General features: G+C 48.2%; 126 protein-coding genes and 1 pseudogene (1 of these 127 running past the window's edge). 25 read left to right on the forward strand and 102 right to left on the reverse strand.

Annotated features, from left to right (window positions below):
- The first annotated feature begins 424 nt into the window (after window positions 1-424).
- Together cas1 and cas2 are read left to right on the forward strand one after the other, a co-directional pair.
- Window positions 425-1,354, forward strand: a complete 930-nt coding sequence (cas1, locus tag AB5213_RS06325; RefSeq protein ID WP_215634372.1) for a type II CRISPR-associated endonuclease Cas1 — start codon at window positions 425-427, stop codon at window positions 1,352-1,354.
- On the forward strand, window positions 1,351-1,677 hold the full coding sequence (gene cas2, locus AB5213_RS06330) for a CRISPR-associated endonuclease Cas2 (protein ID WP_368276486.1): 327 nt from the start codon (window positions 1,351-1,353) through the stop codon (window positions 1,675-1,677). The genes cas1 and cas2 overlap by 4 nt, the downstream gene beginning before the upstream one ends.
- Window positions 1,678-1,721: 44 nt before the next feature.
- On the opposite strand, the gene cas9 (AB5213_RS06335) is transcribed toward cas2, so the two are convergent.
- Window positions 1,722-4,838 carry a type II CRISPR RNA-guided endonuclease Cas9 gene (cas9, locus tag AB5213_RS06335; RefSeq protein WP_368276487.1) on the reverse strand — a complete coding sequence of 1,039 codons (3,117 nt, stop codon included), beginning with the start codon at window positions 4,836-4,838 and terminating at the stop codon, window positions 1,722-1,724.
- Window positions 4,839-4,985: 147 nt separating this feature from the next.
- On the opposite strand from cas9 (AB5213_RS06335), the gene AB5213_RS06340 reads away from it, so the two are divergent.
- The 10 genes from AB5213_RS06340 (at window position 4,986) to AB5213_RS06385 (ending at window position 13,498) form a co-directional block, all read left to right on the forward strand.
- Window positions 4,986-5,960, forward strand: coding sequence for a hypothetical protein (locus AB5213_RS06340; RefSeq protein WP_368276488.1), 975 nt, complete (start codon window positions 4,986-4,988; stop codon window positions 5,958-5,960).
- A 183-nt stretch (window positions 5,961-6,143) separates the two neighbouring features.
- Window positions 6,144-7,316, forward strand: coding sequence for a hypothetical protein (locus AB5213_RS06345; RefSeq protein ID WP_368276489.1), 1,173 nt, complete (start codon window positions 6,144-6,146; stop codon window positions 7,314-7,316).
- Window positions 7,317-7,615: 299 nt separating this feature from the next.
- Entirely contained in the window at window positions 7,616-8,605 is a 990-nt protein-coding gene (locus tag AB5213_RS06350; RefSeq protein ID WP_368276490.1) for a hypothetical protein, read from the forward strand.
- Window positions 8,602-8,949 (forward strand): hypothetical protein, encoded by a 348-nt coding sequence (locus AB5213_RS06355; protein ID WP_368276491.1) that lies wholly within the window; start codon window positions 8,602-8,604, stop codon window positions 8,947-8,949. Before AB5213_RS06350 ends, AB5213_RS06355 begins: the two co-directional genes overlap by 4 nt.
- 77 nt (window positions 8,950-9,026) lie before the next feature.
- Window positions 9,027-9,269 carry a hypothetical protein gene (locus AB5213_RS06360; protein ID WP_368276492.1) on the forward strand — a complete coding sequence of 81 codons (243 nt, stop codon included), beginning with the start codon at window positions 9,027-9,029 and terminating at the stop codon, window positions 9,267-9,269.
- 96 nt (window positions 9,270-9,365) lie between these two features.
- On the forward strand, window positions 9,366-10,721 hold the full coding sequence (locus AB5213_RS06365) for a hypothetical protein (protein ID WP_368276493.1): 1,356 nt from the start codon (window positions 9,366-9,368) through the stop codon (window positions 10,719-10,721).
- A 2-nt stretch (window positions 10,722-10,723) separates the two neighbouring features.
- Window positions 10,724-12,028 (forward strand): hypothetical protein, encoded by a 1,305-nt coding sequence (locus tag AB5213_RS06370; RefSeq protein ID WP_368276494.1) that lies wholly within the window; start codon window positions 10,724-10,726, stop codon window positions 12,026-12,028.
- A 154-nt stretch (window positions 12,029-12,182) separates the two neighbouring features.
- Window positions 12,183-12,773, forward strand: coding sequence for a hypothetical protein (locus tag AB5213_RS06375; protein ID WP_368276495.1), 591 nt, complete (start codon window positions 12,183-12,185; stop codon window positions 12,771-12,773).
- A 219-nt stretch (window positions 12,774-12,992) separates the two neighbouring features.
- The gene (locus tag AB5213_RS06380; protein ID WP_118372735.1) at window positions 12,993-13,295 is read left to right on the forward strand and encodes a hypothetical protein; all 303 of its coding nucleotides are present in this window, start codon (window positions 12,993-12,995) and stop codon (window positions 13,293-13,295) included.
- Window positions 13,296-13,327: 32 nt separating this feature from the next.
- A complete protein-coding gene (locus AB5213_RS06385) occupies window positions 13,328-13,498 on the forward strand; it encodes a hypothetical protein (protein ID WP_256171026.1) in 171 nt (56 codons plus the stop codon).
- Window positions 13,499-14,061: 563 nt separating this feature from the next.
- Here the strand turns inward: AB5213_RS06385 and AB5213_RS06390 are convergent.
- The 15 genes from AB5213_RS06390 to dcm form a co-directional block, all read right to left on the reverse strand.
- A complete protein-coding gene (locus AB5213_RS06390; protein WP_368276496.1) occupies window positions 14,062-14,697 on the reverse strand; it encodes a hypothetical protein in 636 nt (211 codons plus the stop codon).
- 87 nt (window positions 14,698-14,784) lie between these two features.
- On the reverse strand, window positions 14,785-16,392 hold the full coding sequence (locus AB5213_RS06395) for a hypothetical protein (RefSeq protein WP_368276497.1): 1,608 nt from the start codon (window positions 16,390-16,392) through the stop codon (window positions 14,785-14,787).
- Between the two features lie 4 nt (window positions 16,393-16,396).
- Window positions 16,397-16,858 (reverse strand): dUTP diphosphatase, encoded by a 462-nt coding sequence (gene dut / locus AB5213_RS06400; RefSeq protein ID WP_368276498.1) that lies wholly within the window; start codon window positions 16,856-16,858, stop codon window positions 16,397-16,399.
- On the reverse strand, window positions 16,843-18,348 hold the full coding sequence (locus AB5213_RS06405) for an ATP-dependent RecD-like DNA helicase (RefSeq protein WP_368276500.1): 1,506 nt from the start codon (window positions 18,346-18,348) through the stop codon (window positions 16,843-16,845). Before AB5213_RS06405 ends, dut begins: the two co-directional genes overlap by 16 nt.
- Window positions 18,342-18,620, reverse strand: coding sequence for a hypothetical protein (locus AB5213_RS06410; protein WP_044998673.1), 279 nt, complete (start codon window positions 18,618-18,620; stop codon window positions 18,342-18,344). The genes AB5213_RS06405 and AB5213_RS06410 overlap by 7 nt, the downstream gene beginning before the upstream one ends.
- Window positions 18,621-19,077: 457 nt before the next feature.
- The gene (locus AB5213_RS06415) at window positions 19,078-22,350 is read right to left on the reverse strand and encodes a CAP domain-containing protein (protein WP_368276501.1); all 3,273 of its coding nucleotides are present in this window, start codon (window positions 22,348-22,350) and stop codon (window positions 19,078-19,080) included.
- Between the two features lie 114 nt (window positions 22,351-22,464).
- Window positions 22,465-22,677, reverse strand: coding sequence for a hypothetical protein (locus AB5213_RS06420; RefSeq protein WP_044998675.1), 213 nt, complete (start codon window positions 22,675-22,677; stop codon window positions 22,465-22,467).
- A 233-nt stretch (window positions 22,678-22,910) separates the two neighbouring features.
- A complete protein-coding gene (locus AB5213_RS06425) occupies window positions 22,911-23,336 on the reverse strand; it encodes a hypothetical protein (protein WP_368276503.1) in 426 nt (141 codons plus the stop codon).
- A 114-nt stretch (window positions 23,337-23,450) separates the two neighbouring features.
- Window positions 23,451-23,621: a hypothetical protein gene (locus AB5213_RS06430; RefSeq protein WP_195501615.1), complete on the reverse strand. Its 171-nt coding sequence runs from the start codon at window positions 23,619-23,621 to the stop codon at window positions 23,451-23,453.
- A gap of 151 nt (window positions 23,622-23,772) precedes the next feature.
- Window positions 23,773-24,180 (reverse strand): zinc-ribbon domain-containing protein, encoded by a 408-nt coding sequence (locus tag AB5213_RS06435; RefSeq protein WP_195501613.1) that lies wholly within the window; start codon window positions 24,178-24,180, stop codon window positions 23,773-23,775.
- Window positions 24,181-24,707: 527 nt separating this feature from the next.
- Entirely contained in the window at window positions 24,708-25,409 is a 702-nt protein-coding gene (locus AB5213_RS06440; RefSeq protein WP_368276504.1) for a hypothetical protein, read from the reverse strand.
- A 1-nt stretch (window position 25,410) separates the two neighbouring features.
- Window positions 25,411-25,842: a hypothetical protein gene (locus AB5213_RS06445; RefSeq protein ID WP_368276505.1), complete on the reverse strand. Its 432-nt coding sequence runs from the start codon at window positions 25,840-25,842 to the stop codon at window positions 25,411-25,413.
- Window positions 25,843-25,911: 69 nt separating this feature from the next.
- Window positions 25,912-26,475 (reverse strand): signal peptidase I, encoded by a 564-nt coding sequence (gene lepB, locus AB5213_RS06450; RefSeq protein ID WP_368276506.1) that lies wholly within the window; start codon window positions 26,473-26,475, stop codon window positions 25,912-25,914.
- Window positions 26,472-26,927 (reverse strand): EcoRII N-terminal effector-binding domain-containing protein, encoded by a 456-nt coding sequence (locus AB5213_RS06455; RefSeq protein WP_368276507.1) that lies wholly within the window; start codon window positions 26,925-26,927, stop codon window positions 26,472-26,474. Before AB5213_RS06455 ends, lepB begins: the two co-directional genes overlap by 4 nt.
- A 7-nt stretch (window positions 26,928-26,934) precedes the next feature.
- A complete protein-coding gene (dcm, locus tag AB5213_RS06460; RefSeq protein WP_368276508.1) occupies window positions 26,935-27,903 on the reverse strand; it encodes a DNA (cytosine-5-)-methyltransferase in 969 nt (322 codons plus the stop codon).
- 177 nt (window positions 27,904-28,080) lie between these two features.
- Here dcm and AB5213_RS06465 point away from each other — a divergent pair, with 177 nt between their 5' ends.
- Window positions 28,081-28,242 carry a MarR family transcriptional regulator gene (locus tag AB5213_RS06465; RefSeq protein WP_368276509.1) on the forward strand — a complete coding sequence of 54 codons (162 nt, stop codon included), beginning with the start codon at window positions 28,081-28,083 and terminating at the stop codon, window positions 28,240-28,242.
- Here AB5213_RS06465 and AB5213_RS06470 read toward each other — a convergent pair.
- The 8 genes from AB5213_RS06470 to AB5213_RS06505 all read right to left on the reverse strand — a co-directional run bounded on the left by AB5213_RS06470 (window position 28,225) and on the right by AB5213_RS06505 (window position 32,755).
- A complete protein-coding gene (locus AB5213_RS06470; RefSeq protein ID WP_346997442.1) occupies window positions 28,225-28,560 on the reverse strand; it encodes a hypothetical protein in 336 nt (111 codons plus the stop codon). The genes AB5213_RS06465 and AB5213_RS06470 overlap by 18 nt on opposite strands.
- 35 nt (window positions 28,561-28,595) lie before the next feature.
- Window positions 28,596-29,324 carry a DNA/RNA non-specific endonuclease gene (locus AB5213_RS06475; RefSeq protein ID WP_256171013.1) on the reverse strand — a complete coding sequence of 243 codons (729 nt, stop codon included), beginning with the start codon at window positions 29,322-29,324 and terminating at the stop codon, window positions 28,596-28,598.
- A gap of 70 nt (window positions 29,325-29,394) precedes the next feature.
- Window positions 29,395-29,586, reverse strand: a complete 192-nt coding sequence (locus tag AB5213_RS06480; RefSeq protein ID WP_173826446.1) for a hypothetical protein — start codon at window positions 29,584-29,586, stop codon at window positions 29,395-29,397.
- 52 nt (window positions 29,587-29,638) lie between these two features.
- Entirely contained in the window at window positions 29,639-29,839 is a 201-nt protein-coding gene (locus AB5213_RS06485) for a hypothetical protein (protein ID WP_118199899.1), read from the reverse strand.
- 174 nt (window positions 29,840-30,013) lie between these two features.
- Window positions 30,014-30,433, reverse strand: coding sequence for a hypothetical protein (locus tag AB5213_RS06490; RefSeq protein ID WP_368276511.1), 420 nt, complete (start codon window positions 30,431-30,433; stop codon window positions 30,014-30,016).
- Window positions 30,434-30,673, reverse strand: coding sequence for a hypothetical protein (locus tag AB5213_RS06495; protein ID WP_215634396.1), 240 nt, complete (start codon window positions 30,671-30,673; stop codon window positions 30,434-30,436).
- Window positions 30,674-30,716: 43 nt separating this feature from the next.
- A complete protein-coding gene (locus AB5213_RS06500; protein ID WP_368276512.1) occupies window positions 30,717-31,055 on the reverse strand; it encodes a hypothetical protein in 339 nt (112 codons plus the stop codon).
- 314 nt (window positions 31,056-31,369) lie between these two features.
- The gene (locus AB5213_RS06505) at window positions 31,370-32,755 is read right to left on the reverse strand and encodes a flotillin family protein (RefSeq protein WP_368276513.1); all 1,386 of its coding nucleotides are present in this window, start codon (window positions 32,753-32,755) and stop codon (window positions 31,370-31,372) included.
- 267 nt (window positions 32,756-33,022) lie between these two features.
- Here AB5213_RS06505 and AB5213_RS06510 point away from each other — a divergent pair, with 267 nt between their 5' ends.
- Window positions 33,023-33,850 (forward strand): site-specific DNA-methyltransferase, encoded by an 828-nt coding sequence (locus AB5213_RS06510; RefSeq protein ID WP_368276514.1) that lies wholly within the window; start codon window positions 33,023-33,025, stop codon window positions 33,848-33,850.
- Between the two features lie 1,363 nt (window positions 33,851-35,213).
- Here AB5213_RS06510 and AB5213_RS06515 read toward each other — a convergent pair.
- The 3 genes from AB5213_RS06515 to AB5213_RS06525 all read right to left on the reverse strand — a co-directional run bounded on the left by AB5213_RS06515 (window position 35,214) and on the right by AB5213_RS06525 (window position 41,550).
- A complete protein-coding gene (locus tag AB5213_RS06515; RefSeq protein WP_008370732.1) occupies window positions 35,214-35,423 on the reverse strand; it encodes a hypothetical protein in 210 nt (69 codons plus the stop codon).
- A 28-nt stretch (window positions 35,424-35,451) separates the two neighbouring features.
- Window positions 35,452-39,666 carry a type II CRISPR RNA-guided endonuclease Cas9 gene (gene cas9 / locus AB5213_RS06520; protein ID WP_368276515.1) on the reverse strand — a complete coding sequence of 1,405 codons (4,215 nt, stop codon included), beginning with the start codon at window positions 39,664-39,666 and terminating at the stop codon, window positions 35,452-35,454.
- Window positions 39,667-40,179: 513 nt separating this feature from the next.
- Window positions 40,180-41,550 (reverse strand): HipA domain-containing protein, encoded by a 1,371-nt coding sequence (locus tag AB5213_RS06525; protein ID WP_368276516.1) that lies wholly within the window; start codon window positions 41,548-41,550, stop codon window positions 40,180-40,182.
- Between the two features lie 171 nt (window positions 41,551-41,721).
- On the opposite strand from AB5213_RS06525, the gene AB5213_RS06530 reads away from it, so the two are divergent.
- Both AB5213_RS06530 and AB5213_RS06535 read left to right on the forward strand, forming a co-directional pair.
- Window positions 41,722-42,123, forward strand: coding sequence for a hypothetical protein (locus tag AB5213_RS06530; protein ID WP_118199927.1), 402 nt, complete (start codon window positions 41,722-41,724; stop codon window positions 42,121-42,123).
- A gap of 46 nt (window positions 42,124-42,169) precedes the next feature.
- Entirely contained in the window at window positions 42,170-42,616 is a 447-nt protein-coding gene (locus AB5213_RS06535) for a hypothetical protein (protein ID WP_368276517.1), read from the forward strand.
- Between the two features lie 112 nt (window positions 42,617-42,728).
- Here the strand turns inward: AB5213_RS06535 and AB5213_RS06540 are convergent, their stop codons facing one another.
- The 43 genes from AB5213_RS06540 to AB5213_RS06750 all read right to left on the reverse strand — a co-directional run bounded on the left by AB5213_RS06540 (window position 42,729) and on the right by AB5213_RS06750 (window position 72,938).
- Window positions 42,729-43,505, reverse strand: a complete 777-nt coding sequence (locus AB5213_RS06540; protein ID WP_302748652.1) for a hypothetical protein — start codon at window positions 43,503-43,505, stop codon at window positions 42,729-42,731.
- A gap of 35 nt (window positions 43,506-43,540) precedes the next feature.
- Window positions 43,541-44,737, reverse strand: a complete 1,197-nt coding sequence (locus tag AB5213_RS06545; protein ID WP_227119991.1) for a relaxase/mobilization nuclease domain-containing protein — start codon at window positions 44,735-44,737, stop codon at window positions 43,541-43,543.
- Window positions 44,738-44,867: 130 nt separating this feature from the next.
- Window positions 44,868-45,521, reverse strand: coding sequence for a hypothetical protein (locus AB5213_RS06550; RefSeq protein WP_227119992.1), 654 nt, complete (start codon window positions 45,519-45,521; stop codon window positions 44,868-44,870).
- A 1,105-nt stretch (window positions 45,522-46,626) separates the two neighbouring features.
- Complete coding sequence (mihF, locus tag AB5213_RS06555) at window positions 46,627-46,938, reverse strand: integration host factor, actinobacterial type (protein WP_227119993.1); 312 nt, start codon at window positions 46,936-46,938, stop codon at window positions 46,627-46,629.
- Between the two features lie 25 nt (window positions 46,939-46,963).
- Entirely contained in the window at window positions 46,964-47,398 is a 435-nt protein-coding gene (locus AB5213_RS06560; protein WP_195501578.1) for a hypothetical protein, read from the reverse strand.
- A 45-nt stretch (window positions 47,399-47,443) separates the two neighbouring features.
- A complete protein-coding gene (locus AB5213_RS06565; RefSeq protein ID WP_368276518.1) occupies window positions 47,444-48,058 on the reverse strand; it encodes a hypothetical protein in 615 nt (204 codons plus the stop codon).
- Window positions 48,059-48,144: 86 nt separating this feature from the next.
- Window positions 48,145-48,522, reverse strand: coding sequence for a zinc ribbon domain-containing protein (locus AB5213_RS06570; RefSeq protein WP_044998682.1), 378 nt, complete (start codon window positions 48,520-48,522; stop codon window positions 48,145-48,147).
- Window position 48,523: 1 nt separating this feature from the next.
- Window positions 48,524-49,297, reverse strand: coding sequence for a ParA family protein (locus AB5213_RS06575; protein ID WP_158571914.1), 774 nt, complete (start codon window positions 49,295-49,297; stop codon window positions 48,524-48,526).
- A complete protein-coding gene (locus AB5213_RS06580; protein ID WP_368276519.1) occupies window positions 49,275-49,559 on the reverse strand; it encodes a hypothetical protein in 285 nt (94 codons plus the stop codon). Before AB5213_RS06580 ends, AB5213_RS06575 begins: the two co-directional genes overlap by 23 nt.
- Window positions 49,560-49,818: 259 nt before the next feature.
- On the reverse strand, window positions 49,819-50,262 hold the full coding sequence (locus tag AB5213_RS06585) for a single-stranded DNA-binding protein (protein ID WP_008370749.1): 444 nt from the start codon (window positions 50,260-50,262) through the stop codon (window positions 49,819-49,821).
- 223 nt (window positions 50,263-50,485) lie between these two features.
- On the reverse strand, window positions 50,486-51,334 hold the full coding sequence (locus AB5213_RS06590; RefSeq protein WP_368276520.1) for a Fic family protein: 849 nt from the start codon (window positions 51,332-51,334) through the stop codon (window positions 50,486-50,488).
- A gap of 207 nt (window positions 51,335-51,541) precedes the next feature.
- A complete protein-coding gene (locus tag AB5213_RS06595; RefSeq protein ID WP_368276521.1) occupies window positions 51,542-53,008 on the reverse strand; it encodes a hypothetical protein in 1,467 nt (488 codons plus the stop codon).
- 2 nt (window positions 53,009-53,010) lie between these two features.
- The gene (locus AB5213_RS06600; RefSeq protein ID WP_368276522.1) at window positions 53,011-54,375 is read right to left on the reverse strand and encodes a hypothetical protein; all 1,365 of its coding nucleotides are present in this window, start codon (window positions 54,373-54,375) and stop codon (window positions 53,011-53,013) included.
- Window positions 54,376-54,378: 3 nt separating this feature from the next.
- On the reverse strand, window positions 54,379-55,671 hold the full coding sequence (locus AB5213_RS06605; RefSeq protein ID WP_368276523.1) for a DEAD/DEAH box helicase: 1,293 nt from the start codon (window positions 55,669-55,671) through the stop codon (window positions 54,379-54,381).
- 118 nt (window positions 55,672-55,789) lie between these two features.
- On the reverse strand, window positions 55,790-57,577 hold the full coding sequence (locus tag AB5213_RS06610) for a hypothetical protein (RefSeq protein WP_368276524.1): 1,788 nt from the start codon (window positions 57,575-57,577) through the stop codon (window positions 55,790-55,792).
- Window positions 57,578-57,685: 108 nt separating this feature from the next.
- Complete coding sequence (locus tag AB5213_RS06615; RefSeq protein ID WP_173700105.1) at window positions 57,686-58,543, reverse strand: hypothetical protein; 858 nt, start codon at window positions 58,541-58,543, stop codon at window positions 57,686-57,688.
- 115 nt (window positions 58,544-58,658) lie between these two features.
- Complete coding sequence (locus AB5213_RS06620) at window positions 58,659-58,985, reverse strand: hypothetical protein (RefSeq protein ID WP_368276525.1); 327 nt, start codon at window positions 58,983-58,985, stop codon at window positions 58,659-58,661.
- Window positions 58,986-59,289: 304 nt separating this feature from the next.
- Window positions 59,290-59,547, reverse strand: coding sequence for a hypothetical protein (locus AB5213_RS06625; protein ID WP_118199877.1), 258 nt, complete (start codon window positions 59,545-59,547; stop codon window positions 59,290-59,292).
- Window positions 59,548-59,617: 70 nt separating this feature from the next.
- Window positions 59,618-59,839 (reverse strand): hypothetical protein, encoded by a 222-nt coding sequence (locus tag AB5213_RS06630; protein WP_118199878.1) that lies wholly within the window; start codon window positions 59,837-59,839, stop codon window positions 59,618-59,620.
- A gap of 159 nt (window positions 59,840-59,998) precedes the next feature.
- On the reverse strand, window positions 59,999-60,559 hold the full coding sequence (locus AB5213_RS06635; RefSeq protein WP_368276526.1) for a hypothetical protein: 561 nt from the start codon (window positions 60,557-60,559) through the stop codon (window positions 59,999-60,001).
- Window positions 60,560-60,580: 21 nt separating this feature from the next.
- The gene (locus AB5213_RS06640; protein ID WP_368276528.1) at window positions 60,581-61,333 is read right to left on the reverse strand and encodes a transcriptional regulator; all 753 of its coding nucleotides are present in this window, start codon (window positions 61,331-61,333) and stop codon (window positions 60,581-60,583) included.
- Between the two features lie 189 nt (window positions 61,334-61,522).
- Entirely contained in the window at window positions 61,523-61,699 is a 177-nt protein-coding gene (locus AB5213_RS06645; protein ID WP_368276529.1) for a hypothetical protein, read from the reverse strand.
- 455 nt (window positions 61,700-62,154) lie between these two features.
- Window positions 62,155-62,580, reverse strand: coding sequence for a hypothetical protein (locus tag AB5213_RS06650; protein WP_368276530.1), 426 nt, complete (start codon window positions 62,578-62,580; stop codon window positions 62,155-62,157).
- 366 nt (window positions 62,581-62,946) lie between these two features.
- Complete coding sequence (locus tag AB5213_RS06655; protein ID WP_227120014.1) at window positions 62,947-63,225, reverse strand: hypothetical protein; 279 nt, start codon at window positions 63,223-63,225, stop codon at window positions 62,947-62,949.
- Window positions 63,226-63,288: 63 nt separating this feature from the next.
- Complete coding sequence (locus tag AB5213_RS06660; RefSeq protein WP_368276531.1) at window positions 63,289-64,002, reverse strand: DUF2786 domain-containing protein; 714 nt, start codon at window positions 64,000-64,002, stop codon at window positions 63,289-63,291.
- 129 nt (window positions 64,003-64,131) lie between these two features.
- On the reverse strand, window positions 64,132-64,389 hold the full coding sequence (locus AB5213_RS06665) for a hypothetical protein (protein WP_368276532.1): 258 nt from the start codon (window positions 64,387-64,389) through the stop codon (window positions 64,132-64,134).
- A gap of 99 nt (window positions 64,390-64,488) precedes the next feature.
- Window positions 64,489-64,776 carry a hypothetical protein gene (locus AB5213_RS06670; RefSeq protein ID WP_368276534.1) on the reverse strand — a complete coding sequence of 96 codons (288 nt, stop codon included), beginning with the start codon at window positions 64,774-64,776 and terminating at the stop codon, window positions 64,489-64,491.
- Window positions 64,777-64,999: 223 nt separating this feature from the next.
- A complete protein-coding gene (locus AB5213_RS06675) occupies window positions 65,000-65,314 on the reverse strand; it encodes a hypothetical protein (protein WP_227120021.1) in 315 nt (104 codons plus the stop codon).
- 425 nt (window positions 65,315-65,739) lie between these two features.
- Entirely contained in the window at window positions 65,740-65,922 is a 183-nt protein-coding gene (locus AB5213_RS06680) for a hypothetical protein (RefSeq protein ID WP_368276535.1), read from the reverse strand.
- Between the two features lie 271 nt (window positions 65,923-66,193).
- Entirely contained in the window at window positions 66,194-66,331 is a 138-nt protein-coding gene (locus AB5213_RS06685) for a hypothetical protein (protein ID WP_368276536.1), read from the reverse strand.
- Window positions 66,332-66,341: 10 nt separating this feature from the next.
- On the reverse strand, window positions 66,342-66,635 hold the full coding sequence (locus tag AB5213_RS06690) for a hypothetical protein (RefSeq protein ID WP_215634427.1): 294 nt from the start codon (window positions 66,633-66,635) through the stop codon (window positions 66,342-66,344).
- Window positions 66,636-66,750: 115 nt separating this feature from the next.
- A complete protein-coding gene (locus AB5213_RS06695) occupies window positions 66,751-67,029 on the reverse strand; it encodes a hypothetical protein (RefSeq protein ID WP_368276537.1) in 279 nt (92 codons plus the stop codon).
- A gap of 70 nt (window positions 67,030-67,099) precedes the next feature.
- On the reverse strand, window positions 67,100-67,276 hold the full coding sequence (locus AB5213_RS06700; RefSeq protein WP_368276538.1) for a hypothetical protein: 177 nt from the start codon (window positions 67,274-67,276) through the stop codon (window positions 67,100-67,102).
- A gap of 129 nt (window positions 67,277-67,405) precedes the next feature.
- Window positions 67,406-67,678: a hypothetical protein gene (locus tag AB5213_RS06705; protein WP_215634430.1), complete on the reverse strand. Its 273-nt coding sequence runs from the start codon at window positions 67,676-67,678 to the stop codon at window positions 67,406-67,408.
- Window positions 67,679-67,795: 117 nt separating this feature from the next.
- Window positions 67,796-68,071, reverse strand: a complete 276-nt coding sequence (locus AB5213_RS06710; protein ID WP_368276539.1) for a hypothetical protein — start codon at window positions 68,069-68,071, stop codon at window positions 67,796-67,798.
- 129 nt (window positions 68,072-68,200) lie between these two features.
- On the reverse strand, window positions 68,201-68,374 hold the full coding sequence (locus AB5213_RS06715; protein ID WP_368276540.1) for a hypothetical protein: 174 nt from the start codon (window positions 68,372-68,374) through the stop codon (window positions 68,201-68,203).
- A 112-nt stretch (window positions 68,375-68,486) separates the two neighbouring features.
- The gene (locus tag AB5213_RS06720; RefSeq protein ID WP_368276541.1) at window positions 68,487-69,119 is read right to left on the reverse strand and encodes a hypothetical protein; all 633 of its coding nucleotides are present in this window, start codon (window positions 69,117-69,119) and stop codon (window positions 68,487-68,489) included.
- A 193-nt stretch (window positions 69,120-69,312) separates the two neighbouring features.
- Window positions 69,313-69,582: a hypothetical protein gene (locus AB5213_RS06725; protein ID WP_368276542.1), complete on the reverse strand. Its 270-nt coding sequence runs from the start codon at window positions 69,580-69,582 to the stop codon at window positions 69,313-69,315.
- Window positions 69,583-69,966: 384 nt separating this feature from the next.
- Complete coding sequence (locus AB5213_RS06730; protein WP_008370769.1) at window positions 69,967-70,356, reverse strand: DUF2493 domain-containing protein; 390 nt, start codon at window positions 70,354-70,356, stop codon at window positions 69,967-69,969.
- A 97-nt stretch (window positions 70,357-70,453) separates the two neighbouring features.
- Complete coding sequence (locus tag AB5213_RS06735) at window positions 70,454-70,750, reverse strand: hypothetical protein (RefSeq protein WP_368276543.1); 297 nt, start codon at window positions 70,748-70,750, stop codon at window positions 70,454-70,456.
- 133 nt (window positions 70,751-70,883) lie between these two features.
- On the reverse strand, window positions 70,884-71,354 hold the full coding sequence (locus AB5213_RS06740) for a hypothetical protein (protein WP_368276544.1): 471 nt from the start codon (window positions 71,352-71,354) through the stop codon (window positions 70,884-70,886).
- Between the two features lie 422 nt (window positions 71,355-71,776).
- On the reverse strand, window positions 71,777-72,361 hold the full coding sequence (locus AB5213_RS06745; protein WP_368276545.1) for a hypothetical protein: 585 nt from the start codon (window positions 72,359-72,361) through the stop codon (window positions 71,777-71,779).
- A gap of 310 nt (window positions 72,362-72,671) precedes the next feature.
- Window positions 72,672-72,938, reverse strand: coding sequence for a hypothetical protein (locus AB5213_RS06750; protein WP_368276546.1), 267 nt, complete (start codon window positions 72,936-72,938; stop codon window positions 72,672-72,674).
- 365 nt (window positions 72,939-73,303) lie between these two features.
- On the opposite strand from AB5213_RS06750, the gene AB5213_RS06755 reads away from it, so the two are divergent.
- From AB5213_RS06755 to AB5213_RS06765, 3 genes are all read left to right on the forward strand, one after another.
- Window positions 73,304-73,738, forward strand: coding sequence for an RNA polymerase sigma factor (locus tag AB5213_RS06755; RefSeq protein WP_215634439.1), 435 nt, complete (start codon window positions 73,304-73,306; stop codon window positions 73,736-73,738).
- Window positions 73,738-73,989 carry a helix-turn-helix domain-containing protein gene (locus tag AB5213_RS06760; RefSeq protein WP_118218865.1) on the forward strand — a complete coding sequence of 84 codons (252 nt, stop codon included), beginning with the start codon at window positions 73,738-73,740 and terminating at the stop codon, window positions 73,987-73,989. The genes AB5213_RS06755 and AB5213_RS06760 overlap by 1 nt, the downstream gene beginning before the upstream one ends.
- A gap of 147 nt (window positions 73,990-74,136) precedes the next feature.
- Complete coding sequence (locus AB5213_RS06765) at window positions 74,137-74,280, forward strand: hypothetical protein (protein ID WP_195488583.1); 144 nt, start codon at window positions 74,137-74,139, stop codon at window positions 74,278-74,280.
- A 69-nt stretch (window positions 74,281-74,349) separates the two neighbouring features.
- Here the strand turns inward: AB5213_RS06765 and AB5213_RS06770 are convergent, their stop codons facing one another.
- The 3 genes from AB5213_RS06770 to AB5213_RS06780 all read right to left on the reverse strand — a co-directional run bounded on the left by AB5213_RS06770 (window position 74,350) and on the right by AB5213_RS06780 (window position 76,324).
- Complete coding sequence (locus tag AB5213_RS06770) at window positions 74,350-74,748, reverse strand: type II toxin-antitoxin system HicB family antitoxin (protein WP_368276547.1); 399 nt, start codon at window positions 74,746-74,748, stop codon at window positions 74,350-74,352.
- Between the two features lie 23 nt (window positions 74,749-74,771).
- Window positions 74,772-74,954, reverse strand: coding sequence for a type II toxin-antitoxin system HicA family toxin (locus AB5213_RS06775; RefSeq protein ID WP_008370780.1), 183 nt, complete (start codon window positions 74,952-74,954; stop codon window positions 74,772-74,774).
- 206 nt (window positions 74,955-75,160) lie between these two features.
- Entirely contained in the window at window positions 75,161-76,324 is a 1,164-nt protein-coding gene (locus AB5213_RS06780) for a DUF3102 domain-containing protein (protein ID WP_256170780.1), read from the reverse strand.
- Window positions 76,325-76,716: 392 nt separating this feature from the next.
- On the opposite strand from AB5213_RS06780, the gene AB5213_RS06785 reads away from it, so the two are divergent.
- From AB5213_RS06785 to AB5213_RS06800, 4 genes are all read left to right on the forward strand, one after another.
- Window positions 76,717-76,884 (forward strand): hypothetical protein, encoded by a 168-nt coding sequence (locus AB5213_RS06785; protein WP_256170781.1) that lies wholly within the window; start codon window positions 76,717-76,719, stop codon window positions 76,882-76,884.
- A 59-nt stretch (window positions 76,885-76,943) separates the two neighbouring features.
- Window positions 76,944-78,542: a recombinase family protein gene (locus AB5213_RS06790; protein WP_368276548.1), complete on the forward strand. Its 1,599-nt coding sequence runs from the start codon at window positions 76,944-76,946 to the stop codon at window positions 78,540-78,542.
- Window positions 78,543-78,629: 87 nt separating this feature from the next.
- Complete coding sequence (locus AB5213_RS06795; RefSeq protein ID WP_368276549.1) at window positions 78,630-80,219, forward strand: recombinase family protein; 1,590 nt, start codon at window positions 78,630-78,632, stop codon at window positions 80,217-80,219.
- Between the two features lie 8 nt (window positions 80,220-80,227).
- On the forward strand, window positions 80,228-80,353 hold the full coding sequence (locus AB5213_RS06800; protein ID WP_368276550.1) for a hypothetical protein: 126 nt from the start codon (window positions 80,228-80,230) through the stop codon (window positions 80,351-80,353).
- Between the two features lie 143 nt (window positions 80,354-80,496).
- Here AB5213_RS06800 and galT read toward each other — a convergent pair whose 3' ends face one another.
- Together galT and AB5213_RS06810 are read right to left on the reverse strand one after the other, a co-directional pair.
- Window positions 80,497-81,987, reverse strand: a complete 1,491-nt coding sequence (gene galT / locus AB5213_RS06805) for a UDP-glucose--hexose-1-phosphate uridylyltransferase (protein ID WP_022220630.1) — start codon at window positions 81,985-81,987, stop codon at window positions 80,497-80,499.
- Between the two features lie 144 nt (window positions 81,988-82,131).
- Window positions 82,132-83,415: a galactokinase family protein gene (locus tag AB5213_RS06810; RefSeq protein WP_022220631.1), complete on the reverse strand. Its 1,284-nt coding sequence runs from the start codon at window positions 83,413-83,415 to the stop codon at window positions 82,132-82,134.
- A 208-nt stretch (window positions 83,416-83,623) separates the two neighbouring features.
- Here AB5213_RS06810 and AB5213_RS06815 point away from each other — a divergent pair, with 208 nt between their 5' ends.
- Window positions 83,624-84,625: a LacI family DNA-binding transcriptional regulator gene (locus tag AB5213_RS06815; RefSeq protein ID WP_008370790.1), complete on the forward strand. Its 1,002-nt coding sequence runs from the start codon at window positions 83,624-83,626 to the stop codon at window positions 84,623-84,625.
- 155 nt (window positions 84,626-84,780) lie between these two features.
- On the opposite strand, the gene AB5213_RS06820 is transcribed toward AB5213_RS06815, so the two are convergent.
- The gene (locus AB5213_RS06820) at window positions 84,781-85,413 is read right to left on the reverse strand and encodes a histidine phosphatase family protein (protein WP_008370791.1); all 633 of its coding nucleotides are present in this window, start codon (window positions 85,411-85,413) and stop codon (window positions 84,781-84,783) included.
- Window positions 85,414-85,808: 395 nt separating this feature from the next.
- On the opposite strand from AB5213_RS06820, the gene AB5213_RS06825 reads away from it, so the two are divergent.
- Window positions 85,809-86,288 (forward strand): S-ribosylhomocysteine lyase, encoded by a 480-nt coding sequence (locus tag AB5213_RS06825; protein ID WP_008370792.1) that lies wholly within the window; start codon window positions 85,809-85,811, stop codon window positions 86,286-86,288.
- Window positions 86,289-86,415: 127 nt separating this feature from the next.
- Here AB5213_RS06825 and AB5213_RS06830 read toward each other — a convergent pair whose 3' ends face one another.
- The 26 genes and pseudogenes from AB5213_RS06830 to AB5213_RS06955 all read right to left on the reverse strand — a co-directional run.
- Complete coding sequence (locus AB5213_RS06830) at window positions 86,416-86,934, reverse strand: 5-formyltetrahydrofolate cyclo-ligase (protein WP_368276552.1); 519 nt, start codon at window positions 86,932-86,934, stop codon at window positions 86,416-86,418.
- A 16-nt stretch (window positions 86,935-86,950) separates the two neighbouring features.
- Window positions 86,951-87,172, reverse strand: a complete 222-nt coding sequence (locus AB5213_RS06835; protein ID WP_055157151.1) for a DUF896 domain-containing protein — start codon at window positions 87,170-87,172, stop codon at window positions 86,951-86,953.
- A gap of 50 nt (window positions 87,173-87,222) precedes the next feature.
- The gene (locus AB5213_RS06840) at window positions 87,223-87,585 is read right to left on the reverse strand and encodes a hypothetical protein (protein WP_055157149.1); all 363 of its coding nucleotides are present in this window, start codon (window positions 87,583-87,585) and stop codon (window positions 87,223-87,225) included.
- 95 nt (window positions 87,586-87,680) lie between these two features.
- Entirely contained in the window at window positions 87,681-89,351 is a 1,671-nt protein-coding gene (locus AB5213_RS06845; RefSeq protein WP_173686651.1) for a polysaccharide biosynthesis protein, read from the reverse strand.
- A gap of 23 nt (window positions 89,352-89,374) precedes the next feature.
- Window positions 89,375-89,869: an rRNA maturation RNase YbeY gene (gene ybeY / locus AB5213_RS06850; protein ID WP_008370797.1), complete on the reverse strand. Its 495-nt coding sequence runs from the start codon at window positions 89,867-89,869 to the stop codon at window positions 89,375-89,377.
- Window positions 89,866-90,873, reverse strand: coding sequence for a PhoH family protein (locus AB5213_RS06855; RefSeq protein ID WP_022219964.1), 1,008 nt, complete (start codon window positions 90,871-90,873; stop codon window positions 89,866-89,868). Before AB5213_RS06855 ends, ybeY begins: the two co-directional genes overlap by 4 nt.
- A gap of 3 nt (window positions 90,874-90,876) precedes the next feature.
- On the reverse strand, window positions 90,877-92,136 hold the full coding sequence (locus AB5213_RS06860) for a sporulation protein YqfD (protein ID WP_082428356.1): 1,260 nt from the start codon (window positions 92,134-92,136) through the stop codon (window positions 90,877-90,879).
- 6 nt (window positions 92,137-92,142) lie between these two features.
- Window positions 92,143-92,385 carry a sporulation protein YqfC gene (yqfC, locus tag AB5213_RS06865; RefSeq protein WP_022219963.1) on the reverse strand — a complete coding sequence of 81 codons (243 nt, stop codon included), beginning with the start codon at window positions 92,383-92,385 and terminating at the stop codon, window positions 92,143-92,145.
- Between the two features lie 100 nt (window positions 92,386-92,485).
- Entirely contained in the window at window positions 92,486-93,289 is an 804-nt protein-coding gene (locus tag AB5213_RS06870) for a hypothetical protein (RefSeq protein WP_349095856.1), read from the reverse strand.
- A 189-nt stretch (window positions 93,290-93,478) separates the two neighbouring features.
- Window positions 93,479-93,694: a ferrous iron transport protein A gene (locus tag AB5213_RS06875; protein ID WP_008370804.1), complete on the reverse strand. Its 216-nt coding sequence runs from the start codon at window positions 93,692-93,694 to the stop codon at window positions 93,479-93,481.
- Window positions 93,695-94,029: 335 nt separating this feature from the next.
- Window positions 94,030-94,860, reverse strand: coding sequence for an MBL fold metallo-hydrolase (locus AB5213_RS06880; protein ID WP_368276553.1), 831 nt, complete (start codon window positions 94,858-94,860; stop codon window positions 94,030-94,032).
- Window positions 94,861-95,043: 183 nt separating this feature from the next.
- A complete protein-coding gene (locus AB5213_RS06885) occupies window positions 95,044-96,207 on the reverse strand; it encodes an RNA-guided endonuclease TnpB family protein (RefSeq protein ID WP_055297353.1) in 1,164 nt (387 codons plus the stop codon).
- Window positions 96,155-96,733: pseudogene (locus AB5213_RS06890) on the reverse strand (IS607 family transposase); the annotation flags it as partial. The gene AB5213_RS06885 and the pseudogene AB5213_RS06890, both read right to left, overlap by 53 nt.
- 53 nt (window positions 96,734-96,786) lie before the next feature.
- Window positions 96,787-97,266 (reverse strand): 23S rRNA (pseudouridine(1915)-N(3))-methyltransferase RlmH, encoded by a 480-nt coding sequence (rlmH, locus tag AB5213_RS06895; protein WP_022219903.1) that lies wholly within the window; start codon window positions 97,264-97,266, stop codon window positions 96,787-96,789.
- Between the two features lie 39 nt (window positions 97,267-97,305).
- On the reverse strand, window positions 97,306-99,348 hold the full coding sequence (locus AB5213_RS06900; RefSeq protein ID WP_173685379.1) for a UvrD-helicase domain-containing protein: 2,043 nt from the start codon (window positions 99,346-99,348) through the stop codon (window positions 97,306-97,308).
- A 2-nt stretch (window positions 99,349-99,350) separates the two neighbouring features.
- Entirely contained in the window at window positions 99,351-100,025 is a 675-nt protein-coding gene (locus tag AB5213_RS06905) for an HAD family hydrolase (RefSeq protein ID WP_022219901.1), read from the reverse strand.
- Window positions 100,026-100,280: 255 nt separating this feature from the next.
- Window positions 100,281-101,666: an NADPH-dependent glutamate synthase gene (gene gltA, locus AB5213_RS06910; RefSeq protein ID WP_022219900.1), complete on the reverse strand. Its 1,386-nt coding sequence runs from the start codon at window positions 101,664-101,666 to the stop codon at window positions 100,281-100,283.
- Window positions 101,666-102,553, reverse strand: coding sequence for a sulfide/dihydroorotate dehydrogenase-like FAD/NAD-binding protein (locus AB5213_RS06915; protein ID WP_368276554.1), 888 nt, complete (start codon window positions 102,551-102,553; stop codon window positions 101,666-101,668). Before AB5213_RS06915 ends, gltA begins: the two co-directional genes overlap by 1 nt.
- A gap of 294 nt (window positions 102,554-102,847) precedes the next feature.
- A complete protein-coding gene (locus AB5213_RS06920; protein WP_022219898.1) occupies window positions 102,848-104,029 on the reverse strand; it encodes an iron-containing alcohol dehydrogenase in 1,182 nt (393 codons plus the stop codon).
- Window positions 104,030-104,322: 293 nt separating this feature from the next.
- The gene (locus AB5213_RS06925) at window positions 104,323-105,696 is read right to left on the reverse strand and encodes a chitobiase/beta-hexosaminidase C-terminal domain-containing protein (protein WP_173690653.1); all 1,374 of its coding nucleotides are present in this window, start codon (window positions 105,694-105,696) and stop codon (window positions 104,323-104,325) included.
- 33 nt (window positions 105,697-105,729) lie between these two features.
- Window positions 105,730-107,397, reverse strand: a complete 1,668-nt coding sequence (locus AB5213_RS06930) for a formate--tetrahydrofolate ligase (RefSeq protein WP_117823884.1) — start codon at window positions 107,395-107,397, stop codon at window positions 105,730-105,732.
- 32 nt (window positions 107,398-107,429) lie between these two features.
- On the reverse strand, window positions 107,430-110,084 hold the full coding sequence (locus AB5213_RS06935) for a DNA translocase FtsK (RefSeq protein WP_227084772.1): 2,655 nt from the start codon (window positions 110,082-110,084) through the stop codon (window positions 107,430-107,432).
- A 143-nt stretch (window positions 110,085-110,227) separates the two neighbouring features.
- The gene (locus AB5213_RS06940) at window positions 110,228-110,959 is read right to left on the reverse strand and encodes a ClpP family protease (protein WP_055260573.1); all 732 of its coding nucleotides are present in this window, start codon (window positions 110,957-110,959) and stop codon (window positions 110,228-110,230) included.
- A 248-nt stretch (window positions 110,960-111,207) separates the two neighbouring features.
- Window positions 111,208-111,969 carry a CFI-box-CTERM domain-containing protein gene (locus AB5213_RS06945; RefSeq protein WP_368276555.1) on the reverse strand — a complete coding sequence of 254 codons (762 nt, stop codon included), beginning with the start codon at window positions 111,967-111,969 and terminating at the stop codon, window positions 111,208-111,210.
- Between the two features lie 23 nt (window positions 111,970-111,992).
- A complete protein-coding gene (locus AB5213_RS06950; protein ID WP_022219892.1) occupies window positions 111,993-112,727 on the reverse strand; it encodes a YebC/PmpR family DNA-binding transcriptional regulator in 735 nt (244 codons plus the stop codon).
- A gap of 51 nt (window positions 112,728-112,778) precedes the next feature.
- Window positions 112,779-113,022 carry the end of a hemolysin family protein gene (locus AB5213_RS06955; RefSeq protein ID WP_243872203.1) on the reverse strand. The gene runs 569 nt beyond the window's last position, so 244 of the gene's 813 nt are visible here — the last part of the coding sequence; its start codon lies off the right edge, out of view; the stop codon is at window positions 112,779-112,781.

Consider the following 113,022-nt stretch of genomic DNA (forward strand, 5'->3'; position numbering starts at 1 on the left):
GTGCGTTGCCATTCAATCAGCTGTTATAATGGACGCATCAGCGCCCAGATTCGGTCTCCAGCCCTAGTGCGTTGCCATTCAATCAGCTGTTATAATATCCACCCACGAAAAAGCCCCTCTAGCAGGGGCTTTACTGTTTTGGAATTCTAAAAAACGCAAATTTCGGTGCATTTCGGGCCTGTTTCCGGCGAAATTCTGAAAAAGGAGATCACCTGCGACACAACCTGTAGAGATGCCGCAGGATATACTCCACGAGTGACTTGCGATTTCGCAAGTCCTCTTACCCAAGCGTTACTCGTTGCAATTCAATCAGCTGTTACGAATAGGAACAAGAAGAACTTGGTATAAATAATAATACCAGGAAAACAATCGATTTGAGCAATAATCCCGACCGCCATAAATACTTCAGCAAAATGGAGCCGAGATGTTACAAACTGTTGCCATTAGGACCCCCAAGCATCTTTGCATCAAAGATAACGCTCTCGTTATCCGGGAAAAGAAATCGTCGGAAGTCATCGGTAAAATTGCACTGTCAGATATATGGGTTATCATCATCGACAACCCCCAAGTAACCATGACGAGTGCTCTGATGTCCGGCATCAACAAGGCTGGTATCGGAGTCCTATACTGTGGCTCGGACCATATGCCAAACGGACTTGCTCTTCCTCTGGGAGCGCATTCTAGACATGCCGAAATCGTCGAACACCAGCTTGCCATCTCAAAGCCATTGCGAAACCAAATCTGGAAACGGATCATAACGAAGAAAATTGAAAACCAAGTTGAAACGCTTAAGTTGTGCTTTGGCGACTCGGCTGAAGTTAAAAAAATCCGCGGCTATGCCCAGGAAGTCCAAAGCAACGACAAGACAAATCGCGAAAGCATTGCCGCAAGTGAATACTTCAAGACACTTCTACCCTACGGGACACGTTGGAATGGCCCTATGACCGCGCCGCTTAACTACGGTTATGCGATTTTGAGGTCAGGCATCGCCCAGTGCGCTGTCTCACACGGATGGCTCGTCTCACGAGGTATCCACCATCATAGTGCAGAAAACGCGTTCAACCTCGTCGATGACCTTATCGAACCGTTCCGCCCGATTGTCGACCTCAAGGTTGTCAGTGACAATATTCTCGAGCCCTTGTCCACGTTGAATAAAAAATCCCTTACAGAGGTGACTTCCGTTCTGGTATCAATCGACGGTCGCAGACATTCCGTCCAGACTGCAATAGATATCTACTGTGAATCTCTGAGACGAGCCGTCGAGTTAAAAGATGCCGATCAGCTGCTATTGCCAGATATCATCGGTCTCGAACGTGAAACAGACGATGAAAAACGGGCGAAAGGAAAGGCATGAGAATCATGCGGCTACTCGTGATGTTCGATCTTCCAACGAAGACGAAAGCCGATAAGGACAACTACATCAAATTCAAACGGTTTCTGGATGACGACGGCTACCAGAGGGAACAGAACAGCGTCTATTCACGTAACCTTCTAAGCAGGGCCTCATCTGAATCCCATGCAGAACAGCTGCGCAAACATCTCCCTCCGGCGGGGCATGTCGTCGCCATGGAGCTCACGGAAAAGCAATATGTCGACCGGAAAGTTCTCGTCAACACGTCTCCGTCTAACAATCGTGACAATCAGAGCCCGGGAACACAACTCTTCTTGGAGTTCTAAAATGCAATGGGACGGGCGCAACCCCGTCCCATTATGATTGCCCGTTAAACCGGAGGGTTTTCAAATTGATCGGCACGGTCCGACAGGAACCTCAACCAGCACAGACCGAGACAGTCTTCCTGCATGACCGTCAGCGATGAATCCCATTTCATCTGCTTCGGGAACGGCTCTTCTGCTAGTGGCCCCGTTTTTTGAAGCGATATGCTCTCCTTTCCGATTCTTGAATAAGATTTAACGCCACCATACGACACGTCGTACATGTAGTACCGCATCGCGCAGCCATCCTGCAGCAGCACGTCGCCCTGCTTCAGGAAAATACGAGGTTCGTTGCCTTTCAGCTGTACTTTCGGCCAATAATCGATCGAGAGGGCTTTTGAGAAATCTCTGATGAAATCCTGCCTGACATTCGGAACATCGATGTAATAGATAGGATCGAACCTCCAGCTACCGGACTTCTTTAAAGTCCTATCGAACACGCCCGCAAGCCCATAGACGCCGTCGTACAGCTTGCAACCGCCCTCGCCGTCTTTCCATAGCGTGGATGCAGGCTCGGTTTTCCCATTACGTCGATAAAGATCCTTTCCACGGTCGTCAACACCGACATAGGGATATACCGTGTCCTTAAGCAGGCTGCCGGTCGCGGTGCGGGAAACCGTCCGAGTCGGTACGATGCAGGGAATCCAAGCCTCGACCTGGGCCTTGAACTCGGGATATGGCATGGACTCGTAACGAAGCCTCTCCCGCTCCTTTATGTTCGACCGGCCGCTGTTGACCCGTGCGATGCCCTTCACGATCCTCTGGTCGCAACATGCGATTACCGCAGCATCAACCGCATGATGGCGGTCGTCGCTTCGATCCTTCTTCCCTTTCTCGTCGACAATCCCAATCCCCCAAATTCGACGCATGAGCGACGTCGCGGCACCGGCAACGCAGAAAACATGCTGCCTCTTATCATCGGGGAATGGCAGGCATTCGCGCACCCACATCGCGAGCTGTCGCGACATGTACCGCGTGTCGTTCAGGTTGCGATCGATGAATTTCTGCTCCTCTTTCCCGAACGTGCTGTTTTTCAGTTTGGAAAGCTTTGATTTCGTATAATGCGCAGATTTACCCTTTCCAGCCCACGCGTCCATACGTCTGCAAAAATCCCCGAAATCAGGCGCAGAAGGCTCGCCGGAAGTCATCCATTCATACGGCGTGCGGTTCGCCTTATCGCGGTTGCTTTTCGTAAGGCACAGGACCTTATTGGATTTCGAGTCATCGCAGGAACGCGAGAACGGGAGGATGTGGTCGATCTCGACATAATCACGGTCGTTCAGCATACGCTCCAGATTGATGCCCTTGCCCGTATAAGGGTCCTGGCCGAATTGCTCACGGTAGAGCCACATCTTCTCAAAATCGGCGCTGCTCACGTGGGCGTCATTCGGAAGACCGTAGAACGCAACGAGGTCTTTCTTCGCCTGCTCGTTACTGTCCTTATTGGCCTTATTCGTTGCCGCGATAATCGCCTTCTCATGCTTCGAGCGCTTGAGATCCTTGGCTACCTCGACTCGAATGATGTCTGGCAACCCATAATGCCTGATAATCGAATTGATCATGCGGCGTACCTGTGCGGTCGCACGAAGTACCACCGGGTTCGTGCATGTCGGATCGAATTCGAGGTAGGGACATAACAGCCCGTCCCTACTTTCGTTCCTTGCCGCAGCCAAAGCCTGCCTAGCCTCATATAGTCCGGTCGCCTTCTCCGCATTGTACAGTTTCTCAATCTGCGGATCCTTAAATGCATCGCGGAGCATCTGCAGGGCACGAACTCCCGTGCTGCAATATCCCGAAAAGAGCTTCGAGGCGTAGGGAAGATCGAGCAGAGAATCGATGTCCTGCTCTGACAGATCGAGACTGAGATTTTCAAGGGCGTTTCGCAGCGATTCGCCTGAAGAGGCGTATGTCAATGCCGAGCAGACGGCATCGGCCGCGTCGGTATCATCATGAAACCGATCGAGAAGCGCCCTGTTCGACATGAAAAGACCCGTGCAGAGGGCATTCCATGCCGGAATCTTGATACAATCGCCCTTCTCGTCCGTCGGCAGGCGGCTGTCAAAGCTGTCGGATGACTGCATATCAAGCTTTTCACGAAGTTGCGACCATTTGAGCGGCTTGGGATTCTTCGAGACGGCAAACAGGGATGCAACGATCTCATTCCGCTTCTCCGGGGAAATGTATGTCGCTTCCCGACCCTGATGCTCAATCTTTATGTTCGACAGCTTCTCGTACGCCCGTACCATCTCAAAGGAAATCAATGAGCTCGCAGCACGCTTCTCCGGGGCTCCGAGATAGGTGCAGTAACCGACCCTGCCATAGATCTTCTCATCGCGGGCGCTCGTGTCGGTAAGCCAGCGAAGTGCGGAAAGGTATTCCCCTTCCAGCTCCTCAGTAGCGATATCGCTCCCAAGATCGCGTTGGTGCCGGAAGATGGTATGGATCTCGTCCGTTACCATCTCGATGTCGACCATATAGCGGTAGTCACCTTCCCTGTTACGGGAAGTAGGCTGCTTCAAAAGATACTGGGCAATCGTCTCATAGCCGTTTTCATCCAGAATCTTACGGTTTTCCGACAGAGCCTTTTTAACCTTACCTGAGTCATCGTCGGTAGTGCCCTTGCCATGGTCGATGTATCCGCGCCTGCCGGCAAAAGCGTAGAGAATCCGCGCAAGTTCGCGTGCGTTCAGTTTATAGAGAAGTGCCTTCCCACGAAGGTGAAGAACGTCCGGTTCGTCCTTCCGGATTGCAAACCACTGTCCGTCCGCATCGTCCGGAATCAAGACGTACTTCTTTTCGATATCGCGGACAACCTTCTTTCGGTTCTTCCGGCGTTTGGTCGTACGGCGAACCGAGCGATAGCCACGTCGTATGCTAGCGCCACTCGGGCGAGCCGAAATATCCTTCTGCTTGCCCTCGACAGGTGCCTTGAAGATATGGCTAGCCATGAGGATGATCTCGTGGTTGCGTATATCGATCAGGCAGACTCCAACGCTTGCAATGCCAATATCGATTCCGAGAATGAGCCTGCGCGTTTTAGAAGAAAACTGCTCGTAAGGCATCAGTGCCGTCATGACCGTCTCCGGATGAAATCCGAATTCACGCGGGTCGCTGTACTCCACCATAGACCCTCACTTTCCTTTTAATTGATGATCAGATGGTTTAATAATACTACAAGCAGGTCATTTTTAGTTTTCCCCACCGCGAGCAGACAGAATTCGATGCGGTAAAATCTAGACCGATTTAGCCACTTCTGCCGTTGGAGACCAATCATGAAACGCCAAATATTTCCAACCGCGTCTAAATATCGCCATCGAACCCGACGCGAATTTGGTGGCGAGACCGTCGAGTACATCATCGTGATATTGGCCGTCGTCGTCATCGGTGGTGGACTGATGGGTTTTGGCAACCAGGTCTCAGGGCAGATCGGAAAAACCGGTAACAGCATCAGCTCATGGTTCGGCAAGGCGAACGGCGCCGGAGATAATGCTTCTGGCGGGAACGGCACCGGCGGAGGAAATAACGCCGGCGGTGAAAACAAAGGGGATGAGAATAGCGGCTCACAGTTCCAGGCCCCTACCGTGTCAGTAACGGGAATGGACGTCGTCGGTGAGAGGGTCACCGCTAAAGTGTCCAATTTACCAGAGGGTGCAACCCGAGTCAGCTACCAATGGCAGTACTCGCCTACAAAAACCGGAACTTTCAGTGATATCAAATACGGTGGAAATAAGAACTCCTACGAAATCTCGGAAGAAGACGAGGACTATTATCTGCGCTGCAAGGTGACGACATCCAGCAGCAAAGGAAAAGTCCCAGATGCCTACAGCGAGACAATCGGCAAAGTCTATGTTTTCGATTGGTCGAATTACCCTAGCGGGAGCTATCGCCCACGTTTTAATGGAAACTCGCTCGCATGCTGCACTGCCCCCTATGACTCATCAACTCAGATTCCAAGTCTGGGTGAAGGGGATTACGCCTCTGTCGTCTTCGACAACGAGCTTTCCAATATCCCGCAGGGCAATATCACCTACAGATGGTTTAAATGCGCCGGCCTCGGAAGCGGCGCCCAGCTTGTTGCCAAGGAACTCGGCTCCAGCCCATCTCTATCTCTCTCAGGTTTACAGGGATCGTGCATCAATTGCGAGGTGACCTTGACCGTCAACGGGAAAAGCAAGACATTTGTTCCTAAGGCAATTTGCAACGGCAAAGTAAGCGACGGTATCTACGTACGTCCTAGAATCGGTTAAAATCCCAGAGGATCCCCGAGGTATGGAGTTTGGAAAAACAGTTTGGGTAAAAGTCAATTCCTGGAAACGGCTCCTTGACGCCCACCAAAAGAAAACTGCATGCAGCCGCCCTCGTTTCGGGGGCGCTGCGCATCTTTTTAAATTGAATGAAGACAGGACACAGCCGATCGTCCTCACCAGGCTATGGGACAGAAAGACGGTTCACAAATGAGGGTTCCTTTTGGACTTGATGAGCACGGCAATGCCGTATGGGCAGACCAAATCCCCTACGACCGCAACGGGTTCAAGTGCGGACTTGTCTGTCCCGATCCGAATTGCGGGAAACGGCTCAAGGCAGTCCGATGGTCGAAGGACGACCCGGAGAGAGGCATCCACTATTTGGCCCACGAGGCAAATAGCCGGTGCGCGGTCGAGTCGAATCCAGAGTCCCTTCTCCATCTGGAAGCGAAAGCCGTCCTCAAAGGGCTCATCGGCCATGATTTCTACCTCCCTAACCTGTCTCTCATCGATAGCGTCCCGCATACGTCACGCTATCGGAACGCCGGCAAACTTGAATTCAAGAAGTATGGCAAACTGACAGTCCTTCCCGTTCCCGGCTCTTCTGTCCTAAAGTTCAGCCCCGAAACATACAAATCGTTCATTCCCGGTACCGGTTGCATGACTAAAATCGAGGATGTCAAAACAGAGCGCGATTGCGGCGCGATGTGCCCTGAAGGTCTCATTCCGGATGCGGTCGCACTGCTGTCGCATGCCGATACGGAGATCTGGGTCGCCATCGAATTCCGCGTCAGCCATCCGAAAGCCATCGAGGATGTGCGGAAATATGCCACCGTGGATTTCCCGGTCATGGAAATATCCATCACAGATGATATCGCAAATGCGGGGGATACCAGAAAGAGCCTGGCAGAACGAATTACAGGAACCGGCCATGCGACGCGTTTCGCCGGTCGCGAATGGCTCTACTCTCCTGCAGCTAAAAAGATTCTCAAGCGTAGCTGGCATATCGAGGCAGAACCATCCGATAAACCGCTCCGCCATAAAGGAACAGATCTCGTAAGGCTGGAGACACCGCTTCCGGCAATCACGGTCTATGCCGTGAAAGGCGCACCGACAGGTGAGACCTCATGGGACAACATCGACCTCACACTCCGGGAGATCTCCGAAGCGACCGTCGAGAAGCAAGAAGAGGCACTGAGGAAGAAAAGGTCACTCAGTTCCAGATGCCCTTCCTATAAAAACAGCGCACCCGCCGGCCGACAAATAAAGCAGACCGAAGATACCGGTTTTGAAACGCCGACGAAACCGCACGGGATTCTCGGAAGGCTAAAAGGCCTCTTCGGCAAATTTCGGAAGTGAAATTAGCAAACGTTTGCGAATTTGGAAAAGTCCACACGAAAACGGGCTGAGAAATCGCTATTATGGTTAAGAGCACGAGTTTGATCCCCTTTCTCGTGCAGGGACATCTTCTTCCCACCGATGGATGTGCCCGCTCCCCAATCTCGGGCGCATCCATCACCCATTTTGCAAATATACCAATATCCGCGTAGTCGTCATATACCATCGCTGGACTTGATCTCTTCTCATGGTCAAGGTCATTTTCTTCAATGCGAAGTGGTAGAATCTTACAAAAGGTATTCAAAGAAAGGACTTATGCAATGGTTCCGAAAGTAGACCCATCGAAATTTCCAGAAATGCTGAACGCTATTACGGAGAACGTCCGAGACAGCTATGCGGGCATGGTCTTTATCGACGATCCTGAAGATCTGGCCTCATGGGGGTTCACTAAAGAACAACTTGATGAACTGGACTCTTTTGCACAAAAATATGGATTGACTGACGTTCTCGAAATCAATGAATGGAATCCTGATTCCAAGCCGGATTATATCCTTTCGGCATTTTCCGGCCTCGTGGATAAGATCGACGATCTGCAGGGACGAATCCGACCAAAAGCCGATGATGTCTCGATTGAGAACTTTATCTACCTGAATCAGATCAAGGCCGATGTCCCCGAACCGAACCAGCTTGCCCATGCTGAAGAGAATGACCATATCTTCGGTTTGATCTCTAAATTTGCCGAGGGACAGGACACCGCATTCGTCGTGCAAAAGGTCAATTTCTCCGGAACGAAACAAATCGGTGAACCCGAATATGAGATTCTTCCTCTCGGACCCACTTCCGGTGAGGACCTTGCCGATTTCACCGAATGGTTTATGGATGATTTCAAGAGCGGCGTCGACTTTGGTTGCGATGGGAATCGCGAGCACCTTGCCATGATCGCCCATACCGGACTCTATCGTGAAGGCGAGTATGTGGATCAGCTACTCACCTTCCACCAACTTGATTTTTCCAATGCCCATGCCGTGACGGAAAAGTTTTCCTTTGAAGGCCGTCCAGAAAGCAACGAGTTCATTGGTGATCTCGACCAGCTGTTCCATGATCCAAATTCACTCGTCAGCTCGTCAGACATCATCGATATTATCGAAAACGGACCGGTCGAAGGTGTTTCCGACGGCGGAGCGCCCTACCATGAACACACGAGGCTTTCCGATAAAGCCGAACTCGCCAAATCTGCCTGCAGCAAGATCGCCGAATCTGAACAACGTGAACCGGGAATCGAGAAGCCGACCCAAATCGAGGCAAAATGATCAGCGAACGTGACCTCAGGCTTGCAAAGGCAATCGTCGACCCATATATCGGGCAGGACATTATCGCTACCGCCGTACTTGGGACGAAGCTCGGGAGCGTGCTGAACGAGAACGCATACCGTGAAGTCGTCAACACTGCCCAAAGGCTTATCGATGAAACCGAGTCTATTCCGCGGGGCAAGACACTCGAGTTCATTTTGAGAAAGCGATACGTCGAGACGATCAAGGCCAATCGGAAGAGCGATCTATCCCTTTCCAAAATGTGTGGGATGTTGAAGGGCAATCGTGCCGTAGCGCGAGGCGATTGCGAGACGAATAACGAGAAGACTTACGAAGAGCGTTAAATGCGGCGCCTTCGGCACCTATGATCTGCTCGCAACGCTCGCTGATGGATTGTTTTCTACTCTACTAAGGAGGGAATATGTGGCAGGAAAAGCTTCAGGACACAGCAGCATCCCATCCATGGCTTGAGCCGCATGAAGCCATCAAACGGAAAACCCAAGCACCGGGAATGCAATTGGTAGATTGGTACGGCTTCACCGTGCCGAAAACAAAAAAGGAGATGTTTCTCAAGCAGTCCGCCCGTCGTGAAGACCTCCTTGTTGTCGGCGAGGTCGACAACATCCACTCTTTTTTCAGCGACTACGAGACGGAATGGAGATAGAATATCCTATTCGATGATCTCGACGAGGCGCTGCGCTACTGCGAGGACGTCCGTTCCGGTTTCATCTCCGATATCCAGCTGCATTCGAGTTTCATCATGTACAAAGAGCCGGGATTTAAAGCCATGCCGGGTGGCGGCTTCGCCGGATGGAGCGATCTATTCTATGCGGCTCACGGCAACCTGGAATATGCCAACAAGCTCCTTTTCGATTGCCAAGCCGGTGATCGCGACGGCATGGACCCGCGCCGATGCGCAAGGGAAGACTTGATCAACGGAGTCATTGCCGAGTTCGGCAGCGAGTACATCATGACCGGAGATGCCGGTCAGAAGAACCGTCTGAACAGCGCGGAAATCTTGCGCTTCGAACTCGATAGCGTCCCGACTGACGGGAATGGGCATATCACCGGGTATTTCCACGGTTTCCCTCTCGGTACGAGCCTGGAAGATATCAGTGCGGCGATCGACAACGTAGGCAAAGTAGAAAATGGCCATCCGAACAGAATCGATGTCCCCGAAGAACCAGAACGTATCGAGGTGGAACAAAACGCAGGCGTTTCCAAGGAAAAGCCTCCCATCGCCGAGATGGAAGATACTTCCATTCGAGAGCCCAAAAGCCATCCCACACAACCGAAGAAGCCGGTCTGGACGAACCTTGAAGTTCCTCCCGACAGTGTAATTCTCCTCACAGGTGTCTCAAGGAAGACGGACAGACCATGGTATCGTGCCGATTGCACTCTCGGAGAGGAATCTTCAATCAAGCCAGGTGGCAAATTTAAAATCCTACTGAGTGAGAGGCAGTACGCACGCGCCGACGCTCAAAAAAAGGCCGGTAAACCGGTCAGTCTCGGACTGAAAACCGCCAGGTATCCAGATGGAGTCGAAATCGACGGCGAGATGGTCGCACTTGAAGACCTTGCCGCCGATATCAATGTCCGAAAAACCAACCCACTGCCCAAAAGTCCCGAGGAGTATCCCGGTGCCACGGAACAATCCTTTGACGGGAACGAATGGGTGAATTTTCGCTTCTTCCCGGACCTGGTCGACCTTTCAAAATCCATCGACCCAGACACGGCGAGAACGGATTATCGTGCCGATGTGACGTCCGAAGTCGCCGGGCGAAACTGCTCATTTACCCTGCATCTCGCAAAATGGCAGTACGATAAGGCCGTCAAGGACCAAAACCAGAACTCTCCTATCCATATCGGGATGAAGCTTAAATATATAAAGGGCGGCGTAATCCCAGTCCAGTTCGAAGGTGAGCAGTTCACCCATAACTATTCTCCAAAGAAACTCGAAGAAAGCCTGCCGAAGGTGCAGAAAGCACGTTCCGTCAGCGGGTGTAGGCAGGGAAAAGGAAACCGGGTATCCTCCTATCAAGACCGATCCTATCGTTTCAAAACGAAGGAAGCATATGAACATGGACTTCCAGGAGCACACGAAAGCAGGAACTGAACATGAACGAAAACTCAACCATATCGAACGCTTATGATGGCAAGCATGATGAATACGGTCATGATCTACCCAGGTGGATGAATTTCGAGCATGTCATCGATATTGGTGAGGCGGACCCGACTCAAACGGCAACCGACTATTACGGCTTTGAACTGCCCAATGGCGTCGCAATGGTCATCCAGAGCCAACCAAGCCATAGAGATCATCCTTTCATCGTCTACAGTTACGGCGATGGAGCCTGTTTCCATGACGATGTCGAATTCGATTCGCTCCGCACAGCAATTAGCTATGCATCCCAGCTCCACAGCGGAGCAATCGATCCAGATTACCTGCGCGTCGAATATACGCATGATGAATATGAAACACTTTGCTGGCGCGATTTCTACCAGGCGGCACACGGTAATATCGAATACGCCTCACGTCTCGTCGACCAGTGCAACGGCGGATTTCGAGAAGGGTTCGGCCCGTATGCCTGCGCAGCCGAAGACCTCGCTGAAGGCGAAATCGTCAATTTCAACAACTGCTACGTCATCACGGATGCAAACGGACCGGATACAAAGGAAATCGCCGCAAAAAGGATTTGGGATGAACTCGGAGATGTCTGCATAGACGATAATGAATGTATCGATTCGGAATTCTACGGCTACCCTATCGGGACATTTCGGGAAGACATCTGGCATGACATCGAGGACCAGCTTGGAGTCCCGATCCATGAACTGATGTTTCCCGATGATGTAAACAAGGACATGACTAATGAAAGGAGTCTTACTATGTCCAACGAGAATAAGAACACCAATGTCAAAGAAGAGACGACCTGGACGAACTTCAAGTTCTTCAATAATCAGGTCAAACTCAAGGTCATCGAGAAGGACGACCGTCAGATGTATCTGGCAGATTGCCGCTTCATGCCGGGTTCTGTCGCAAACGGCATCGATCTCGGCGATCAGAACGGCATCTCCGGCCATATGACCGTGTTCCTCACCGAGAAGCAGTATTTCAAGGCTGCTGAGCAGAAAGCTAACGGTGAGCAGATCAATGTCGGGCTTCCGAGCACTCAGCTCAAGGACGGCAAGATCGAGGTCAATTTCTACAACCACGAATCTAAGGAAGCACGCACCATTCCCGTAAATCCCTTCGCCGCGTCCAAGGCGAACAAGGCCGCCCGCGAGGCTTTCTTCGAGCGCAAGGATGCCGAGCGCGAGCAGGGCAAGAGTCTCGGCGCAAAGGCCGCATCCGCCCGCGGCGCGTCCGAAAAGCTGGACGGTCAAAGCCAGGCCGCGCCCGCTAAGGACAATCTTGAGCATTAGGTTGTCATCGATTTAGTGCAATCAGACATGCGGTCTGTCGTTCCATTCGGATGGCAGGCCGCTTTTTGTGCGGCGCGCACGCGCGCCTATGATCCGCTCGCCACGCTCGCTGATTTATAATTGATTTACGCTATCGAAGAAAGGAAAGTGACCTATGAAACTTATAACCTATTATCAGACCGGCAAGATCGATGTGTTCGACACCGCCACCTTCACGGCGACCGATCCCTTCAAGAGGGAAGGTATGAACCTGATCACGGAATTCGCAATCCGCTTCGACCTGCTTGAAGACAAGAACTCGAATGAGGGCCTTGTCGTCGACGTCTATTGGTACGATGCGAAGATCCATGACAAGGACAATGCCGTGACATCGCTCGACGAGAAGAAGAACGCCACGCTCAACAATGCACTCCTCAAGGCGAGTACCCGCATCCGCCTGATTTCCAAGAGGGAACTCGAGGACGTGGCGAAAATCACCCTTGACGGCGAACTTGTCGAATGGCGCCAGGGCGGCGAGCTCGTCAACGGCGTCAAGTTCTTCAGCCAAGAGCTGCTGTATTTCAGCAACGGACGCAGCGCGTCAATCACGGAGCGTGCCTGCAAGATCAGCCAATTCATCAAGAATGCCAATCCGGAGCTGCCCGATGAGATCATTGCCGGCTGGATGGGCCTGCCTCCGACCGTCCTTGAGACCATGAAACGCGACCAATTGCGCAACGATCAGGTCAGCGAGCAAGACGACTAGGCACACCTCTCCTGTAGAAGAGTGCTATAATTTATTCTACGTTCCTTCCCTATCCAGAACGTTTTGCAGCACAGGGAATAGGCGGCTTGCGCGGTTTCGCGTAGGCCGCCTATTCCTTTCTGTATGATCTTTGAATTTCTGGTTGACTTTCTTTTCTAATACCAAAGTGCTATAATATAAGTGTATAGAACTAGACTTAATTGTATTGGAGGAATTCAAATGGAATGGCTTTTACTTTTTATACTCGGTCCGCCGATTCTCACTCTGATCTTAAGGATCTTGATCTTCATCGTTCGGTACGGTCCGGGCTTCGTCGGTGCGATCTTCGATTTGATCTGCTGTGTGCTCGGGCTCGTCGGTTGCATCATCATGCTCATCATCCGTGGGATCATGGCAGTCTTCCACGGCCTCAAGGTGCTTTTCTTCGGGCACTCCTCACCGCCCCGGAACGCTCATGTCGATTCGTCTGTCTCACCTGATGACATCGAAAAGTTCATCAAGGCGTTCGAAAACAAGATGTAATCAGAAGACCAGGATTAAAGGAATGGTGTCTAATGGTTGAATCCGAAACCGTTTTTCAGAAACTACAGGCCGCATGCATCAGCGGAGTGAAAGTTCCACATCTGATGTCGCTGCCTGTTGTTTCGCATCTGAACGGTAAATACGATCTGTCAATCACCTGTATCAAGAACAAACTTGATCCGATTCTTGCTGAAAAACTTTAAGGCTTGTTTTCGTGTACCTATTGGGTTGTGCGGCTGACAAAAAGTCCATCCGGGTAACGTATGTCATATGTATCCCGAACCTGTTTCATCAACTCGTCTCTCGTGCAGCAATTCGCCTGACAGCTTTCAACGATTTGGTAGCGCAACCACCGGCGTTCTGTGCTCACATCAGAGCCGCGGTGTTCAATGATCTTAATCTTGACCATCAAATTTAGCAGTCGGTCAAGATCACTTTCCTTTATCGTTGTCACTACTCTCTCTTTCCTCTAAATTCGCAAGCGCTTGCGAATCACCCTGTCGATACCCCTAAAAGTACACAATTAGAAAAGAGTTACGGCAATTCTTTGCATATCTCTTATCCAGATCGTGTTTGTTTGCGAGATCGGTAAATTTCTTCTCTTTTTCATTCCGATCTGTAATGGGTCTGGCATTCTGTACAGACATTTTTTCACCGCTGCGGAATTTGGTTTATCGCAAATACCCCCTCACATTACATGGTGTAACCCGCGCAGCGGAATCCTTTGACAAAGCCCCGGTTGTCTACCGGGGCTTCTTTCTGTCTATTACGATTGCTCTTTCCGCTTGTACGCCGCCAGCTCGCGCTCGACCTGCCTGTCGCCGGTCTCGTTGACCCACCAGGGCCATTTCACCCGGCCGCACGGCTCGTCGACTCCGGCGAACCATTCCCTCAGCTCGTCAAGACTCACCGGGGAGTGCCCGTTGGCATCGCAACCGACGTCGTAGCGCAGAAGGCCCTGCTTGCGGTTGAACTCGTTGTACGCGCCGCCGCCGCTGTGGATGTGTCCGTGGAGGTGCCACGATCCATGGCTCATGCCCTGCCAGTCGGCCATGGGGTAATGGCACAGGACGATCTTCTGCCCGTCGATCTTGAGCACGCAAATCGGCGGTTCCACGGTGAACGCGCCTGCGACCGCCGGCTGGGTCCAGTCCTTGTCGTGGTTTCCCGGGACGAGGTGGATGCGCCTGCAGACGATCCGCTTGCGCAGCCCGTAGGCGTCCTGGGCGGTCATCTTGAATGAGAAATCCCCCAGGATGTAGAGCTCGTCGTCCACGGCAACCCTGCCGTTGATGCTGTCGACGATGGCGTCGTTCATCTGCCAAATCGTCTCCCACGGGCGGTCGGTGAACTTCAGCACGTTCTCATGCCCGAAATGGGTATCGCTAGTAAACCAGATCATATTTCCCTACCTCCCTTTTGCATTATGTATGATTTACAAAATCAATCATACCACGGTACTACCATATAATGCAATCAAACCCAGATCTCATTTCAGCCTGTATAGGCAATACCGGGAAGTACTTACAATCTTCTCGCTTCCCCTAACTTCTTTTTCAAATAGTCGCTGCTCATCCTTTCGAATGATAGCCACATCCCAATATCCGTCATTAAGTGTCTTGAAGCATTTTGCATTCACGACATCGACATAGCGCTTGTAACCATCATGGGTACGCTCACCGGCAATGGCCTTAGCCCAGATCTCAGGGCGCATATCGTAGCTTACCTTTATGCCCTCCCACTCAAAATAATTCATCAAGGTATCGTCACTGGAGAAAATGCGTGCATCCGTACCCTTCAGGGCATCGACAATCGATGCCATCTCTTGATCAAATGCAGACCAACCTGATGCCGTCGTGCCATCCGAAGAACAGGCCGCATTCGAGGCGTTTAAAACCGAGGTTGATAAGAGCACTCCTATAAATAGGACAGGCATCAGCCGTATTACAGCACTCTCTTCCTCGCGTTGGATGTCGTTTTTGCCGATGCCGCATAGATAGGCGCAAACGGCGAACGAAACCGTCCAGGCAATCCAAAAACACCGGATTTTCAGAACGCCCATCACCACCGCCGCGATCCAAAATGCAAGCACGCCGGTGTTCGGAACCTTTCCTTTAATGATTGCGATGGCAATGGGAATGACGATACACACCATCGTACAGACGATGCCATAGGAATCATTCGGACTTGAGATAAATGGACGCATCTCGCTAATGACATTGCCGTAGGACGCGGCTCCCATAGAGAGCACTGTGTAGATCGCCCCGCCGAATCCGTAGGGATTGAAAAGTGAGGCGATGCACATCAAGAGACACGCCCTCAATAGAGGAATTCGATAGGTGTACCAGTCGACCATGTCGGTCTTAAACGTCTTGATATGCAGTTCCCCTATTTCCGGTAAAAGGAAAGACAGGCACGCTGCCAAACATAGGGGCCACATCGCCGCCTGAAGATTCACCTGAAGCAAGGTGACTGCCGGAAGAAGCCAAAGTGCCCGAACGTTACCGTCCTCGTGCCATGCAAAGAGGATATTCAACGTCACGAACAGGCAACCGGCAGACCACAGGGTAGGCCGTATCGAGATGTAGGGAAACATCTGAAAGAAACCGACCGCATACAGCAGCCAAGTGATCCCTTGGTGCCGGCAACCTCTCGTCAGCCTTTCAATTAAAAAATAATAGGCGATGGCCGCTATCGCCAGCGGAACCACCACCGATGTGGCGACGCCGGTATAGCCCGCAAGGGAATACCAGCCATAAAGCCATACATCGTGCAGCCATTGCTGGACAATAATGCCCTGCCCGGGATCCAGCGACCACGGGTTCTCGAAGGGAATCCCGTTGTGCACGATCTCACGTCCCGTTGCCAACAGGAACCAGCCGTCCGTGTCCAACGTCCCGTCTATACGGATATATCCCGTAAACCACGCAACGAAAATCGATACCATTACCGCAGTGATGTACGAAAGCATGCGCAATGGGCGCGTGCTATCCCCGCTGTCTGATTTCTCGGTATGCGCTCGGTTCAACACCATATATCTCTCCACCTCTCGCCAAGCAAAACGGGCTCCTTGAAAGAAGCCCGTCATTTCAACCATTTGCCTACTGGGCGCCCGTACTGCCGAACCCGCCTGTCCCGCGATCGCTTTCAGGAAGTTCATCAACCTGGACAAACGTTGCATGGACGCATGGGATAATGAGCAATTGAGCGATACGATCCCCGGGGTTGATCGTGTAGGGGCGCCTTCCAATGTTCACCAACTTCGCCTTTACGGGACCCCGATAGCACGAATCGATAATTCCAAGAGAGTTCGCAAGCATCAGACCGTGCTTGCAGGCAAGGCTGGAGCGGATCGCCAACGCACCGAAATAGCCATCAGGGATGGCGACCTCGATTCCGGTATTGAAAAAGGTCGATTCGCGCGGCTGGAGAGTCACCGGCTCCGGAATATCGGCGCGTAGATCGGCGCCGGCGTCCGTCGGGTGAACACGGACGGGCAGGAACCCCTCTTTTGCGACAGTCTCGATTTGCATTGAAATACCTTTCCCTAAAACTGATTCCACGTGGATTGATAGTCCCTGCCGGGTGCGTCTTCGCGCTCCCATGGAAGAGCCTCCCCTGCAGATGAGCAGGCGGGTACGGCCTGCTTCTCGGCAGCTTTCTCCTTCTCCAGAAGGTCGGCGATGTAGGCCTTGTCCTGCTCACTGAACCGCTGTGGGCACTCCAATTGGACTGTGCCCTCACTCGCCTTCTTCTCCATACGCGCATAGAAGTCAATGACTTCGCGACTCGCATGGAGTCGGTTCTTCTCCATCTTCGGGAAGATGGTAAGCCCCTCGATGTTGGAGCAACGGGACAGACCAACGTAGAGCTGCCCGGCGGCGAAGGTTTTCGTGTGGACGGTGCAGCGATCGAAGGTAAGACCCTGGGACTTATGGATGGTGATGGCGTAAGCAAGCTTGAGGGGGATCTGCGTGAACTCGCCTACCGTGTCGGAAGTCACCTTGTTTTTCGTTTTGCCCTTCGGGTCGACGAACTCCTCGACAACCGATTTGAGGATCTTCCACGTGTGAGCCTCAATCTTCACCGGCTCGTCAGGATTGGCATCAAAGGCGACCGTCACGCTCGTCTTGGTGCATTTCACGACCGTGCCCTGCGAGCCGTTGACATATTTACCTTCGGGGTCGTTGACGAGCGACATGACGCGGGCACCGGCGCATAGGGTGATCTTATCGTCGGCCGCGCGATCTCCCTTGTTCACCTTTCCCGTCGCGCTGGCCTGATAGGTGTATTTCTTCCCGCTCAGCTCCGACACGCTCTCCGTATTGATATTCGATGCAAGCCTGTTGTTCGAGCATAGGAACAGGGCATCCTTGGGCGCGTACTTGCGATCCGATACGGAATGCTCGTTGAAATACGGGATGCATGACTCGTCGCCGTTACGCGCGAGATTCAGGTTCCCGATGTACTCCGGATCGTCCTGGCGCACGACCTTCTTCAGGATGTGCGGCTCGAAGTCGAACCCATCCCAGTAATCGGATTCAAACGCCCAACCCTCGAAATTGCCGGGGTACAGCTTCATGAGGATCGCACGGTCATCTTCCGTGATGACCGGGGGAAGCTGGAAGAAATCACCGACGAGCACGACCTGCTTTCGACCGGACGAGACCTGCGCATCAGAGATCATGCGCATGACGTAATCGAAAAGGTCGATGCGGCACATCGAGATCTCATCGATGATGATGACCTCCGCGACCGCCAGGACCTTGCGGGGACGAATCTTCTCGGACGGGTTGCATACGCCGGCGCTCACCTGCAGAGTACGGTGGATGGTCGAGCCATTGTGCATGTTGAGCGCCGCGATACCCGTCGGCGCCATCGCCGTGTAGGGAACGCTACGGGCCTCAAGGTCATCGATGAACCGGTTGAGCACATAGCTCTTGCCCGTGCCGGCGTTACCGGAAAGGAAGACGTTACGCCCCTCCTTCAGGGCAATGTAGGCGTCCCGCTGGTCTTCGGTCAGACCCTCCAGCTCAGTCTCATCGATTACCATTTCACTTTCACTTCCCCACTGGCGATCTGCGCATACGTCACGGTGATGCGATGCTGCTTGTTCCTACGTGTCGGCAACGTCGAACAAACCAGGAAATTACTGCTCGCCGACTCAAAGCAGACATCAACCTCAACCTTATCGAGACCTTCAGCCTTCTGGCGGCGCGTCGGAGGAAGAAGGACCTTCCCCTTCTTTCCCGTGTGGGCCATCGCCGCCGCACGGATCCTCTCACGGCCCTTGCTGCCGTAGGTCTCCTGCTCATACTCGAACATCGGTATCACTTTCCCCTTTTGTACGTCGGTCTTTTTGATGTAGTAGGATTATACCAAAATACCATACTGTTTGTACTTAAAAAAGCCCTGCGTCGGCACCGGGACGTCGATAACCAGAACGAAAGCCTCGTTTGTCTGTGTGCCAGAAAAAGCGAAGTTCAAGCTCTGAATGGCGGTTTAGCCTATGAGTTGAAAGAACCCATAGGTCCTCATTTTCGATATTTTATTGCCTGCTTCGCGCTTCTGCGGAAAAGGGAAAATCGTCACCACAGATTACCGTCAATCGTCCCAATGAATCATCGTCAATTGTCCCAACGACGCAGGTAAACCATATGATTTTAAGGGCGCTGCGGAAGCTGGGAAATGGACGGTCAAGACGCAAACCGTGGCTGGCAAGACGAAAAAAGGGGAATCCCTTTTGCGGGATTCCCCTTTCCGAGTCGTTATGCGATTTGCACTACATCTGCTCGCGGCGCTTCTTTTGATCGAGGAAGACGCCGGCTGCCACGAGGACGGTACCGCCGATGACGAACGTCTCGCCGATGAGTCCCGCGCGGTCGCCGGTCTGGGCGAGGCTGCCGGGCTGGGCGGTATCCGTGCCGGCGAGGTGCTTCGGGGTGTATGCCGCCTGCTGCTTTGCGGCCTCCTCTGCCTCCTGTCGTGCGATTTCATCGGAAAGCTTCTGCTCCGCTGCGATGCGGTCGGACTTCGCCGACTCGTAGGCGGCGAGTGCCGCATCATAGTCGGGCTGGAGCCCGTCCACCGCGGCCTGCTTCTCGTCCAGGATTGCCTTGGCGGGCGCGACCTTGGCACGTGCCTCGACTGCTGCGGCGAAAAGCGCGTTGAGGGCGTCATCCGCGTTCGCGTCATGGCCGGAAGCGATCGCCGCGCCGGCGTCGATGGAGTTCAGCTTCGACAGCTTGGCGTCTGCCTGCGCCTTCGCCTGCTCGGCGGCGGAGACCAGGGACTCGGCGGCGATGGCACCCGCCTTCGCGGCATCGAGGGCGGCCTTGGTGTCATTGACGGCCTTTACTGCATCCTGCTCGCGCTGCTGTGCCTCTGCGAGCTTCGCGGCAAGGCCGGTGAGGATGTCGAGGTTCGACTGTGCGTCATCGAGATCGGTCTGGGAGCCGGTGAGCCTGTCGGCGGCAACGCCGGTGTCGGCCTTTGCGGCATCGACGGCACGCTGGGCATCCGCGAGGGCGCGTGCGGTGGCGTCCGCCTTTTGCTCGGCGGCGGCGAGGACGGTCGCCTTCTCGACCTGATCGGCTGCCGCCGCGTCATGGATACTCTTTGCTGTATCGAGCGCCTTCTTGGCGTCGGCGACGTCTTGGAAGAACTTCGCGAGATCGGCGTTCGCATCCAAGACGTCCTGCTGCTTGGATACGGTGTCCGCCTTGGCGGCATCCAACTTAGACTGTACGGTCGTTACGGCTGCGTTGGCGGCATCAAAGGCGACCTGCTTCTGCTGGACGGTCGACTTTGCCGTATCGACTGCCGCGTTGGCGGCATCGAGGTCCGATTTCGCCGCATCAAGCTCGGTCTGGGCATCCGTGACGCCCTGCTGCTTGGCGGCGACATCAGCCTTTGCGGCATCGACGGCACGCTGGGCATCGGTGACGTCCTGCTTCGCGGCATCGACACCTGCCTGTGCGGAATCCGCTGCGACCTGCTTCTGCTGGACGGTTTCAGCGGCGTCGGTGGCGGCCTGCTGCTTTGATGCGAGGTCGGCCTTGGCGGCATCGAGTGCGCTCTTGGCGCTCTTCAGGCCGTTGATGTAGGAGGTCAGATTCTGCTCGTACTCGTCGACGGAGATGGGATTCATGTTCCAGCCTGAACCGGACCAACCGCCGTATTGCAGCGTGAGCGAGAACGTCAAACGGGTGTCATCGTTCAGGCCGCATCCCATGACAGCATAGTCAGGGTTGATGATGTTCATGTAATGGCCAATGCGGAAGTAATCGAACTTATCCTGATTGGCATACCAGAAGTCGTAGGCATCCTTTCCGGAAAGATTCGTCGCACCAAGGGAGGCTGCAGTCTTGTCAAACAGGTCCTTTTCCTGATAGATCCAGGCCTTGCAGGGATCGCGATAGCTCCAGGCAAGGTTTTCACCGACATCGAACTGCTGGGCATGCTCTACATTTTTCGTCGAATAGTTTGCATCGGCGATCGCCGCCGCAATGAGCTTGTGGGTGACCTGAAGCTCGGAGAGACCGACGGACTTGCGGTATGCGTTCACATTCTTCATGACCGTGATGGACAAGAGCATGTTGTCGAGGCTCGTGGCGTCGAGACTGTTTCCGATCTCGGTGTAGTCCTTGTACGTGCAGTTCTGGATGAGCTCGATGGCTGAATCGGCACCCATGGCACGGAAGAAGCCGATGGCTCCCTGCTTGAGTTGCGCGTCGGCGGAATCGAGTTTCGCCTGTGCCTCGTCGACCTTCTGCTGCGCGGCGGTCACGGAGGCGTCTGCGGTATCCTTTGCGGCCTTGGCGTTCGCGAGCTCTACGTCGGCGGCTGCCTTGGCGGACTCGGCGTTCTTGACAGCCTGCTTCGCGGCATCCAGCTTGGCGACGGCGTCGGCATTCGCCTGCTTGGCGGCATCGAGGCCGGCGTTCGCGGCATCGAGAGCGGACTGGGCGGCGTTCACACCGGATTCGGCATCGGCCGCGGCCTGCTGCTTTACGGAGAGGGCCACCTGGGCATCATTCAGCTCGGTCTGTGCCGTTGCCGCAGCGGACTGTACCTGCTCGAGCTCGGACTCGCACTGGGACTGTGTCGCTTGTGCGGCAGCGAGGGCTGCCTCCGCGTCCGCGACCTTCTGTTTTGCCGCATCGTACTCCGGACCGCTGGCGCCTGCCTCCGCTGCGACGAGGTCTGCTTTCGCCTTCTCGTAGACGGCGCTGGCGGCTGCGGCCTTCGCATCCGCCGCGTCCTTGTTCTGCTGGGCTGCGGCGAGGACGGCATCGGCGGAATCCTTTGCAGACTGGGCCGCAACCAGCTTGGACTGGGCATCGGCAAGCGTCGCGTTGGCGTTGTTCAGATCAGCCTGTGCCCTGCTCACGGCATCCTGGGCGTCGCGTACCGCCTGCTCGGCGGCACGGATAGCCTCCGGGGTGGCGCCTACGGCATCTGCCTTGGCTTTATCGAGGGCGTCCTTGGCAGACTGGGCCGCCTTGATGGCGGACTGGTACGCTTCGTCCTTCTCGGATGCATCCGCCTTGGCGTCTGCGAGACCCGCCTTCGCCTGCTCGAGGTCCTTGCCGGCAGCATCGGCGGCGTCCTTGCCCTCCGCGACCTGACGGGCGTACTCGTCCATTGCCGCTCGGTCGGCTGCCGTGCCGGCGCTGACTGCCGAATCGTAGGATGCCTTGGCCTGGTCGCGGGCAGAAGCCGCCTCGTTGTAGGGACCGGCGGCCTCATCGTAGGATGCCTTGGCGGCGTCCTCCTTCGCCTTCGCCTCGTCGACTGCCTTCTGCAGATCCGCGATGGTCTGTGCGACGGATTTCGCGCCGGTACCGGATGCCGCGCCGGCGTGGGCGGCGATCGGCGACATCACGGCGGGGTGCTGCGTGCCCCCGTCACCGGTCTGGGCGTATGCCGTGAACGGTGAGATGAGGCTCGATCCGGTCATGGCGGCCATGGTCGCCGCGGTGACGGTCAGACGCGCGATCCCCTTCGGAGTGTGAATCTTTTTGTTTGGCAGTGCGTGCTTCTTCTCGTACATGAATCTTTCGTCCTTTCTGCGAAACGTGCTGTCAACTATAGCGGATGACAGCCAATTTCGTTTAGTAACGCCCTGTTTTCTTGACGTGTATCAGTATACCACGGTACTAGAGTACTACCTCTGAGAATCTTCTGAAATTTCGTCTGCCCAGTACCAATGATGCCCTTTCGCCTTGCGTCCGGTGGTAATCGCCCGTTTGATCCCACTCCCCGCATATCCGTAGGCAGACATACTCGCCGCGGCAATACTGTCGAAGATCTTCCCGTCATCGCGACGGACCCGCTTCTTACCGCCTCCAAGCCCTGCGTAGATGTCGATATCGCTCACGGCCGTCCCTTCCAATAGCTACATGAATTGCCATGTCCGGTTTCAAAGGCATGTTCCTCTCCGCGCCTGACGCACAAATATTGAATCTGGGTGTCCTCCGGTCTATGACGTTTGTCGCGAACATGGGGGTTCTGTATGCAGTGTGCACACAGGCTGCAGACCTTTTTCTTCCGTGCCTGTTCTTTTTGAAATCCACTGACTGAAGCGCGAAGATCATCATCAGAAAACATAGCTCATCCTTTCATCGGCAAGTCGAGTTCGGATTGTACATAGCAAAACGATTGGAGCGGCCGTTTCAGTTCAGAATTCAAGGTTTGCAGCTCAAGCGAATCCTTGAACGGAACAACTGAATAGATACGGATGGCAACGGCCTTATCGCACCCCTCGTAATATCCAAAGAACCTGTCAGCCGTCAAGCCGCTGTGGGTCTTCGAATACGTCCACACGGCCTCCGGAGATGCCTGTAGTATCAACCAATCGGCGATAATACCTGTCACTTTCTGGACCGGCGCCGTCTCATATAGGAGGATCGGTAAGTCAACCAGCTTTGGAGCCTTCTTGCGGTATTCGAAGCGCTTCCTTTCGGTATATATCAGGTCGGCATAATGCGGCTTGATTGACATCAGGATATATTCTTTCGAAAGCCCATTTAAGCCCATTCGTTCCTCCTTTTTTGCATTTGCTGATACGATGATACCACAATACAACGGTGCTACTTACTAGGAAGGAAAAATGACCCGGCTCCTTATCGGACACCGGGCCATTTTTCCGCCCTAAATATCTTTAGAAAGCCATGCACGTCTTTCCTCTTCACGCTCTTTCATCATTCTCGATGTCTGATATTCAATCTCTTCGATGACGCGTTTTCTTCCCTCATCATCAAGTCGAAGGTACGCACAGATCATGCTCCAATCGGCAGCATCCCTTGTCGTCAGCGGAATCATCAGTTGAACTCCTTTCCTATTCGAACTCGCCGTCTGCAAGCCGCATCCTTTAATGCCATGCTCTAAACCGAACGCCACATGGCTTCCGTAGTTGAGACGAAGCCTGTCAGCATATTCCAGCCGGATTGCAACCTAGAAGTGGTGACGTGACTCAGCAATCGAACTCATTGCCGACTACTTCCGCAGAGCAATGCGGGCAGAAGGAATCGGTCAGAGAAATCGGTTCGCCGCAATTGGAACATACGGGAACGATTTCCCCTTCATCGGTCTCAAGTGTCCTAACAACACAAACCGGGCGGTTTATCAGCTCAAACAACCTACCGATAATCGGTCTATTACCACTAATCTTGATTCCGGGTCCAAACAGTACAGCGGCCAGGAAATCATGAAGATCCGCCTCGCCGATCTCATTCGAGTAGCCATAGACTTCCAGCAAACGGTTTGCCGCGGACCGCCTCGCCCTGTCCGACGTAAGCAGGGTTCTCGGGTCGATGTCATATGTATCGACAGCCCCGTGTCGATCTTTGGAATCAATCTGCATTCCATCCAGCATATTCATCTACAGCTTTCGCCCGCAGAACGGACAGTAAGTAATCGGTTTGGGTTCCTTTCTCCCGATTGCCATATATATCTCGATGAGATGTTCAAAGCAGGGGCCGCTATACTCGCCGGCACGGTCGATGATATAGATCTCATCGGCAGTCGCGCCAGCGTACGATGATGTAGCTTCGAGTTTGCTCCGATCAGCTTCGCGATATTCACAAGCCATCTAGAACTTCCCTTCTGTATCAAATCCTTTGCCAGCAAAACCATATGTGTGGACAGATCTCGTCTTGATCCACCCAGCGCACTTCCCTATTTGATATCCAGATAGGTACACGGAACACTTACGTATACGCCTCGATGGTCCAATACCTTGATATGGCCGTAGGAGGAATCGATGACGTCAGCATGGGTGTAATCGGGAGGTAGGCGAAATAAATCCTCGCAGTCGATATAGGCCACGCACCTCTCATACCCGCCGCTACGGATAATCACGAGTTCGCGCACCTCGGTCTTCTCGCGGCAATACTGGATAACGGTCATTTATCTATCCTTCCGAAAATTTCGCCCGCAAATCGGGCAATAGTTGATAGGAATCCATGCACGGTCGATATCGTTATCGTGAGACATCGTCAAATGCGCCCCATGCGGGTCACTGACATCGAGTGCAAGGTCTATCCCCTCAATTAGATCCATGTCCCCGCAGACATCATCGATATCGTTGAGGAGCTTGGCGCGGTACGGACTGCACCACGGGCAATAGCCGTTCGAAAAGACCCCGCGCGATGTACGGTAGGAGTATGCACTGTGGTTCACCATTCGGAACAGGAGCTCGGAGACGGATGCAATCCGGCTGCTCCCCGAGCCGATCCCCAGGTCGAATTTTTTCTGCAGACGCCCGCGGGCGTCCGGGCATAAGACCGTCGCGCCCTTGGGGAGCTGTCGGGTCTCATAGAGCGTCTGGGCGAGATCAGGCGGGCAGACGAGCCAGTTCGCATCGCCCCGGAACGTCAGGCCGTGTCCGCTCTTGAAGTCATTCATACACGATTTGACCTCGACGAAGACGAATTCACCCCGCTCGATGGATGATGGGAACGGTGAGTTCCGCGCGGGCCTGAAACCGACGAAATCGACGCGATGGACATCGTCCACCCACACCTCAGACGAGACCAGGGAATACTCGCGGCGCAACCGAGCCAAAACGCGCTCGGACAGCTCCTCTGTCGTCTCTTCACGCTGTCCCAATTTATGCCTCCTTATCCGCATGGCGTGTATTCCAAGTCTTGAGGGCGGCGATACAGGCGTTGTATTCGTCCTCGCCCTCGATAATCGATTTGCGTTGGGGACCGTCAATCTCGGCGGTGCAGCCTCGGCATTTGCAGGTGGCAGATGAAAGGTAGAGCGTAGGTACGCCCTCGACATACGAGGTGGTTCCCTGCCTGTAGGGGTAGATAGTCACCTGCCTGCTACCGCAAAATGAACACGGCTCGGCATCATCGACATCCATATAGGCGGTGTTCCGGCATCCGATGAAGGCCGTCCGCTCCAGCCTGTATTTACGCGTCATCCGGACTCCTTTGGCTTCAAAATCATCAACTCTTTCCTTTATTGCAATACCATCATACCACAGTAGGAAGATACTACAGACGAGAAAGCTTGATGGACCTGGATTCTTCAAAACCTAGGTTCAGCTCAGAGGGCATTAAAAAAGTCCTACGGCACGTTTCATGTGCCGTAGGACTCTGGCTTATGATACAGAACCGATCCTGTCAAATGGGAAATAGCGTGCGAATACGATACCGATCACGCTATCCTCCTCCACCGGTCCGAAATAGCGTGAATCTGCCGAATTCTCACGGTTGTCTCCCATTACCCAAATGCATCCGTCGGGGATTGTATAAGGATAGGAATCGGGTGCTAATGACAGATGTGCATCCAGTGGCTTGCTCTCCCCCATCGCATAGGATTCATCCAGGCGCCTGCCATCGACATAAACCTTGCCGTCTTTCAGGTCGACGGTCTGACCGGACGTCGCGATGACACGTTTGACAAGGAGGTCAACTCCGTTCCTCGGCCTCGGATTCTTGAATACGACGATGTCGCCTGGCTTCAAATCACTTCCCGTCTCAAGGGTAATCTTCTGCGCAAGTATGCAGTCACCCACCTCAATCGTCGATTCCATCGATCCCGTCGGCACGACAAACGGTTCGATCACAAACGCCCGCAAGAGGAAGACCGCCGCCACGACAGCGCCGATGAACGTTATGAATTTCAGAATATTTTTCAGGATTGAAGTAATACCGGTCGTCATGCATTTCGCCTTTCTGTTAGGATAGCACCATCATACCACAGTACCGAATCTTGGACTCGGAATGCCATCCCCTCTCCCATTACCACGAACTTCCCCATCAAACTGCAAACAACTCTGGAAAAGACGAATAGTGCCCCGGTTTCCTCGGGCTTCAGGTAAGGGAAACCGCGACCGAGGCGAGTGAGGCGCAGCTCGCCCTTGCTTTCATACCAAGTGAACGTGCTGTCCGTTTTGACATCGTCCTGCCACGTTATGCGGATGTTTTCGCGTTTCGCGACATGCTCATCTGGAAGCTCGCCAAAAATCATCGGGCATGTCTTCTTGCTCAAGAGAACGCCTGACTGGTGTCCGCCGGTCAGGCCGGTATCGTTGGCAGACAAAAACTTGATGTAGGTGTTTGTGCTGCGGCTCGTCGCGTCGATCGCCGCTGCACAGAAGTTCTGATCCGCCATGATTCTCCTATTTCTCGGAGTCGAGCCTCGTCAACTCGGTGACAAGCGCTTTTGCTACCTCGGCCATAAGCGGAACGGCGACAGAATTACCGAACTGCCTATAGGCCTGCGTGTCAGACACCGGGATCTCAAAGTCCTCGGGGAAGCCCTGCAGACGGGCGCATTCGCGGGGCGTAAGGCGCCTCGGATTCTTGCCGTCTTGGGGAATCAGGATCTCAGAACCGTCCTTGTAGTAGCGAGCTGAAAGTGTACGCGAGTGACCTGCCGGGTTTGCCATGCCGTAGCCGAAACCGTTACCCGCCGCCTTGTGCTTGGCGGCATAGGCCTGTAGGTATGCCCACAGGTTGTCGGTCAGCGTGTACTTGTCTGGCACGTCGACATCGAGGATGTCAGCCAGGCACGGCTTGATTGCCGGCTTCGGAAGGTTGAAGTCGAATTCGGCGCGTCCTTCGTAGAAGTCTCGGTTGAAACCGATTAAGACGATACGCTCGCGGTGCTGGGGAACGTAATCCTGCGCATCGAGGACTTGGTAGAACAGGTCGTATCCGATGCCGTCGACGGCATCCTGGATGACTCTGAAGGTGTTTCCCTTATCGTGACTGGTCAGGTTTTTAACGTTCTCGAGGAAGAAGGCTTTCGGGCGTTTCTCGGCTAGGATTCGGCAGACATCGAAAAACAGTGTTCCCTGAGTCTCATCCTCGAAACCGGTGGCGCGGCCAAGGCTGTTCTTCTTGGAAACGCCGGCGATCGAGAACGGCTGGCACGGGAATCCGCCGACGAGAATATCGTGGTCTGGAATATCCTTCGCATCGACCTGCGTGATATCGTCGTCCGGAACCTCATGGAAGTTTGCCTCATAGGTTTTCCGGCTGAACTTGTTCCATTCGTTTGAGTAAACGCATTCTGCGCCCGTTGATTCCAAGGCAAGACGCAAGCCGCCGATGCCGGCAAAAAGATCGATGAAGGTGTAGCTCACTTTTATCTAGATTCCCAATCGAACACGTCGGACATTTAGTCGACTACTTTAAAAAACATGTTCGGCAATTGGTCGGTAGTTGTCGAACAAACAACGACTAAATGATAAAATCGCTGGTAGATGGTGAAAACCGACCAAAAATCGACCATTTCAGGATAACACCGACTAAGGACAAAAATGGGTGCAACGAAACGCGAGGTCGCAGAACAACTCGGCGTGGCCAAGCAGACAATCGTCAATTACATTGCCAAGCTCGAGCTGGCTGACCATGTAAAGCGGGTCGGAAAGACTGACGAGTTTCTTGAGGTCTTCGCGATTCAGTTAAGCCCAATCAGTTGATTTCATCTTCGAAATCCCGGCTTGAAGATATTCTCCAAGCGGAATCTTATCGAGGCTGTTGATCTCAATCTCAGGAGAAAGCCAACCGCTGTCTTCAAGGTCATTACGGGCAATTTGATATGAATCGTAGTCGCCACGTCCGAGATACATCACTGCCTGTGCGTCCTTGATGGCGTCGAACCCCCAAGAGTACAGACGATCCCTAATCGGACGAAAATATGTGAATGGAAGCTCATCCGGGTTTCTATAGACCTGCATCGCCAGGTCTGCAAGATCCTGTAAATCTTTGCGACTAATCGAACATGCGAATTCCTGCATCTGCTTTCCTTTCTTTGCAGTTACCTTCCTACCGTTTAGCCTTTAGAGGCCGCCCCGGTCAGATAGTCGAGGGCATATCCGGGCTGTACGTTATAGCAATAGACATCGAATGAAAGTTCATCATCCTGACTGTCTACTGACTGCGCCTGGATGCGAACGCCGCGAGCCATCAGCTCGTTGTCGCGGAAATCAGGGGCCACCTTGTAGAGAACGCTATTCCCCGTGCGCTCGATGTAGCTCGCGACCTGCGTCTCATAGGGCAACATGCCCTCTACGTTCATATATCTCGTACCGGTGATCAGATTCCGCTCCTCCGCATTCATACCGGAAAGGCACCACGCGATGAGGTGGCATCTGTTATAAAGGTATTTGCCGTCAAGGCTGTCATCGCGCACCGTATGCCAACCGGAAGGTTTCACCATCCCGATACTTCCCCGTCGCTCACCCTCCGCGGGCATCGTGTCCGGCGTTACGACCATCTCGACGGTACCGCACCGTCCAAGACTGTCCAGCTCTGAAAGCACAGTCTCCGAAGGAAGATCGGATATGTCTAGACCTGATCCATCTGAAAGGACAACTGACGCAAGCCCGGTGTAATCCGGAATACTTGATGTCGAAGTGGTTTTTGACTGCGGAGAAGACGTTCCATCCGGCACCTGAATCGGATGATCGTTAAGATTCAGCCCGATTCCATTTATGCAAGTGATTGCCAATACTACGGCAAGGACGACTTTGATGTTTCTGGAAGATATAAGTTGTTTCATACAACTCCCCGTTGCTTAAAATTGCCTAAAGAAACAATGGAGTTGAGATTCTGCCTCGCAAGCTGCAGCCCTACCGATTGATCGGCGCAGAAGCGACGATCTCACGAAGACGGTTGGCAATCCAGCTCTTCTTACCGGTGTATTCCTTGCCGTTGATATGGACGATATTCGAACTACTTTCAAGCTCGCGGGCGATAGAAAGAAGATCCTCGGCATCGATCACGATCTTCTCTCCTACCGCTTTTTTCTTTGGGCTGTCCATTTGAACTTTCTCGTTCTCAGCCTGGCCCAGGCGAAACGGATTGAAAAACATCTTATTCTCCAAAGTGACGACCATGCGGACCGGCCTTCTCGAACATAGACAAAGTCGGCGCGTAATATATTCGACCCATATGTGGAAACATAACCGCTATCGGTTCTTCGGTTCCAGCGCGGCACAGGACGTAATCACGCCAGCTGTCCGGGTAGGCAGCCTTGATGTAGTCGACAATCCCGTCGATTTTAGGTCTATCCATGTGCCTCACTCCTTCGCCGCCTGAATTCAAAAAAGAAAAGGCAGACAGACAAAAACAGAAGCGAGATGCTGGAGATCTCTAATTTCATCCACATCGGCATAACGAAAACTGCCCTTAAGACACCCAAGTAGATGCTAAACATCGCATCCAACAAATAAACTGCAATAGCCATATCTACCCGATCTGGAAACGATGGTTCAACATGACATCCTTGCTGAGCTCACGTGAGGATTTGACTGTGACCGTATCGCCGGGCTCCGGCATCGTCTCAGACACGAATGCGATCGTATCGAGATATAGCAAAACCGCCCTTTCTCCCGGAGCCGTATAGAACCGAAGCAGGACATCCGCCTTGCGCTCGTCCTCGGAATCGATTGCCAGGATATATGCGGAGACGAGATCGCCGGACGGAGCCTCAATAAAACTGTGAAAAGCCTTGCCAAAGGCACCGAGCCTGCCGGTTCGGGAAGAAAGAAATGCTTTCCTGCAGTCCTCCTCGACATCAAGGAGTTTGCTTTCATTCAGAAACGGCTCCGGAACCGCGGGATGATTGTTTTTAATCTCGCGAATCATATCGATATTGAGCTTGCTCATTTAATCTCCCATCTCAGTGGATGCTGCGGAATCGAAACCAGATGGATCAATCAGGTCCGCGATATCCGTTAGATATCTCTTGGCATAGACCCCCATGACGTCATCGCCGTAAACCGCTTCCATAAGCAGGGAATCCACGGTGTCCGGGGTCGCTATTTTCGCTTTCCCACGAAGCCGGCTTGCAATTTTGCGGCGCAGCTCATCCGTGATTTCCTCACCATTGATCGTGCTGTTTTTCATCCTTGTTTCCCTTTCCTTTAGGCGGTACTATTGTAGCATAGGATTACGAAACGAGACGTATGACGGGGAGAATTTCTGGACGATTTAGCGAAATGCCATCTGTGCGGCGTGCAGGCACGCCTATGATCCGCTCACTTCGTTCGCTCGATTGATTTTCGCAAGCGCTTGCGATGTGCATGAAAGGCAGGCAAAAATGGAACCGTTCGATCTTAACGCGATCGAGGTGAATGTCGAGATTGATCAAAGCGATTCGCCTGTACATATCATCTGGAATGATGGGCGTGTTTTCGACATCGTCAGCTACGGTGCCGTCGTACCGTGTCCCTCGAAAACCGGACCCGAACTTGCGACCGTACGGGATGTTTTCATCGCTGTCGGACATGGAAAAACGACTAGACGCTCTCTCATCTGTGACAACGGGATATGGTCTATCGTGTCGGTCAAAAAATGAAGATGGATATGAGCGCCTTAAAAGTGACTCTCATATCCATCTAATATTCCTCGCTGGGGCGCGGAAAGAGCATGGCTTGATGTTTGTAGCTCGTTTGGTTGTGCCATGCCGTATATATTAGTATAGCATAGTGGTATCACGATACAATCGCCCTGAACTTCTTCCGTTTTGTCAAAAATAAGGCGCCCCGCGTTCCAACGAGGCGCCTTGGTAAATTCAGCTTAAAGCCACGCAGCTAACATTGACTACTCGTTGTCTTCACGAGGCTGAAATGGTTGATGGAACGAGCTAAGCAGCTCGGTAAGATCGATGCCCGTTGCATCCTTGAGACCGCTGGTCACCTGATCGACCATGCCAGTCGTGTCACGTACGAGCTTCGTGGCGTTGCCGTCGCCATACATCTTAATGGAGTCGACAGCTGTCAGCGGCTTTGCGACAGCCTCGGCGACCTCCGGCATGACATCGATGTAGCGATTGGCGAGTAGATAGGCGTTCTCCATACCGTTGTATGCTTCCGTCTGGGCCTTGATGCCGGCGGCGACACCCTCGCCATGTGCCTTTTCAGCGGCGCCGTCAGCCTCACCCTTAAGGCGCGTCGCCTCTGCCTCAGCCTTAGCTTTAGCCGAGACGCCTTCAGCCGTCTTCTGGGCACTGTAGAGATCGGCGTCAGACTTATTCTGGGCCTCGACCTTTGCGGCCTCTGCATTCTTGGTACGTGTGTAGAGCTCGGCATCCGCTTTCTGCTCGGCAGCATAACGGTCAGCCTCAGCCTGTTTACGGACCGTGGCGTCCAGCTCACGCTCCTTCACGGCAACCTGGCGCTCGGCGAGTTCGACCTTCTTGGTCTCAGCCGCGATCTGCGCCTCCTGCTGTGCGACATAGAGTTCACGCTGCTTTTCAGCCGTCACGGTCTGCTTGACCATATCTGCCTCGGCTGCGGCCTTGTCGGCAGTCTTCTTCAGCTCCGCCTTCTTCAAATCAAGCTGGTTCTGGCGCTCGGCAACCTCCTGCTCTGCCCTGATCTGGGCAAGCTCCGCCTCCTTCTTGATCTCAGCTGCCTGGTCGGCACCCATCGAGCGGATAATCCCCTGCGAATCTGAGAAATCCTGGACGTTGAACGTGCGAAGCTCAAGACCGAGATTCGCAAGATCGTCACGCGACCCCTCGAATACCTTATGGTTAAAGGACTCACGGTCACGCATGAGCTCCTTAAGATCCATCTGACCGATAACCTCGCGCATCTTTCCGAGCATCACCTCGGTGACCTGACGGGTCATTTCGGCTTTATCCATATTGAGATAATTCTTCGATGCTATCTCGATCAATTCGGGAGTCTGTCCAATCTGGAAGTTTGCGACGGCGCAAGCATGGATAAGAATCGCATCTTGTGTCGGGATTTCATTCTCCGTCGACAACTGAACCTGCACAGCACCGAGAGCCAACGTGTCCAAACGCTGCAGACCGGGGATAACGAACATGCCCTTTCCTGACACGCTACGCGTCTGCCCGAATCCAGATACGATCATCAGCTTGTCCGGCGGGCACTTCCTCCAACAGGACTCGAACACGACGATCACCATGATCATGATTAGAAGCGGTCCGAGCAGAGGACCAAACAAGTCAAAAAGCATCTCTATTCCTTTCTGTTGATGCTTTGGTGAATGGGGCTATTATACCATAATACCGGAATATGGCGCCGAAAAAAGGTCACCCAAACGGATGACCTTTGCAAACGGTCGCGTTTCGCCATTACCCCTGCAACCGCTACGCACTTGCGCGCAGCGATGCGGTGGATCCCCCGCGCCCCTTTGAACACGCTTTTCTAACCATACGTCCGCAAATGGATTGAAGCGTCTTTGCCTAGACGTATAATGAAAGACTGAACTTAAGGAGCGCGGATGAAGGTAATTAAAGCAGAGGACACGAGGTCGTTAGAGCCTTTCCGCGACCGGATTATTGAGGGCGATTGCCTTGAGGTGATGAAGGACATTCCCGGCGAATCCATAGATATGATTCTTTGCGATCTCCCTTACGGAACCACCCAGAATAAATGGGATTCGATTATCAACCTCGACCTGCTCTTTACCGAGTACCTGCGCATCATCAAGCCGCATGGCGCTATCGTTTTGACAAGCAGTGGGCTTTTTACCGCGAAGCTGATGCTTCACGCCCCTGAGATATATAAATACAAGCTTATTTGGGTTAAATCAAAAGCAACCAACTTCTTGAACGCGAAAAAGCAACCGCTTCGCAAATACGAAGACATATGCGTTTTCTATAAGGCGCAGCCTACTTACAATCCGCAGATGAGCGAAGGTGAAGCCTACGACAAGGGAGTTCGCAAAGATCAGCTCACTGGAAGCTATGGAGATTTTTCCCCGAGGCACGTAAAGAGCGACGGCAGCCGTTATCCAACTGACATCGTCTATTTTAAGACGGCCGAATCCGAGGGTGCCGTATACCACCCTACTCAAAAGCCGGTTGAGCTTGGTCGTTATCTGATCAGGACATACACAAATCCTGGAGACATCGTTCTCGACAACGCTTGCGGAAGCGGATCGTTCTGTGTTGCAGCCGTGCTGGAAGGGCGTTCTTTCATCGACATTGAGAAAAACGAAGATGTTGCTTTGTTTAAGAAGCGGCCCGTTGATTACATCGACGTATGCAATCAGCGCATTAAAGAGGCCAAGCGAACCTTTGAGACAGAACAGCAGGCAATTAGCTAAAACCAGTTATTTTACATACCCATATATAGTAGCATGCGGACTCAAAAACTTCCGGGACTTTCAAAAGCAAGCGGAACGTTGACCTTTTCGTTGTTCTTTCTGCATTACGACTTGATTTACGGTGTTTCAGAAGCGGAGAAAAGAGATTCGTTAAACATATGCTTGGTGAATTACTACTTAGTCTACGGTGCTTCCGAAACTAATGGTGAGGTTAGAACCATTCTTCAAGTGGTGAACTACTGCTTGGATTACGGTACCTCTGAAACTACTCCCGCATCAAGGGTGAGGACGTCATCGGTGAACTACTGCTTGATTTACGGGTACTTCCGAAACCTCCGCGTCGCTACCGCTCCTTGGCGCTCGGGTGAACTACTACTTAGTTTATGGTACCTCCGAAACTGAGCGTCAGCGTGTTGCCCATCGCCGCATGGTGAACTACTACCTGGATTACGGTATCTCCGAAACCTCCGCGTCGTCTACGGCTCCTTGGCATGAGGTGAACTACTGCTTGATTTACGGTGCCTCCGAAACCGACAGGATGGAAGCGTCCAAGGTCTGATTAGTGAACTACCACCTGGATTACCGTGCCTCCGAAACCTATGGACGACGTTCGAGGCCATAGCATCGGGTGAATTACTACTTAGTCTACGGTACCTCCGAAACCCTCGACCCAGCACGATCTTGTGAAGGCCCGGTGAACTACTACTTGGATTACGGTACTTCCGAAACAATTCCATGACGGATCCTTTCGATGGAGCGGGTGAACTACTGCTTGGTTTGCGGTACCTCTGAAACGCGGAGCGTAGCGTAGACACGAAATGAGAAGGTGAACTACTACTTGATTTACGGTATCTCCGAAACAAAGATTAGCACTCAGGCGTCCACACCGACGGTGAACTACTGCTTAATTTACGGTACCTCCGAAACGTATCGAAGCGTACATATCTGTGTCGACAAGGTGAACTACTACCTGGATTACCGTACCTCCGAAACGGATGGGTCGTGCGCTCGGAAAGCGGGGCTGGTGAACTACTACCTGGATTACCGTACCTCCGAAACCGAGCAGTAGTTTTGTGCCCATTAAATTAGGTCTTAACTAATTACAAATAAAAGAAAATCCTGTTCTCAACAGGAAAAATGGTGAATATCACTATGCAAATCAAGCTGAATAAAATCTCTCAAATACCAGCCGAGATTTTCAAAAAAACTCGGCAAAAATCACCGTTTTGAGCCTATTTTCTGGGAGATTTTTAAAAATCTCCTGATGCGCTGTGCACATTTCTCCGTGCTTTTAATGCGCATGAAGCCAATCAATTTTATCTTTTCAAAGAGCATGTACATAGTATCAGAGTATCAAAGTACTTCAAGACACCAATTTGAACAGTATTTCAACTTTGTCAAACAGCTGACACTCCCCGTAGTTGAAACCAGGGGTTTTACGAAGGTTTTGATAATCAGTCAGGAAAACACCGTGAGCATCAAGAAGAATCGTGTCGTATCCATCGAGGCGGAGTTTTGCCGGTTGTTCAGATGTCTGATTCTGCACAACCATGTCCCCCGCCTCGTACCTCATCTTCCGCGCATGCTCGATATACGCCGTTTTACCAAATCTTCGTTTTCACCTCATAAAGACCGGCCGGCGTAGTATCAATAAAACAAGCCTTTGACTTCGGATCATTCAGCACCTTGTTAAAGGTGAACACCAGGCTTCCGCCAAACGTGTTGCCGCCGAGAATCTTGGTGTCCGACATATTCCGAAGTCCGCTTGCCTGTTCCATCACCTGAATTTCAGCCTCTGCAATCTTGTACACGATAGCTGGGAATTCGGATTCACTCGTTGCTGCAAGGATGTCCTTCGGATGCTTCAACGAACCAAGCTTCAGCTGAACCGTCAGTTTCGGGTAATTGACTGGAAGTTTCTCGAGGAGCAGATCCCAGAATCCAACCAAAGACTCTGCGGCCTTCTCAAAATCAATCCTTGCGGATGCTCCGGCATTTCCTGCCGCTACAATCGTCTCAACTCCCTTCAGCAGGTACATCTCATCAATCGCCAATGGCATCTGGCGCACCGGATACACCTGCTTCTCACCGGCAATCCGGAAGCGCTCGCCATAAAGCTCGATCATCGTGTTCTTAAGAACACGGGCACGAACGATGCGAACGAATTTCTCTTTTGCCGTTTTCGCCAAACCGCGGGCATACATCTCAAGCATAGCGTTGTAAGTATCCGGATCAGATTTCGATGCGATCGCAGCCGGTACCGCACCGAAACGAAGCTGTTTCACCTTTTTCTTCATCACTTCATAGACAAAGAAATTGGCAAACGTCTGAGAGCTGTACCCACCATAAATTTCTGCCGGACGGTCTGACTTCGTGGCAATCAGTTTCGACTTCTCCCTTGGAGAGTAAATCGTCTGTTTCCAAAATGCGCCGCCGTCTTCAAAGGCGGCATATGTGACACGAAGGTTCTTCCATCCACATGCACGATAGATGCGCTCCACCTCTTCATCCTTGTTCCAGTAAACCTCACCTGTGTCCTTGTCGACACGGTCAAAGAAGAAACCGCCGGCAAAGAAATCAAGTTGTGACTTCGGAGCCTTCTTGTTCTCCTCATCAACCAGCTTGATCTTGCGCATGTACTGCTCATACTTAACGCGATTATGGACGAACGCTGGTTTCGCAAGTTCCATATAGCGCCCGACCTCGGCTGCAAGCAGAGCGTCGTGTGCGTGATAGAACTGGTTCGCTTTAAGGCTTTTCGGAATTCCGATCCGGCTTCGTACGGCACCGATAACCCCAGCCTTAACGGGAATGACAACCGTTCCCGGATACTTTGCCGCAACCGCAGCCGTAAACAGTTTTGCCTCCCAGCTGTTTTCCGTGAATTGCCTTCCGATGATCGATTTCAGCATGCCTTCGGAAATCTCAGTACGGATCAGCACGTTGAGCTTTCGCTCGGACATAAGCCCGGCGTTACGAAGCATCCTCCAAAATGGCAGCATCTTCCGCTGCACCGCTGGAGACACAAGCAGCGTTTCACTCTTATAACGACTGGCCTCTGCATAAACAAGCACCTTGTTGTCCAGTGACTCGTCTTTACGGTAAGCAAGCGGTACAACATGGTCGACATAGTAATCATTCGATACAATTCGAGTGATGTCGATCGGCTTTCCCGTATAAAGGCATTTTCCTGCCTGATGGAAATATAGGTAGATGCGCTCGTTAATCTCCTTCTCATCGAACATGCCAAGCTCACGAAGCAGCTTTGCCGCACCAAGGTCCGCCGCTGCATCCGCATCCAATGCCTTGAGTGCCAGCTTGATCTTATCGGAGCGCTTGGCGGTTCGCTTACCCTTTCGGCTATTCGAGGCGGTTCGCGTCACCTTCAGATAAATGCGATCCGGAGCCTTACCGGCAACAGAAACGATGTCATCCAACACCTTCATCGCCTGACTCACGCCGCGACGAAGTGCCGGCGAGCCGGGAAGGGCGTTCAGATCAAAACCTTCTGCCATCTGCATATGCGAATCGTTAAGCCTCTTGATTTCCATTTTGAAACCAAGAGCATCGTCATTCAGAATCTGCATCAGGTTCATAGATGAACCACGATAGCGACCATAAGGCCTGCCCTGCTCAAGGACATCCATGACGCACAGATCGCCAGAAGCCGTATCTGCCCAGATGCCGGTCAGCAGCCTCTCAGACAGCTTTCCCCAACCGGAAAGACGCTTATGGCAGAAATCGTCAACCGCCTTTTCCGTGAGCAGGTCACCATAGGTTTTCAGGATCTTTCGGCGCAGGATATCGCGATCCTCAAACACTGTATTCCACAGAACCAGGTCCTCCGCCATGCTCATGTCGGAAGCACTGAGCGCTTTCACGTCGAAGAGCCTGCAGAAATATGCATAATTGGACCGCTTGGAAGACATGGCTTTCGGATTCGACGTACCACGAACATGAGGATGTGCGATAAAGAAGTCTCGCTGCAGCACGGACTCGATGCGTTTCACCGTCATCGTCTTTCCATCCGAAGCGGCATCATAGATAGCCTTCCGCATTCCAGCATCGAATGGCATCCAGGAATCTCCATCCTCCGTAAAGCTGAGGCTCGCAAGCTCATTAAAGAAACAATATTTCTCATACAATAGAGAATTCTTCGCCAAAACATCCTCGCCGTCGAGATAGGAGCACTCTCCCGTCATGCGGCGGATGAAAAGCTCGGCTGTCGTGTCGATATCAATATGATCCTCATAATTCCAGGGAGACACAAATGCGTCCTCATGACCAGCAAGACGTTTCACCCATGCAAAACGCGTGCCGTTTTCGCCGGCTTTACCATGGTCCGTACTGTCAAGAGGACCGACATAATAGGGAATTCGAGAAGTCAGAACCTTCAGAATATGCTCGCGAGCATCAATGAGCCAAGGATAGAAACGCCCCTGGTTGTCGATGATTCGATTTACAACCTCGACGTGCAACTGATAGGGAATCGCAGCATTGTCGACCGTATGAATACGGCGCAGGAAAGCATGATTTGCAAATGCCTCCATCATCGTCTTGTATTGCGGATCGTTCACGGCATCGGTATCTTTGAACAGGAGCTCTACACGCTTGGCAAACTCCTCATAACCGAGAACATTCAGGTTGTAGGCGGTATAGCCCATGTTTTTTTTCGGGCTATCCTGCTTCTTCACCTGAACCTTGTCGTAGCGGTACCTGTCCTCACACTTCGGACCGCCAAAGAACCGAACGTAATCTTTAAATCCGTCCTCGTCAACATTACCGTTTGCATCCTGCTTCGCGACATACTTGAGTGCAAGATCTTTAAGCATGCGAAGCTGCTTCCCATACACGTCATGCTGGGCAACCTGATTGTGCGAAAGGCTTTTGCCAGGTGCATAAGAAAGCATTCCCTGAAGCTTCCAGGAAGTGTAGAGCGCCTGCGCTGCCATCAGAACAGGAACGAGGGAATCCGGACAGGAATCCGCCAAGAACTCCTCCAACGCATCGCCATCGGAAATCGATACTTTAGGAAGTTTCTCAGCATCGGGAACAAGCACCGTCAGATCTGCCTTATAGCCGGCGACAAGATCTGCAATGGCTTTAATTTGAGCCTTCTCCGTTTTCTTCTGAATATCATCACCCGACACGCACATGGCAGATGCGAATTGCTTCTGCAGCTCACGCGCCGTTACATTTCCATTGATGTCAAGAGCTTCCAGTGACAGCTCGATTCGCTCGTCAAGGGTGTCCTCAAAATAGGACACAAGAACTTCCGCGTAGTTTGCAACCTGCGTATCGATATCAGAGTTCGTAGACGAAACATTTTGGTTTTCGAGCAGAAAATGACCGCGCCGGACAACATGATTCGCAACGGCCTCGAAAATCAGACGTGGATCCATTGCACTATCTGCTTCCATAAGGGCGACGTCCAGATGGGCAAGCGTCGGGAACGAATGGAACAGACGACTATAGCTGAATCCGATCGGGTCGCTCTCGAACCGAATTTTTCCAAGCTTGTAGGACATCCGGCGTCGGATAAAGAAATCCGGATCAATAGAGGAAATCACCGGTGCGAAAACGCGCTCCATCTCATGTTCACGTCCACGACGGCGCTGGATTCCACGGCGGGAAGTTCGCGGCATACGCGCCTCAGCTGCATGCTGACCTTCCTTGAAAACACGGGTTCCCATAACCGGTTGCTTTCCATGGTACAAAACATTCCCGTTCGGATCCGTTGCAACGAATCCATGTGCCGTCGAACTTAACTCGAACCCGATGGAATAAGGCCCACTCATCTGCTTCAACTTTTTCATAGCGTATTTCCTTTCCTGCTCATAGGCGGTATGCTGGCTTTTCTTTTGTAGTGCCATTATACCACAGTACTAAAATATTCCAGTTGTGATTTATGATTCTCTATCGCTCCAAAAATTGCTTCCAAAAATTTTTTCAGAAACTTTCAATTCCCGCTTCCCATGCTCTCCTGCTGTGCTATATTGGTCGTGGTGAATTACCGCTTGGTTTACGGTATGTGTAAGTCGAAATACGGCTTCAAAGCCACAAACTGCCCTTTGGGGCGCCCCGTATGGGGCATTTTTTTTGGCGATTTTTACTGAAGAAGAATGGGTTCTCATAGAAAAGGGGTTGCTGGAATATTTCCAGCAACCCCTTTATAGAACATTTTGATTCAAACTGTCATATTTGAATACCAAGGCTTTTCGCAAGCGCTTGCGAATCACCCTGTCGAGACCAATATCCTCGAATAGCTTTCGGAACGCCAAAATCCAAGCGTTCAGCACCAAAGTAATGCTTTCGGCATACATATCACCTTACCTACAACGGTCTTCTTCCGGAATAATCTTGTTCAGCGTATTTTCAAATACTTTGGATCCTCTTTTTACTGCTTCTGCCTTCTCGCTAAGTGGAAGACCTTTCTTGTGAATCATCTTAACGGAATCAAGAAGCATCGGTATTTTGGTTGTTACTTGGATCTCGTTGAATTTCTCTTCCATCGCTTTGCAAAGCGCATGCTCATCCACGATAGGAATCCGTAGCAATTCCCTTACTTTCTCTGTAATATAGTGGTTCAGCGCTCCAAGCCGATCCTGTGGAAGCGGATATGTTGGATGATTCTGGAACTCAAAGCCGATCATCCTGTGCAAAAGCTCATGCTGCTCCGTTCCCATAACAATTCCAGCCATATCATCAAAGGCGATATTCGCTGTTGCAGGTAGGTAATATCGATTTGAACGATCAAGGAAATCCGCATAGTCTGTCTCATCATCTTGCGCAAACAAGGACAGATTGTGGTCAAACAACGGGGCTAATCCCAACAGCCGTCCTGTTCTGTTTTCCCGTAAGATACCAAAATTTCCGCCGTGACGATCCCGATTGCAGATCAAGGCATCAAAAACAACCATTGTCCTGTATTTCGATGCCATCTTTGGATCAAGTTCATTTAAGATTGATAACGCTGCCGGGAAACTCGCATCACCAGCAGCAACGAAAAATGGAACAAAAGAAATTTCTTTGTCATTCATAAGTCCGCAGACAGACGCAAGTTTCCCTTTCCACATCTCTAAATCGTAGGAAACGTGATCTATTCCCATCCGTTTTGCGACTTGTGCTGCAAAGTATTCAGAATAAGGTTCTTTGCCGAGATTTCTGGCACCGCTTGTACCTGTTTTGAACAACAGCAGCCTATCGTTAATCCGTCGAACTGCTTTCGGAAATTGCCCTCCCAGTGTCCACTCACTTGAAACGCCCGCTTTATGCTTTTGTGAGGGCGTGTACCCGGTATAAGCTACAAGTCCCAATACTTCATCAAAGCGATTGTCGAATAAATTGATTTCATCAAAGGTAACATCTGATTTCCCATCATCAAGCCAATACGAATCGTTGATGGAAAGACCTTTGGATACATCAAGAATTCCAAGGATATCATTCCTTGTCAATCCTGCCGTACTAAGAATCTGCTCTACAAATGCCCTGTTTTTCGGAATGGTTCTACCTTCCATCCAACTCGCAAGGCTTTTTTCATCTTGATCTACAATTAAATTCAATGGAAGCAAATGCGCATTTGCCGAATCGATATCCGTAATCTCCAGTTTCAAACTACCGAATGCGTCATAGGCAGCTTCGAATCTCATGAGGCTCTGATCATAGATCTTCAGCTCATAGCTTTTAGTCTCTCTCGTCATGCTGCTCCTCCCTTTTCTTTTCAATATCTACTATTATAGCATAATACTATCGTCCTATGCAGCTTATAATTTACCAAAACGGTTGTAAAACCATTGGTTTTAGCAATGGTAAGGACCAATCCGCTAAAATGAACTCAGTGAACTGTAATATCCAAAAGAAAGGAAAGTACCATGCCAAAGAGTATCGAAGACATCGATCGCCAAATCGCCGCCCTGAAGGAACAGAAAAAACGGCAGCAAGCGCAAATCGCCCAGAAAAAGCGTGAAGGTCTTCGCTCCTGTAAAGAGCTTATCGGTGAAGAGGTTGTCAATGCGTTCGATAACTGGACCAGTATCGACCTTGATCTTTTTGCCATGTATATTTCCGAGCATGCAGACGAAATCGTAACCTCCTGCTCGACTTCTGAAACGGATCTGGATGATGCTTTGAAGCGCAACAAACAGTTCGCCAAGAAGCATAAGAAGACGCGTAAGAAGACGAACGATCGAGACGAACCCGAGTCGGATAGCGATTCGTCTGAACAGGACGATACACAGGTTGATTCCTATGCGGTGCCCTACGGCGCCTATTGATCCGCTCCCCTGCTCGCTGACTGACAGAATCTAAAAGGAAAACGCAATGAATCCCAATTTCAACCGACGCCAATTCATCGGTCTCGCCGTCTGCGTTGCCGTTAATACCGCACTTACCGGATGCAAGAAAAAAGAACCCGAGTGGACCGCGGCGAAAGACGATAAACTCAAACCCCTGGCCTTTGAAATCTCAGAGGGCAAGGCGACTCCCCTTTCCGGATCCGGCTGGAAACGATGCGACGATTACATTCATCTCCAGCTTTCCGGCAGCTCCATCCCGGATCGCAAGATTGCGAAAGTGAAACAAAAAAAGGGAACGCTCATCGTCTATGTCGATAATGGCAACAGTGAAGTTCAGTCGATGAATCTCGTACTTACCCAATATAAGATCACTGGCGGGGATATTTCCCAGATCGTCAATCTCGTCCTCGACGAGAATGGAAATAGGACTGAAGTTTTCAATGCAGACAGCATCGGCAGTCTGGATCGCTGATCTAAACCGACAATATATAGACATGAAAAAGGGGAGATCCACGTCTCCCCTTTTTCGTTTGCTTCACAAGTTCAGGTCGATATCGAAGCAATAACGATTATAAACGCTTTTGCTATTTCGTAAAGAACTCATAGCAGAAGGACAAAATAATCGCGGAAGCAACGGCGACTGCAATCCAGATCGCGATGTTCACCATCACTTCCGGCTTTGTGATACGCATGAAACGCTTCGCTCTCGCATTGGCAGCCTGTTCAAGCTTTTCGATTGACTTGGCGCTTTTCTTCGCGACCTCATCGATCGCTTTCGTCCCCGCCTGCACGGTTTCCTCAACAGCTTGCGTTGCGCCGTCAGTCACAGCTTTCGTCACGGTCTCAGCATACTTGTCACCCTGCTCGAAACTGGCGACCATTTTACTGAGACTGTTTTGAGCGCGACGCGTGGCGCTCGCCTCTCGCTTCATATCGCTTTGGATTGATTTCATCTCGTCGAGAATCAAATCCGTACGTTGTTTGAAATCTGTTGCAGTAGAAGACAGTGAGTCCTTAACCTCCTTCCGGAACGCATCGTTCTCGGCTTTCTGATCTTCAATGAACTTTTCCATGAATCCGATAAGCTCACCGTAAGATTCCGGAGTGTCTTTATCACTTAGAAACGGGGTCTGACTTTTTGGAATAACTGCCTGCTCCTGTTGATCGCTCTCGTCGGGGTCGATCTCTTCCTCGAACGCCGAACCACCCTCCTCCTCTTCCATCTCGTGATCCATATCCTCATCGGTCTTCACGTTTTCAAACATATCGTCTTCAACAGATGAATTCTCGTCGATGTCCAGCATGCCCTGTCCTTCCTGATTCTTAATGGATTTCCTCGCACCGCCAATTGGTTTCGACATAAGCATCTACCTCCTGTTCCAATTTAACATTTTATTTAGTGCTCGACATTCCTATCGCTCTGTTCGCGAGTGCGACCGCTTTCGATAACCGGATGCTGAACAGAGTGCGTTCCCGCCTGGCCGGCAGCTCGAACATTGTCCTCACCATAGTCGGGCACGGCACTGGCATAACGGTTGCGAATCTCTTTTGCGTAACCGCGACGCGCAAGCAGCTCATCGCGTACAGCAGGATCTTCGAGCAGGTCTTCGTCACACTTCGGGGCAACGAATTTAGGGAATGCGTTATAGGACACACCCTTGCTCGCCTTTGCCTGCTCAACCCACGCCGAGTAAGCTTTCTTAAGTCGTTGGATATAAACATCTCGACGCTGTTCGTATGTCATCGGTTTCTCGCTTTCCGTAGTTCCTGTTTCAAAAACCGTCTGCAGTGATTTCAACGCGAAGCGCCCGTCAAGACGAGTCAAATTGAAGGTACATTTTGGATTACCGGCCTCTTTGATATCGAGATCTGTCGCATAGACTCGATTGTTCTTGATGAAAATATCTACACCCCATGAGGCAAGTAATTTTTTGAACTGCTCCATATTCTTCGGATGACCTTCGTTGATTGCAAGATGGATCAACTCGCGCAGATTGTTTTTATAACTGTACTCTCCCCGATCGACAATCTCCTTTTCGATATCGCGCGGCTGTCGATCTCGAATCTTTGAATTTTTCTTACCCTTTTCAAGTTGAGTAAGATTCCAGGCCTCGTCCATTTCACGAACCCATGAAGCGCGTTTATGTTTCGCCTGCGCTCCCGTTCCCTCCCAAAGACGTTTACCCGTTAGAAGATCCGTGCGGTTGATCGCCATATGGACCGCGAACCGTTTTCCCTCCTTATCGCTTTCCTCATGCAACGCTAGAATCACTTGTTGATGCGGATAGTGCTTCGCAAGCCATTGCTCCGCGTAGGCCATACATGCATCGGGGGTCATCTTGCCTCCGTTGCAGCTGCACTCCTCGGGCAGAAACGCAAGAACCTGATGATACATAATCGTGTTCTTCGCGCCGGCTCGTGCCGGTTTATCATGACCAAAAGATTTTCGCGTCCGCGCCATTTTTGCGTACCAATATTTGTTATATGGAAGGTTCCAGCCGCCACGTGCAAGCGCATCTTTTCCGTTGATGTATTTACGGACGTTTTTCGCGTGCCGCGACGAGCTGACTGCTTTCTGTTTAATGACTGTCAATCTCTTCTGCCATCTCCTTTCGATTTTAAGCAGTAGTTATAACTGAACGTTCTCAGATATATAAAATCATTCCTTTCTTTTTTCAGAAGCCATTTTTAAAATTGCGAAACTGATCTAGCTGCGTTCCGTCTTAAAGATTTCTGTTGTCTGGTTCATCTGCCAGATAGTCGTGGGGAACATAGTCAACGTGATAACGCTTTTCAAGTTCCTCGATAAACCGGTCGACCTTTCGGGCGTTTTGGTAAACCTTTTCAAGCGTTCGGAAAACAGCTTTCTCATTGTACGCGGGAAGCCCTTGGGCGTTCACGAAGTACATAAGCTGATTGAGGTTCGTTCCTTCCTTCAATAACTCGTGATGAAGCTTTTCAACTTCAGCGATATCGAAATTGAATGATTCGATCTTTCCGTAAATTGCGCTGCGGCGAACCAGTTCGCTTACAGAGATGCCGAGCGCCGCTGCACGTTGCTCAATTGCCTTTTTTTCTGGAGCAGTGAGCATTACACGAAGATAAGAGTTTCTTTTTTCAGCAAGTAACTCGCCACATTCATCAACTTCGCGTGCGCTTTGTGCTTTCCTAAAGTCAGATTGCTGTCGATGGAGAGCCTTCTTTTTTCTATCAGAAACCTGCATATCGTCACCGAGATCTTCAAGTGAGATTTCACGATGAATCAACACGGATCGGATCAGCTCGGCTTCCGTACAACCGGCTTCATCGCATAAAGCGCGAAAGATTTTCTTTTCAGTTGGAGTGAGTGTTGCTTCAACCTTTTCAGTTCTTTTCATTTATTCCTTTCTATCGGAGAGGCCTCCGATATAAATTAAGCAATCTTTACTGAACCAGCGTCAGTTTTATGATGCCGGGTTTTGTCTTTTTTAGAAAGTGCGAAACCAACGCGCAAAAAGCGTGCTGCAGTTCGTACTTTCGCCTTTTCTCCGTGACAGGAGAAAAGCAAGATTCGTAGATGATAATAACACGGGCTATGCCCGTAGTTATTATCATCTACGTACATCTTGCAATCTCCGGAACGGTGATTGGGCGAAACGCAGTGTAGACGTGGAATGAGAGGCCTCATTCCAAGCGAGAGGCCTCGCGGCGTCGTAACTGCGTGAAGACCGTGAGCGAAAGCGAACTTTTAACGCGAGGGATGCCGAGTATTTGAAGTACCGCGCAGCGGGCTCCGGGCAAGGCCTGGAGCGAATCGGTGAGAGGCCTCACCGATCGCGGAAGGTTTTGGCCGGAGCATCCGGCACCGCCGGATCTTTTCGTGATGGCTTCTGCTGAGATAGACAGCTTTCGACATTTCAATGACGCGAAGAGTCTTTAGTGAGACTCGTAGCGTTGTTGGACTGTCGAAAGGTGGCGCGATTTGAGTAGCGATACGATCAACGAATAGATTTTCACACGCCGCCTGCGGCGTCGATTTATCGCGCCCGTTGGGCGCTATGATATTGAATTCATCACATTTTGAATTGCAAGATGTCTTTAAGTATGTTTTGGAAACTTTTCAACACAGTTTCCGGTTTTCGATAATTTCAATGGCGCGGAGAATCCGAAGGGAGTAATTCGTAGCGCTGTTGAATTTGTCGAAAACCGGCCGCTCCGTTTTTGTCATCAAAGCAAGCAAATCAAAAAACGAATTCGGATTCGCGATCTTCTACTGAATCCCTTTTCAAGACTCGCCATACTTTACGGCACTATTGATAAAGGTATTTCTTAGATAGTAAGCAACTAAAACATAAAGTGAAATCAGCTATTACCAAGAAATCGTTTTGATCGTCATATTGGAAAATCTCGATTAAAAAGGGCTCCTCATTCGAGAAGCCCTAAACAGTTTTGATGTCCGATGCACTTGGACCCAGGCATCAATTTTAAATCTAACGGCATACCCTAACTAAGATATTCAAGCAAAGCTTCCGCCTGACGAATACCAAGTCCGCCAAGACGACGATTGCCTGGGATGTCCACGTCGTGCATAATCTTATCCGCCTTCGCGCCACCAATGCCGGGAATGGCCTGAAGGAATTCCTTAACCTTCATTTTACTGACGAGCGGATCGTCCTTACGAGTCTTAAGAATAGAAGCCGGATCAGTTTTGCCGGACTTAATGTTCTCCTTAAGCTCTTTACGCGCTTTGCGTACCTGCGCTGCCTTCTCAAGCGCCTTTGCACGCTGCTCAGGTGTGACATTCGGAAGTGCCATGATATCTCCTTCTTTCAAACTGTTTTTAATTCTTTTGCAAACCAAGATCGATTACATACGGCGCAACTCGAAATCCGCCGCTCTTGCTCGGATCCTTTGATTCCTCGTTGTGCTTGAAGAGAATGCAAATATGATTCTTCAGATCACGTCCCCAGAGCTGCATAACATCCTTACCACGTCGACCGTCAGTACGCTCGCTTCGAATCGTCTCATCCGAATCTTCGCCAAGTTGACGGAACGTGATGACATAGCGCTTTGAAGACTCTTCAAGTACGACGCTAAGCACTTTGACGGTAATCTTAATAGAAGACTGCACGAGCATCGCAAGGGATTTCTCGCCTTTGGCGCGAGAAATCTTTAAAACCTCGGATGCAAGCTCGCACTCGCTGACCTTCTTTCCTGAAAGCATAAGCGAAAGATACGCAAGCTCGACATTGCGCCTCTTTTCGTTTTCCTCCATTAGTTCATCCTTTCTGTTATTGGATTTCGCAAGCGCTTGCGAAAATTAAACCTGATGATCGCTGAGACAGCTCAAAATAAATAAAGAACTCTTCCAAATAGTTCCTGCTTTAATTTTTGCAAGAAGCCCCAACATAAATAGACTGAATTCGGAAGTCATTACATCACTTTCTGATTCAGGAAAACGCCAGACATGGATCGTTGCGTCCGGTTCAATCGACCAGTCTTTCAAAACATCTTGAAAGATAACGCCTCCGCGCTGCACGGTCAGATCGATTTCATGTTTTGTGACATGAAGCAATTCAAGATTGTCCGCACCATAAGTTATTCCGCTGTTGAAATAAATTTCAAACTTTGGATCATAAAGCTCGAACCCGCCATCGCTTATGTTGCAAAGGAAATCGATAACAGTTTCTGGATCAAGCACTGTATCAGACTTCATTCCGATGCGAATCGTATCCAGAATGTAGTCCTCAATCTCTTGATTTCTAGCTCGCGTCAAAGGACGTTCAAACGGCGATGCGCAATACGGGCAGAAATTCGGATTCGATGCAGATGGACTATTACTCTGACAATCCGCATCGGTTCCGAATTCCGTTATCCGATACGACCTACCGCAAATGGAACAAGTAATCAATCCACAGTTATTATTTTGTGCCAAATTGTAGGCGCTTAGCTTTTGCACCCTTCATCCACTCCCCTCTTTTTTCAACAGAATCGTCAGGACATCTTCTTCCTACCCGACTTCTAAATCTCCTTGCCGCAATCCGGGCAGAACTGCGCACCGACAGGAAGAATAGCGCCGCAATGCGGGCAAGGAGCAAGATCCTCCCAATTCTTCATGTCCCTATAAAGAGCAACCAGCACAACGTTATTCATACTTTCGTTCGTCTCCATGCAGTGACGCTTCAAGAGACGATGAATATTCGCAGGCAGGCGAAGGTTGTAGCCGATCACGTCTGCATTCTTGTCGTATTTCGCACGACGAGGGTTATCTCCCTTTGCGAGAGAGTAGATCGCCGGCACAGAGGTGCTGCACGCATCGGCAACAGACTCGGCGGCAACCTCCTTGCGGATATCATCAGCCATGTCGAATGCGTCGGAAGTTTTCTTGCTCTTAGCCATTCTAGTAATCCTCTCCTTCAAGATACTCATTTACAAAGTCAGTAAAGTCCGCAACCGCGTTGCAGTTCGGATCGTAATCGAAAATCGAAACGTTAGCAGACTGCGCTTTATTTACAGCCTCGCACTTTCGAATAATCGTGTGGAACATCTTTGTGTTAGCGGCACGTGCGATCGATGGAAGCTCATTAACCACACCGCGCGAAAGACTCGTGCGGCCATCAAACATGTTAACGACAATACCGGCAATGCGGAGATTCGGATTCAGACGTTTGTTGCGGCGAACCGAGTTGACGCATTTCTGGATATTGGTAAATCCTTTTAGGGATGAACGGTTCGGGATTACCGGAACGATCAGCTCATCCGCGGCAACCATCGCATTGCGCGTCACCAATCCAAGTGACGGCGGACAATCAATGATTGCGTAATCATAGTCATCATCGATACCCTCCATTGCATCGGCAAGCATCGTAAGGCGCGTATCCAGTTTCGCCATATCGCTTTCGGCATTCGAAACAAGGACATCGCCGGGAATAATATCGCCACCGTCGAAATGTTTGATTCCGTCTTTCGCCGTGTAATCGAACGAGGTGAGAAGATCGTAAACCGTCACTTCATCCGTCGTGTCAATTTTTGCCTGTTGCGTTGCGTTCATCTGCTGATCAAGATCAACGAGCAGCGTGCGCTTGCCCTTACGATGCAGCCCCTCTGCAATCGCCATGGACAGTGCGGTCTTGCCGACACCTCCCTTGTGATTACAAATCGCAATCGTCTTCATTTTCCTCTCCCAACTTTCCTTTCCCATCAAGATCAAAATTTGATTTCGTTGCATCCTTTTTCATCTCTGAAAGCAGATCGCCATCATGTGCCGCCTTGCACAAAGCTTCACAAAATACCATTAAAAGCGTTCCGAGAATCATCGAGGTGATAACAAGAACGCCCGTTTCGAAATGAACGAGACTATGTAGCACAAGGCCAATCAACACCATTCCCGGAATACCTAGAGCGATCCAAATCAGATCTTCTTTCAGCTGGTTCACAGGTTGATCCCTCCTTCCACAATACGATAATACCAACATGCGTATACTATGATGACAACATAGTACTTGTATTCACAAAACAATCCTATTGCCCAATCATTCAGCAATAAACCTGTCTAATTAACTTGAAGTTGGTATAATCGATGTGATGAGAGGGTGGCGGCGCTTTCCTTTTTGTTCTTGCGTCGGTTGCAAGTTTTTCCTTTCGCCACCCTCTCTCCTTTATCTATTACGCGTTATTTACACGCAATGCAAAGGATTAGAACGGGATATCCTCATCGTAGACGTCCATCACTGCGGGAACATCCGGAACAACAGGCGTCTGCTGAGTCTGTGCCGCCGGCCTGTTAGCGGAAGCATTCTGAGACTGGTTCCCCTGGCTCATGAAGTCGATTGTATCTACGACGACGGTAAGGCGAGAGCGCTTCTGACCGTCCTTCGTCTCCCACTGGTTAAAGCGAAGCTTGCCGTCAATGCTGACCTTCATACCCTTTCGAACGATACGGCCCACGGCCTCGGCACGCGTGCCGAACATGGTGCACTCGACGAAGTTCGGATAGTCCTCCCACTGGTTGGTCTCGCGATTGAGTCGGCGATCGTTGACGGCAATACCGAAAGAGAGAACCTGCGTCCCCTTCGGAGTCATGCGAAGCTCCGGATCGCGCGTAAGATGACCGGAAATGTTGACGCGGTTGATAGACATGTTCGAGGTCCTTTCTCCTCTTGGTTATTGACTGATACTAAGATACCACAACACCCCAGTACTATGCGTGAGAATGACGAACTTTTTAAAGAAAAATAGGTGGAAAGAGCTGTTTATACTCCTTCCACCTATTTTCAGTTGACATAATGCGTCGTCATTCTGCTATTTCATTTTCCGCCGAGAACGAACCTGCCTATCTGCCTTTCCTCTCTACCTTCTCCGTCTACCGAACATCAAAGTCATGATTTATCTCATTTAGACTGACTCTTCTGCTCACAGTCTCTCTCTTCTCCTCGAGCGACATCTGATGGGACCGATCTTCCCTCTGCACTGCACTCTCCCATGTCTTACATGTCTCCCGACGCAAAAAACCGATCAGCGGTTTCAGATCGCCCGTCATGTCGAAACCGTCCAGCGCCGCATAATAATCTTTCCGGTCTTCATCAAAGATTACGATCGGCGGATGGTTGTGCAACAGCAGATAGTAATTCATCATCGCCCTGCCAGTCCTGCCGTTCCCATCTGCAAAAGCATGAACGCCCTCAAACCTCGCGTGCCAAAATGCAGCTGCCACCAGCGGATTTTTATCTCCAAACTCGGAAACCTCATCAAGATCCTGTTGAAGGTCGTTCTCGATCTCATCTACAGGAGCGGCAACATCGTGCATGCCGACTCCCCATAAATCGTTTTTCTTGAATTTCCCCGGTCTTTCCCCAAGTTCCCAACGCCGCTCGTCGTAAGTGCCTTTTGTCAGTTCAAACTGCATCTCCCGAATGGAATCGAGCGTGATAGGTTTACGCTCGTCGAACCATCGGTACATCAGCTCACTTGCGTCTTTCAGATTTTTAATCTCGTAAAGCGTCCGCAGGTCTCCTGTGTAACCGCATACACGGCCATTCTTAAAAATCTCGTGCGTATCATGGTAAGTGATTTCTCTATTCTCGATTTTCCCTGAGTTGTAAGAGAATAATATTGCAAAATTTTCCAGGTGCGCTGCCAACTCAAGCGACGTAGCGATACTGTAACTGCGCCACAATTCCATAGTGCGCTCGTATTGTCTATCTGAACTCATAAAGTCCTGCCTCTTCTTTTCAATTCGATATTTAGGGAATTCTCCCTTTTTATATTATACCATAATACTAACATATTGCATCATGTAATCTACGAAGCGCTATCAAGTCGTCCTGCGAGTCGACTTGCAGGACGTATGGCGATGCGCTTTTCATGCGGTGCCCTACGGCACCTATTGATCCGCTCCCCGTGGTCGCTGATAGATTTCCTAGACAGTGCTTCTTTTCAAACAGACAGTCAGATTGTCGCTATAGACCGGCTTGAATCCCGATTCCTCCAAATCTTGAATACCGACATCATTGATGCCGTAATTCAGTACAGCGTAATCCATTCCATAGTCATCGCAAATGGCCGATAGGCTTCCAGAAGAAAGCGCCTTTCCTGCCTCGGCAAGTACATTCTTCTGCCCGTTCTGCCCATTGAACACCTCAATTCTGGTATCAAGATACGGCTTGAACCCGTTTAGCTCCGCTCGGCATCCGGGGTCAATGTCCGTCAAGACTGCCGTTCCCGATACGGCGCCATCCTCTCTCATTGCCTGAAACGCTCTTTCAATCGAGATGGACTTTTGATCGGTCGCAGACAGCGTGCTATAAAACAGAACCGCTCCAAACTCAAGTGCAACCACAGAGATTGAAAATAAGACTATCCTGCTTAACATCTTCGAGCTCACCTTGCACTTTGGCTCAAGCTTCCAGCACCACGTGCTGTAGACGATCATCAATATGCCAAGCAGCAAAAGTTCGTTTCGCCATGTCATCAGGGATAGAAAGAGCAGTCCTGAGATCATCATCGTTTCGAACGAAAATACCGTTTTTTTAAATCCCAAGCACTTGGCATGGAAGATCACCGGCACGACCGAGATGACAATGAGTATCACTGCTTCAACCGGAACGATGGAGAACATCGGTTTCAGTTCCGGCACGGCAACCGTGGCGATATCTGACGTGCCTATTGTCTTAAACGGAAGCGACAGCACGTCTAATCCGTATGGATTCAGCATTGCGGAAGCGATCGTAAGTAAGATCGTCACAGCCAATGCGGCCCGCGCATTCGGATCCAGCTTACTATCTAATAAAGCGGCAAGCGGCAACATGATCGCACAGGGCCAAAGCGCACCGTGCAGATTGGCTATACAAATCCCTAGGAATGGAAAACCAAACAGAAATCTAATATCGCGGCTTTTAATGTATTTCTCCATCAACTCCCAGGAAACAGCCAGGCACAGGATATCGAGCGCACGCGGTGTCGACCGAAGGCTATAAACGATTACCGCTCCGAATACGCATGAAACAGCACAGTGAAGAATGCGGTTTCCAGCTTTTGGAAAAGTTTGGTACCAAATGAAGAGAACCGCCACCATGTCCAACAGCGCAAAAAACAGCCGAACCGACATCTCTCCAAAAGTGTCGTAGAGAACTGCAACTAATATGCAGATAGGATATTGCTGGCAGATATAGGTCAATTCCGAATGGATCGATAACGGATCGGTTGTCGGCAGATGACCGTTGGCTATAATCCAACGGCCGGCGGCAACCATATACTGCGCATCGGTTATGAACAACTCTCCTTGTAGGGAGCGAATGCTCAAAGTCACCAGCAAGACCGTCAATAGGACACAGAAAGAGAAATATCGAGCAGGTATATATTGAGGCTTAATGTTGAGACTAAACACAATTAACGTTCTCCTGAAACGGAAGGTGGAACCATGTATTCAAAGTGAAAACCCTTGTACTCCCGACCGCCCTCGATCGCCCGCTGAAGATCGTACATGTGACATGGACGATCATATGCGCAACATTCATGCTCTCTCTCCAGCAAATCCAGCAAATCGGATAATGTATCGAACGTCTTCCCGGTCTCTCGACAGATTAAAGGCGTTTCCTTCAGCCTTTTCTCGAAATCCACGTCGTATCGCAAAAGCCTCCAAGTCAGACCGTCAAAAACGATTCCCTTCTTGCCTGAATTCAGTAAAGACTTATGGTCGAACCCGTACCACCTCGTTAGCTCAAGAACCGAATAATCGCACCTTCCCCGCTCATAGCAGATCACCGGCTGCATGTCCTTAATGCGCTCGCCGGACTTCAGTTTGATATTTTTATTCCAATCGTCTTTCCAAAACCACCGTTCACCCCTCCAGCGTGTCGCCTCGCTGGTCGGCTCGCCCTTCGCATCACAGATTGCAACGATCTTCTTCCAGTCGACGTAACGTGAGCCGAATTTCAGCGCGTCGTGCACATCTGCGTACTCGCGCATCGTTGTCAACTCGATAACCGGACGAGCGCACAGCCTTTTCTCCTCCATGTAGGCTTCTTTTCTCTCTTCAAAGTTCTCACGATTTGCCCAATGCATATCAAAGGCAGGGCATCCATGCCGTATGGCATCTCCGACCTTCTGAACGATCTCTTTTCGCGTTTCCCCGTATCCATCGGACCATATTGCGGCACAGATTTCGTCATAGCTGTGATAGATGGTGTCCGTCTCAAGACAAATCATCTGCACATTCAAATCTACAAGTCTTCCTACTTTCCCGTCCCAATCCCTCACATACGAAAACCTCTTATTCTGAGGCTTGACCTTGTTTTTCACATGGTCTAGGACTACCGATCTGCTTGTGCCGGCAGCCTTCGCCGCCTCGGTCGTAGTCGGGAACATCTCCCCCGTTTCCAAATTGACGATCCACCCGGCGAGTCCTCGAATCTCTGTCAGATCCATATCCGGCGAATACATCGACTCAAAACAATAGAACTGATTTTTGATTGCGACCCATTTGCCCCGCAGCGCCATATTGCACACATCCGACATCCAGCCCTGGGTGATCCCAAGCTCTTTTTCCGCTGCACTGCAGCTCGGCCATCTCTTACCATCGTCAATCCGGACAACCGATTTTGCCGTTCTGCGAACAGGGGCATCGAATGGAAACTCGGCTTCCTTCAACTCGGCAATCTGCTGGTCGGTCAGCTCGCCCGCGCGATAAAGACGGCGAAGCTCGTACTCCAGAGTCTTTTTCCGTTTGAGCTGGTCCTTTCTCCCGTCAGTCATCTGTTAAAGCCCCTTCCACAGCGCTATCTTTTCATCGATTGTCAGTTTCTCAGATCTTAGCGCCAATCGCCGTTCAAGGTTTTTAGCCAGATTCCTTGCGTCCTTCTCATGATCGATGACCTTGAAAGCGGAAGGCGGAATGAGTTCTTCCGGATCATTTTCTCCAGATAGTCGGGCGTAGCTTTCCGACATCATGCTTACAATCTGCTCAATTCCGATCATCTCGAAATTATCGACCAGATCAATAACCAACGGTTCGAAGTTGCCTGCGGCGGTCAATGCACGCCCAAGCTGCTGATAGAAAATCGTCGGCGACGAGGTACGACGTACCATAATGACGGCATCCACGCCCTTGATGTGAACCCCCTCGTTAAGCTGGTTGACGCAAAGCAAAAGCTTGATTGCGGTCTCATCATCGTCCTCTTTGAACCCATCGTATTCACTCGTTCCGAAGGGATTCGAGCTATGGACAACATAGGTATGAACGTTACCGTTTACTCGGGAAAACCACCGCGGGCACATCTTCTCGATTTCATTCAGCTCGAAGACATTCGGGCAAAAAACAATCACTTTCTCTATTCCCTCAAAGTACTTTTGAAAAACGGCCGGAAGGTTCGCTGCCCTGCCCGCGCAATCTCTCAACTCGTTAAAATCAGCCAGCAACTCCGCCCGCCTACCCGCACTCTCTTCCTTTGCGATGCGCTCGCCGAGATCTTCAATGTAGCCGTTGATGCTGTACCCGGCAGTCACATATGTCGGGACAGGCAGGATGCCTAAAATCCAGCAATCCGTCAACGACATATATGAGGCGATATGCCCATCAAAAAGTTCATCGGACATATCTCGGCCGCTATCGCTGTATCGAATCGAAGTCGCGCTCAATCCGATCAGATTGGCGTCGGGATTGCATTCGATAACTCCTTCAACACCACGAGACCACTGCGGTGCCCCCGTATGATGGAACTCATCGAAAATAACCGTATCTGCATGAATATCAAGATTTCCCTTTTGCGCTCGATGCATGGCGGTCTGATACGTCATGCGCTCGATGTTCTTGAATTCTTGATTCGGCAGCTCGCGCCTGATGGAAGCTTCCTGCTCCTGCTCGATATAGGTCGAGGGCGACATCCAGAGAATTCGCTCATTCGGATGATCGAAGGCATAACGGTACGCTATAAACGCCTTGCCTGTCCCGGTAGGATGAATGATGCAGGCACGCCTGGTCCCAGACAACATATCCAGAAGTTTGCGATACGCCTTTTCATTATGTGGATACAGTTCCAGTCCGCTCGGCATCTCAATCCCCTTTGTACTCATGTAACCATGGTACTAGGATACCATAATGCTATGCAGAAACATAAAAGAAGGTACAATCTGGACAATTAACAGATTGTACCTTCTTGTGAAAGGGGATTTATCGACGTGGAGTCCCTGCGGTATCCATGTGCTCCCCCGCGTGTCCGATCACGATCTTCTCCTCATCCCTGTCGATATAGAAGTGGAGCCGGAAGGCGGCCTTGATGTTCCTTCCCTTGATATGCGGCGAGATATCGATCTCCTTGCCGTTGTACATCCGCTTGCGGAGCTTCATCAAGTTGGACATCGCGCAAGTCGTTCCAGACTCTCCGCGAGCCAGCTCATATCCGGTTCGTTTCTTGAACTCAGAACCCAGCCGATCGTTCACCGTCTCCTTAAAGCATAGATCCCAGAGCGTCGTCGCGACGGCAACCAAGATTTCCCATTCTTCCGTCAAAATGCCGTCAAATTTCTTGGCACTCCTGTAGGCATCGGGAAGAATCACGATTCTGTCCGGATAGAGCACCTTCGCCAAATCAAGCAGCTGTGTAAGGTTTTCAGGCACTACCGTAAGCGCCTTGCGGATGCCGTTTAACGCATTGGCGTTTAGCTGCTCGAGTTCTGCCATCTCGAGCTTACGCTCGACGGCCCTTTTCTCGTTTTCAAGTCGCATCGCATCGCGCGTGAGCATGTCGATTTTTGCAGCCGCTTCCGAGTTCGAAGTCTCCAACTCGCTCGCAATTTCCTCCCAGTCCGCGATGTCCTTTTGAAGACCGCTTATCTCATCGCGAAGCGAATCAACCGTTTCGTTTCCACCGGAATCGCCTTTCACCCGCTGCTTCAGTTTCTTAATCCGTGAACTGAGGCGTTTGGCCTCATCGATTCCATCTAACCATCGGACATCGGCGATACTCAGGATATCCCCAGCCACCCTGTCGCTCGCACGGCAGATCCCCTGACGAAGGACATTTATGAATCGGTTTTCACCGTGGCGCGTATATCGATCGATCAGATACTTGGCATAAGCCATCCCCATTTCATTGTCAGTTGGAACCGTGAGATCGACCGGCTTACAGTAAATCTTCAGGCTTGAGCATTCCATGCCGTAATCATAAGCCGGCGTGTTCTTCAGAAAGACCTCTCGATAAGTGTCCATAAGAGCACGGTCGTGCCAGTCAAGGACATATATATCTGCCATCCCGAAAAGCTGCTTGGTCAGATTTTTCAAGTTCCTGACCGGCAGTTTCGATTCTTCGTCGGTGGTGATTAAGATCAAGGAAAGAGTTCGATCCGGATCGGTCAGATCCGGTATGAACTTGCTCGTCAATGTCTCGGAAGTCAGGTATATCGGCTTATCGTTCAAAAAAGTCGAGCCAACGCGAACGACGTTCGCCTCATCGCTAAAAAGCATCTTCACGATCCGCGGCGTAGATGGTATCGGCGGCGCAGCCTCCCCAATGAACCCCCTGACGATATAGCGGCTCAATTGGATGTTGACGATACAGGAATCAGCATTTCCGATAATACCGATCCTCGTATGCCAACGGCCATAGATCAGCCTGTGATCCTGTTCATCAAGCTCCATCGCCCACACGACACAGCCCGGGACGCCACTGTTCCGCTTTGATGCAAGGGCGGTCTTTCCCTGTTCAAGTTCAGTTGTTCCTTTCCAACCATCAGGTGTCGAATAAGCGCCATCTCGGAAAGAATCGCAGTGCTCTTTCGATAGAACCTTTTTTTTCATTAGCCAGGAGATGACAGTCGAGATCACCGACTCACTGGCATTTTCATTATCGGTTCTGGTAATCGTCAAGCGTGTCGCGTATTGTCTATCCTCGTCTACGATCGCATTTACCAGTTGTAGCTGTTGGGCGGCTATACCTGCATCGAGAACGGCTGAATCCAATCCGGCCGTCTCCAGCACGGCTGGTGCTTTCTTTTCCGTTCCACACGAAACCTCCGCCTTGCCGGGACAGAGGGCGAGCGGCGGTTGCCCTCTCCGCTCCCAATTCCTTCAATTCTTTAAAATGAGATCAACGATACTGTAGGTGGTATCCCCTCCCATTATTCCCGATGCCTGCTGAAGACACTCTAGAAAATAAGCTGCATCTTCTCTACTTCGGAACGCCATGATCGGTTTCGAGCTTTCCGGACCGTTTGCCATAATCGAAAACACGGTCTCGTCTGTCGAGTCGATCTTGTTTTCCGTGTCGTTGCGTTCTTTTCCAGACATAACGGAATTCTCCTTTTTCGCATCTGAACTTACAGAATCAGCCTCATGTCCGCATGAGACTTTTGCAGGGCATTTGGGCGACTCCTCATGAGCTTTTTCCTGCTCCGCGTACCACTCATTGAAACTGGCGACGATCTCAGAGCGTCGCCCGCGAACACTCTTGACCACCTCGTCACTGCCGTCTGCCGGCGCGTAGGTGAAAAGAAACCTACCGTGAGACGTCTGGTGTCTTGTCAAGCATCCATGTTCAAGCACGCATAGAGCCTCAGGTTCCTGTGGGGCAGGAGGTTGCTTTTGCGCCTCCCGTCCGCTCATTTCGCTTTCAGGCAGCCTTTCACTTTGCTTTCGGTTCTTTGCCTTATTGCTCATATGGCGGTTTTCCTTTTCAAGCTTTCGGCGTTGTTCCCGATTCAGCTTCACCTCCGGATCTACTCCCTGTTCCTTGGCAACGGACCGCATGTCGTATCCGGCAGCGGACGCGGCAGCGAAAAACTGCTTGAACGCCACGGGTCGATTGGTTCCGAGCTGCAACGTCTTGAATTGCCCATTTGAATCCTTGATGCTCGCCATATATGAACCCTTTTGTTCAAACAGGCAGGCTTTCTGCCGATCTCCGGTCACAAAGCGCTTTCCATACATAAAGCTCCTTTCCTATAATCGGATAGTACCAATATACCATAGTGTAATATATCGTTAACGAAAAAGGAGCCCGCTCGCCCGAACTCCTTTTTGAATCGATTCTTTCTTCAGGGCCTTACTTGTCGTAGAGGGCCCACTCTTTACGGACATCGCGTTCAGCCTGACGCATAAGGCGTTCGGCGCGGCGCTTTGCTTCGCGCTCGCGACACGCCTTAACTTCGGGAAGCATAAACTCCTGGTAGTACATGAAACATGCAAGGCAGATCTCGGCCGTTCCCAGAAGAAGCAGGATTACGTTCATCTCGAAGAACAGGAAACTACCTACCCTGATCTCACAGACAAGTGTCATGCATCCAAACATGAATACGACAGCGTCGTTCATGATACGAATCTTCTCAATATGCGTATACTTTCTCGGGGCGCGATGCTTACCGTTCATCATGGGTTCCTCCCTCTAGGTGCTTAACATGATGATAGTATAGCATAGTACTCTAGTACTATCGCTGAGAAAGTTCAAAATCATACTTGGAAACTCCTCGCCCCAAACCTTGAACGTCACGATCAAGCGATACGCACGGCGATTTGCCAACAATCCGCTATTCCTGCGGTGCCTGACGGCACCTATGATCCGCTCCCTGCGGTCGCTGATTGATTTCCAAGAAAAAGGGGGCGCATTTCTGCTCTCCCCTTTCATAAGCTAGATCAAATATGTATGTAGTGAAATACATTAACTTCACCCTAGCTAATTAGCTAATCGATCCATCTTCAAGAACAAATCCGATCGGTTTGCGCAAGGAATTGTCTACGATGATATTCGGGTAGTGTCGGATATCGTTGTAGACACTCACAGCAAGATTATCGAGTGCCCACTTGACCAAAACCGGTTCATATCCATTCAGCTCGCAGAAAGCTTCCCGCGCCAACTTGCTTTCAAAAGCAACCGCGCAATAGTGCTTCCCGTCGCCATCTAAATCCTTGACAGCGAAAAAAGTCTTCTGTGCCATGCTGTCTCTTTACTCCAATTTATCAAGCGCCAGACACCAGATACTTTAGCGCCGGGCACTTGGTGCTTAACTACGCGATGATTCGCTTCTCAAGGTTTTTGCGCATCTCGACATTGAACGACTTGAGCGCTTCCTCCTCATCCCCGCCATTCTCAAGATACTCGATCGACAGGTTATCCCTTGCAACAACCATAAGATCGTCGAGAAGGATGGAAATCAGCTCCTCACGACTCACGGAATCTGGGGTGAAGTCATCGAACATGGTTTCCAAAAAAATGCACTTATCGGACATGGAATAACCCTTTCTGTAAACCGCCTAACGTAAGGCTATCGTACCACAATACCGTAGTATGACCAACGAGAATAAAAAATAGTTTAAACAAAAATAGCGACCGTCACCGATCGCCATTCAAAATCTTTATTTTACGGACTCTGCTGCATTTGCAAACAGCTAGGAAATGTCATATTCACCCTGCGCGATGCTTCCTGCGGGAACATGGATGCGTATCTCGCACTTTGAGAACTCTCGTCGATCGCGTGTCCACTCACCTACTATAGGAAACTCGTAGGTTTCACGGATGACCACATATTGATCGACTACTTCGACCCTCGCATCATCGGCTTCCGCATCCTCATACACTACCGCATTATCAACCGGGTAACTCATCCTCCGATAGCCACCGTCATCCTGCTTCACCATCAGGACATACTCATCCTGTTCCGTGAGGTAGCCGAAGGAGAGCGCCGCCTTGCCGTCGAGGTGAGATCCGGTCTTGAGCGAAGCCAGGGAATGGCTCTCAGCGACCTCGGAATCTTCGCTGAGCAATTTGATACTCGTAGGAACAGCTGCATGCCATAAAGCAAAGCCGGCCAATCCTATGATGACAGTCAGGGCGACAGACAGACCGAATCGCCTTGGGAATGAATTGTACTTCACCGCATCGTCACTCAACGCGTAAATCACCCAAGCCAAAATAACTACGAAATATATGGCTTTAATCCAATTGGCCATATCAACCTTCCTTTCCTTTCGCTAAACGCCGCAAACCTCATATCCTGCGGATCGCAGGATATTAACGATTTCTTCGAAAGTCTCCGAATCGGAGCATGAAATCTTTCTTCCAACTGCATCGGCATAACACGTTTTCGTAGCATCGCCGATGCCCTTGCCGTCCTCATGGCTCCTGACTGCCCGCCATTCACTTCGGAGCATCTTCGTGCTTAAACCGGCTTCGATCATTTCATACATCAACTCGTCGCCACGGGAAGGATCGATTTTTGCAATCTTGCGCACGAGGTTAAGATTTAGCTCAGACAGATGTTTTCCATCTTCGAGACTCGGTACACCTGTTTTTCCGCTAGACCACTCATGATAGAAATCGCCGGCACTTTTGCGCTGCCACAACAAGGTCTCCGTTACGCCGCATCGTGCCGCCTCGTCTTTAAGCCAAGCGGAAAATGAACTGTATTCCGGTTTATACAGCTCGTTTTCCGACACGTCCCTCATCAGTAGATAAACCGGCACCCATGACCGACCTCCTTGCCTGAAAAGACTCGCAAGCTCGTCATGAATGGAGGAAGTGCAGGATTCCTCTGATCCGATGGACATCCGTTTCAGGTCCTCACGATATTTCAGCTCGAACCGGATCCAGCTGTCAGATGGAATAGAGGTGACCCGTTCGAGCTGACAGGCAATTTCCCTTCCGATGGCTTCCTTTCCAGTCAGGAGATCTTCAATCTCGGCAACAGTAACGCCCAACTCTACCGCAAACTCCCCAACGGACATTCCGTTGCCATCGATCCACTCCTGTAGATATTCACCGGGCGCGACCGCAAAATTCGTCCCCATCGCCACATCCTTTCTCTTGTTTACGTATAGGTATAGTATACCATAGTACAGTAGTACCGGCTCGCACTATGAAAAAGTATCTGCTTAGAAACGGGACGACCATTACGATCGTCCCGCAACAGAAACCTAATCAAAATGGTGAAAATCATGCTCAATATTCAGCGCATTGAGCAAATTGACTAAAGCGTCATTGTATCCGTTGATATAGCCGGATTCGTACGGACTTAGTCCATCGCTGTCGTTATCGGCATTGGCGTTGATCAGCCGCTCCACGGCTTTCCAAACTGTATTTTCGGTAAACATACCAGTTCCTTTCCCTGTTCTTAACGTGACTAAAGTATACCACAATACCATGGTACTACTGTTCTAAATAAACAATTGGCGCTCCGTCTGTCTGCTAACAGCCCGATGATCAGCTATGAAAGAAACGGAACCGCCTTACCGCTTCCCAGTGGAGACCAGAGGGCATGTCTGCTTCGACAGGCGATGTACTCTATGATCGTCCTTTTTCATTTCCTCCAGCCTCTATTGCTTTCTGCCGCGGTCGCGCGAAGCGTGATCCGTCGGTTGGAGTCTTTTGGAGCAAGTCTGCGAGTTTTCGACAATTTCAATGGCGCGGAGAGTCCCTGGGTGAGGCTCATAGCGCTGTTGGATTTGTCGGAAACTCGCCCCCTGTCCGCGCTAGCGGACTCGACCAAAAATCGGCATCGCCGATACAAAGAAGGGCGGCCGTTATCGGTCGCCCTTTCCTCGACAGGCTAGAAAACCATTCCCCATTCCCCTCCTTCCTCGCCTACCCACGTGAGATAAGACCCTTCCTCGATAACGGGCTTCAAAGCATTGAGAAAAGTTTCCTCGCACCCCGTCTTGTCGTCATACGACAATCCGGAAATGTTTCCGGCATCGTCAAATTCGACCCCGAAACCGACCATTTCGAGAACTTCAACAAGATTGCAGCACAGCTCGTCATAGTTCCAAGGCATCCACGAGAACCAGACGTCTGGATTGCCGGCACACGACTTGGAATCTGCAGGCTTAGGCGTCGAGTCGCCGCCGAACTTCCCGCCGTGCTTGAGGTAGTCGTGCCTGTTGAGGTCGCAGACGATTTCATAGCCGCGTTCGAAATTCTCCTTCTTAATCTTGAAGTTCGAAGCGGTTTCCTCGATGCGAACGTAATAACCCATTTCAGTTCCTTTCTCCCGTTCGCTTAACGTTCCTATAGTATACCATAGTGGACAGGGGTGCATTGCTGAGAAAACCGGTATTCCTGAAAAGATTTCCCTGTTCAGGTCGCTAAAACCGACCTTCCTTTTCCCTGATGTACCTTTGAAGACTTTCGTGTAATTGCGTTTGTCGCCGCGGTCACGCGAAGCGTGAGCCGTCGGCTGTGGTCTTTCGGAGTAAGTCGGCGAGTTTTCGACAATTTCAATGGCGCGGAGAGTCCCTAGGTGAGGCTCGCAGCGCTGTTGGATTTGTCGGAAACTCGCCCCCTGTCCGCGCCAGCGGACTCGCAAAAAAAACTGGGCTCCTATTCGGATCGCCCAGCATAATTACCAACTATATGTAGGCAAAGACGGCAGTACCTCTGCGTCCCGATCGAGAACCACTAAATTGCAATTCTCCTTATCCGCTAACCTGAAAATGTCCTGTAGGCAGCCTGGGATGTCCTTCCCATAGACATCTTCCCAATAGAGAATAATCCACCCATAGCTTTTCGGGCAGACAACTACCTCTCCCTGTTTCTCGAACTTCTCCGGATTAGCGAGAAACAGTCTCCCCATTGCGCTTAGATGCGAGGTCGAAAGATCGAGATACTTGCAAACTCCCATAATATGAAAACCCCCTATGAACATAATCGGGTAGAGGGGCGATCCCCTCTACCCTTATATCAGTTAGGCTACTTCGGCGATTCGGTCTCCCTTACCGTAACCGTATCCATCCTCAGCTCCTGCATCATGGATGGATGTATCTTGCGAGACGATATAGCGCTGCTTCGGCTCCGTCTTAATGTCATGCTGTTCGTTAATGAAACGGGTGACACTTTCGGGAACGACAACCGCAAGCGCGAAAGATTCGTCCGCCGCCACCTGTTCGCCGTAAGCCTGTTTCAAACCCTCGACAAAACCGAGACAATAGCTGTTCTTGCTTCCGCTTTGCTTTCCGATACGCACTCCCGTCTCATGGAAACGGCGCTCCACATATGACGTAAAGCACCTCTCGATTGCATGCCTAGTGGCACGAAAACAGCCTGCCGCGACCACGCTGTCCTCTGCTTCGCCAACGAAAACAACCTGCTTGCTCGTAATCTTTTGACGATTCGTCCAAAAATCACGCTCATGGCGTACATGAAAATAGGACTCGCAACGATAGTTGCTGGCGATGACATGCGCTAACGCCTTCACCCAGATCGCCACGCGCTTACCGACATCTTCGCCCGTCTCATTGATCTCGGGTGCATCATCGGATAATGAAATCTCGTCAAGCGTCATGTCGTTGGCTACAAGAAGACGCTGAAGCGCAAGGGATGCCGCTCGTGCTTCGCCCTCCGTTGTGGCTCCGTCAATCATAGCGAGGATCTTCTTAATCTTGTCGTTCACCGTTGCCATTTCGGGTTCCTTTCTCCCGTTCGCTTAACGTGGTTTAAGTATATCATAGTACCGTAGTACTAAGACCGTAAATAGCAAATTGAACCAAAATAAATAGGCACCCAACCGGATGCCTATTTAAGAACCTTATCATTCAAGCGTGCCAACGAAACGATCATCGGTATTGGAAACGAGATGAATCTCATTGCCCTTTACCGCAACACGAACCATGCGGTGCATGAACCGCTTCCGTGTGCTGTCCCATCTGGTAACGCACACAATAGCCCGATCGCCGCTACCAAAGTCCCCGTCCTCGCAAACGGCGATAGCCACTTCCTCGTCACTGTAGCAATAATCGAGTTCAATATCTTCCTCTCGCCCATCCGCACGATAAATGTGTGCAAACATATTGTCTCCGTTCTATATATCACTGGCCTATATATTGCTATACGGGTTCTTCGCGTCCAATAGCAAATGGTGTTTGCAGCCGATCGCCCTTTATTTCGACTACTCGGCGATACGGTCAACAAGATCCCCGATGCCCTCAATCGCCAAGGGCGTGTCAAGCGTTCCCATCGTTATGTCATAGAAATAGAAATCTGCATACTCGCCACTATCCACCGCGTCAAGAATATGACGCGCAAGAAACAGCCTATCGTTTTCGATCTCACTAATCGCATAGCTCAAGAGGGTTTCACGACTGCAAACGTCATACTCCCCAGCTGCCATTTCCGATGTGATCTCGCTAAGTGGCTTACCTTCATCAATCATAGCGCGGAGTTCTGCTTCTGTCATTTTGGGTTCCTTTCTCCCGTTCGCTTAACGTTCCTACAGTATACCGTAGTACCGTAGTACCGAGATCGTAAATAGCAAATTGCCCAAAATAAATAGGCACCCAACCGGATGCCTATTTAAGAACCTTATCGTTCAATCGTGCCAACAAAAAGTTCGCGTGTATTGGAAACGAGATGAATCTCGCTCCCTGTCCGCACCGTCTGGACGCTCTTTACACAGCAGACTAGAAAACCATTTCCCAGACCTCTCCTTCCTCGCCGACCCACACGAGATAAGACCCTTCCTCGATAACGGGCTTCAATGCATTGAGAAAAGTTTCCTCGCACCCCGACTTGTCGTCATACGACAATCCGGAAATGTTTCCGGCGTCGTCATATTCGACCCCAAAATCGAGCAGTTCGAGAACTTCAACAAGGCTGCCGCAAGACGAATTGAACAACTTGTTAAGGTCGCACATGATTTCATAACCGCGTTCGAAATTCTCCTTCTTAATCTTGAAGTTCGAAGCGGTTTCCGCGATGCGAACGTAATAACCCATTTCAGTTCCTTTCTCCCGTACGCTTAACGTTCCTATAGTATACCATAGTAAGATAGGTGCATCGCCGAAAACTGATCATCCGAAAAGTTTTACTTGCTCTAACTGCAAAAACCGACCCTCTGTCTCCCGGCTGTCTCTTTACAACCTTTCAAGTATTTGCGTTTGCCGCCGCGGTCACGCGAAGCGTGAGCCGTCGGCTGTGGTCTTCCGGAGTAAGTCGGCGAGTTTTCGACAATTTCAATGGCGCGGAGAGTCCCTGGGTGAGGCTCGTAGCGCTGTTGGATTTGTCGGAAACTCGCCCCCTGTCCGCGATAGCGGACTCAATGGAAAATCACCAGAATCGCCAGCACGAATTACCCTTCTACAAAAATACGGTGCTGACGGGACAATTCAATCGTCCTGTCAGTACCGCTTGACTAAAACTCTTAAAAATCATAGACACCCTGATGAAGTGCCTGTTTCACGGAACGCCTAGCGCGGCGCTTTTCTTTACGCTTCTCGGCTGCAATTCGACTGGTATGCCCCGCACCGACAAAATCCGTGCAACCGTAAACCCCAGCGAAGTCCTTGGCGTTGATCGCAGTCTTGCGCTTGATTACGTCCTTCATGATGTAACTCCGTCTCTAGGAAATCGCGTAAACCGAGGAACTTTCATACACAACAGGATCCGTCCTAACAGGAAATAACTGCTGGACGCTCAGGGGGCGGCAATACGTCCATTCGACAAGAATGACCTTACTCGAATGATCGCAACTCTTTCCCGCAACCTCGATCGCGCGTCTCTTCGAACTGAACGCCGCGTGCCTTGCCTTGCCATTACCGAGATATTCATCAACCAGCCAAGTGACATCCATCGTAACCCCCGTATTCGAATTGGTATTATATGATAGTATTATCATACCACAGCGGCATAGTACTGTCGCTGAGAAACCAAAGTTTTGATGCGAAAAGCCCTTGCACGCGATCCGCCGCCTTGAAAAATAAAAACGGCACCTCGCTTTCCGAAATGCCGTCCATCGTTACACTATCAGCCCTTTTTCACGAGCGCAGACAATACCATATGCCTTTCCTTCCCATCAAGCTCCCTCTCGGCAACCTCGCGGAACTCCTCGGTATAATCCGGATCGCCCTTCCCACGCCAGTCCTCCGGAACTTCACTCCACTCGCACTCAATCTCTTCTGACGTGCCATCATCAACATAGCGATAAAACCCGTCCGTACCCTTCAAGACACTCATTACCTCGTCAAGATCAGCTCCCTCTGCCATATCCAGATCAAAAAACCACGTCCGCGTCTCGGAATACATCACGCTTTTTTTCATCCCAGGTTCCTTTCTCTGCGCTTAACGTAAGGTTAGTATACCACAGTACTGTAGTACTACGGATAAGATAAGATTTTTCCACAAAAAAGGGCGACCGTTACCGATCGCCCTTTTCCTATGCAGCATCTAAAATGATTCCCTCCCCGTAATCAATCATCGTACAGACAAACAGTCGATCGGAATCATAGTTATCAGTCAAATTGAAGCATAATCCATCTTCGTCCGGACCGAAGAAAAGCGCATCCTCTACAAGCGCTTCTATATCGGGAAGCTCTGTATCATCTGCCGTGTCCTTCGCGGCATCAAGGATCTCCTTTCTCTTCGCAGCACACTCAGAAATAAACTGCATCGCAGATAAAAAGAACGACTCCGTATATCCGATTACCCTTTCCATGCATCAGCCTTTCACCCGAAACTTACCATAAGATGGAACATCCTGTTAAGCTGCCCTATCCAATGTCTACCTATTCGTCCCTGTGACCATGCTCAAGGCAGAAATCCATCACCTTATCTAAGGTTGCGATCTCCTCCGACCAATCGTCACCGTACTCCTCGTTCTCGGATAGAAACGTAATTGTCGAGCGAATCGCATCAAGGTTGATTTCGGTGACGTCAATCATGTTCGGGTTCCCTTCTCCCATCCGCTTAACGTTCCTACAGTATACCATAGTACCGTAGTACAATTAACGAGAATGAGAAATAGCTTAAACAAAAAGGGCGACCGTTGCCGATCGCCACAAACTACTCTACTGGTATTTAATTCCAAAGCATCAGACAGGCAAAATCAACCATTCCTCTGTATGGCTATCGCTCTCGCAGTAGCAAGTATAGTTATCAAACCAAATTCGACAGCCTTTTTCATTCATTCGAAAATCGCCGTTATCATAATCTCGCTCCAGCGAAAGAAACTCATCAATATCGACTTCAATCTCAAAGACATTTCGAATACCCTTGGCAATTTCTCTTGCGGCATCCTGCCGCATGTCGAACCTGCCCACTTCCATAATTCCCCAGTCTTTCGTGTGGTTGACTAGAATATACATCCCAGGTCCCCTTCTCCCGCTCTCTTAACGTAATACCACCGTACTACGACATTACTGTATCAAAATCGAAAATAAAATAGGGACGTTCCCATCAAACCGTCCCTATACCGATCTTATCTACCACTCGGCGTAATAGGCGGGATGCTGCATGACACCGCCGATGTTCTCACTGCGTCTCACAATCGTGAATCCCCTACCTTCAAGCACGGCCAATGCAGCATGGGCATTTGAGCAGCAATCCGTATAGCACAGCAAGACACCTCGATCACCATCTTTCGCGGCCTGCTTAATCTCCTTCTCAAACCTTGAAATATAAGGGTTCTCAGAACGTGAAGCTATGCGCCTTGCGTCCCTAGCGTTAAACTCGCCATTCCCTGTAGCTTCAATTGCCATTTCGGGTTCCTTTCTCCCGTTCGCTTAACGTTCCTATAGTATACCATAGTATGTCGCTCTTGGAACCGTAAAATCTAATGAAAACGCCCCCGAAGGGACGTATCGAAAAAACTATATGCACCGCCAATCTTATTTTTCCCTTGCGGCAACGGTATAGATTTTTGCATCAAGAATGACCTCTCCGCACTCTTCACATTCAAGGCAAATATCCATCGGATCATCCGTGTCGCCATAGGCAGCGATACACACCTGATGCCCAATATGCGACTTCAGCATATCCCAAAGCATCTGATTGCTTTCCATAATGTTCCTTTCTCTGTGCTTAACATGATGTTATTACAGCATAATACCGTAGTATGTTTATCAGCAGATGAAAATAGGGGAGACCAAACCTAGATCTCCCCTATTTAAAAGATTAGGGTAAGCGACAGCTTTTCTGATATTTCCCGTTGATGCCCAGAACTTCACGGCACAGGCCGACATAATAGCCATATGAATCAGTCGAAACGTAATTGCTCTGATCGACCTCGTCCCATTCGACCGTGTCGTGCAGAAACACCTCTCCCGGGCAGCACCAGCCCCCGTCAACATAGGCGATACGACAGGAAACCGTACCTTCTAGCCAACCGGCCTTATCGGCAAGGTGTGCGTTTTCCACGATATAGCATTTTCCGCTATACACATCGCGCAACTGCACCATAGAGGTATCTGGATTAAGCCACTGCATCTTGAAAGTGCTGAAACGCTGCGTCTCGGCAATCTGTTTCAGCACATCCCTCGATTCCGCGCTGATTTCATCACGCAGTGCCGTTATTCCAACAAGAGTACTCTCCTGATAGGGCATCTCAAACAGAAGCCATTCAGTAAAGTACTGATTAAGCGTAAGTGCCGTACGAAGATCTGGATCTTCATCACCCAAGCACGCTTTCGGAGCAACAGCATCCATCCAAAAATCAATAGCTTCCTCGATAAATTGAAACTTGCGAAGCTGCCAAAAATGGGCGACTTCCCCCATAACGTTCTCTACGCCTGTAGCTTCAATTGCCATTTCGGGTTCCTTTCTCCCGTTCGCTTAACGTTCCTACAGTATACCATAGTACCGTAGTATAATCATTGAGAATGAAAAATAGCTTAAACAAAAAGGGCGATCGGGAACGGTCGCCCTTCAATGTCTTTATATCAATCCGACAACGCCTTATCGCATTTCATAAGAACGCGTTAAAGCGCACAGGCCAGATCGCCTACTCGCTTTTAGCAGTAGCCGATTTAACGAAAAATGGAACTGGAATCGGCTCTTCTGTATCTGCTCGATACCCGTAAGTCACAAACGCGGGGCAGTTACACTCAAGGTAGTTTGCACTCTCCCCCTCAATCATGGCGATAAGGTCGATCACTGCATCGTTTTCGTCAATCCAGAAAATCCTGATGCCGTGAAAATCCTCACTCTCATCGCCCTCGAAAATCCCGATCCGTCCAGCAGGCGTGTCGATAGCATAAACAGGCTTGCACATACCAATTCCTTTCTCTGTGCTTAACGTGCCTACAGTATACCATAGTACTGTAGTACAACTATCGACAATGGTGATTTCTCGGAAAAGACTTTCAGCCCGACCGAGAATCGACCCTCTTCATCTCCCCGAGTTCTCTTTAATACCGTTCCAAGTAGACTGCGGATGGTGCGCGCGGTCACGCGAAGCGTGAGCCGTCGGCTGGGGTCTTCCGGAGTAAGTCAGCGAGTTTTCGACAATTTCAATGGCGCGGAGAGTCCCTGGGTGAGGCTCGTAGCGCTGTTGGATTTGTCGGAAACTCGCCCCCTGTCCGCGCCAGCGGACTCATTAAAAAGTATCGGACTTGCCGATACACATTTTTCAAAGGCTCAATAAAGGGACTCCGTTTTAAGCTACAGGCACATGAACAACCCTAAGAGGGTTGGAGTATGATCCGGCAAGCGAAAAGCTCTGGCGGGTTCCACGACTCTTTCCGTCCCAAAACGCGATGACACCGCGGTTTTCATGGGTGGAAATATATTCGTGCATCGCACGATTCCTGATATACCCCGCACGCCTGCCGTACGTATCCCAGTCAGCAGGGAACTCCATATAGCAATATCCCCGATCCACGGCATACCGTTTCGCCAAGGCGTCTGCACCTCGCGCACCGCCGGAAACAATAACAACGCTTCCCCAATTCCTTAAAAGGAGATCGCATTTCGCTACAAACAATTCGTAATCGGAAAAAGACCTCGAACCAACAATCAAGCAGTAGAACGTCTCCACATCAGACATTTCAGACCACCTTTAAACGGCGTTGACACCATAGGGCCACAATTGCTAAAAAGAGGCACCTCGCATAGAGGTGCCCTGTACCAATCAACGTATCAACCTAACCGATCAGAACGCACTCGGGAACACCATAATAAGCGCGATCCTCTTCGGCAATGACACCGACCACTTTGTCCATCGGATTGTCGCCCCCGGCCTCCTTCGGCACAAAAACACGGGGGACATAGACGCCGTTTCCCTCGGAATCGACAGACAGGCCAACAGGCATCTCGGCAATACCCTTGTCGGCAGACATCAGCTGCTCAAGCCTGATTGCCAATTCCTTAACCGTCATGGGGCGGATCGAACCGTCCGAAAGCTCGATTGTATAACTGGGTGTATCAATTGTCTGGCTCATATTCGGGTTCCTTCCTCCCGCTCGCTTAACGTTCCTACAGTATACCATAGTACCGTAGTATAACTAACGAGAATGAGAGGTATCTTAAACAAAAAAGGACAACCAAAATTGGCTATCCTTTAGAATCACCGTTCTATATTTCATACACAATAGAATCAAGCCACTTAGCCACAGATTCGAATGTCTCTTTCGATTCGTCCCAAGGAACAATTACAAGAAGTTGCGAATCGACACCGCCGTTAGACCAGCTTTGAGTATCTTTCCCGAAAAGTGTATCAAACTGGGGACATTCTTTAGAAATATAATTTGCTTTCTTCTCGACACGTTTTAAAAGCTCACTATATGTAACACCAAGCGATTCGGCAAAATCCCTATCGTAAATAGATTCCAATGCGACACCATAACGCCCTTTGAATTCTACAAGATAACAGCAGACCAGATGGCTATCAGTCCACAACTCATTTAAAGCATGAAGCAATTCATCAGGCAGATCACTCTCACCGATTTCGCCTTTATGCCATAGATCGGCAGTAGCATTTGACCAAAACATAAGGTCATTATCAAAGTCGCTCTCATATTTGTAAAACATGGATTTTCCTTCCATCCGCTTAACTTGACTAAATCATACCATAGTACCGTAGTATAACTAACGAGAATGGCGCTTTCTCTGAAATGATTTCCAGCCCGATCGAGAACTAACCTTCCATAGCTCTCCGAGATATCTTTTACACCGTTCCCAGTGGATTACGGATGGTGGGCGTGAGCCGTCGGCTGTTATCGTTACAACGAAGTAGGCAGGTTTTCGACAATTTCAATGGCGCGGAGAGTCCCTGGGTGAGGCTCGTAGCGCTGTTGGATTTGTCGGAAACCTGCCCTCTGTCCGCGCCAGCGGACTCATTTAAAAAGGCCCTGTTAGACCATAATTGACATATAGGTGATGTCACCGCGGTATAATCTAATCAACAACCACGGTAATCGCAAGCCCAAACTAATGTAATTACATTAGTTTGGGCAGCGGCTTTATTGTTATCTGGTGGCATATAGTCCAGCTGGGAAAAAGTGATTTTTTCCAGCTTCGTCAGGTATGGGCTCACCGGCGAGTACAAAGGTAAGCTCCCTGACCGCATCAATGAGCTGATCGGCGGTCGCAATGCCGCATATGTCGTAGGATTCGAGGCAGTCCCATATCTCGAAGCGCTTATACCACGGCATCGACGCAATTTGATCATCGATGAGCATTGCCGTTTCGTTTGCGATATCGATACCGAAATCCTCGGTGGCGAAGGCCAGGAACGCGGCGCGTGTATCAGACACAAAATCCTCGCTCGTGTAAGTCGCCGTAACGGTAAAGTTGGACTCCACAAGCCCGCTCTCGCGGTCCTTCGTCTCGGTTAGGATACCGAAGTCAAGCACCGGTGCGGTTACAGCGTCGAGGTTGCGGCAATAATAGAACACGACTTCGTGTCGATAGATGCTTTCGGCCAAGCGCACGTATCCGCGAAGCTCCCGCCTCGCGAAGTTCAGGCTAGATCGAAAGTCGCCGCTTTTAAAAGCACCGCTAATCTCGCGTTCGCCCATGAAAACTGTCGCCATGTAACTTTGCATACCCATATCGAGTCCCTTTTATTTATTGCGGGTTACTTACAGATACTAGTATAGCACAATAACATAGTACTACGTATGGGAACTTTCCCGTCCATTTGGTCTTTTTAAAACTGCCTCTCGTAGACTGGCTTGAGCTCGACAGGCGATCCATCGAGACGGGCGAGGCAAAGTCACAGATGGTGACTCGAGCGGTCCACGAATGGATTGTCAGACAGAGCGACAAGTCGGAGAAAAAATAGGCATGAAAAAAGCCCCCTAACCGCCAAGTAAGAAGGGCTTCTTTCATTCGAAAATACGGCTATCAGCCTGATACCGTCTACATTCTAGCACAAATCAAGCTTTCCGCATTCTCCACCACCGTCCAGGGCACTTTGAACTCGGCTATGCACTTGCAGATGCCGCTCGCACTGTACAGTTTCCCGAGTGCCTTATCATAGCCATAGTCCTCCTTCAAGCCCTCAAAAATCTTCCCGGCCTCCACCCTCGCATGGGCGGCATCGGTCGCTGCCACCGCCGTCACGTAATTCTTGCTTCCCATTTTCCCGGGAACGGTGTAATCGACCTCGAATCGATACAGCATCATTCTTATTCCCTTCTCTCGTGGTGCCGTAATACCAATATACCACAGTAGTATGCTAAGTGATCACTCAATCGAAAATGCCTTGTAATACTAGAGAAAAAATTACCCAAATTTTTCGATGATACTAAAGTCGAATCGTGTTATAGTCTTATTGTCGCTTAACGAGGAGGCACCACCTGATTCCTTTCCAGGTGGTGCCTCCGCCTTTTTATAGCCAGATAATCAAATATGTCTTCCGAAGGCTTTGCGCTTTACATAGAGCGTTCGTCATCGTTGTAGGCGGAAAACATCATGTCCATTTCCGCCATCCAGCCGATGCGGACTGCACCTCTCTTGCCGTCTCGACAGATCGAAAGGAGGTGAAAGCTATGGGTAACAGCGACAAGGACTTCGAGAAGTCAAACCAATGCGCGTTTGACGCCTACTGCAAAGTAATCCTCAGAAATGAGGCGAGGGACGCATACGACCAGCGTAAACGCAAACTGAAACGCGAACAGCTCTTCGGAGAGATGTCGCCTGAAGAGCTGAACAAGCTCATCACGACAGACCGGTATTTCCAATTCGAACGGGATATCGTGGAAGACGGTTTGCATTTCATTGTGTGCGATCAGGGCGTATACGATGCGCTCATGACCCTTCCCGGAGCAAAAAGAAAGATCGTCCTTCTATCCTACTTCGGAGAGATGAACGACCGCGAAATCGGCGACGCGCTCGGCACCGGACGCGCCAATGTCCAATACCATCGCTCACGTGCGCTCGCAATGATGCGAAAGACGCTCGAACAGGAAAGTGAGGAATACTGATGAGCAAGCGAAAAAACAAACTCGTTCCATTCGAAACCATCGTCCTCGCAACGCAGGGCGACCCACAGGCATTAGAACAGGTTATACGACATTACAGACCATACATACTTTCACTCTGCCGCCGGGAATACATTGCGGAAAACGGCAACGTCTCCATCGTATGCGACAACGAACTGAAACTGCGACTGGAAGCGAAGCTGATGGCAAAAATCCTGCTGTTCGATATCAGAGAGAGGACATACAAAACGTAACACGTAAACCAAAATCGAAACACGACTCTTAAAACTTAAAGATAGAAGGGGAGACCGCGAACCGGTCTCCCCTTGGTTACGTTGTACAACCTGATCCCGCTGTGGTATAATACTACCATACAATAATACAGTCACGGAGGCAATCCAATGGAGAAAAATACCAAAACGCTTGCTTTGGGAGACGATCCTAAAATTTCTGAAATGCCAAAAAGCGAGGATGAGCAACGTAGGCAAAATGAAGACTATGCCAGAAATCTCGGACTTGATGTGATCGACCCGATAGGGGACTGAATCGCGGAATAGCCGACTGGACATGGTAAGGGCTGATAGCGGATAACCGCTATCAGCCCTTTCGTCTACCTATCTTGCCTGGAGGCGGGCAATCAACGCTTCCTGCAAGACTTTGGAAAAATCGATTCCGCGTTCCTCGCATGATGCATTCAGCCACCCAGGAATCGTCAATGTCTTCTTTACCGACTTCTCCCCATATTTCCGCTCGAATGCCTTGAGATCGATGTCAACCATATTGACGATCGCCCCCTCTTCCTCCGCAATGACATCCTCAATGGAGGAAGCCACCGGAAGAACATTGCCTTCCTTCAATTCATTGAAGAGATACTGTCCACATGCCTCCTGGGCCATCGTAAACGCATCTGCAAAATCATTTCCGTAAGTCGCCAAATCATTCAGATCTGGAAAAATAACCGAATAGCGACCGTCCGCTTCTTTATAGAACACCGCCGGATAGATATAGCACATACCGTTTCCTCCTTAATCAAAAACTACTTCAGCCCCGCCTGCCTCAGCACGGAAATCGCGACCCTCAACGGAATGTCGCCGCCATGCCTCGGTATCGTGACCTTCCCTTTCTTCAACGGATGCCGGTACTGGTAGTGCGATCCTTTCACATCACACCGAATCCAGCCATCCGCGACAATCAGCCTTTCAAGCTCCCGAAACCTCATCTTCCGTTTACCCTTTCTCTAATTATAGCACGTGTAATACGTGGTGTAAATACCATACTACTACGGTATGAAACTACTACCGATAACACCGATCTTTTGCAAGGCAGGACGCTTTTTGCGCGTCCTGCCTGCTGGTTTGTGATATATCATTTTCTGTGCATTCCGACTACGGGTTACTGGTATCTCGGTAGCATAGTACCGTAATGCTATTCAGATTTAAGAGTCTTCACGAACTTCGCCACAATACTCTGGCTGGATTCCGCCATGTCATCGAGGAGTTTTGACGCCTCCACCTTGTCGAGCCTGCCGACCTCGATCACCGTGTCGGCCGCCCTAGAATATGCGTCGAGCGCGGATTCGATTGCGAACTTGGCTCTCGCAATAGCTCCGGTCAGCTCCCTGTTCTCGATCGCCTCAGTCACTTGGCGTTTGGCGGCATCGATCTGTTTCCGTGCGACGTCTGCAACGGCTTTCGCCGCCCTCTCCTTTTCCTCAAGTTCAGCACGTTCCTTTGCAAACTTAGCGTTCATCTCCTCTTCGGCTTTTCGTCGGGCCTCGGCAACCTGTCGATCTCTCTGTCCATTCAGTTCGTCGATCTGTTTAAGCAGTTCCGACTGCTTTTCGGCAGCGGCATCGAGTTTCTTCCGCTCCTCTTCAAGGGCAATACCGATTGCCTCTTTCTGCCGCTTCTGGTTGGATTTCTCGGCCTCTGCCGCCCGTTTCTCCAATACCTCGATTTGAGCAGCAACCTTGGCTTTCTCGGCAGTCAATTTCGCCATTTGAGTATCCTTTTGTTTCAGCTCGTCAGCGAACTTGGCTTCCGCCTCGGCTGCGTTCCTGTTTGCAAGCTCTTTAACGGCTGTGACCTTTTCCTTCTCCTGTCTCACCTCCTCCTGGAGCTTACGAAGCGCCATCTCTCCAGCTTTACGTTCCTCTGCAAATCTCGCACGCTCGTCTTCCGGAAGGTCAATCAAAGCCAAAGCCTGCGTGTAGCTCAAATTCGCAAGCGCTTGCGATTTCTCTGCCAGCCCGTTCCGACCGTACTCTTGATAGATCTTCATGAAGTTGTTCGCCGTCCTCTGGCTGTAATCGACCCTTTCCTTAAGCCACGTTCCCCACGTGCCGCGCTTCACCATAGCTTTCGCCTCGGTCAGACGCCGGCCGATCTCGATTGAGTTGAACAGGACGACCTGTTTCGTCTGTTCCGTAATCATCCGGATCTCTGAAACCAGCCTATCCTCCCTTGCAGCATCCTCGTCGGAGACATACTGGACTGTCTCCTCACTCTCCGTTTCAGTCATCATCGGAACGACATTTCCCCTTGCGATCACCTGGGCCTCGACCTCTACGCTTTTCTTCGCTCTTCCCATCTTGTTTTCCTCCTATTTTTAAATGATTTAGGCTGAACAGCTTGTCTGTTCTGCTGTGCCTATACCGGGCATGAATGCAACGTAGTGGAGCGAGGGCGCGAATCAAGGGCGAAGTCTTTCTGCCAGTTTTTACGGAGCATGCGGAGGAAAAAGTTGCAGAAAGATGTGCAGACACCCTTGATGGTCAAGCGCAGGAGCGGCATAGAATGCCAATGCCTCGGATAGGTCCAGTTCCCGATCCCAGAGGGAACTTTCCTTTTTCCAAAAAGGCCGGCGCCGATTGAGCCCGACATCTTTTAGGAGTACTAGCGTACGGTAGTATCAAAATGAAGATTTGCACTTTTAGACAACGACGCGTAAATGTATGAGAAAAGAAAAAAGGAGATCAAACAATGAAGAATGGAACAACCGTCATCTGCACAAATATCTTCAAGGGGAAAACGGAGGAAGAAATCAAGAAGAGGTTCAACATTTGTATAGCGAAAATCATCCAAAGAGAATCGCTTGCTTATTCAGAAATAGGACAGATAACCCAAATCGACAATACTGTAAAACGATAGTATGATAATACTGAACTGCAAACAGACGACATTCCATCGTCCCAAAGGAGGATGGACAAATGCAAATTGAAACACCACAGGCCGTCGCAATCTACTGTCGTCTATCGAAGGAAGATCTCGACGAAAACAAAATAGATAATCTCAGTAGAAGTATCCAAAACCAAAAATCGATGCTTACCGATTTTGCCGAAATCAACGGATGGCAAATTTTCGATATTTACTGCGACGATAATCTTTCCGGAGTTGCACGGGACCGTCCCGAATTCAATAGATTGATACGAGATGCCTCGCTTAGAAAGTTCAATATCATTCTTTGTAAAAACCAATCGCGCTTTACCAGAGACATGCAGCTCGTGGAAAAATACATCCACGGTCTCTTCCCAATTTGGGGTATCCGGTTCGTCGGCATGGTCGACGGAGCGGATACATCGGTTAAAGGCAACAAAAAAGCCAGGCAGATCAACGGACTTGTAAATCAGTGGTACCTAGAGAACCTATCAGACAACATAAAGGCTACTTTAAAACTTAAAAGAATCAGGGGAAAATACACTGGCTCTGTCCTACCTTACGGATATCGTCCGGATCCAGACGATATCAACTGTTTTATCATTGATCCAGTTGCGGCTTCAGTCGTAAGGCGAATTTGGGAAATGCACGCCGGAGGCATCGGGGCGCCTACTATAGCTCGAACACTAAATGAAGAGGGGATACCGAACCCAACGTCTTATGCCAAATTAACGGGCTACTCATGGCATAATCGTCCCTCAAGCTCACTTTGGTCTGCAGGTTGCATATATTCGATCCTACATAATGAAACATACCTGGGCACATTGTGCCAAGGACGACAACTCACACCTGAAGGCCAATTTCACAGCAAGAAAAATATTCCAAAAGACCAATGGGTTCGCACAGTGGGCCACCATCCGGCAATCATTGACGATGAGTTATTGCGTAGAGAACTTAAAGCAAGGAAGGAAGCCGGAGCTCACAATCTTCACGAGCAAAAAAAGAACTTTCCCCCAGGCATTTTCGGTAAGGAAGTCCGTTGTGCAAGCTGTGGAAAAATTCTTACAAAAGGAAAAACTTTACGTAAAACGGGATACGAACGTACCCTTTTCTGCCCGACCAGAAAAAAAAGCCCTTCGCACTGCAAAGGTGCATTCATATCCGAGAAGCATCTTGAAAGCGCAATTCTCCATGAGTTGAAGAATCTTGCCGATAGGTACTCCGATGATCGCGTCCAAATAGGCATATGTCAGGACGCCCAGGCCGTCGATCTTATTCAGGAGAAAAACAGGCTGAAAACCGCTGTCGAGCTCATTGAGAAGGAAATCACGGCCTACGAGCAGAGAAGCCGCGATCTATATCTCAAACGCGCTACAGATGGTATGTCTATTGACGATTTTAATTCTGCATTAAGCAGAATCAGAAACGACGTAGACAAGCTCAGATTGAAATCGAAACGTGCTTCGAGCGAATTACTCCATCTGAATGAATCAATAGCAGCTGAATCCATAAGAATGGAAACAGTTCTTAAAGCCGCCGACTTTAACCGCCTAGATAAGACTAAGGTTTCGATGCTTATCGAATCAGTCTATGTACATAAACGCGATCCAAAATCAGGAACGCAAGCGATCGACATAACTTGGAAATTTTAGTCCACGGTTCCAAACTAAATATGACAATACCACATAGTAGTACTATAATACTTATGACGGTCGTTCCATCAGGAAGGTGGAACACTTATGAAAACACAAGACAACAGAGATCGGATAGCTGCAATCTATGTACGGCTTTCCGAAGAAGACCATGACAAGGTTCATGAAACCGACGACAGTCTCTCGATCCAAAATCAAAAATCAATGCTTCTTGAATTCGCATCGAAACATGGATGGACTGTCTATGACATCTATAACGATGACGACTATGCCGGTGCAGACAGATCTCGCCCAGAGTTCAACAGGTTGATTACGGACGCACGGGAAGGTAAATTCGGTATCATCCTGTGCAAGACGCAAGCACGATTCACCCGTGAAATGGAGCTCGTGGAAAAATACATCCACGGCCTCTTCCCTATTTGGGGTATCCGGTTCGTCGGCATGGTCGACGGAGCGGATACATCGGTTAAAGGCAACAAAAAAGCCAGGCAGATCAACGGACTTGTAAATGAATGGTATCTCGAAGATATGTCTGAAAACATCAAGAGTTCCCTTGATGACCTTCGCAGAAAAGGGCACCATATCGGTGCCTGGGTCAGATATGGTTACATGAAAGACCCGAACCAAAAAGGACATATCATTCCCGATCCAGTTGCCGCCGCCGTGGTGGAACGAATTTTCAAGATGTACCTTGAAGGAAACAGTAGAGCAGATATCGCCCGCATCTTAAATTCGGAACAAATCCCGCCGCCGGGACTATACAAAATCCAACAGGGAGATAAATATAAAAATGCCTTTATGGCAGGTGAGTGGGATTCCTGCTCTATTTCGCGAATCCTTAAAGAGGAAATGTATATCGGCAATATGGTTCAAGGCCGACAAGCATCCGAATCTTATAAAACAAAAAAACTTCGAACGTTGCCAAAAGAAGATTGGATTCGTGTCATCGGAACACATGAAGCGATTATATCGCTGGAAACTTGGAATCAAACCCAGGCACTACTCGCTGTCGGAGCGCGTTCTTTTACACGATCGGAGGAAATAGGCCTCTTTTCCCGAAAAGTTTATTGTGGCCATTGCAACAAATTGATGAGAACCGGAAGGTCAAAAAGAAAATCTGGTACGTACTACAATTACGTAATATGCGTCAGAAGGCACCCTGAAATCAATCCTTGTCCTGTACATGCGGTCTCCAACGCCTTGATGGAAAAAACCATTCTCGACCAATTGGATATCCTCGCGGCCAAATACAAGGATGGCTCCTTATTTTCAGAAATAATGGATGAAGAAAGTACTATAGGCATTGAAATAAAACGCTTAAAAGCAGAACTTGCCCAACACAAAAAGAAACTTGTTGAATACGAGAGCGGTCTCAAATGTCTATATTTAGACAAAGCATCAGGAAGTATCTCAAATTCAGATTATCAATTCCTATCCAGAGAGCTGTCAGCTGGAAAAGAATTGGCAGAACGTAAAGTGGATCTTTGCACTGAGAATTACAATAAAATTCTTCGCTCGCAGGAAATCTTAAGAGAAAAGGCAGGTGTGCTCGAATCCTATTCGCGTCCGAAAGAACTCACGAGAAGTATGGTGGAGACTTTCATCGACCATATCGTCATATGTTCAAGTTCTGATGGTACTTCTAAACAAGAAATCAAAATATATTGGAATTTTTAAAACATCCTATGAGAAATCCTGCCCGCATCGGTCATTTCCGGTGCAAATCTCTTCTCAAGTCGAGTGGAGCAGACGCAACTGCCGCGAAAAGGCAGGCAATCCTGGATCTGAATACAGAAGAACAGGATGACTAAAAATTTATCTTGTCGGTACATTTGTGCTGATGTATAATAAATCAGGACTAAAACTCAGGTAGTTTCCCCGAACAATTGAAGTTCGGTCCGACACCCGAGTTTTAGTCCTTTTTTATCCTTTTATATTCTTTTTTTGCTCTATATTACAGGCTTCCAACAAACCGCTCAAATGCTGCCCTGCCTTCTTCTGTCTGCTTATAAACACCGGCATCTTCCAGCACCTGGTTAAACACCTGTCCGATTTCCTCATGGAGAATGTCCATGATATTTTCTTTCGTAATGTCTGTATATTTTGGAAGGAATTCTTCTACCCAGTCTGCATGCTTTTCAAGCACTTCATTGCTGCGGATGTCCTTTCCTTCAAGGATTGCATCTGCAAGCTGTTCCATCTCACTTTTCAGTCTTGACGGCAGCACTGCAAGTCCCATCACCTCGATCAGACCAATATTCTCTTTCTTGATGTGATGTAATTTTGCATGCGGATGGTAAACGCCAAGCGGGTGTTCTTCTGTCGTAATATTATTTCTGAGAACAAGATCCAGCTCAAAATACCCATCCCTGATTCTGGCGATCGGAGTGATCGTGTTGTGCGGTTCTCCGTTCGTCTCGGCAAAGATAAATGCTGCTTCGTCTGTATAAGATCTCCAACACATTAAAATATGGTCAGCTGCGCTGATCAGACGTTCTTTGTCTTTGCACTGCAGACGGATAACAGACATTGGCCATTTTACCATTCCGGCGCGCACATCTTCATACCCCGGAATCACATATTCTTTAATAACCGGAGCTTTTGCCATTGCAAATTCATGATTTCCACCCTGGAAATGATCATGGCTTAGGATCGATCCTCCTACGATTGGAAGATCTGCATTGGAACCAACAAAATAGTGTGGAAACTGGCTGACAAAATCCAACAGCTTTGCAAAGGTTGCACGCTCAATTTTCATCGGCACATGCTCTCCGTTGAAAACGATGCAGTGTTCATTGTAATATACATACGGTGAATACTGGAATCCCCAGTCTTTTCCATCGATCCTGACCGGAATGATCCGGTGATTCTGTCTTGCCGGATGATTGACGCGACCGGCGTAGCCTTCATTTTCCTTACACAGCTGGCATTTCGGATAACCACTCTGTGTAGCATTTTTTGCTGCCGCGATCGCTTTCGGATCTTTTTCCGGTTTGGACAGATTGATGGTGATCTCCATCTCCCCATATGGTGTCTCTGTGATCCATTTCTGATCCTTTTTAATCCGGTATCTTCGGATATAATCGCTGTCCTGACTAAGCTTGTAAAAATAATCGGTCGCCTTTTTCGGTCCTTCCTGATACAGTTCATAGAATTTATGGCTTACCATGCTCGGCAGCGGGACCAGTTTTCCCATGATTTTTGTATCAAACAAATCCCGGTACACGATTGAATCTGCAATCAGTTCTTTTTCCACTGCATAATCTGTAATCTCCTTCAGAATCTGTTCCAGCTCCTCTGCACCCCTGCTTCCTGGTGTCTCCTCGTAAGACTCCAGCCCAAGTGCCTCTAAAATCTGATTGGTAACAAATATTTTATCTTCCGGTGCTACAAGCCCCGTATCTAATCCATACTGTACCAGTTCTGTAATTGCCTGATCGATCATTTTTCTTCCTCCAAATCTTTTTGCTCGTCCTTTATCCATCCATTTTCAATGCGGCACATTTTTTTACACCGAATCCTTTATTTATTCAGATAGCAAACTAAAATCTGTATTTATGTCTAACCTTGACAGCTAGCATATTTTCGTTTACGCGATTACTTTCATTCCGCCATATTTACGAACCTTTAATACGTGGCAGGATCCTTCTCCAAATACTGCATCCAATGCTTTTCTGTACTCTTCTACAAAATCATTCTTCACAAATGCCTGAATGGTTCCGGCAAATCCGCCTCCATGCACACGGCATACTCCATGGTTTCCGAGTACATTTTCGCTGACTGCAAGGGCAATGGATACTGCCTGGTTCTGCACGTCACGGTTAGTATATACATTCTGAAGATATTTGAAAGAGGAATCTCCGGATGCTTTGATCATATTAAGGAAATCTTCAAATCTTCCTTCGCGAAGGGATGCAACCTGTGCTGCAACTCTCGCATTATCACCGAAGAAATGCATAGCCCGAAGCACCGGACGGTCTCCAAGCTTCTCGCGGAGTGCCGGGATCGCTGCAAAAAATTCTTTTTCATCTACGTCACGGAGAACTTCTTTTCCAAAATATGTTGCAATAGCTTTCATATCCGCCGGAATCTGTGCATAATCCGGTGTCAGATCCTGATGAGAACCTTTGGTATCTACGATGCACAGACTGCATGCATGATTTTCAAAATCTACATCTACTTTTTCTACAACCGGAGCCTTTGGATCTTTGAAATCAATGTGGATCAGTCCACCAACCGCGCAGGCTGTCTGGTCCATCAGACCACTTGGCTTTCCAAAGTAAACATTTTCAGAATACTGACCAATCTGTGCAATCTCTACCATGCTGATCTGCATATCGTTGTAAAGTCCGGAAACAATGGTTCCAATGATTGTTTCAAATGCAGCAGACGAAGAAAGTCCTGCTCCGATCAGCACATCACTTGTCACATAAGCATTGAATCCACCAATCTTGTATCCGCGTTCTTTCAGTCCTGCAAGTACGCCACGGATCAGTCCGATAGATGTCCCTTCTTCTTTGTCAACCTTTTCTACATCATTCGCATCGATAACGATCATATCATATCCTTCAGATACCACACGGACGGTCATATCTTCATTTTTATTTACAATTGCGATCGCATCCAGATTAATAGAGGTTGCAAGCACCATTCCGTGCTGATGATCTGTATGATTTCCACCAACTTCACTTCGTCCCGGTGCGCTGTATACTTCTACTTCTCTGTCCCCATACAATTTCTGATACTCTGCCATCGCTTTTACATAGCGTTCTTCCTGATGTGCAATCACACTTTCATCAATATAAATATCTTTTAATGTATCACGGTACACGCCTTGTTTCATTTCTTCCATAAGTTTTGTAAGCTGTTTCATCTTCATTTCCTCCAAATACATTTTCGATTCTGCTTTGATAATTGCATTATAAAATATATTTAGTAAATTTGCAATATATATTTACTAAATATTTTGATAAATTTACTAGTGAATTTTTGTACAGTTCTACATAATTCTTTCACTTTCCATTTTTTTACTCCTCTGTTATAATAGAAGAATCAGAAATTTTTTAACAAGGGGGCCGCTTATGGCAACAATCAAAGATATTGCTTCTGCTGCCGGTGTTTCTGCCGCAGCAGTTTCACGTATACTGAATAATGATGAGACGCTCAATGTCTCACCGGAAACCCGACAGAAAGTACTGGATACTGCAAGAGAGCTGCATTATGTAAAGCGCGGACGTCCTTCTGTCAAATCACTTTTTACCCTTGGGATCATTCAGTGGTTCTCTTCCCAGCAGGAACTGGAGGATAATTATTATCTTCTGATCCGTCAGGGAATTGAAGATTACTGCCTCTCACACAATATCCAGATCGTGCGTACCTACAAAAGCGACATCAATTACATGGACGTTCTGAAGGATGTAGACTGTCTGATCTGTATCGGCAAATTCAGTCAGGAGGAAATTTCTTATCTGTATGAGATGAATTCGTGCATCCTGTTCCTAGATATGCCGGTAAACGATGACCGGATTTCCACGATCATTCCGGATTTCGGCGAAGCAGTTACAGAAGCTCTGGATTATCTGACTGGGATCGGGCACCGGGAGATTGGTTTCTTTACCGGAAAAGAATATATCGGCGAAAATCATCTCTATCCGGATTACCGAAAAAAAGTCTTTATTGATTACTGTGATGCACACGATTTGATTTATGAGCCTTATATCCAGGAGGGTGTATTCCAGATTTCTTCCGGTTATGAGATGGCATGCAATCTGATCAACGGCGGCAAGCTGCCGACGGCGATCTTTGCAGCAAGCGATCCGATCGCTTTTGGTGCGATCAAAGCCTTTACCGAACACGGGATCCGTGTTCCGGAGGATATTTCCATCGTAGGCTTTGATGATATCAATATGGCACAGTTTTCTGCTCCACCGCTGACAACGGTCAGTGCGCCAGCTTATCATATGGGAATGTACGGAGCTTCTATTCTGCAGCATCTCCTGAGGGAGCATCCGGGACCTGCACTTAAGATCAAACTGCCGTGTAAGCTGGTTGTCCGGAATTCGTGTAAAGCGATTGAAAAATAGCTCCTTATCTGTCTAAATATACCAATGAATTTTATCTAACATCAAAAAGCTCCCATCCGGAGAAGAAATGAGTTATAATTAGCTCACATTTCTCCGGATGGGAGTTTTTTTATTAAGCAATTTATCAGAAAGCCTTTAGGACATCAAATAACTTTCTACCAGTCCTGCACTGACTCTTGATAATAAGTCACATTTTCCTGTAAAATTTCTATTTTTCCATCTTTTACTTCCGCAATTGATACCGCACAGTTCTTATGTACCCCCTGCTGCCAGTACCCGGAAATCGGCAGACCTTTCATCAGGCTCAGAATCCCGCAAAGTGCTGCACCATGTGTGGATAAAAGTACATTTTTATCCTGAAGATCTTCTTTCTGATAAAGCTCTTCCAGAAAATTATTCAGACGTGCACGCACTTCTTCAAAGGATTCCCCTCCTTTTGGCGGCTGGTACACTTCCGGTGCATTAAAAAAGTTGCGAAATCCCGGATCCGGAATATTCCATCCCTCTTCTCTGCAACAAAGTCCCTCAAATTCTCCAAAGCTCATCTCCTGGATCCGCTTATCCGGAACAATCGGAACCTCCCTGTCCCCCAGGACGAGCCGTGCCGTCTCTGCCGCCCTTTTCAGCGGGCTTGTGTAACAGACCGCAAATGGAACATCTGCGAGTGCCGGAGCCGTCTCTTTTGCAAGTAGTTTTCCAAATTCATTCAGCGGAATATCCACCTGTCCCTGTAATTTTCTTTTTTTATTCCAGTCCGTCTCTCCATGACGGATCATATATATTTTCATCTCTTAGTTTCCTCCTGCTATCATTAAAAACACACGCATCCTCCGTGCCAGTCAGCATAGCGATTGGCACGGGAGTTAACAGTAACGATTATAGCACATTTTTCACCTTTCTTCCACCAAAAGGCTTGTTATTAAACTTTATGACAGTTATAATATGTTGGGGTCAAAAGGTATTTTGACCCCTTTGATACCAGATTGCTACGTGCTTTGCACTCTCGCAATCCTCAAAAACATTCGTAATCCGCTCATTTTTCTTTGAAAAATGGCTACTTACTCATGTTTTTGGCGGGTCAAGATGTCAAAAAACCTCTTGCAAGCAAGCTTGCATCGGCTTTCTGACCTTTTTACCCTGGTATCTTATAATAAACGTAGTACAAAAAAGGAGATACTTGATTATGGAGAAAATTACCAGTTTCACAATAGACCATTTGAAACTTGTTCCTGGGCTTTACGTCTCACGTAAGGATTTTGCCGGCGAACAGGTCATTACAACCTTTGATATCCGCATGACCAATCCGAATGAAGAACCGGTTATGAATACTGCAGAGGTTCACACCATCGAACATCTTGGTGCAACCTTCCTTCGTAACCACAGGGACTACGCATCAAAAACACTTTACTTTGGACCAATGGGATGCCGTACCGGCTTCTACCTTCTTCTTGTAGGTGATTATGAATCAAAAGATATCGTTCCACTGATGAAAGAAATGTTTGCTTTTATCGCAGACTTCAATGGGGACGTACCGGGAGCTGCTGCAAAAGACTGCGGAAACTATCTGGACATGAACCTTCCGATGGCAAATTATATGGCAAAAAGATATCTGACTGAGGTTCTGGAAAATATTACAGAAAAACAGCTGGTTTATCCTGAATAAGCCTTACTATATGAACCTGAAAATGGGAGCCAAACATACCATCCATTGATTTTCTTCAAATGTTCCTGTATGTTTGCTCCCATTCCTGTTTTCAATCAAAACTCTCTATGATACACTTTCGGAATTTCTACCAGAACCTCTCTTCCGTTGTAACATAATCTGCCGGAAGATCAAATTCTTCGGTCTCAATTTCTTCTACAATCTGCATTTCATAAGCAGCTGCGATCCGGCAGATATCTTTCCGTTTTTCAAAATAACGATCATAAAATCCACCGCCATAACCGACACGGTTCTTTTTTTCATCAAAAACACTTCCCGGCAGGATTGCCAGTGTAGTCTGCCCTTCTCCGGCTTCATAAACAGGGCATTCTTTTTTCGGCTCCAGGATGCCATAAGCCCCCTTTTCCAGATCCTCAAAAGAATGTATCTGATAAAACTCCATCTCTTTTCCCGCTACCCGTGGCACATAGACCTTTTTTCCAAGCTCCCATGCCTTCTCGATCAGTGTTCCGGTTGCCACCTCTCCACGAAAATCAATATACGCAAGAAGGTTATCTGCATTTTTAAATGTCTCTGTCTCTTCAATGCGTCTCATGATCCGCAGGCTCTTCTCCCGAACCTCTTCTTTTGGAAGTGCCTGTCTCATTTTCAGAATTTTTGCCCTAATTTCCTTTTTTCTGTCCATATTTCTCGCCCAGATTTGTAATGGATCCATCCTTCTCCTTGATTGAAATGTTATTAAGCTGTCCACGAAGATTTCTTTTGAATGCATCTACATATTCCCGTCTGAGAATCTGCTGTTCTTTTTTCTCTTCCTCTGTCAGTCCTTCTGCTTTTGATTTTCTATATAATTCATTAATGCGTTCAATTTTTGCTGTCTCCATTTTTCTTTTGTCCCTTCTTTGTTTTCCTATATAATATGTTATCTTTTTAATCAGCTGGAATAATTTTCCAGGAACCCATAAAGCTTGTCTTTTCCCTCTAACCGCTTTCCCTCCCGGATCTCATTCTGCAGTTCTTCCGGAAGCTCTTCGACACGGATATTCGTATATTCATAAATACTTGTCTGGTCGTCCAGATAAACAATCACATATCCGTTGCGGTTTTTCAGATAATACACCTCTTCTTTGTGTGCGCCACCCTGAGTGCTGACTGTCTGTTCTGTTTCCTGCTGCTCCGTCTGTTCTGTCCTTGCAATTTCTTTCCTGTAATTATAATCTGCATAATATGCATAAGATAAGATCGCAAGAATCAGAAGAGTCCCCGTTAAAAGACCAATATGATATCTTGTTTCCATAAGGAACACTCCTTTTTCTACAAGTATTGGTCTGCTTGGAGGATTTTATTCATTATGGGGGGATTTTTAGGTTGTGATACCAAATCCTCCACAGCTTAGTAATATCTGCGTTCTTTTAATAAATGGCATTTTTTGCAGACTATTACAATTTGGTGACCTTTTGGGAGACTGAGGAGTTCTTTTTCGGACATACCACCCATTTTAAGGAGAACGACTGCGTATACCGCTACTGCCACGATGAGGGCGATCAGGGTTGCGATTCTTCCTCCGATGAAGGTGTCAAGTACGAAATGCACTGCCCATGCCAAAATTGCCATAACAGCTCCGGCGATAGACGGAATAACAAAAGTCTTACGGCTCTCCTGAAGATATCCACATGCTTCACGGATATCATGTGCATTCATGATACACATGCATAAAGAGAACACAATCTTACTTCCAATCAGTGCATAAATGCCCCATTTGAACATAACAAGCATAATAAACAGAGATACAATATGTAGTATCAGGGATACCATTGCATTTTTTACCGGTTCCATCATACGGTCCAGACCCTGAAGCACTGTATTCGTAACGGTTGAAAGTGAATAAAATACCAGAGAAATTGCTCCGATCTTCAGCATAATTCCCTGTGTTACATTATCTACATTCGGCCACAGGAAATCCATGATAGGCTGACCAAGTGCAAAGAATCCAAATGCGCTTGGAATCGCGATCAGCATCGTGTAACGGATAACTGTATAAATCCGGTTATGTAACAGTCTTCTGTCATGATTCTCTGCCGCGCTTACAAGCCCCGGGATCACAGATGATCCCAATGCACTCGCAACGGCAAGCGGTACGTTAAACAGGGTATAATACTGTCCTAATTTACCAAGAAGCTCTGCACAGACCGCCTCACTAGTTCCCTGTGCACCCATGATCTTATTGAACATTGCACTGTCAATAACATTTGCACTGTTATAAATTGTTGTACTTAAAATGATCGGTGCGATCGTCAGAATCAGGATCTTGAAAATCGCACGGTAATCATCCAGTTCTTTCGAGGTATCCCGCTTCATCTGCCGCATCATCGGCTTGCGGAATGCCACATAGCAGAACAGTAAGAACAGCAGACCGATCAGCGCACCGGCTACTGTACCAAGTGTACCTCCTGCTGCGGAATAGGCTGGTCCCAAAAGGTTATTCCCCTGCACCTTAGCCATCTGTTTTCCATTTTCCAGAAGAACGGCTGCACCTACAACGCTGACAATCGCATTGAGAAGCTGTTCAATGATCTGCGAAATTGCAGTCGGGATCATCGTTCCCATCCCCTGGAAATAGCCACGAAAAACTGCCATAATCGCACAGATCAGAAGTCCGGGAGCAAGCACCTTCAAAGAATAGCAGCTCATTTTGGCTCCCATCAGATATTCTGCGATCGCCTCTGCTCCAAAAAATACGATCACCATGATCGTGACACCAGATAGCGTAGCTATGATCAGTGATGCCTTCAATACCCTGAATGCATTTTTCCGCTCTCCTGCCGCCATTTTGAGAGACACCAGCTTTGATACCGCAACCGGCAGACTGTAAGACGAAATGATCAGAGCAATAGAATACACCTGAAATGCCATATCATAATAGCCCTGTCCTTTAAGCCCCATAATATTGAGCATCGGGATCCGGTATACTGCCCCGATGATCTTTGTGATAATACCGGCTGCCGCAAGGATGCTTCCCTGCATCAGAAAACTGCCGCCTTTTGATTTTTTCTTTTTACCCATACGTTAAAACCTCATACTTTTATCTATCTTGTAATTCCCAGCATCTCCAGAACTTCCCGCTGTTTCTTTTCCATCACGAGCCGTTCTTCATCTTCCATATGGTCATAACCTAACAAGTGCAACATACTGTGCGCAATAAGGAAAGCAAATTCACGTTCTACCGAATGACCATATTCTTCTGCCTGCTCCTTTGCGCGCTCTTTGGAAATCACAATATTGCCGAGCATCAGTTCTCCGGTCTCCGGATCAAATGAACTGTCATCTGTATCCAGATATGCATAATCAGCCGGTGACGGGAATTCCGTCATCGGAAATGACAGGACATCGGTTGCACGGTCGATTCCGCGAAATTCCAGGTTCATCTGTCGGATCTCCTCATTCATCGTAAGAAGAAGTTCTACCTGCGCCTCGTATGGGCACTTCTCATAATCCAGGACTGCATCTGCAACTTTTGTCGCCAGTTCTTCATAAGGCAGCTTTAAATCCAATGCTCCCTCATCCTCTAAAAATAGTCTCATCTTGTTCCTCGTTTCTTTCTGTCTCTAGTGTGGGATTTTTTCTGTTCCTGCTTTTGCTCGTATTCCTCGTACGCTTTAACAATTCGCTGTACCAGCGGATGTCTGACAACATCCCGGCTGGTCAGACGGCAAATCGAAATATCTTCCAGATTCTTGACTACACTCACTGCCACATCAAGTCCGGATGTCTGTCCTGCCGGAAGGTCTTTCTGTGTAGAGTCTCCGGTGATCACGACTTTGGATCCAAAACCAATACGTGTCAGGAACATCTTCATCTGCGCCGGTGTGGTATTCTGCGCCTCATCCAGAATAATAAAAGCGTTGTCAAGGGTTCTGCCTCGCATATAGGCAAGAGGCGCAACCTCGATCAGCCCTTTTTCTGAATTCTTGATAAAGCTTTCTGCTCCCATGATCTGATAGAGTGCATCATAAAGTGGTCTTAAATATGGATCGATCTTGCTCTGCAAATCTCCCGGCAAAAAGCCAAGCTTTTCTCCTGCTTCAATTGCCGGACGTGTCAGAATGATACGCCCCACTTCATTGCGTTTGAACGCCGTGATTGCCATTGCCATCGCCAGATAAGTTTTACCGGTTCCGGCAGGGCCAAGGCCAAAGGTAATCATCTTTTCCCGGATCGCATCCACATATTTCTTCTGTCCGAGCGTCTTTGGTTTGATTGGCTTTCCCTGAAGTGTATGACAGATCAGGTCTTTATCAATTGTCAGAATATCTTCCGCGCTGTCTTCCATCGTAAGGGACAGGGCATAGTCTACATTCTGCTCCTGGATCGTGTTTCCGCGCCTGGAAAGCTCGGTAAGCTGCGACAATACCTGCTGCGCCCTCTCTACATTCTTTTCCTCTCCAAGGACTTTCACCTTTCCATTTCGCGCGATCAGTGTAACATGTAAAGCTCTCTCAATTTTTTTTGCAAATATATCGAACTGGCCAAACACATTTTTTTCATGTTCAGCCGGTATGTCTATCATGGTCTCAAGAATTCCCATAAATCAGTTTCCTTCCTGCTGTATATTTTCTGCATCTGCCTTCGGCAGTTCATGTACCGTTCCTTTTTGTACAATTCCGAACGGTCCGGATAAAACCAGTTTCCCCTTTGCCGAATACCGGTTCGTCTCCCTGTATATTTTAACATCATTCTCTGAAATTTGAACCCCTTTTTTCTCTAATCGGGCGCAAAACTTCTCAAAATTATAGGACAGAATTTCTCTTGCTTCCCTGTCTGTATAAGAAATCTCCTCTTTTCTGCTCTCTTTGCTCCGTTCAACTCTTACCGAGACCGGAAATGGAAAATGTCTCTCCAAATACAGGATATATCTGCAGGTCAGCGCATTATATTCCGGGTAAGGTAATTCCCGCCTTCCAAAAAGATACAGCCTTCCCGGTGTTTCTATCCAGAACCTCCAGCTCTTCTTGCCGGTATCTTTCCATACCGGATGCATCCTGTCAAGAATATCTGTATACGCAACCGTTGTCTGTGCTATTATGTCTGCATCCGATACCCGGTACTGGTATCCTGTCACCTCATCTGAATCATTCTTTACTTCCACACTTCCACTCACAAGGATCTCTCCTTTTTTTACCTCACTGCCTTCCCGGACAAGCGGATTCCCTTTTCGTGTAATGATCTTCTGAATGATCCCGTCCGCTTCTGCCACAATATCCATCGGCGCTTCCGCCTCAGCTTCTGTCTGCAGCTCCTTCCGGTCAGGATTCTCCCTGACTTTAATCTTCAGACAACTCCCATGAACATAGGCTGAAACCCAGATAATATCGTCGTATTCCATACGAATATCTTTTTCAATCCGGTCACAGTCTACATTCTTTTTTGCCATTCCACAGGCAATTCCTTTTTCCGTCAGAAAAGAAAGCAAAACCTCATCTGTCCTTGCAAGGTTTCCATCAATCTGAATCCTCCATATAAAAGAAGAAAGCAGAAAGATCAGACAGATTGCGATGACCGATCCTGTAAAAAAAAGCTTCCGTCCACGGTATTTATGTATAAAAAACGGGGCTCCTCTTTTCTGGATGATCCGTACCTTTGCCCTGCTCTTCCTGACCATTGGTCGCAGTCTGCGGAAATCCCGGACGCGGATATTCATCTCATATGCCCCTTTTGCCGGTCTCAGATTCCAGAGAAAAATCCCATGATAACAGCAAAGATTTAAAAAACGTTCCGGTGAATATCCTTCGACTCTGATGCGCAGGTATCCGGCAAGATTATTCAGAATATATCGCAGCATCTTCGTCATCCCTTCCTAAGAATACTCAATTTTCTCTACCTTTCCGGTAATCTTCATATCGGTTGTTGTATAGTAGTTGATCTCAAGTGATTTCCCTGTGATGCGAATCTGCCCGCTACGTACATTTATACGGATCAGCTGTTCGGTATATTCCAGAATTCCACGGTAATTCTCTATATTCACTTCATAATGCCCTGTAAGAGTCAGAATCGGGACACCCAGCACCACATCCTTCGGCAAATTTGCTGCATCTGCCATGCGATACCTTCGTGTCCCGTCTTCTTGTTCGGATCTCTGTCTCATATTGCCGCATATACCGTTTTGTTGACAGTGTATGCTTCAGAACCACATAATATTCCTATGCTGTATAATTACTGAATTTTCCCGGGAGCATTCTTCCCGCACATGCATGAATTTCGATCTGACCTTTTTCTCCGGCAATAAACTTTAATACCGTTGTCTCATCTGACGGTTCCGGTGTCGGTCTGCCAATCGTAAGCACATTCTTCTTTGCGTAAGTTGTAAAGGTATATTCACTGCCCGGCTGCAGAGAACAGATGGGTCTGCCATTTAAGAAAAATGCATCCTGTCCGCCGTTATAACCGCCCTCTTCTTCGATAATACGGATCGTTGCCGGAGCAAAAAGGCAATCCGGTTCCTGCTGTGTCTGTCCCCAGACATTCTGTTGATTATCCCAGCCGTTCTGATTCCGGTTCCATCCATTTTGCTGATTATTCCAGCCGTTCTGATTCTGGTTCCATCCATTTTGCTGATTATCCCAGCTGTTCTGATTCTGGTTCCATCCATTTTGCTGATTATCCCAGCCGTTCTGGCTCTGATTCCATCCACCTGACTGATTATTCCATCCATTTGGCTGGTCTTCTGGTCTGTAATTTCCCATCGGTGCTTTTTTTGCAACCCAGTAAGAAGTGAAACCGCCAATTGCAGCTCCGATAATTCCAAAAAAATATGCCCCGTAAAATGCATTATCACCTGCATTCAAAAGCTGCATCAGCCAGGCTCCGACAAAAGTACCGGTAAATTCAAGGCCAAACCACAATCCCAGTGTCAATGCACGATATTTTTTTGGATTCTGTCCTCTTTCTATCGCGTGCTTTCCATTCACACGCCAAAGCCATATAAGACAAATAATTTCTAACATTTGTTTTCCCTCTTTCGCGCTTCTATTTTGTTACATAAAAGTATTATATCTTCAATCGCAGCTGAAAACAATCCGTTATTCTGTGAAAACTTTATAAAATCGAACAGACTGGCTCCTCCATGATCCGGATATACAAAAAAATCGATCCTACTTTTCCTGTGATTGTAAGATCGATTTTTCATTTCTTTGTTATACTTGAATTCTCGCGGCGGCATCCTGGCTGATAGCGAACCGCTTCTGGTCAGATGCTATAATCATCATACCACTGGCATCATTCTGGATCACATGGATTTCGCTGCCCTCTTTGATTTTGAATTCCTTTAATTTTTCCAGCACCTCCGGTACTCCGAACATCCATTTGATCGTGTACCATTTCCCCGGAACAGCTGTTGATAATGCCTGCATTTTTACACCTTCTTTTTTCTCCTTTGACTTTACTACAGTATACTCGCTTTCATATTGGTTAGTCAACGGCAATGTTTTTTAGTTATTATATACACAATTCCATTCAATAGCCATATTTAACAATTATTTTCAGAATTCAACTTCTGTTTTATCACTCTCACTATAAGCTAGTTCTGGAAGAAAATCTGATCAAGGCAGACGAGCTGGATGAAGTTCTGGATGCTTATGCAATGACCGAACCTGAAGTCATACTCATAAAAGAAGCAATGTAACAAGACAAAAACCCCAGGATCTATCAACTCATTACCCGTGATAAATCCTGGGACTTCCTTCATTTAAAATATCACCGTTTCCCCTGTTCCAAGTGCATGTACCATTTCGCCAAGTTCTTTTTTCAGAATCCCGAATGCAATATTTCCGGTACAGTGACCGGTATAGATTTCCTCTACGCCAAGCCCTTTCAATTCCTGCGCAGTTTCCACAACCTCTTCCTCTGGTATGGCAAGTGTATCCATGCCCGAAAGCTTCATCATATGAAATCCACCGACAACCGCATAGACCTTTTGCCCGCCGAGTGCCATCTGCACTTCTCGCACAATATTGACAATTCCCCCATGGGAACAGCTATTAAATATCACCAGTCCTTTTCCCGTCTCAAAAACCACACTCTGCTCATGTGCAAAATCATCTGCAATAAACTCTTCACCGATTTTCCGGTACATGTGCGCCCTGCGTCCCATCTCATCCAGACCGCCGGTAAAATGCGGTACGACCCAGACGCCTTTTTCAACTTCACAGACTGCATTTAACGGACGGAACCGCTCTTTATAATTTTCCAGAAGATGCTGCGGAATTCCAATATATTTATCTTTTCCTTCTGTCCGGTAAAAACAGTTCTCAGCAGACGTCTCCTGCATATAGACCGCTGCTTTGTCATTCTCCTTAAAAAACTCCTCGAAACCGCCACTGTGGTCATAATGTGCATGGGATAAAAACGCCGTATCTACTTTCGAAAGATCAATCCCCAGCTCCTTTGCATTTTCTGCAAAGAGCGCTGTTGCGCCAGTATCCAGAAGGTACGTCTTTCCCTCATATTCGATATAAACCGACAGTCCATGTTCTGCACAAAGTCTGCATCTGGAACTGTTTTCTACTAATACTACCATCTTCATATGAATCAGCCGTTACTGAAAACTTATAAAAAGTTACAAACTTCTATGTTTCATTCCTACTTCAATGAGTATGCTTTTGATGATATAAATATCTATCTACTCACAAGTTCTTGTACTCTCCATAGGCGTAAATTCCGGACTAACGTATCCGTACATATTTGCATTAACGTTTCAGTGTCAGCTTGCAAATCGTTCTCCATAACCCTTAAGATTTATTGATGCCTGGAAATCTCTGTCAATTATATTCCCACACTCACATCTATATTCCCTGTCAGATAATTTCAAATCTTTTTTGATATTTCCACAACAGCTGCAAAGCTTTGATGATGGATAAAACCGATCAGCCACAATAAGCTGGATCCCTTTATCACTGCATTTGTATTCAAGCTGTTTTCTAAACCAAAAAAATCCTTGTTCCTGAACTGCTTTGGATAAATGTCTATTTTTCATCATTCCGCTGACATTCAGATCTTCAATACAGATAAATCTTGGTTTTCGATTTACGATCTCAGATATGGTCTGATTCAAATAGTTTTTACGGATGTTTGTTAATCTGTGATTTCGTTTTAATAAAAGTTTTTCCTTTTTGATTACATTATTGGTTTTGCAGTAACTTTCCCCTTTCTTATTCTTCTCGTAAGAACGAGAGATACTACGCTGTAATCTGCGTTTCTGTTTTTCTAGTTTCTTTACCTTCTGACTCTTATTAATGTTCTTATATTTAACAGCATCAGAGCAGACAGCCAAATCTTTGATTCCTAAGTCTATACCAACTCCATCATCATTAAGTGTTTCCTTGCAATCAGGAAATTCCACACATACACTGATCCACCAGTTCAATCCGTCAAAGGATATTCTCGGATTCATATATTTAACATCTGTTGGAATACGTCCATGTTCTGCAAGTCTTACCCAATTCATTTTCTGCTTATTTGCTTTCCTGCTGGAAGAAAAGCCTTCAAACTTAACGTGGGTATTACTGAATTGTATCTTAACATTATCCTGATAGAACTTCGGCATTGATCTCTTTTTAGACTTGAATCTTGGGAATTTTTGCAAACCCTTGAAAAAGTTCTTATACGCAGTACAGGCATCTTTGATTGCCTGTTTGGTTACATTATTTGAAATATTCAGCAGCCATGCGTATTCATCAGAATGTCTGAGCTTTGTAAATTCTTTTCTGAGTTCTGAATCTGAAATGAATTTGCCACCTTTTTCATAATTTTCTTTTTCCCTGGCCAAAGCCCAGTTATAAGCAAATCTTGAAGCACCTGCGTACTGAAACATCTTAGTTTTCTGTACGTTGTTTGGTATCAGCATTACTTTTATGGCTTTTACCATCTGTTTCCTCCTGCATCAATTCCCGGATAAGTTTCTTAGCTTTGCTCGCTCGTTTTCCTTGTAATTTGCAGCTGAATACTGTGATTATTTGAACCAGATCTTCAACAAGTTCCTGCTGTTCAGATTTTTCAGTATTATCAATAATCTCAATCTCACAATTATAAAGTGAAGCGATATATTCTATCAACTCAAAACCAAATCGCAATGGCCTGTCTTTATATAAAACAACAACCTTTTCAACTTGATTTTGAGAGATTCGTCTAATCAATTCCTGAAGTCCTTTTTTCTTATAATTAATCCCAGAACCGATATCGCTTATTATCTCAAACGGCTGTCCTTTTGCCAAAAGATATGTCTTAACATTATCAATCTGTCGTTCCAAATCATCTTTTTGTTTATGGCTGGAAACGCGACAATATCCAATTGTAATACGATTTTTAGGCTTTACATTTATTACCTGGTTGAGTTGCTCATCAGAATAATATCTATAGCCACTTACTGTAGTATGATGCGGATGAAGTTTTCCATATCTACTTATATGATTTTATAATTTATCTTTAACTGTTAATGACCTCTTTTCTATTTGTGATAGGGTTCTCCCGACATGATCCGGTATCCACGGTAAATTTGCTCTAGCAGGATTACACGCATCAGCTGGTGCGGAAATGTCATTTTTGAAAAACTAAGTGCATAATCCGATTTTTCCAGAACTGCCTTCCCGATCCCTATGGATCCGCCAATCACAAAAATAATGTGACTGGTTCCCTGAATGCCAAGTTTTTCAATTTTCTCTGAAAACTCTTCGGAAGTCAGCTGCTTTCCGCCTATCTCCAGTGTAATAAGATATGCATCCTCACGGATATATTTCAAAAGACGTTCGGCCTCTTTTTGCCGAATCATTTCCTCTGCATTTTCGCTGGCATTGTCCGGTGTCTTTTCATCCGCCACCTCAATGATCTCCAGCTTGCAGTAGCGGCTCAGTCTCTTCGTATATTCCGCGATCGCATCCCGCAGATACTTTTCTTTTATTTTTCCAACCGTCAGTACGGTTATCTTCATCCTGTTCCTTCCTCTCTTTCGCTGTATCAGTCTGTACAGTTATGCCCTTTCATACATATAAAGCTCATGCAGTGCTCTTGTTGCACAGATGTATTTTGCCTGCCCGGTCATCGGATTTTCTTTCTTCGGGAACACGCCGAATACCTGATCAAATTCCAGTCCCTTTGCCATATAGAAAGTCGTTACTGTCACGCCTTTTTCAAAGGTACTGCTGTCCCGGTCAATACAGTTTACCGGAAGTCCACGGTTTGAAAGCATCCTGGTCATTGTATACGCCTCGTCCATCGTCTCCGTCAGAACTGCGGCGGTCTCATATTTATCCATTCCGGCATCTGCCTCCCGGATAAGTTCATTTAACAGTTCCTCATCCGAATCAAATGTCTTTTCGGTCACCGGTTTGCCATGACGCTCCAGATATTCCAGATCCTTTTCCCCGGTAAATTTCGCTGCATACTCTGCGATTTCAATGGTATTCCGGTAACTTTTATTCATGATGATCTTGCGGATCGTACGTCCGAAAATCTTCGGCAGGAATGTCAGTACATCCTGCATCTGACTGTCCAGTGTCTGCGCCCGGTCGCCAAGGATCGTCATCCGGCAGGAAAACAGCCGGGACAGTACCACGTACTGCAAATATGAATAATCCTGCATCTCGTCGATCACCAGATGCTTGATATGCTTATGTCTGGTTCCTCCAAGCATCCGGTATTTGAGATAAAGTACCGGAAATACGTCTTCATACTGGAGCTTTCTGTTCTCATACGGAATTTTTGCCAGTGTCTCATACCCATTGTCTTCCAAAAACCAGTTATATATTTTGTAAATATCACGGGTGACATACATCCGGTTGAATTTCTCCCGGATCTCTTCTACCTCATCTTCCGGAAGATTCCGGTTATACAATGTCTCGTATTCATCCACCAGATATTCCATCACCGCATCCATTCTTGCAAGGATCGGAATATCCTGAAATTTGAAATAGAACAGATGGATCAGCTCCTCTTCGGTTTTTTCCAGAGTACGGATCTTAACCGGCTTAAAATCCATCAGCTGATCTTCCAGAACTGCCAGAAAGCCTTCCATCTCTCCGACAAATCCGGCAGACTGCTTCTTCAAATAGCTCTCCCGGATTCCCATCTCCGGAAAATGGATCAGCTTCTCCAGATAATCATAACGGTCCTCACAGTCCGATACGATTCCTTTCAATTCTCTGTACGCAAACAGATCAAAACTCATCTCCTGGATATTTTCTTCTCCAAGCTCTGGCAGAATGTGGGAAATATAATCCGCAAATACGCTGTTCGGTGAAAGGATCAGGATATCCGATGCTTTTAAATTTTTCCTGTCGTGATACAAAAGATATGCAATCCGGTGCAGTGCAACGGAGGTTTTCCCACTTCCTGCGGCTCCCTGAATGACCAGAACTTTGTCCTTTACATTCCGAATGATCTCATTCTGTTCTTTCTGGATAGTACGGACAATATTCTTCAGTTGTACATCCCCGTTACTTCCAAGCTCCTGTTTCAGGATCTCATCATCAATCTTGGTGTCACTTTCAAATGCATAAACCATCTTTCCTTTCTTGATCTTATACTGCCATTTGGAAGTAATCTCCCCTTCAATGGTTCCTCCCGGTGCTTCATAAGAAGCCTGTCCTCTGTCATAATCATAAAAAAGACCGCTCACTGGCGCCCTCCAGTCGTAGATCAGTGGCGTCATTCCTGCCTTAGGCGCAAAATTGCCGATTCCGATGTAAAAACTTTCGCTTTCTTCTTCCCCCTCAAAGAGAAAATCCACTCTTCCGAAATATGGGGAGTCGATCATTTTCTTAAGGCGCTGTTTTTTCATCAGACGCTCATTGTTCGCATTAACTTCTCCGAGAAGTGCCTGCTGATTATCATAATTTTCATAACCATACTCATCCATTTCCGTATAGTTTTCCCAATAATAATCATGCATGCTCTCAATCTGTTTTTCTCCTTCAAGAAACGATGCGTTGATCTCGGTAATGCGTGTCTTCAGTTTCTCTTCAACCTCTTCCAGAAACCGAATCTCACTGTTCATTGCGTCGCTGTTACTCATATTCAAACCCTCTCATGATTACATCTTCCGATGATTTGTGCAATCTCTTCCGGCATCTTTGCAATGTAATCTGCACCGGCACTTTGAAGCTCCGCAAGATCTCCGTATCCATACAGGACACCGATCACCTGGATCCCATTCTCCTTTGCACCGTAGATATCATTATTTCTGTCACCGACCATAACGACCTGATCGTAATTCTCCCTTTCTACGCCCAGGTTATCCAACGCATACCGGATCACATCTGCCTTCCGGATCAGTGATCCATCCATCGTAGCCCCGTAAATCCCTGCAAAATATTTTGCAAAGTCAAATTTGTCTGCAATCCTTTTTGCATACTCTTCCGGCTTGGATGTTGCCACTGCAAGTATATATCCTTCATTCTCCAAGGATTCCAGTGTCTCCGCAAGCCCTTCATACACCGAATTCTCAAAAATGCCTTTCACCGCATAATATTCCCGGTAATACTTTACTCCAAGCAGTGCCTCTTCCTCAGACATCCCATAATATTTCTCCATTGATTCCGTCAACGGCGGTCCGATAAATTTCTTTAAAGTATCCCGCTCACCAACCTCCCGGTTCATTTTATTCAGCGCATACTCCACCGAATTCATGATCCCCGGTCCCGATTCCGTAATCGTCCCATCCAAGTCAAATAAGATATATTTATACTTCATAATAACCCTCTTTCACAAAATAATACTTTTTTTATTGTACCATTTTTAACTCTTCTTGTCCAGAAACCCTAATCTCCAAACCTCCTTTAAAATCAGCCAAAACACACAAACCAGCGTCTATTTCTCCGCCCTTTATAACCGCCAGTTTTCTCCCCTTTGCACAACTTGAATTGGAACGATTATTTTTTTCAAAGTGGTCTACACAACCTATACAAAAACCGCAGTCCCTATCAAAGGAAACTGCGGTCATAACCCTTATTTATTTGAAAGATACTCGTCGATACCTCTTGCACCAGCTTTTCCGGCTCCCATAGCAAGGATTACTGTAGCTGCACCTGTTACGGCATCTCCACCTGCGTATACGCCTTCTTTAGAAGTCTTTCCGTGTTCTTCGTCTGCAACGATACATTTCCACTTGTTAACTTCCAGTCCTTCTGTTGTAGAAGAAATCAGCGGGTTCGGTGATGTTCCGAGTGACATGATAACTGTATCAACATCGATCACGAATTCAGAACCTTCAACCGGTACAGGACGTCTTCTTCCTGATGCGTCCGGTTCACCAAGTTCCATACGAACACATTTGATTCCTTTTACCCATCCATCTTCTTCAAGGACTTCTACCGGGTTTGTCAGTAGGTCGAACTGTACACCTTCTTCTTTTGCGTGATGAACTTCTTCTACACGGGCCGGAAGCTCTTCTTCGCTACGACGATATACGATATGAACTTCTGCTCCAAGACGAAGTGCTGTTCTTGCAGCATCCATTGCTACGTTACCACCACCAACAACTGCAACTTTCTTACCAGCTGCGATCGGTGTATCATAAGAATCATCAAACGCTTTCATAAGGTTACTTCTTGTCAGGTATTCATTTGCAGAAAATACACCGTTGGCATTTTCTCCCGGGATTCCCATGAATTTTGGAAGTCCTGCTCCTGATCCGATAAATACTGCTTCGAATCCTTCGTCTTCAATCAGCATATCAATTGTAGTAGATTTACCGATTACAACGTTTGTCTCAAAGTGAACACCAAGCTCTTTTACTTTTGCGATCTCTTTTGCAACGACTTTCTGTTTTGGAAGACGGAATTCCGGAATACCATATACAAGTACTCCACCGAGTTCATGAAGTGCTTCAAATACAGTTACATCATAGCCAAGCTTTGCAAGGTCGCCTGCACAGGTAAGTCCTGCAGGGCCTGAACCGATAACGGCAACTTTGTGTCCGTTCTTCTTGTCAGCTCCAACCGGTTTGATGTCATGCTCCAGAGCGTAATCAGCAACGAATCTTTCCAGCTTACCGATAGAAATAGATTCTCCTTTGATACCACGGATACATTTTCCTTCGCACTGTGATTCCTGAGGACATACACGTCCACAAACAGCAGGAAGTGCAGAAGACTGTCCGATAATCTTATATGCTTCTTCGATATTGCCTTCTTTTACTTCATGAACGAATGCAGGAATATTGATTCCTACCGGGCATCCCTGAATACATTTAGCATTCTTACAGTTGATGCAACGGCTTGCTTCTTCCATTGCCTCTTCCTGATTATATCCATAACATACTTCTTCAAAATTTGTTGCACGTACCTTCGGATCCTGTTCTCTTACAGGTACTTTCTTTAATACGTCTGCCATTATTCGTCACCTCCGCAATGACCGCATCCACCGTGATGTGTGTCACCTTCCTGTAATTTCAGCATAGCTCTGCCTTCCTGAGTCTTATACATCTGCTGTCTCTTCATTGCTTCATCAAAGTTAACGAGATGTCCGTCAAATTCCGGTCCGTCTACACATGCAAATTTGATTTCATCGCCTACGTGGAGACGGCATGCACCACACATACCTGTTCCGTCTACCATGATCGGGTTCATGCTGACGATAGTCGGGATTTCGAGTTTCTTTGTGAGCAGACATACGAATTTCATCATGATCATCGGACCGATTGCAACACAGACATCATACTTGTTACCTTCTGCAACAAGTGCTTCGATCTTTGTTGTTACCATACCTGCATGTCCGTATGTACCGTCATCTGTACATAGGTAATAATTTCCTGCAACTGCTTCCATCTCTTTTTCGAGAATCAGCATATCTTTTGTCTTAGAACCAACGATAACATCTACATCGATCCCATGTGCGTGCATCCATTTAACCTGCGGGTATACAGGGGCTGCACCAACACCACCGGCTACAAATAAGATCTTTTTATTCTTCAAACTCTCAATATCTTCTGAAATCAATTCAGATGGGCATCCGAGCGGTCCTGTGAAATCTCTGAAAGAGTCTCCTGCTTTTAATTGTGCCATCTTCTCAGTAGATGCTCCTACTGTCTGGAATACGATGGTAATTGTTCCTTCTTCTCTGTCATAATCGCAGATTGTCAGCGGAATTCTTTCCCCCTTGTCATCCATCTTGACAATTACGAACTGTCCTGGCTCACAGTGCTTTGCCACACGTGGTGCTTCTACATCCATAAGATAAATCTTATCAGCCAGTTTTTCAGCTTTTCTTATCTTGTACATTGCATTGCCTCCTAAAATATTTACTCTCTTTATGATAAATTATTGCAAAGTAAATAGCAAGTATTTCTTTTTAATTTGTTAAAAAATTATTTATGTCATAAATATAACTATCTTTTTTATCTATAAGTACTAATATTTCTTCTATAAATCTGCCAAAATTCTTCCGATTACCAAATTTTTCAACCGTATTAAATCTTGTGCCGGCACGAATTTGTACCTGCTGACCGGATATAAAAATGAGACAGACGGTCAATATTGAGTCCGTCTGTCTCTGTAAGAACTGTATTCTCTTTTTTAAAAATCTACTTCTGTTCCATAATATGTACAGTTGAAAAGTTTTTCCATAGCTGCCGGATCGATCGGACGTGGGTTGGATCCTGTACATGCATCACCAACTGCAAGTTCTGAAATCTTTGCAATTTTTTCTTTGAATTCTGCTTCGTCAATACCGAAATCTTTCAGTGTCTTCGGAATATTCAGTTCTACATTAAATGCATCGATCTTTGCACACAGGCTGTTGATCAGCGCTTTCTCAGATGTACCCGGAAGTCCCATTCTGCGTGCGATTTCTGCATAACGTTTTGCAGCGACCGGATCTTTTGCATTGTATTTAATTACATATGGAAGGTAAATTGCATTTGCGCATCCGTGCGGAATATGTCCGGTTGAGAATGCCGCACCTGTCTTATGTGCCATAGAATGTACGATTCCAAGAAGTGCATTAGAAAATGCCATTCCTGCAAGACACTGTGCATAATGCATCTGTTCTCTTGCTACCATATCACATTTGTAAGATGCCGGAAGGTAATCCAGAACCATCTCGATCGCCTGCAGTGCAAGCGGATCTGTAAATGGACAGTTCAATGTAGATACATAAGCTTCGATCGCATGTGTCAGTGCATCCATACCTGTGTAAGCAACCTGCTTTACCGGGAGACCCATGACAAGATCCGGGTCTACAATTGCAACGTCCGGTGTAATATTAAAATCGGCAAGTGGGTATTTTACTCCGGTCTGATAGTTGGTAATAACGGAGAACGCTGTTACTTCTGTTGCTGTTCCTGATGTTGACGGAATTGCAGCAAATTTTGCTTTTGTTCTTAATTCCGGGAAGTTGAACGGAATACAGAGATCTTCAAATGTAACATCCGGATATTCGTAGAATGCCCACATTGCTTTTGCGGCATCAATCGGCGATCCGCCACCCATAGCTACGATCCAGTCCGGCTGGAACTCCTGCATAACTGCTGCACCTTTCATAACGGTCTCAACAGATGGATCTGGCTCAACACCTTCAAAAAGCTTTACTTCCATTCCTGCTTCCTTCAGATAGTTCTCAGCTCTGTCGAGGAATCCCTGACGCTTCATGGAACCTCCTCCGACAACCAGGATTGCTTTTTTTCCTTTCAGGTTCTTCAGTTCTTCAAGACATCCTTTTCCATGGTAAATATCTCTTGGTAATGTAAATCTGCTCATTTCAAACACTCCTTCGCCCTTAAAGTATGTTATCTTTTTGACAATCACATTGTATCTCAATTCTATCCTTTTTGCAATATTTTACCACAAATAGATTGTATTTATTTCCATACAATTATACATTTTTAATAAACCATATTATCCACACTCTATTCACAAAATATTTGATTTGTGATATATTTCACATATTTACGCAAGTTATCCACAAATGAAAGTAATCGAAAAAGAGTACGCTTTACCAGTCTGCTCTGACAAGCAGACGGCTCGGCATACTCTCTTCTTAAAATCGGGTTTTAATCTGTATTCAGTTCATAATTTCTTCTTGTGACATCACTTAATCTGCCTTTTTGGTCCTGCAGAACAAAGCTGAAAATCGTACTTCCCGCCGGCATTACGATCGGCCCGGTATACTCCTGCGTCGCAGAATTATTCTCCGGATCCGGATCTGATCCATCCGTCGTGTAATATGCCGTATACTTATCCGGTACAACTACACTGATTGATTGGACATGGTTATACTGCCCGGTCGATGGAGTCACCGCCGGCGCATCTGCAATCGGGAACTCAACTTTATAAGTTTTACTTTCTGTCAGGCTTGGAATTCCTTTCTTATTAACAGAAATTGCTTTCACCGTCGTCTCACCTTCACCGATCTTGATCGGTTCCGTATATTTCGTACTTGAAGTTGTCGGCTCTGAACCGTCTGTCGTATAGTAGATTGCTTTTCCTTTTCCGGTCAGTTCCAGTGCCTGCACTTCATCATATGTCTCTGCCTCATCCAGACTAAACTCCGGTTCATCTGACACATAATCCTTCAGTGCTTCAAGAACCGTATCACTGGTACATGCATTCAGAAGCGGTGATACCTTTTCTTCCTGTTTGGTATCAATATAAAATTCTACCGCTGCACGATAAATTTCTGCATTTCCGGACTGCTTTGCAATCTCATCTGTAAAAACTTCTTCTGCCTGATCCAGATCATCCTTGGCAATATAAACCTTTGAAATCCCTGTATAAGCTTCTGCTTTCTTCGGACTTCCAGAAGCTGCTTTTTCAAATACAGTGAGTGCGTTCTCATATTCGGAAGCTGCCAGAAGCCGGTATCCTTTCTTTACTTTTCCGGTATATGAATTTTGATAAAACAAGAAAATGAGTCCTGCCAGAACAATACACCCCGCCAGTAGCATAAGCAGCATTTTCCGGCGTTTTTTTCTGGCGCGCTCTTTTCTCTTTTCTGCCCGCATACGCCGCAATCTGCGTTCTTCTTCATACGCTCTTCTCGTCTGTTCCCGCGCATCTTCTCTTTGACCCACACGTCCGGTAGCCGGTCTGACATCACTGCGTCTGACCACCGCATCTCTTCCACGCCTGGTCACAGTTTCCTGCTGGCGGCGACCAACACTTCCCGAATTTCCCACGCACCTGGTCTCTCCTCCAACACTTTCCCGTCTTTCATATACCGGATTTGCCGCACCAGAATAGCTGACATCTTGCTTTTCCTGCTCACCCAGATGAACCGACATTGTCTGTGTAATGCCTCCTTTTAACTGAGCAGTCAGCATATCATCAAGTGGGTTATAATCAGGCACGATCTGTATTTCCCTGCCGCAGCTAGGACAGATCAACTGATCTTCAGGCAAATCTGCTCCACAGTGCATACATTTCATTGTCTTTCGTCTCCTTCTGGTATCATACTTCTTTTAGAACAATCCGGTAATTTTACCGTCTTCTACATCAATTCCATTTGCTGCAGGTACTTTCGGAAGACCCGGCATGGTCATGATTGCTCCGGTAAGAGCAACAACAAATCCTGCTCCTGCATTTACATAGACTTCACGGATATGGATATCAAAGTTCTCCGGACGTCCAAGAAGCTTCGCATCATCGGACAGAGAATACTGGTTCTTTGCCATACATACCGGGAACTTGCCAAAGCCCATTGATTCAATTCGTGCAAGCTGTTTCTTTGCAGCAGGTTCATATACAACACTCTTTGCCCCGTAAATCTCTTTGCAGATTGTCTCGATCTTCTCTGCAATTGATAACTCATCACTGTAAATCGGATGATAATGGCTTTCTTTTGTCTCCAGAGTCTGTAATACTTTCTCTGCCAGCTCTTTTCCGCCGTCTCCGCCTTTACCCCATACTTCTGCAAGGGCAAATTCGCAGCCTCTGTCTTCGCAGAACTTACGGATAAATTCGTATTCTGCTTCAGTATCACTGACAAATGAATTCAAGGTAACCACAACCGGAACGCCGAATTTCTGCAGATTCTCAATATGCTTTTCAAGATTTACAATTCCTTTTGCAAGAGCATCCAGATTTTCTTCGTTCAGTTCGTCTTTTGGCACGCCACCATTGTATTTTAATGCACGTACCGTTGCAACCAGAACTACAGCGTCCGGTTTCAGTCCCGCCATACGGCACTTGATATCCATAAACTTCTCTGCACCCAGATCCGCACCGAATCCCGCTTCTGTGATCGTGATATCACTCAGCTTAAGTGCCATCTTGGTTGCACGTACACTGTTGCAGCCATGTGCAATATTTGCGAACGGGCCACCGTGTACCAATGCCGGTGTATGTTCCAGAGTCTGGATAATATTCGGCTTGATCGCATCCTTTAACAGTGCTGTCATTGCACCGGTTGCATGAAGCTGGTCAGCTGTAACCGGTTCTCCGGAAAATGTATAGGCAACAATGATTCTGCCAAGACGTTTTTTCAGATCTTCCAGATCGTCTGCCAGACATAAAATTGCCATAATTTCGGACGCAACCGTGATCACAAAATGATCCTCTCTTACCATTCCGTCCATTTTATTTCCAAGACCAACTACTACATTACGCAGTACACGGTCATTCATATCTACACACCGTTTCCACACAACCTGTCTCGGATCGATTCCAAGAGCATTTCCCTGCTGGATATGGTTGTCAAGAAGAGCTGCAAGCAGGTTATTTGCCGATGTGATTGCATGAAAATCTCCGGTAAAATGAAGATTCAGATCTTCCATCGGTACAACCTGTGCATAACCGCCACCGGCAGCACCGCCTTTAATTCCAAAGCAAGGTCCGAGCGATGGCTCGCGCAGAGCGATCAGAGCTTTTTTACCGAGCTTTGCCATTGCCTCTCCAAGTCCAACGGTAATCGTCGTCTTCCCCTCTCCCGCCGGAGTCGGATTGATTGCAGTAACAAGTACCAGCTTTCCATCTGGTCTGTCTTTTACTCTTTCCATCAGTTCATCCGATAATTTTGCCTTATACTTGCCGTAAAACTCAAGGTCTTCCTCTTCAATTCCAACCTTTGCTGCAACCTCGCGAATATGGAGCATCTCTGCCTCCTGTGCGATCTGAATGTCTGTCTTCATAATTATATCCTCCCTTTTTTCTTCTGCGTTTCTTAAACTGATTCTTCTATGTATTGCTCAAACTGTTCCATAGACATCAGTACTTTTCTTGGTTTGGTACCTTCTTCTTCTCCTACGACTCCCGCCTCGGCAAGCTGATCCATAATCCGCGCCGCACGGTTAAACCCGATTTTAAACACCCGTTGGAGCATTCCGATCGATGCTTTGTCTTTTTCAATGATAAACTTTCCTGCATCTACAAAGTAGACATCTTTGTCGTCCTCGGAAGATGCTCCTCCCGCAGATACATTCTGATTACTATTCACCTGCTTCTGGATCTCTTCACTGTAGGCTGCGCCTCCGCTGTTCTCTTTTAGGAAATCAACCACTGCCTGGACTTCTTTATCAGAAACAAAAGCCCCCTGAACACGTACCGGCTTCTGATAGCCAGCCGGATAGAACAACATATCGCCTTTTCCAAGCAGCTTCTCCGCGCCATTCATATCAATGATGGTACGGGAATCCACACCGGATGATACAGAAAATGCTATTCTTGATGGCATATTCGCCTTAATCAGACCAGTAATGACATTAACCGATGGTCTCTGCGTTGCAAGAACCAGATGAAGTCCTGCCGCACGCGCAAGCTGTGCCAGACGGCAGATTGCCTCTTCTACTTCTCCAGGTGCAACCATCATCAGGTCTGCAAGTTCGTCTACGATGATTACAATCTGTGGAAGTTTCTGTGCTTTATTCGGATCATCAATATCTTTAATGTTCTCGACTTTATCATTGTAACCTTTCAGATCACGGACATTATACTCGGCAAAAAGCTGATAACGTCTGTTCATTTCCGCAACCGCCCAGTTCAAAGCTCCTGCTGCCTTCTTCGGATCCGTTACAACCGGGATCATCAGATGTGGAATTCCATTATATACACTTAATTCCACCACCTTTGGATCTACCATGATCAGTTTCACATCCTCCGGTTTTGCTTTGTAGATAATACTCATAATGATCGTATTGATACAGACAGATTTACCGGATCCGGTAGCTCCTGCGACAAGCAGATGCGGCATCTTTGCGATATCTGATACCACCACTTTACCTGAAATGTCACGACCTGTCGCAAATGCGATCCGTGATCTACTTTTCTTAAATTCATCTGATTCCAGAAGATCACGCAGCATAACTGCAGTATTTTCCTTATTCGGAACTTCAATGCCGACCGCTGCTTTTCCCGGGATCGGTGCCTCAATACGGATATCAGCCGCCGCCAGGTTCAGCTTGATGTCGTCCGCAAGTCCTACGATCTTGCTGACTTTCACCCCCATCTCAGGCTGTAACTCATAGCGTGTGACAGAAGGTCCGCAGCTGATATTAGTGATTGTAACATTCACACCGAAGGTTTGAAGTGTCTTCTGGAGCTTTGCTGCTGTCTCCCGCAGATGCGCATCCGAATCTCCGGAGGTTTTACTTCCATGCTTCAACAGACTAAGAGGTGGAAAGCGGTATTCCCTGACCGGTTTCTCACTTCTTGCAATCGTATCTGCAACAGCAGCCACCTCTTTTGGGATATCTGCCTTAACTTTTGAATTTCCGGAGACCTGTCTTATTATTCCGTCTTCTGTCTGCCCCGCTGATAAATTTTCTTCAGCCACATCTGTCTGTATATCTTTACCGGACTCCGTCTTTTTTTCTGCTTCCTGCATCGCTCCTTTTAAGAACTTCGGGAGTTTTTCTTTCACCGGCTCAAGGGGAACCGGTTCCGGATCCGGGATCAGCTCTGTAGCGGAAAGGGGCATCGCACGATTGATCACTACATCATCTAGTGCAATTTTCCCAGTCTGTTCCATAATGTGCTTTGCAGCCGCTTCTTCTGCACCGGCAAGCACGCTGCTCATATCCTTCCGGCTGCGTCTGGTAGCTTTCTTTTCTGTGCTTTCCTTTGCTTCTTTTCCGGCTTTTTCTTCTGCTTTTTCTGCCTCGTTCTCTTTTCCTCCAACTGTCGAATTAAAGGAAACGCCGCTTACCTGATAATCAACACGCATAGCTTCCCGCCTTGCCCTGCGTTCCTCAGCCTCTTCTTTACGCTTCTGCATGTCCTCTCTGGCACGGTCATACGCTTTTTCCCCGCCGATCTTCATTCCTTTTAGAATAGACTTTTCTGTGATAAGGACTACACAGATCACCATTAAAATGATCACGACAACATATGTACCCACTTTACCGATTGCCGGCACCAGTCTGACCGCAATTGCCTTTCCGACAGATCCGCCTTTTTCATCGATCAGTTCAAAGAGCACACAGCACTGAACCAGTAATACAACGCCTGCAACAGTCTTAATATATGCGATCCTGTTTCCTTTATTGGAAACCACAAACGCGACTCCACAAAATAAAAGCAGTGGAAATACATACGCCATCCAACCCATCATTCCCTGCTGCAGTGCTGCAATCTTTCTTCCAAATGCACCTGCAAGTCCGAAATTGCTGATTGTGAGCAGAATCCCTACCGCAAGTGTCACCCAGATCAGAATCTCCGTTGCAAGAAATGATTCTTCCTGCGGCACAGCTTTTGATGTGGTATTCTTTCTGGTTGTCTTCGCAGATTTTGCAGACTTTGCACTTGTCTTCTTCGTAGGCTGCCGCTTTTTCGCCGTGCTCTGCTTTGCATTTTTCTTTGTTCCGGTTGTCTTTGAAGCCATCAAACTTCCCCCTTGTATTTATACTCTTTATCTTGTAATCAAATGACCGATTCCTTCTCCTCTCTCCCCAGATATAGTATCCGGAATCAGTCATCAAAAGTGTATACTTGTACATACTATTTTATTATAGCATCCTCTTCGCCTTATGTCATCTCATAATTTTTATCAGTATTTTCCATTTTTTCATCAATCATTTCATGCAATTTATTTAATGCATCTCTTATTCCGCCAACTTCATCAATGAGTCCTTCCTCCACTGCACGTTTCCCTTCCAGCATTGTCCCCACATCTTTGACAAGCTGTGTGGAATCCAGCATCAGTTCTTCAATCCGCTCCTGTGACATTCCGGAATGCTCTGCAAGGAATCCGGTGATCCGGTCCTGCGTCTTTTCAATATTCCGCAGGCTTTGTGCCACACCGATGAACATTCCGCTTGTCCGCACCGGGTGAATGATCATCGTCCCACTTGGAACAATAAAAGAATAATCTGCCGACACAGCAAGAGGGCCACCGATAGAATGACACCCTCCAAGTACCAGAGATACTGTCGGTTTGCTTAAGGACGCGATCATTTCCGCAATCGCAAGTCCCGCCTCCACATCTCCGCCCAGTGTATTTAAGAGAATCAGCACACCATCAGTCTGAACACTGTTCTCAATCTGTGCCAGCTTTGGAAGCAGGTGCTCATACTTGGTTGCCTTTGTACTGCCGGAAACCGTCTCATGCCCTTCTACTTCGCCGATGATCGTGAGTAGCTCGATCTGATGATTCCGACGTCGGTCAAGCGAAAGCATTCCCATTTCTTTAACATGTTCATCTTCTTCCTTTGTGGTTTCCGGCTCTGTCTCTCTGACTGCCTTTTCTTTATTTTCCATATTTTCTACAGTCTGTTCCCTGCTCTTTTTCTTGCGTATCTGGTATTCTTTTACATCCGTTTCTTCCTGTATCTTCATTGCCGCATTCCTCCGTTCTTTTTAGCTTAGTATGGACAATGCTTATGAAAATATGCAGGATTTTCGCCACAGAAATGAATCGCAGATTCTTGTACCGACACAAATCTGTACCTGATTCACTGTATATGCAAAAGAGAATGCGACTCGGCACATTCTCTTTGATTTAAACATTATGAAAATAAATATTTCCTGCGCAGGCTATATACCATATCCGTATAAATCTTGCGGCATGCCTCCAGATTATCGGATTCGATCATGGAAACACATGGGTGAAGATAACGGCTCCAGATATCTACATATACATCTTCTGAATTTTCCATCCGGTTGATCCGGTTTACGATTGTCGGAGCAATATCGTAATACTCGGCAACAATTTCTTCGCCGCCTTTCTGATTCACCAGATATTCATCTCTGTATCTTCTCATCAGATTCAGTTCGTAACAGTCATCCGGTTTGCCAAGACTTGCACATACGGCTGTAGTAATATAGCAGAGACGTGATTTGAAGCCTCCCTGGATCTGCTCGAATTCCGATTTACTGATCTTTAGTTCCAGATCATGATCATTCCAGCGTTCGATCATGCAGTCTACAATCTCTTCACAAGCATCCATTCTGCCATAACGGAACATCGGGATCACATACGTAACCATGCCCAGATTATATTTCATAAGTACATTTTCTTTTTTTCTTTTTGAACTTTCCTGATCCAGTACTTCCCGCATTCTATCCGGCAGAACAGCAGCAATCTCTTCAATCTCTTCCTGTCTGTCTTCCGAATTCTCGCATTCCTGTGCAATCTCAGTAAAAAGCGACTTATACTTCTCGTATGCATTTTTAAACGAATCCGCATAAGTCTTTTTATTGAAATCTCCGGAAATCGGAATAATCTGGTCAAACAGGTCATTCAGTCCATTCTGTATACTCTGATTCATTCAGGTTCCTCCCGGAATCGATCCTATGCTTCTTCCCAGTTATGATATACTTCCTGTACATCATCATCATCTTCAAGAAGATCAAGTGTCTTCTGAATGTTCTTGATATCTTCTTCGTTGTCCAAAGTTACCCATGTCTGTGGAATCATTGTAACTTCTGCGCTTGCCATCGGAATACCCGCTTCTTCCAGAGCAAGACGAACCTCACTGAAATCATTCGGATCTGTAAGAATTTCAAAGCTGTCCTCTTCTTCCGAAAAATCTTCTGCTCCTGCATCCAGTGCCTGCATCATCAGATCATCTGCATCCAGTTCACATTCTTCTTTATCGACAATGATCTGTCCTTTCTGATCAAACATGAAAGAAACACATCCACTGGTTCCGATATTTCCTTTTCCCTTTGTGAAAGCGCTTCTTACATTAGAAGCAGTACGGTTACGGTTATCAGTAAGTGCATCAACGATGATTGCAGTTCCGTTCGGTCCGTATCCTTCGTATACGATGTGTTCGTAGTTGTTAGCATCTCCGTCTCCGGCTGCTTTTTTGATACTTCTGTCAATATTGTCATTTGGCATATTATTTGCTTTTGCCTTTGCAATCGCATCACGGAGTCTGCTGTTGTTAGCCGGATCAGCTCCGCCTCCTTCTTTGACTGCTACAGCGATTTCACGACCGATCTTCGTGAATACTTTTCCTTTTGCTGCGTCGTTTTTTTCTTTTTTATGCTTGATATTCGCAAATTTTGAATGTCCTGACATTACTTTTTACCTCTCTTCAGTATTTTTACTATTCTCAATTGTACTATTTTATCACTTTTTTGTCCTACTGACAAGGACTTTGCGTATTGTATTATTATCAACTGACAATACATGGAACAGATAGCCTCCGAATTCCACCTGACATTCTTCATCTTCCGAAGGAATTCTGTCCAGGCAGTCGATCAGATAACCATTGATCGTATCGTAATCTTCTTCGTTGAAACTGATTCCCAGAAGCTCTTCCAGATCCTCCAGCTGTGTCATACCATCCACGATATATGTACCATCTGCCTGT

Origin of the sequence: Coprococcus sp. RTP21204st1_G4_RTP21204_210225 (assembly GCF_040915385.1) — a bacterium.
Lineage (GTDB): Bacteria > Bacillota > Clostridia > Lachnospirales > Lachnospiraceae > Allocoprococcus > Allocoprococcus comes.

What these genes read in the sequence shown, in the direction of transcription:
- AB5213_RS06365 (WP_368276493.1), top strand. Translation starts at nt 9,366, where the DNA reads ATGTACAAAGAGCCGGGATTTAAAGCCATGCCGGGTGGCGGCTTCGCC.
- AB5213_RS06635 (WP_368276526.1), bottom strand. Translation starts at nt 60,559, where the DNA reads ATGGCCAATTGGATTAAAGCCATATATTTCGTAGTTATTTTGGCTTGG.
- AB5213_RS06415 (WP_368276501.1), bottom strand. Translation starts at nt 22,350, where the DNA reads ATGTACGAGAAGAAGCACGCACTGCCAAACAAAAAGATTCACACTCCG.
- AB5213_RS06345 (WP_368276489.1), top strand. Translation starts at nt 6,144, where the DNA reads ATGGGACAGAAAGACGGTTCACAAATGAGGGTTCCTTTTGGACTTGAT.
- AB5213_RS06530 (WP_118199927.1), top strand. Translation starts at nt 41,722, where the DNA reads ATGCCAAAGAGTATCGAAGACATCGATCGCCAAATCGCCGCCCTGAAG.
- AB5213_RS06860 (WP_082428356.1), bottom strand. Translation starts at nt 92,136, where the DNA reads ATGACGAAGATGCTGCGATATATTCTGAATAATCTTGCCGGATACCTG.
- AB5213_RS06765 (WP_195488583.1), top strand. Translation starts at nt 74,137, where the DNA reads ATGGAGAAAAATACCAAAACGCTTGCTTTGGGAGACGATCCTAAAATT.
- AB5213_RS06410 (WP_044998673.1), bottom strand. Translation starts at nt 18,620, where the DNA reads ATGTTCGAGTATGAGCAGGAGACCTACGGCAGCAAGGGCCGTGAGAGG.
- AB5213_RS06815 (WP_008370790.1), top strand. Translation starts at nt 83,624, where the DNA reads ATGGCAACAATCAAAGATATTGCTTCTGCTGCCGGTGTTTCTGCCGCA.
- yqfC (WP_022219963.1), bottom strand. Translation starts at nt 92,385, where the DNA reads ATGGCAGATGCAGCAAATTTGCCGAAGGATGTGGTGCTGGGTGTCCCG.
- gltA (WP_022219900.1), bottom strand. Translation starts at nt 101,666, where the DNA reads ATGGCAGACGTATTAAAGAAAGTACCTGTAAGAGAACAGGATCCGAAG.
- cas9 (WP_368276487.1), bottom strand. Translation starts at nt 4,838, where the DNA reads ATGGTGGAGTACAGCGACCCGCGTGAATTCGGATTTCATCCGGAGACG.
- AB5213_RS06475 (WP_256171013.1), bottom strand. Translation starts at nt 29,324, where the DNA reads ATGAAACAACTTATATCTTCCAGAAACATCAAAGTCGTCCTTGCCGTA.
- AB5213_RS06710 (WP_368276539.1), bottom strand. Translation starts at nt 68,071, where the DNA reads ATGGCAATTGAAGCTACAGGGAATGGCGAGTTTAACGCTAGGGACGCA.
- AB5213_RS06935 (WP_227084772.1), bottom strand. Translation starts at nt 110,084, where the DNA reads ATGGCTTCAAAGACAACCGGAACAAAGAAAAATGCAAAGCAGAGCACG.
- AB5213_RS06505 (WP_368276513.1), bottom strand. Translation starts at nt 32,755, where the DNA reads ATGCTTTTTGACTTGTTTGGTCCTCTGCTCGGACCGCTTCTAATCATG.
- AB5213_RS06465 (WP_368276509.1), top strand. Translation starts at nt 28,081, where the DNA reads ATGGGTGCAACGAAACGCGAGGTCGCAGAACAACTCGGCGTGGCCAAG.
- AB5213_RS06880 (WP_368276553.1), bottom strand. Translation starts at nt 94,860, where the DNA reads ATGGTAGTATTAGTAGAAAACAGTTCCAGATGCAGACTTTGTGCAGAA.
- AB5213_RS06615 (WP_173700105.1), bottom strand. Translation starts at nt 58,543, where the DNA reads ATGTATGGAAAGCGCTTTGTGACCGGAGATCGGCAGAAAGCCTGCCTG.
- AB5213_RS06675 (WP_227120021.1), bottom strand. Translation starts at nt 65,314, where the DNA reads ATGGGTTATTACGTTCGCATCGCGGAAACCGCTTCGAACTTCAAGATT.
- AB5213_RS06945 (WP_368276555.1), bottom strand. Translation starts at nt 111,969, where the DNA reads ATGAATCAGAGTATACAGAATGGACTGAATGACCTGTTTGACCAGATT.
- AB5213_RS06725 (WP_368276542.1), bottom strand. Translation starts at nt 69,582, where the DNA reads ATGTGCAAGCCTGTTTATGCTATCGACACGCCTGCTGGACGGATCGGG.
- AB5213_RS06525 (WP_368276516.1), bottom strand. Translation starts at nt 41,550, where the DNA reads ATGACGAGAGAGACTAAAAGCTATGAGCTGAAGATCTATGATCAGAGC.
- AB5213_RS06840 (WP_055157149.1), bottom strand. Translation starts at nt 87,585, where the DNA reads ATGGAAACAAGATATCATATTGGTCTTTTAACGGGGACTCTTCTGATT.
- AB5213_RS06730 (WP_008370769.1), bottom strand. Translation starts at nt 70,356, where the DNA reads ATGTCTGATGTGGAGACGTTCTACTGCTTGATTGTTGGTTCGAGGTCT.
- AB5213_RS06790 (WP_368276548.1), top strand. Translation starts at nt 76,944, where the DNA reads ATGCAAATTGAAACACCACAGGCCGTCGCAATCTACTGTCGTCTATCG.
- AB5213_RS06700 (WP_368276538.1), bottom strand. Translation starts at nt 67,276, where the DNA reads ATGGGAGAAGGGAACCCGAACATGATTGACGTCACCGAAATCAACCTT.
- AB5213_RS06905 (WP_022219901.1), bottom strand. Translation starts at nt 100,025, where the DNA reads ATGAAGTATAAATATATCTTATTTGACTTGGATGGGACGATTACGGAA.
- AB5213_RS06745 (WP_368276545.1), bottom strand. Translation starts at nt 72,361, where the DNA reads ATGGGTATGCAAAGTTACATGGCGACAGTTTTCATGGGCGAACGCGAG.
- AB5213_RS06755 (WP_215634439.1), top strand. Translation starts at nt 73,304, where the DNA reads ATGGGTAACAGCGACAAGGACTTCGAGAAGTCAAACCAATGCGCGTTT.
- AB5213_RS06570 (WP_044998682.1), bottom strand. Translation starts at nt 48,522, where the DNA reads ATGGCTAAGAGCAAGAAAACTTCCGACGCATTCGACATGGCTGATGAT.
- AB5213_RS06600 (WP_368276522.1), bottom strand. Translation starts at nt 54,375, where the DNA reads ATGACTGACGGGAGAAAGGACCAGCTCAAACGGAAAAAGACTCTGGAG.
- AB5213_RS06370 (WP_368276494.1), top strand. Translation starts at nt 10,724, where the DNA reads ATGAACGAAAACTCAACCATATCGAACGCTTATGATGGCAAGCATGAT.
- AB5213_RS06495 (WP_215634396.1), bottom strand. Translation starts at nt 30,673, where the DNA reads ATGAAAAACAGCACGATCAATGGTGAGGAAATCACGGATGAGCTGCGC.
- AB5213_RS06645 (WP_368276529.1), bottom strand. Translation starts at nt 61,699, where the DNA reads ATGTTTACCGAAAATACAGTTTGGAAAGCCGTGGAGCGGCTGATCAAC.
- AB5213_RS06655 (WP_227120014.1), bottom strand. Translation starts at nt 63,225, where the DNA reads ATGGGAGTTTGCAAGTATCTCGATCTTTCGACCTCGCATCTAAGCGCA.
- AB5213_RS06835 (WP_055157151.1), bottom strand. Translation starts at nt 87,172, where the DNA reads ATGGAGACAGCAAAAATTGAACGCATTAATGAATTATATAGAAAATCA.
- AB5213_RS06820 (WP_008370791.1), bottom strand. Translation starts at nt 85,413, where the DNA reads ATGAAAATATATATGATCCGTCATGGAGAGACGGACTGGAATAAAAAA.
- ybeY (WP_008370797.1), bottom strand. Translation starts at nt 89,869, where the DNA reads ATGAGACTATTTTTAGAGGATGAGGGAGCATTGGATTTAAAGCTGCCT.
- AB5213_RS06915 (WP_368276554.1), bottom strand. Translation starts at nt 102,553, where the DNA reads ATGTACAAGATAAGAAAAGCTGAAAAACTGGCTGATAAGATTTATCTT.
- AB5213_RS06680 (WP_368276535.1), bottom strand. Translation starts at nt 65,922, where the DNA reads ATGAAGGACGTAATCAAGCGCAAGACTGCGATCAACGCCAAGGACTTC.
- AB5213_RS06630 (WP_118199878.1), bottom strand. Translation starts at nt 59,839, where the DNA reads ATGTCCGATAAGTGCATTTTTTTGGAAACCATGTTCGATGACTTCACC.
- AB5213_RS06705 (WP_215634430.1), bottom strand. Translation starts at nt 67,678, where the DNA reads ATGTATATTCTAGTCAACCACACGAAAGACTGGGGAATTATGGAAGTG.
- AB5213_RS06485 (WP_118199899.1), bottom strand. Translation starts at nt 29,839, where the DNA reads ATGGATAGACCTAAAATCGACGGGATTGTCGACTACATCAAGGCTGCC.
- AB5213_RS06380 (WP_118372735.1), top strand. Translation starts at nt 12,993, where the DNA reads ATGGAATGGCTTTTACTTTTTATACTCGGTCCGCCGATTCTCACTCTG.
- AB5213_RS06670 (WP_368276534.1), bottom strand. Translation starts at nt 64,776, where the DNA reads ATGACAGAAGCAGAACTCCGCGCTATGATTGATGAAGGTAAGCCACTT.
- rlmH (WP_022219903.1), bottom strand. Translation starts at nt 97,266, where the DNA reads ATGAAGATAACCGTACTGACGGTTGGAAAAATAAAAGAAAAGTATCTG.
- cas9 (WP_368276515.1), bottom strand. Translation starts at nt 39,666, where the DNA reads ATGAAAAAGTTGAAGCAGATGAGTGGGCCTTATTCCATCGGGTTCGAG.
- AB5213_RS06425 (WP_368276503.1), bottom strand. Translation starts at nt 23,336, where the DNA reads ATGGGCTTAAATGGGCTTTCGAAAGAATATATCCTGATGTCAATCAAG.
- AB5213_RS06740 (WP_368276544.1), bottom strand. Translation starts at nt 71,354, where the DNA reads ATGGAAGGAAAATCCATGTTTTACAAATATGAGAGCGACTTTGATAAT.
- AB5213_RS06430 (WP_195501615.1), bottom strand. Translation starts at nt 23,621, where the DNA reads ATGATTCCGCTGACGACAAGGGATGCTGCCGATTGGAGCATGATCTGT.
- AB5213_RS06540 (WP_302748652.1), bottom strand. Translation starts at nt 43,505, where the DNA reads ATGTCGAAACCAATTGGCGGTGCGAGGAAATCCATTAAGAATCAGGAA.
- AB5213_RS06870 (WP_349095856.1), bottom strand. Translation starts at nt 93,289, where the DNA reads ATGTTAGAAATTATTTGTCTTATATGGCTTTGGCGTGTGAATGGAAAG.
- AB5213_RS06510 (WP_368276514.1), top strand. Translation starts at nt 33,023, where the DNA reads ATGAAGGTAATTAAAGCAGAGGACACGAGGTCGTTAGAGCCTTTCCGC.
- AB5213_RS06735 (WP_368276543.1), bottom strand. Translation starts at nt 70,750, where the DNA reads ATGAGCCAGACAATTGATACACCCAGTTATACAATCGAGCTTTCGGAC.
- AB5213_RS06930 (WP_117823884.1), bottom strand. Translation starts at nt 107,397, where the DNA reads ATGAAGACAGACATTCAGATCGCACAGGAGGCAGAGATGCTCCATATT.
- AB5213_RS06900 (WP_173685379.1), bottom strand. Translation starts at nt 99,348, where the DNA reads ATGAGTAACAGCGACGCAATGAACAGTGAGATTCGGTTTCTGGAAGAG.
- AB5213_RS06500 (WP_368276512.1), bottom strand. Translation starts at nt 31,055, where the DNA reads ATGTCCGACAGCGATGAAAACATCCCGTACGGTCGCAAGTTCGGGTCC.
- AB5213_RS06750 (WP_368276546.1), bottom strand. Translation starts at nt 72,938, where the DNA reads ATGATGCTGTATCGATTCGAGGTCGATTACACCGTTCCCGGGAAAATG.
- AB5213_RS06480 (WP_173826446.1), bottom strand. Translation starts at nt 29,586, where the DNA reads ATGGACAGCCCAAAGAAAAAAGCGGTAGGAGAGAAGATCGTGATCGAT.
- AB5213_RS06355 (WP_368276491.1), top strand. Translation starts at nt 8,602, where the DNA reads ATGATCAGCGAACGTGACCTCAGGCTTGCAAAGGCAATCGTCGACCCA.
- AB5213_RS06490 (WP_368276511.1), bottom strand. Translation starts at nt 30,433, where the DNA reads ATGAGCAAGCTCAATATCGATATGATTCGCGAGATTAAAAACAATCAT.
- AB5213_RS06660 (WP_368276531.1), bottom strand. Translation starts at nt 64,002, where the DNA reads ATGGCAACGGTGAACGACAAGATTAAGAAGATCCTCGCTATGATTGAC.
- AB5213_RS06350 (WP_368276490.1), top strand. Translation starts at nt 7,616, where the DNA reads ATGGTTCCGAAAGTAGACCCATCGAAATTTCCAGAAATGCTGAACGCT.
- AB5213_RS06515 (WP_008370732.1), bottom strand. Translation starts at nt 35,423, where the DNA reads ATGAGGTACGAGGCGGGGGACATGGTTGTGCAGAATCAGACATCTGAA.
- cas2 (WP_368276486.1), top strand. Translation starts at nt 1,351, where the DNA reads ATGAGAATCATGCGGCTACTCGTGATGTTCGATCTTCCAACGAAGACG.
- AB5213_RS06585 (WP_008370749.1), bottom strand. Translation starts at nt 50,262, where the DNA reads ATGTCTATCAACCGCGTCAACATTTCCGGTCATCTTACGCGCGATCCG.
- AB5213_RS06800 (WP_368276550.1), top strand. Translation starts at nt 80,228, where the DNA reads ATGAGAAATCCTGCCCGCATCGGTCATTTCCGGTGCAAATCTCTTCTC.
- mihF (WP_227119993.1), bottom strand. Translation starts at nt 46,938, where the DNA reads ATGGCACTTCCGAATGTCACACCTGAGCAGCGTGCAAAGGCGCTTGAG.
- AB5213_RS06795 (WP_368276549.1), top strand. Translation starts at nt 78,630, where the DNA reads ATGAAAACACAAGACAACAGAGATCGGATAGCTGCAATCTATGTACGG.
- AB5213_RS06550 (WP_227119992.1), bottom strand. Translation starts at nt 45,521, where the DNA reads ATGAAAAGAACTGAAAAGGTTGAAGCAACACTCACTCCAACTGAAAAG.
- AB5213_RS06605 (WP_368276523.1), bottom strand. Translation starts at nt 55,671, where the DNA reads ATGCCGAGCGGACTGGAACTGTATCCACATAATGAAAAGGCGTATCGC.
- AB5213_RS06855 (WP_022219964.1), bottom strand. Translation starts at nt 90,873, where the DNA reads ATGGGAATTCTTGAGACCATGATAGACATACCGGCTGAACATGAAAAA.
- AB5213_RS06640 (WP_368276528.1), bottom strand. Translation starts at nt 61,333, where the DNA reads ATGTCCGTTGGGGAGTTTGCGGTAGAGTTGGGCGTTACTGTTGCCGAG.
- AB5213_RS06385 (WP_256171026.1), top strand. Translation starts at nt 13,328, where the DNA reads ATGGTTGAATCCGAAACCGTTTTTCAGAAACTACAGGCCGCATGCATC.
- AB5213_RS06810 (WP_022220631.1), bottom strand. Translation starts at nt 83,415, where the DNA reads ATGAAACAGCTTACAAAACTTATGGAAGAAATGAAACAAGGCGTGTAC.
- AB5213_RS06575 (WP_158571914.1), bottom strand. Translation starts at nt 49,297, where the DNA reads ATGAAGACGATTGCGATTTGTAATCACAAGGGAGGTGTCGGCAAGACC.
- AB5213_RS06360 (WP_368276492.1), top strand. Translation starts at nt 9,027, where the DNA reads ATGTGGCAGGAAAAGCTTCAGGACACAGCAGCATCCCATCCATGGCTT.
- cas1 (WP_215634372.1), top strand. Translation starts at nt 425, where the DNA reads ATGTTACAAACTGTTGCCATTAGGACCCCCAAGCATCTTTGCATCAAA.
- AB5213_RS06715 (WP_368276540.1), bottom strand. Translation starts at nt 68,374, where the DNA reads ATGGAAAGCAATCAGATGCTTTGGGATATGCTGAAGTCGCATATTGGG.
- AB5213_RS06435 (WP_195501613.1), bottom strand. Translation starts at nt 24,180, where the DNA reads ATGAATATGCTGGATGGAATGCAGATTGATTCCAAAGATCGACACGGG.
- AB5213_RS06695 (WP_368276537.1), bottom strand. Translation starts at nt 67,029, where the DNA reads ATGGAAAGGGTAATCGGATATACGGAGTCGTTCTTTTTATCTGCGATG.
- AB5213_RS06760 (WP_118218865.1), top strand. Translation starts at nt 73,738, where the DNA reads ATGAGCAAGCGAAAAAACAAACTCGTTCCATTCGAAACCATCGTCCTC.
- AB5213_RS06875 (WP_008370804.1), bottom strand. Translation starts at nt 93,694, where the DNA reads ATGCAGGCATTATCAACAGCTGTTCCGGGGAAATGGTACACGATCAAA.
- galT (WP_022220630.1), bottom strand. Translation starts at nt 81,987, where the DNA reads ATGATCGATCAGGCAATTACAGAACTGGTACAGTATGGATTAGATACG.
- AB5213_RS06885 (WP_055297353.1), bottom strand. Translation starts at nt 96,207, where the DNA reads ATGGTAAAAGCCATAAAAGTAATGCTGATACCAAACAACGTACAGAAA.
- AB5213_RS06375 (WP_368276495.1), top strand. Translation starts at nt 12,183, where the DNA reads ATGAAACTTATAACCTATTATCAGACCGGCAAGATCGATGTGTTCGAC.
- AB5213_RS06340 (WP_368276488.1), top strand. Translation starts at nt 4,986, where the DNA reads ATGAAACGCCAAATATTTCCAACCGCGTCTAAATATCGCCATCGAACC.
- AB5213_RS06590 (WP_368276520.1), bottom strand. Translation starts at nt 51,334, where the DNA reads ATGAGTTCAGATAGACAATACGAGCGCACTATGGAATTGTGGCGCAGT.
- AB5213_RS06830 (WP_368276552.1), bottom strand. Translation starts at nt 86,934, where the DNA reads ATGAGACAGGCACTTCCAAAAGAAGAGGTTCGGGAGAAGAGCCTGCGG.
- AB5213_RS06455 (WP_368276507.1), bottom strand. Translation starts at nt 26,927, where the DNA reads ATGGCGGATCAGAACTTCTGTGCAGCGGCGATCGACGCGACGAGCCGC.
- AB5213_RS06785 (WP_256170781.1), top strand. Translation starts at nt 76,717, where the DNA reads ATGAAGAATGGAACAACCGTCATCTGCACAAATATCTTCAAGGGGAAA.
- AB5213_RS06775 (WP_008370780.1), bottom strand. Translation starts at nt 74,954, where the DNA reads ATGAGGTTTCGGGAGCTTGAAAGGCTGATTGTCGCGGATGGCTGGATT.
- AB5213_RS06720 (WP_368276541.1), bottom strand. Translation starts at nt 69,119, where the DNA reads ATGGCAATTGAAGCTACAGGCGTAGAGAACGTTATGGGGGAAGTCGCC.
- AB5213_RS06920 (WP_022219898.1), bottom strand. Translation starts at nt 104,029, where the DNA reads ATGAGCAGATTTACATTACCAAGAGATATTTACCATGGAAAAGGATGT.
- AB5213_RS06950 (WP_022219892.1), bottom strand. Translation starts at nt 112,727, where the DNA reads ATGTCAGGACATTCAAAATTTGCGAATATCAAGCATAAAAAAGAAAAA.
- AB5213_RS06625 (WP_118199877.1), bottom strand. Translation starts at nt 59,547, where the DNA reads ATGGCACAGAAGACTTTTTTCGCTGTCAAGGATTTAGATGGCGACGGG.
- AB5213_RS06825 (WP_008370792.1), top strand. Translation starts at nt 85,809, where the DNA reads ATGGAGAAAATTACCAGTTTCACAATAGACCATTTGAAACTTGTTCCT.
- AB5213_RS06685 (WP_368276536.1), bottom strand. Translation starts at nt 66,331, where the DNA reads ATGGACGGCATTTCGGAAAGCGAGGTGCCGTTTTTATTTTTCAAGGCG.
- AB5213_RS06620 (WP_368276525.1), bottom strand. Translation starts at nt 58,985, where the DNA reads ATGATGAACGGTAAGCATCGCGCCCCGAGAAAGTATACGCATATTGAG.
- AB5213_RS06535 (WP_368276517.1), top strand. Translation starts at nt 42,170, where the DNA reads ATGAATCCCAATTTCAACCGACGCCAATTCATCGGTCTCGCCGTCTGC.
- AB5213_RS06780 (WP_256170780.1), bottom strand. Translation starts at nt 76,324, where the DNA reads ATGGGAAGAGCGAAGAAAAGCGTAGAGGTCGAGGCCCAGGTGATCGCA.
- AB5213_RS06665 (WP_368276532.1), bottom strand. Translation starts at nt 64,389, where the DNA reads ATGTTTGCACACATTTATCGTGCGGATGGGCGAGAGGAAGATATTGAA.
- AB5213_RS06770 (WP_368276547.1), bottom strand. Translation starts at nt 74,748, where the DNA reads ATGTGCTATATCTATCCGGCGGTGTTCTATAAAGAAGCGGACGGTCGC.
- AB5213_RS06405 (WP_368276500.1), bottom strand. Translation starts at nt 18,348, where the DNA reads ATGGTAATCGATGAGACTGAGCTGGAGGGTCTGACCGAAGACCAGCGG.
- AB5213_RS06390 (WP_368276496.1), bottom strand. Translation starts at nt 14,697, where the DNA reads ATGATCTGGTTTACTAGCGATACCCATTTCGGGCATGAGAACGTGCTG.
- AB5213_RS06925 (WP_173690653.1), bottom strand. Translation starts at nt 105,696, where the DNA reads ATGAAATGTATGCACTGTGGAGCAGATTTGCCTGAAGATCAGTTGATC.
- AB5213_RS06470 (WP_346997442.1), bottom strand. Translation starts at nt 28,560, where the DNA reads ATGCAGGAATTCGCATGTTCGATTAGTCGCAAAGATTTACAGGATCTT.
- AB5213_RS06940 (WP_055260573.1), bottom strand. Translation starts at nt 110,959, where the DNA reads ATGGAAAATAAAGAAAAGGCAGTCAGAGAGACAGAGCCGGAAACCACA.
- AB5213_RS06650 (WP_368276530.1), bottom strand. Translation starts at nt 62,580, where the DNA reads ATGGGTTATTACGTTCGCATCGAGGAAACCGCTTCGAACTTCAAGATT.
- lepB (WP_368276506.1), bottom strand. Translation starts at nt 26,475, where the DNA reads ATGACGACCGGTATTACTTCAATCCTGAAAAATATTCTGAAATTCATA.
- AB5213_RS06560 (WP_195501578.1), bottom strand. Translation starts at nt 47,398, where the DNA reads ATGGAGGAAAACGAAAAGAGGCGCAATGTCGAGCTTGCGTATCTTTCG.
- AB5213_RS06395 (WP_368276497.1), bottom strand. Translation starts at nt 16,392, where the DNA reads ATGGTTGAAATGACGGGCTTCTTTCAAGGAGCCCGTTTTGCTTGGCGA.
- AB5213_RS06845 (WP_173686651.1), bottom strand. Translation starts at nt 89,351, where the DNA reads ATGGGTAAAAAGAAAAAATCAAAAGGCGGCAGTTTTCTGATGCAGGGA.
- AB5213_RS06690 (WP_215634427.1), bottom strand. Translation starts at nt 66,635, where the DNA reads ATGAAAAAAAGCGTGATGTATTCCGAGACGCGGACGTGGTTTTTTGAT.